Origin of the sequence: Gilliamella apicola, from assembly GCF_003202655.1 — a bacterium.
GTDB lineage: Bacteria > Pseudomonadota > Gammaproteobacteria > Enterobacterales > Orbaceae > Gilliamella > Gilliamella apicola_R.
Map to the genome: position 1 here is coordinate 57,672 of NZ_QGLR01000010.1, position 115,343 is coordinate 173,014.

Consider the following 115,343-nt stretch of genomic DNA (forward strand, 5'->3'; position numbering starts at 1 on the left):
CGCCATTTGCTTTTATTGGGATCTACTTATTGTCAGGCCTGTTTGGTAGCTTAGCTAGTGATATTTCGACCCTGCATCATAGTGTTGTTAGCTGTGGGGCATCGGGCGCTATCTTGGGGATTATTACAGCATTACTTGCCTATTCACTGATTAATCGTACCGATCTGCAACAAATGCCTATCAAATCAATTGTAGTCAGTTTAATACTAACAGCGGGATTAGGTTTGCTGCCTTCTATCGACAATATGGCTCATATAGGTGGTGCCGTTAGCGGATTTATTTTGGGAGGATTAGTCACTATTTGTCTGAAAAAATTTCGCTACCAAAGTCAAATCTATACTAAGTTAATTTTGCTGCTATTTGCTATTTCATGTCTGCTGTTATATCTACTTTATCGATATTATCAAGGGATTGGTGGCTTTCATTATTAACCAATAAAGGCGCAAATTAACTTTGCGCCTTTTTAATTATCGAGGTTCAATTAATAACTACTTAAAACTCGGGCCGGATCGATTTTACATGCTCTGCGAGCGGGATAATAGCTGGCAAGCAAACTTAGTAACATTGCGGTAATAAACACAATAACTACATCAAATAGATGAATTTCAGATGGTAAAAAATCAACAAAATGGTTGCTGGCTTTCATTATTAACCAATAAAGGCGCAAATTAACTTTGCGCCTTTTTAATTATCGAGGTTCAATTAATAACTACTTAAAACTCGAGCCGGATCGATTTTACACGCTCTGCGAGCGGGATAATAGCTAGCAAGCAAACTTAGTAACATTGCGGTAATAAACACAATAACCACATCAAATAGATGAATTTCAGATGGTAAAAAATCAACAAAATGGTTGCTGGATTTTATTATTAACCAATAAAGGCGCAAATTAACTTTGCACCTTTTTAATTATCGAGGTTCAATTAATAACTACTTAAAACTCGGGCCGGATCGATTTTACATGCTCTGCGAGCGGGATAATAGCTGGCAAGCAAACTTAGTAACATTGCGGTAATAAACACAATAACTACATCAAATAGATGAATTTCAGATGGTAAAAAATCAACAAAATAGATATTGCTGTTCAAGATTTTATGCCCCATCATCGATTCAACAACGCCCATTATATTTGAAAGTTGCCAAGCAACAATAACACCTAACACCACACCAATCACACTACCAATTAAACCAGATATCACACCATACCAGATAAAGATACGTTTTATAAGATTATTGGTAGCACCAAGGGTTTTAAGGATAGCAATATCACGCTGTTTATCTTTAACCGCAATAACCAACGTCGATACAATATTAAAACAAGCTACGCCAATCACTACAATCATAGCTAAATACATAATTTGTCGAATCATCTGGATGTCACGGTACATAAAACCAAAAGTATGTTCCCAACTGTTGAAATTGAGATTTTCTTCCAAAGTTAACGTGGCTTGAGCGATAATGTCACTAGCTTGATAGACGTTATCCACATTAATCATTAACCCAGTGACACTGTCATCGATATTTAGTAATTTTTGTGAATCCGCTAAGGGTAATAACGCAACATTATTACTTAACGTACCACTTAAATCTAAAATACCATGTACTTGTAAACGAACGCGACGAGGTGGTTTAAGTTGTTCTGGATTGTTGGAAACCGGAATCAATAGAGTAACCCACTGCCCTTCTTCGACGGCAAGTAATTTAGCCAACCCAGCCCCTAAAATGATCTGCTGACTATCAGCTTTAAAATCTTGCCATCTATTATTAAGTACATAATTTGGCAATGCGCTGATCTTGGTTTCTTGCTCAGGATCGAGCCCTTGCACTTCAACCGCACCAAGTTTGCTAGCGTTTTCAATCAAACCGGTAAAACTAACAAAAGGTACAGCGGATAAAATATGGTTATTCTCTTGGAGTTCGCTTTGAACATGCTGCCAATTATCCAAATTGCCTGTGTAAGAATAAATTTGCCCATGAGGCACCACCGATAAAACACGGTCGTTTAGCTCTCGTTCAAAACCATTCATCGCACTTAATCCTATGATCAGCGCAGCAATACCGATAGCGATACTTAGGGTTGAAATAATGGATATCAAGGAAACCATACCACTTTTACGGCGCCCTTTACGGAATTTTATGGCGGTGATTAATGATAAATTCATAGTTAGTTGTCCATTTACCTTTAATTCGCCAAATCACGGTAGGATAACTGACCATCACTCATAATCAATTGTTGATCGAGTTTATTCGCTAAAGCGAGATCATGGGTTACCACTAAAAATGCCGTACCGTGCTCACGATTAAGTTTCACCAATAAATCAAAAATTGCATCCGCGGTTGATTTATCTAAATTACCCGTGGGTTCATCAGCCATAACTAGAGCTGGATTATTAATCAAAGCTCTGCCAATAGCGACGCGTTGCCGCTCACCGCCGGATAATTCAGCTGGACGATGGTTGGCACGTTTAACTAAATTCACTGACTCTAACATCACCATAGCACGTTTTTTAGCTTCACTTGGTGAAACACCACCAATTAATAACGGCATTGCTACATTTTCAAGGGCAGTAAAGTCAGGTAATAGATGGTGGAACTGATAAACGAAACCAATTTCTTGATTACGTAAGCGAGCTTTTTCTTGCTCTGATAAGCGATTAAGCTGTTGGGATTTGAACATAATTTCGCCGGAAGTCGGTTGGTCTAACCCACCTAACAGATGCAATAAGGTACTTTTACCCGAACCTGAACTACCAATGATCGCCAACAGAGATTTAGGATAAATATCAAATGATACATCTTTCAATACCTCAGTCACCATTTTACCTTCTTTATAGGTTTTACTTAGATTTTTAGCAGATAGAAGTGGCTGTGAATTATTCATAACGTAAAGCCTCGGCTGGTTGGATATTGGCTGCACGATATGCAGGATAAATAGTTGAAATTAACGATAACATAAGTAATCCGAAAATAATAAATACAATTTGTGAAGGATTAACCAAACTAGGTAATTCAATACCAGCAAAGGATAACCCAAGTACCGACATCAATTCATTGAGATATGAGGCAAGTAACAACCCTATGGCACTGCCTAGTAAGGTTCCAATAACGCCAGAACTGGCACCTTGGATAATAAAAATCAACATAATTTTAAAACGTGATAAACCTTGCGTTTTTAAAATGGCTACTTCGCCTTGTTTTTCCATAACTAATAAGCTTAGTGAAGTGATAATATTAAAAGCGGCAACAATCACGATCAAACTAATCAATAATCCCATCACGTTTTTTTCCATCTTAATTGCTTGAAACAACTCACCACGTTTGGCGCGCCAATCGGTAAATTTCAAACCTTCAGGTAAAGGCGTGTTGGTAACTGATGAGATTTCAAGTGGATGCGTTAAAAATAGACGCCAGCCACTAATATTATTAGTTGGATAACGCAACAGATTTTTAGCATCAGTTTGATTGACATAGATTAACGCTTGATTGATATCCTGATTAACAGAAAACAATCCACTTACGGTAAACAGACGTTGTGAAGGAATACGACCTACTGGAGTTATTTGACTGGCATCGGTCACCATCAAACGAATCTTATCACCAACTATTACGCCCAATTGATCGGCTAACGTGTAACCTAAAATCACATTATAACTACCGGCCTGCAAAGTATCGATCGAACCGGTGTACACATAATCCTCAATCGGATCGTGATCTGCGGCGGTGATGCCCATCAAGGTACTAACAGTAATACTGTGTTGACTTTGTAATACCACATCACTGGTAATAATCGGCGTTATTCGCTCTACACCGGGGATATTTTTAAATTGTGAAGAAGTAATTAGTGTAGAATCGATTTTACCTGTTTTCGAGGTAACTTGCGCTTGTGGAAAAAATTTTAAGATACTATTTTGCATCTGATCTTCCAGCCCATTCATTACCGACAACACCACGATTAAGCCGATGGAGCCTAACATGATCCCAATCATTGATAGCCATGATACAAAGCGACCAAAACCATCGGTTTTTTGCCCGTATACATAGCGAAAACCTATATAAAACACTAATGGACGAAATATTTTTGACATAATAGTAATAAGGTACCTGAAGTTTTAATCAAGTTTAACTCGTAGAATATAAGCTACTTATGATACAGGATTAAACAGTTATAGAAAACAGTCATATAATTACGTTATAATCGTGAGATAACTTTGTCGCAATTATCTATTACTCCAACATGCCTAAAACATATAATATTTCTGACATCATTCCTAAAAAATCAGGTGAAGTTAAACAAGTTGGCCAACTTGTTGGTTCTTCATTATCTCAATTTTGTGCGCAAACAATAGAAGCTCACGATGGTTTAGTGGTGATTGTTACCGATGATATGCAACAAACTACTCGGCTTCATGAAGAGTTAAAACAATTTTCTCGCTTTCCAACAATCTTCTTCCCCGATTGGGAAACATTGCCTTATGATAGTTTTTCGCCCCACCAAGATATTGTATCAGAACGGTTATCCTGCCTTTATCATTTGGGCCATTTAACTAAAGGCGCATTAATTCTACCAATTAATACACTTATGCAAAAAGTCTGTCCACAAAATTATTTAGGTGGACATGTCTTTATGATGAAAAAAGGTTTAGCCATAAGTCGTGAAAATCTACGTTTGCAACTTGAAAATGCCGGTTACCGTTCGGTCAGTCAAGTCATGGAACATGGCGAATATGCCACTCGCGGTGCGCTATTTGATATCTATCCTATGGGAAGTGACGCCCCTTACCGTATTGATTTTTTTGATGACGAAATTGACAGCATTCGTACCTTTGATGTCGAAACTCAGCGGACTCTTGATGAAATTAGCCAAATTCAACTACTACCCGCGCACGAATTTCCTTTTGATAAAACATCAATCGAACTATTTCGCAGTCAATGGCGAGAAAAGTTTGAAGTAAGATTAGATCCAGAAAGCATCTACCAACAAGTTAGTAAAAACATTTTACCAACCGGTATTGAGTATTGGCAGGCCTTATTTTTTAACGAACCTCTCACGCCGCTGTTTAGCTATTTTTTAGCAAATACGTTGATTATCAATACAAACAATATCGAATCGTTCGCCAATAAATATTGGCAGGATATTAGCCAACGTTATGAAAGTCGTAAAGTCGATCCGATGCGGCCACTGTTAGCGCCAACGGTTATTTGGTCAAAAACTGATGAAATTTTTGCTCATTTTAAACAATATCCACGCATTACGGTGTCGCATACTGAAATCAGTGATTCAAGCAAAAGTATTAACTTGCCGTTTAGTTTACTACCTGAAATTGCCATACAGATTCAGCAGAAAGATCCTTATTCTCATTTTGAGCAATTTATCCAAGATTTTGACGGTAAGATTATCTTTTCGGTCGAATCTGAAGGTCGTAAAGAGGCGTTGCAAGAAATTTTAGGTCGCATTCGAATACATCCAACCAGCATCACTCAACTTGACCAACTGTCAAACACGGATAATCGTTACTGTTTAATGATTGGTGCTAGTGAACAAGGTTTTATCGATCTGCAACAAAATTTCGCTTTTATTACGGAAAACGAATTGTTGGGTCGTCGGGTTATTCGACGTAAAAAAGAGAGTAAACAAGCGATCAATACCGATAGCTTAATTCGAAGTTTAGCTGAATTAACACCGGGTAAACCTGTGGTGCATTTGGAGCATGGTGTGGGGCGCTATGCCGGTTTAACCACATTAGAAACGGGCGGTATTACTGCTGAATACCTGATTTTACTCTATGCTAATGAGACTAAGCTCTATGTACCCGTTTCATCACTTAATTTGATCAGCCGTTACTCAGGTGGAGATGAGGAAAATGCGCCACTCAATAAATTAGGTACCGATACATGGAGTAAAGCAAGACAAAAAGCCGCCGAAAAAGTACGTGATGTCGCCGCTGAATTGTTAGATATATACGCTGAACGTGAGAGTAAACCCGGCTTTGAATTCAAACAAGATCGTGAACAATACGAACTGTTTTGCCAAGCGTTTCCTTATCAAGAAACCGAAGATCAGCAAAATGCCATTGGTGCTATTATTGGTGACATGTGTTCACCTTATGCAATGGACCGCCTAGTCTGCGGAGATGTCGGATTTGGTAAAACCGAAGTGGCGATTCGTGCAGCATTTTTAGCGGTAATAAATCATAAGCAAGCAGCAGTTTTAGTTCCTACCACCTTACTTGCCCAACAACATTACGAAAGCTTTTGTGACAGATTTGCCAATTGGCCAATCCGTATCGAAAGTTTATCTCGCTTTAAAACAGCTAAACAGCAACAAGCGATAATTCAAGAGTTAGCTGAAGGAAAAATCGACATTGTTGTAGGTACTCATAAACTATTACAAGAAGATGTAAAATGGCAAGATTTAGGCTTATTAATTGTTGATGAAGAACATCGTTTTGGTGTTCGTCAAAAAGAACGTATTAAAGCAATGCGTGCCAATATCGATATCCTAACCTTGACCGCAACCCCTATTCCACGAACCTTAAATATGGCCATGAGTGGCATGCGTGATCTCTCAATTATAGCCACTCCGCCAGCTCGCCGTTTGGCTGTGAAAACCTTTGTTCGAGAATATGATAACCTAGTTATACGTGAAGCCATTTTGCGAGAAATTTTACGTGGTGGCCAAATTTATTACTTGCATAATGATGTGTCGGATATTGAAACAGTGGCGGAAAAGTTAACCGAACTGGTACCAGAAGCTCGGGTTGCGGTTGGTCATGGACAGATGCATGAGCGCGATCTCGAACGGGTTATGAATGACTTTCATCATCAACGATTTAACTTATTGGTGTGTACTACTATTGTCGAAACCGGAATCGACATTCCTAATGCCAATACTATCATTATTGAACGCGCAGATAAATTTGGTTTAGCCCAGTTACACCAATTGCGTGGACGGGTTGGACGTTCCTATCACCAAGCTTACGCTTATTTGTTAACGCCACATCCTAAATTACTTAGTAAAGATGCTAAAAAACGTCTTGATGCAATAGCCACGCTAGAAGATTTAGGAGCTGGCTTTGCTTTAGCCACTCATGACCTTGAAATTCGTGGTGCTGGTGAACTATTGGGCAGTGACCAAAGTGGACAAATTGAAACCATTGGCTTTAACCTTTATATCGAATTACTTGATGATGCGGTTAAATCCCTTAAAGAGGGCAAGGAACCGACTCTCGAATCACTACTCAATAATCAACAGACAGAAGTCGAATTACGCTTACCGACTTTAATCCCTGATGATTTTATTCCTGACGTTAATACTCGTTTATCACTCTATAAACGCATCGCCAGCATTGAAAGCCTAGATGAACTGACTGATATTCAAGTCGAAATGCGCGACCGATTTGGCAAATTGCCTGACCCTGTGTTGTTTTTATTAGAAACGACTAAAATTCGCTATCAAGCAAGTAGATTGGGTATTACCAAAATCGAATTGGGTGATAAAGGTGGCTTTATTGAATTTGGCGCTAATAACAAAATTTCAGTTGATTATTTAATTGAGATCATACAAAAATCGCCAAAAATTTATCGCTTAGAAGGGACTAATCGATTAAAATTAATTAAATCTGATTTACAACGCATTGATCGCATTGATTATATTAAGAATTTATTAGTTGATTTTGCTGATCATCTAGAAAAATAACCTGAAATATAACGAAACAGAAATTATAAACATGAAAAAGACGACTCCAATTATTGGTATTATTGCTGTACTAGGTATAAGTTACCTTGGTATAGCATGGCACACTGGGAATGTAATTGAAAAAGAAATTGATAACACAATAGCTCGAGTTACCGAGCAAATAAATAATTCGCAAAACGTGTTTAACGTACAAATCACTCATTCTAATGATAAGAAGCATATTTTTTCAACCCAAACGCATATCAATATAACCTTATTGCCTAAGGACGAAATGATCAATGATAAACTCCCCTTGATTGACACTGATTTCACTATCTATCACGGTCCATTTCCGATAGCAGCCTTAAAACAAGGTATTTTTTCACCACAAATGGCTTGGATTGAATATCCAATTGCCGACCCTAAATTTGACTTGGTTGAGGTTATTGGCGCTCGACCATTAATAACGGGTAATATGAGTATAAGTTATAATGGTGATGTAACACTTAATTGGTTAACTAACGGATTTAAAGTTAAACAAAACAGAGAAACACATTTTCTATCTGGTCTAGAAGCAGAATTAGGAGCTTCGACTTTAACATTCACTAGCAAAAGCGATCAATCAACGCCGTCAATAAAATTGGATTTAGATAAATACCATCACCAATTTGCGAGCGAATATTTGACATTAAACAATCTTCATTTCACCCTTGCTGGTGAAAAGCAATCAAACCACGTTAATTTTGCTTTGACTTTTGATAAATTACGAACCAATCAAAAAAATAAATTTTTTAATAATATGTATGATTTTGATCAATCTGATCTCGACACTTTTATACTTGATAATTTAATCACTAAAGTTACGATTGAACCAGCCAATCAGGATGTTGATACGCAAATTAGTTTGGGTAATTTTACCTTAATTCCACAATCAAGTAATAGGCAACCAGCTATCCAATTAAAAGGTCTTTCAATCAAACAAAAAGTTAATTTAAGTGATGCACGAGTTCTTAGTGGCTCATTTACATGTAGTGTAAACTCAATTCATCATGGACAACAAAACTTAGGGAACGCCATGATAGATATTGATTATCAAGATTTAGATAAAGCAATATTTGGCGAGGAATTTGTCGATGTAGAAACTCATTATAATCAACCTATTGAAAGCAAAGTTAAGCTAAATAACTTCAGCTGGCACAATTTGAGTGGTGATATCAATATTAAAGGATCACTAGATATTACTAATCTTGATCAAATTTCTGAAGACGACAACCCTCTTGATAGCATTGATAATTTAACATTACATGTTAGTGCACCGTTAAACGTGCTTGTCCGGATTTTTGCCCAATATTGGGATCCTCTCCATCATGATCTCGTTGATGAGCAAGTTGAGTTATGGAAAGAAGAAACCCAAGAAATGTTAGAACATATGTTCGGTGATTCGCCATTATTTAAGTTAAGTAAGGGTGAAGAACAAGGTTTATTTATGGATATTGATATATCTAAAGATAGTAACGAAGCCAACATAAATGGACAAATGTATAACAAAAATGAGCTTTTGGATCTGTTTGAATAAAACAGGAATATAAATTGGCTCAGGTGATAACTTAATTGATTGGAATCGTATAGGTTGTAGAAAGAAACGGAAAGTAAGAGGTTGAAAATGAAGAAATCGAAATTAGCAGTGGGTGTTGTGGCAATATTAGGTTTAGGCTATGTTGGTCTTGCATGGCACACAGGGAACGTAATTGAAAAGGAGCTTGATAACAGTTTAAATGACATATGCCAACAAATGAATAGTGTACAAAAACTATTTAAATTACAAATCACACATGATAATGATGAAAAAGGGATTTTCTCAACAAAAACACATATAAAAATCTCTATCAACTATGATCAAAGGTTTGCGCCAATCATAATATATGATGATGATATTATCATTCATCATGGCCCCTTCCCACTAGCGGCATTAAAAGATGGTAAGCTAACCCCACAACAAGTATGGGTTGAATATCAAAATAGTGAACAATTTAATCCGAGTTTGTGGAAGGATGTTGGTAATCAACCGTTCATTAAAGGTCATGTTGGCTTATCTTATTTTGATAATCTAGACTTTAACTTATTAACTCAACCAATTTCATTGGGTGAATCTGAGCATGTTTATAATATCTTTCAAGGCAAACTTGATCTTGGTACAATTGATTATCGCTTTTCGGGAAACATCAAATTTGATAAATCATCAATCTCGATTAAAGTAAGCAAAATTGGTTATCAAAGAAACAATGGTGACAGCTTATTGGTCAACAATTTAAAATTCGTTAATGATATTGATTACTCAAAAGCCTATATAGATACTCAAACTCGCTTTGATGATTTAAATTTTGATTTTAAAACCAAGTTCAATACACCGGAAATTGCTATCAAAAATTTAATTTGGCACAATAAATTTGAAGCAAATAGTAAAGGATTGAATGGTATGGTGAATTTAAATGTTGACGCATTTAATTACGGCAAACAAGAAATGGGTAATGGTGCTTTAGATTTCAATTTTGAGGGAATGGATAAATCATTTTTAAAACACCAATCCGAATTACGACCTTTGTTAGCTAAAATTGGTAATAATACCTCTCCCAATAGCAAAGTAAACTTTAAAAAGGTATATTGGCACAATAATGAGGGGGATATTAATTTCAATGCACTAGTAGATGTTTCAAATTTTGATCAAAAAACCGCCTTAACCATGGGAAGCAATCTCAATAAACTCAATCAATTTAATTTTAAGCTTGAAGCGCCTTACAAGGTTTTAGGTCGTTTTATCGCTCAATTTGTAAACCCGGAAAAAGAAAATATTTCGGATGAGGAATTTAAAACAGCAGTTCAAAATGTTCAGGATATTATTGAAATGGCAGTATATAAATCACCTTTATTTATATTCAAAAAAGATGATGTTGATGGGCTATTTTCTGAAGTAAAATATTTAAAAAATAGTGAACAATTTATCATAAATGGCAAAAAGATGGCCTCGGATGAGCTTCTAAAAAATCCAACTTATTAATCTATTCATTATAAAATCAACCCACCAATCCTCTGGTGGGATACCTATTTTACCACAACTTATTTCCTCATTAGATAAACATTAATTTTTTGTTTATAACTTATCTAAAATAAGACATCTTATTGAATATAATTGATAAAAAATATACTATTTTCAATATTTAGATACATTTCAACTATATTTCTTACCAATTTACTAAATTGGTCTAAAAAAATTATCACTTGGTTATAGATAAATGATAAAACAGCTTAAGTGACAAACAATACCTTAAATCCAAGAAAAACTGCCATGAATGACAAAGGATCAAACCAATATCATTGCGTTAACCGATTGAGCAATTTCATTTTTTAAATATCGCTAATTAGTCACAAAAAGATCGCTTATCTCAGTAGTATCTATTACAATGTTGCATCTATTACAATTATGATTGTTAGAGCACAGTAACTAATCCATTTAAAAAAATGTCGTGCTAACAATATAAATAACTAGTATCACCGAAATAAAGCTATTTTAATAATTATTCTATCTATATAGAATTTTTGATTCTTTTACTTTAATAAAAATATACCTTTATGAATAAACATTCTTCTATTAGTAATGAAAATCAATTCAAACGTTCCATGAAAACGCGGCATTTAGTTATGCTATCTTTAGGTGGCGTAATTGGTACCGGTCTCTTTTTTAACACAGGTTATATTATTGCCACCGCGGGTGCGATAGGTGCTATTATTGCCTATTTAATTGGCGCATTAGTCGTTTATCTAGTTATGTTATGCTTGGGTGAACTGGCCGTGGCTATGCCTGAAACGGGTGCTTTCCATACCTATGCGTCACGATTTATTAACCCAGCTACTGGCTACACTGTTGCTTGGCTATATTGGTTAACTTGGACTGTAGCATTAGGATCAAGTTTTACCGCTGCCGGATTGTGTATGCAATACTGGTTCCCACAAGTTTCCGTCTGGCATTGGTGTTTAGTCTTTTGTATAGTGATTTTCTTATTAAATATCATTACCGCGCAGTTTTTTGCTGAAAGTGAGTTTTGGTTTTCGATCATCAAAGTCATTACTATACTGGTGTTTATTATTGCAGGTAGTGCTGCAATTTTTGGTATTATTCCGATGAAAAACGCCATGCCGGCACCGTTTCTTCACAATATTACCGAACATGGTTGGTTGCCGAATGGTATTACGCCAATTGTAATGACTATGGTATCGGTTAACTTTGCTTTTTCGGGCACTGAACTAATCGGTATTGCCGCTGGTGAAACACATCATCCGGAAAAAACCATTCCATTAGCGATTAAAACCACTATTTTAAGATTAATTATCTTTTTTGTTGGTACTATTTTTGTATTGGCTGCCCTACTACCGATGGAACAAGCTGGCGTTAGCAAAAGTCCATTTGTTGAAGTGTTTGAAAGTATTGGTATTCCTTATGCAGCAGATATTATGAATTTTGTTATTTTAACCGCCATCTTATCTGCCGCTAACTCAGGATTATACGCCTCCGGCCGGATGTTATGGTCACTATCCAATCAAGGTACTTTACCTAACTACTTTAGCAAATTAAATAAAAAAGGCATTCCAGTTAATGCTATTGCCGTTAGTATGTTTGGTGGATTATTAGCACTGATTTCCAGTGTCAAAGCACCTAATACGGTGTTTGTAGGCTTAACTGCGATTTCTGGCTTTGCAGTAGTTGCGGTTTGGTTAAGCATCTGTGCTTCTCATTACTTTTTCAGAAAACAGCTATCACCATCTGAGATAAAAGAGCTTAAATATAAAGCACCATTTTACCCATTAGTACCCATTTTAGGCTTCCTACTTTGCTTAGTAGCTTGTATTGGTTTAGCATTCGATCCAGAACAACGCATTGCCCTTTATTGCGGGATTCCATTTGTGGTGATCTGCTATATCGCCTATTACGCAACCCGAGCCTATCAACAACGAGAAAATCGCTGATGTCTAATCCAATAACTCAATTATTAAAGCAAAACAAATATATAATCATTGACGGCGCTCTGGCTAGTGAGCTACAGCGTCGTGGTTGTGACCTTAATGACAGCTTATGGTCAGCCAAAGTATTAATAGAACAACCCGAACTGATCCGCCAGGTTCATTATGATTATTTTAATGCTGGCGCGGATTGTGCAATCACTGCCAGCTATCAAGCTACGCCGTTAGGGTTTGCGCAAAAAGGTATCGCACAGGACGAGTCAATAAAACTCATAAAAAAAAGTGTCGAGCTCGCCCAGCAAGCTAAACAAGACTATTTAGAACAAATCGACAGTAATAAACCACTAATTATTGCTGGTTCAATTGGCCCATATGGTGCTTATTTGGCGGATGGCTCTGAATACACCGGCAACTATCAATTGAGTGAAGATGAATTTATCGAGTTCCATCAAATTCGCCTTGAGGCACTTATAGATGCAAAAGTTGATATCCTAGCTTGTGAAACCCTACCCAACTTTGTTGAAATAAAAGCGTTAACTAAATTGTTAAAACAATTTCCAACGATGACAGCTTGGTTTTCGTTCACTCTAAAAGATGCTAATCACCTTAGCGATGGTACGCCACTTATTGAGGTAATTGATTATTTGAATCAGATTGATCAAGTTGTTAGCATCGGCGTTAATTGCATAGCCTTAGAAAAAGTCACCCTCGCTTTAACCGAACTACAGAAGTTAACCTCTAAACCATTAATTGTTTACCCCAATTCGGGCGAACAGTATGACCCAACCACCAAACAATGGCACCAAGATCATCAACATAATTGTACCTTTGATAATCAATTGCCCGTTTGGATCAAGTTAGGAGCAAAATTAATTGGTGGCTGCTGTCAAACTACTCCAAATGATATTGCACAAATTGCTCACTATTTAAAAGCTATTAATTAAACATAGTCGATAGTTTAAATTTATAGCTATAGACAAATAAATCAGCACCGTTACTTAAATCAATGAGATAAATAACGGTGCTTTTTAATAACATTTATAATCTTAAAAACCTCTTTCCTCAATTTTTTTACTGCCAAAAGGACTTGCTTAAAATTTTTCATCCCCATTTAATAAAATAGGCATCTGCCCTATCATGCCTCCGGACGACAATAACAAGTTTTATTTAATTTTAGCTTTATTAGTCTAGTTAGCACTTTATTCGATATTAGCATGACGACTTTTCATTAATTCAGGCGTCTGTTGCAATTCGGTCATTAGGCTGTAAATAATGCTGTCATAAGTAAGTAATGATAGTTGTTCAAAAGTACTGCCCATCGGTTGATTTAGTTCAAACACTTTTATTGGAATAGCCACAATATTATCAGCTAATTTGGCTAAGCTAGAGTTGCTATTGGTGGTAAATAATATTATTTTTACACCGAGCGCTTTTGCTTGATGGGCATAAGCAATCAAGCTTTGAGTTTCACCTGAATTCGATCCTAAAATTAATAAATCACCTAAATTTGCTTTCGGCTTACTAATTTCAGTTATCAAGCTAACATCAAACCCCAAATGCATTAATCGATTAGCAAATGCACTAATCATCAACCCTGAGCGCCCTGTTCCTGCTAAAAAAATATGTTTTGCAGTCATAATGGCTTTTTTAAATTGGTTGATTTGTTCCTCATTGATAGAACTTACTTGTGCTGATATTTCAGACAATATTTTTGATAATACCTCTTTAGTATCCATTATGATGCTCCTATTTGATTGCTGCTTTGAGACTTTGGATATTGCTTTCAAGCGCATTATTGTTAAAGATAAAGCCACCCGATACGATACTATTGGCGCCAGCGGTAACACATAAAGATATGTTTTGATCGTTAATATTGCCATCAACCTGAATATCGTAATGGTAATTACCGATTTGCTTTAAACTTTTTAATTGTTCTATTTTTTGTAGCGTAAAAGGTAAAAAACTTTCATTTTTTTGACCTGGATTGACCGTCATAACTAAAACCTGATCGACCTGAGGTAATAAGAGCTTCAGATTTTCAACTGGTGTACAAGGGTTTATGGCTATACCAACTTTAATATTACTATTTTTGATTTTATTAATAATATATGAATGATGCGCTGTCGCTTCATAATGAAAGGTAATAATATCAGCTTTAGCATCAATAAAATCAACTATAGCTAATTCAGGTCTTTCAACCATTAGATGGCAATCTAAAATAAAATCAGTATGCGCTTTTAGATTTTTAACAAAGCTAGCATTAAAGCCTAGATTTGGTACATAATGATTATCCATTACATCAATATGTAGTTGACCAATACCTAACGTTTGCAGATTTTCAAGAGTTTCTTTGATCTGATAAAGATCAGAATTAAATAGTGATGGAGAGAGTATCATAATTATCTCCTTTTATTAACAACCCATCAGCATAAAATTAACATTACGTTTCCTTTCACGTAGTGCATCCCAATCGACAAAATAAATTCGTCCTAACTGCCCTAATAACGGCTGACCATCTTTAATAATTAATACAATTGAAAAATGACCAAACAGTGATGATTTGATATGAGCATCTGTATTTAACATAACCCATTTTTCAGCTGGATAATTAGGATCACTAAGACTTAAACCAAATTCAACATGCTTTGGACCTGGTGAGTTATATTGATTTTCGCTGGTCATACGTGGAGCAATTTTTTCTAATGTATTGTTGATATCCACTTGCAGAAATTCATCACCAAAAAAATTGGTATCGTGCATGCATTCTTCAAAAAATAGCGAGCAAGTAGTATGAGTAGTGGCGATAGTTAATTGACCATTCTGAATATTAGACTGTTTAACAAATTGTCTTAATTGATCGGTAATGTCATGATAAGAGTGCCTGCCAGCCACGGTATTAATTTCGATAGCATGATGCATAATGTTCATATCGCTTTATTCCTTATTACTACCTCATTTACGCTCTTGTTGAAATACATTAAGGTAAATGAGGCAATTTTATAAATAATTAATGATGTTTTTTAACTAGAGGGCTAAACGTTTTTTCAATTCAGCAAAAAATTCATTTAAACCCACACCAGTAAGTAATGGCAATCCATTGATCACTTTAGCTTTAATTGAGTCTGGTACAATAGTGGTACTAACCACCACGTCATAAGAGTCAATTTTGTTAAGCTCATCAGCAATCTTAGATTGATAAATTTTTACCTGATCTGTTAATTTTTCATCACTAAGCCATTTATTCACTTTGCTTACTGCGATAGTTGAAGTTGCATGCCCTGCGCCACACATGATAAGTAAATTTTTCATATGATTATGTCCTTTTAATACATTTCAATTTTTTTGATTTTGTTGATATAGATAAGCAAGCAAAGAATGACCAGCGCCAAACCAATTAAACCAATAAAACCAAGGTGAGTTAATAACAGTACAAATAAGGTTACCGGCCATAATCCACATAGGATTACGGTAACAATCCCAGCAGTACCCACATCGTAATTAGCCAAATGGAATACATCAGTAATAACTGGAGCAAGCCATGTTGCCATATATAAGCAGACGACCAAATAGATGGTGCCACCTAAAATTGAACGGATAATATTCCCTTTGAAAAATGGTACCATTAAGCAGATGCCAAAGGCATAGAATGCTAAATCACCAAAAGGTAGCACTTTGTTGCCCGGTAAAATTAAGGCTAATAATAGTGATACTGGCACCATAATAAGTGCAGTTGCCATTACCGCAGGATGACCAACGGTTAACGCCGCATCCATACCGATGTTAACTTGTTTACCATTGAGTTTTTTACTGGTAAATTCACGTGCAGCATCAGCAACTGGCAGTAAACCTTCCATAAACATAGCAACCATTTTGGGCATAATTTTCATGATTGCCGCAGTTGAAATCGCTAATTTACCAATTTGTGGAACATCGTAATTGGCTAAGATACCAACGACAATACCGATGATTAAACCAATTACCACGGTATCGCCGAAAATCCCAAATCGTTTGGTTAAGGTTTCTGAATCGGCATTTAATTTATTTAAACCTGGAATACGATCAAATAGCCAATTTAACGGTATGGCGACAATTGCTCCTGATAACGCCATAAGGTGAGTAACGGCAATCCCCGGATATCCAAAGAATGAACTAATTGGTTTTTGTAATAGATCAGCTAAAAACCACTGCAACATTACCGCAGTGATACAACCAATAATACCCACCCAATATTCACCTGTTACTGAATATGCCACTAAACCGAGGAAGATAGCAAACCAGAAGTTCCAGATATCGACATTTAAAGTTCGAGTCCAACCAAGTGAGATAAATAAAAAGTTGATAATTAATGAAACAGGAATCAGTAATAAACCTAAGGTAGTAGAGAATGCTAATGGCCCTCCTACTCCACAACCAATATCCATGATACTTAATGACATTCCGTATTGTTCACCCATTTTTTGGATGGCAACACCTAACGTATCAGATAATAAACCAATAACTAAACCGAGACCGACAATACCGATACCGACGGTAATACCTGACATCATCGCTTTGGAAACGCTAACTCGAAAAAACAGAGCGATAATAAAAATGATGATAGGTAAAAACACTACCCCACCTAAATTTATTAGCCATTGAAAAATATTAATGACACTATCCATTTGTAACTCCTTGATAAAAATAATCTAGCCTATTTAACGCCTGCGCTATTTAAAATAGAGATAAATTGGTTAATTGATTGACACTGTTCTAATAATTTTATTTGCTCCTCATTTTGAAATAAGCCGATTAAATTTTGTAAATTCTCAACTTGTTCATGAGGCTCTTTCATTGCTAACATGAAAATGAATTTGACCGGTATCTGTTCTTTATCATCAGTCATACCTGAAAAAATGACGGGGTTCTTTAACGAGGCAAAGCAAATTTGTGATTGATTCACTTTGGTGGAATCGGTGTGTGGAATTGCAAAACCAATTGAATTAATTAATAAACCGGTTGGATATTGTTGTTCCCTTGTTAAAATCCCGGTTAAATAATCTTGTTTAACAATGCCATGTGACAATAACATTTGTGCCATTGTGGTTAAGATCTCTTCTTTGGTTTTTGCCTCAATGTTAAATAGGCATAAATGTTGATCAAAGTACATTCTTGATTCCTCTTTGATTATCCAAAAATTGTTTAAGTTGTTTGAAATTGGTAAGATTTTTTAAGGATGAAATTGCTTGTTTATTCGAAATAATTTCATAAATTTCGGTAAAAACGTCATTAATGCTATTGATATTGTTTTCGGAAAGGCTAACCATAATAATAATGCTGACATCAATCACGCCCCATTTTATTGGTCGTTTTAAGGTCATAATTGAAATACTCGATTTAATAACAAACATTGGTGAGCCATGCGGTAGAGCGATACCGTTTTCGATTGAAGTATCACCGATTTCTTCTCGATATAAAACTGAGTCACGGTAGTTTTTAGTGACTAAGCCTTTATCTTCTAACTTACTTATCAGCAAATTAAGGCAGTCACTTTTATGCTGAATATCAACATTTAATTTAATGAGATCGGCATTAATAAATTTGGCAGTTGATGGGTAATAATTACCTTTATCTGAAAAATCGGATTGTTTATTTAGCACATAGTTTGCATAAGCTTGAATAATATTTTGATAATCTTGTTTATTTAATAGTGACGATATTTTGACAATCGGTTTATTGATATTGTTAATATTTAGGGTAGTGATAATCAAATCAACATTATTTAGCATTGTCGGATTTAATTTCGCAAGAGAATACACTTCGATATTGTCTTTAGATGGTAAAAGTTTGCGGACTTTATTTAAGACTAAATTTGATGATGAACATCCATATTGGCAAATAATAACAATGTTATTGGCGTTAGCGGCTTTATCTAAGGCTATTTGGAAATGAATCAATAAAAATGAGATTTCATGATCATTTAAATGAATATCAAATTTACGTTCTAAGTCTGAAAGTGCATACCATAACACACTAAATAACTTTGAATATTCTTGTTTTATTTCATCCAAGAGTGGATTAATAATACGAATCTGCTTTTGTAACCGAGTTATCATTGCCGGAAAGTGCGACAATAATGAGTGAAACAACTTGCTATCAGCCGACAAATCGACACTCTCAATATCACCTATTTTTTTGATGATCCTACGAATAATTTCCTCATAAAAACTATCATCAACAATGGCGTTTTCATCAATAATTCGATGAGCAAAAAATAATTTGCTCAGATATTTAATATCATTGGTCGAAAACCCGACTTGAAAATTGGCTTCTAATGTTTTAGCTAATTCCGAGGCAATCAAATAGGATTGCATATATCGGATATGATTAAATAAAAAATCATCTTCTTCAGGAATTGAAAAGCCTAAACGCAATCTTTTAAGTTGTATGGCAATAGAAATCAGTAAAGAAGATAAATAATGTTCAGAAGATTGAGCAACTACCGATTCAAATCGGTCTAATAATAATTGAGTTATTTGTTCATATGAGTCATCGCCAATAAAAGATTTCATTAATTGCTTTAAATAATGATCATCTTGTTTGTGAATATACAAAGATAAAAAGTGTTTAATCGCGCGTTGAATTTGGTTTTCATTACCGTCAATATAAATTCCCTTATGAGTAACATTTAACAGGATATTTTCTTGTTCAAAAGTACGATTAATAAATTCGATATCTTTGTGTAATGATGTTTTACTGACTAAATAGTCATCGGATAACTGTTCAAGTGATAATGTTTCGCTTTTAAGCAAACAGCGTTTGATGATATCTAAGCGACGGTATTCAGGGCTTAACCGTCGTGATTTTTTATTGAAATAACTATGACTATTTTGCTGTTCTAAATAGCTAATAATCGGTGCAATATCGTTTTTTTCACCTATTAGCATCACTCCTTTACGAGGTAACTTTTCAATTTGAATATCGGTATTCGGGACAGTAGTTAGCTGCTCATTTAATTTTGCAATATCATCATAGACAGTTTTAGTTGAAATTGATAATTTTGAACTAAAAAAAACAGCTGGTTTAAATTCCGATTGGCTAAAAAGCAGTTTAAGTAATTTGATCTGTCTTTCCATTACTCAACTCCTTGTAGATCTGTTGTTGCAATAAATTCATAACTTAATGATTAAAAGTATAAATAGTTAAATAAATAAGACGATTACATTTTTTTCCAGATTAATCTGGAAAAAAATGTGACCTTTTCTTGGTAGAAATCAAACAAAACATAGTGATAGGTTTTTAAACTAAACAACCAATGGTAGAAAAAACATGAGAAAAGTATTAATTTATCCAGTGCATTAGCTAAGGCTAACCAATTCACTTTGAGTAATTTTGCAGTCAGAATTTTGTCAAATAGCAATCCTAAACTACCCGGCTAATATGGATTCTACTTATGAATATTTTTATTATATTGATAAAAAACGTCTAATAGATATAAGGTACTGTTTTATAACGACTAAAACTAAATCAAACTTGAATACACTCACATTGAATTTATCAACTTCGGTGTATAGTTTTTTAGTAAAAATTTGTATTAACATTTTAAATTATATGATGAAATAAACGTTCCTTAACCAAATCATTATTAAAATTGAAAAATGTTTTTAGTCACTTTAATAAAATAGTACTTTTAAAAGATAACCATATCAGGGAAGAAAAAATGATTATTTTCTGAATATATATTAGAGAGTTATAATTAAAAATATAAAAAATAGTATCGGTATCAAGCCAAAGTTTGCTGATGTCGGATCTTCAATTTTCAAAACAGTCACCGCCTCTTTGCTGTTAGTGATATTACCGACAGTGATATCATATCTGTCTTTAACGATGAAATTTTCTGATTAGTTGCAAGCGTTTATAAATAATTGATAATTTGATTTAGAGGCTTAGTTTTATAAAAAAAATGAGGAGTCTATATCGGTTATTGATAATTAATTATTAGTAAACCGTTTTTTGATTAAGGTGAAAATGGATAAAAACGTTAATTTGAATAGGCTAAATCTTAGTTAAAACGTAAATCAGGTACTGGCTAATCTCAGGCAAGGAAGTCTATTAAACGATTAGGTACCACTGGCTACAACCCTAAAATACAAACAGATCCAAAGTATAAAAGCCAATCTTAACCAACTGCTACGTTCCCATGACTAATAAGTTAGTACATATCATTTCAAATCTTTTTCATAACTAAAGCCATCGGTCCAATAATCTTTATCAATGATATACTCATCAATATAAAAGTCATTTGGATAGTTAATAAAACCTGGTTTGTCTTTTAGTCTGTTTATAGCCTCTTTGGCTAATTGATAACTAGTATAGGTACCAATTTCTTTATCATCTTCATCCGCTGTTCCTTTATCTCTTGTATGATGTAAATAATAAACTTTTTGCATTTTCATCTCCATGGTTGTATATATTATTTAATCTATTGGATATGTATAGGTTACAAAACCTTCTACCCAACTATCTCGATTGAGTACATCTTCAAGAATTTGAAAGCCATCAGGAAAATCAATAAATCCTGGTTTATTCTTCGTTCTCTCCATAGCTAATTCAGCATTCTTATATGAACTGTAAATACCGATGATTTTAGCTACTTCATCGTCGGTATCCTCATAAAGAACATGGTATAAAAAATATACTTTTTGCATTTTTATTTCCAAATATATATAAAATTAGAAGAAAACTAAACCAACCGAATAACACTCTAAAAATTTTAATCACTAAAACCATCAGTCCAATAATCTTTATCGATGATATACTCATCAATGTAAAAGTCATTTGGATAATCAATAAATCCCGGTTTATCTTTTATTCTGTTTATGACTTCTTCAGCTAATTGATAACTACCAAAGGTACCAATTTTTTTATCATCTTCATCCTCTGTACCTTTATCTCTTGTATGATGTAAATAATAGACTTTTTGCATTTTCATCTCCATGGCTATCTAAAGTATTTAATCTATTAGATATTAACAAGTCACAAAACCTTCTAACCATTCCGCTCGATTAAGTACACTAGCAATAATCTGAAATCCATTAGGAAAATCGATAAATCCCGGTTTTTTTTTCATTCGTTCTATAGCTAATTTAGCCTGTTTACGTGAACTATAAATACCGATTATCCTAAAATCTTCATCATCAGTATCTTCATAACGAACATGGTATAAATAATATATCTTCTGTATTTTTATATCTTTATAGGTTAATTAGGTTTTATAAATGATCTATCATCCTATTATCGGATTTTACTAAGCTATAACTTCACTATTTGGTGTGTTCTACCATCAACTTGTTTCAAGTTGGTATTTGCATAATTTTAAACATTAGCCTCTAATTTTGATTCGCTATTTGTTACAACAATTATACTCATTTACGTTACGTCATCGAGAAAAGATTGAAAACTAATACAATATTAATTTTTGATCTGATATTGATTAAGATTTATTTTTTCTAACATTTTATCTAAAAATAGTGTTTCTAATTGAGCTCTTATCACATGTTCATCATAGATATCTCCTGTCTGCGATTGCCAGAATTGTAGTAATCGCCAAGCATCAACTATTTTGTAGGCAAAAGGAAAAACATGAGGATGGATAATTATACGAGGTAAAGGAGCTATACGTATAAACCTAAAACCTGAACCATGTTTAACAAAACTCCATTCTTCACTATTTAAACAAAATTTTCCTTTTTTTGGAAAATCTAATAAATAGCTGAAATCTAAACAATTTGCATTTAATCTTTTAAATTCAGTTGTTATCTTTTTCTGTAACTCAACATATTCAAGTATTTTTTCATACATTTTTATTACCTATTTTAGTTTTTATAATTCAAATAAAAAGTTGAGCTACGTTTTCTCTACTTATGGTTTAATCAAAATTATAGACATATTCTATATCCTAACTAATTTTGCCTTAGCAGATCCATGATGTCTATTAATAATAATCGTTTGCCAATAACAATAACTTCGTTTAAAGATTGGGTTTTACCAAGTCACTTTCTTTAATATCTTTAATATCTTTAATATCTTTAACCAAACCTTTAAAAGATTCTCCTGATACTTATTATCCCTGATAATTAAATGATTAATTGAGATATTCTGTAATAGTAATCACTCTAATTGGTAGGCTACTGTATCCGGATAATGGATACTTTGATTTGGTATATTATGGAATTTTGTAAAAATAATTGAAGATACTATAACGCTTCACTTATATTTGAGCTTCATGTTAAAAAATATGCATTTGATAAAATGTAATCCATAATGATCTTTTGAAATTTACATATCAATTTAATAAGTCGACTGTATCTTTTATGATTCGGATCCGATTTTAAAGCAGCAGCAAGAGTGCTTGAGGTTTAAACGGTAATTTCAGCGTTTTATGACCAAATAAAAATAGATAACACTTTAATTCTAAAGTGATTTGTCAATATGTGATTCAATCAATATATGCTAATCTCAAAGTACTAAAAATCTTACAAGCCAAGCTTTCAAGCTATGAAAAATAACATGATTATAATTCTACTCACAGATGATTTCATAAAGTGTATCAGGTACTCCCTGATTTTTCTCAAAATCATCAAGCAAAATTTCAGATAAATAAGCAAATACTATACTTTTATAAGAATAAATATAACCAGAATCAGTTAGTGAAATTACAAGTTTGGAGCACTTTGATTGAATCATCATATCCTTTAATATATCAATTAAAATAAGCAATCGATCTTTTCCTGACGATGGAAATTTGCATTGCATTTCAGGTGCATAATCTAAATAATCTATTAAATAATCAGCTTCAACTCGTTCAGCACTATCACTCATTGAAAACACGAAATTAGTTTGATTTTTATTCGGTAAATACTTTTCTGTAAATTGAAATAGTTGCTCTGTTAGTATTTCTTTTAAGCCAATACCGTATTTTCCAGCTATTTCATCCAATACTTGTTTATAGTTATTACATTTAATTTCGGCAAGATAACCGAAAATATAATTATTCATTTATTACTCCTTAATCTATACACTTTAAAGATAACTAATCAGGACAGCTAGGTTCACTATAATTGGGCAAGCTATGATTAACGCAGCTAAAAGAGACAAATTGATTGTCGAACTTACAAAATAGCACTCCTAATAAAAAATTATTATTTTCTTTCAGATGATTTAAATTACAGAAATAGATTAGTATTATAATTTTAAGAAAGAGTGTTATTCACTTAATTCTACAATAGTTATATTTTTATATATCATTTTGAAAACATAGTCATCATTAATATTCTTGATATGGCAATGGTCACCAATCTTATAATTATCTAGTCCATAACTGATTAATTCATTGGAATTTAGTACTAGATATTTATCTACAGCGCCAACTAAATTTTCATTATCTTCTATTTCCTCATCTTGATTCGTATCAGACATAACAATAATATTTCGTTCAACTAACATAAGTTTATTTAATGATAGTAATTTCATCTTTACTTAATTATATGAAATGATTAATTAAAAATTAACCAATTGATTATTATCATAAATTTAACATTATTAGTTAACCTTATATAAAATTTTCCAAATCTGAAAAATAAGATGATTATCGGTTTATTCGCAGATAATTTCATAAAGTGTGTTAGGTGGTGCTTGGTATTTGGTGAAATCAACATGAATAATATCTCGCATCTCAGCGAATTTTATTTTTTTTATGGTTTCTATTTGGCAGCTATCAGTTATTGCAATCACCATTTTGGATGCTTTTGTGATTTCAATTATTTCTGACATAACATCCAAAAGAATATTTAGACGCTTTTTGCCTTCTATCGGAAAACCTATAGCAGCTTCAGGGGCATAATTAATATAATCAATTAAAAAACTTGCACAATAATATTCGTTATCATCTCCAATGTTGAAAATAAATCGTTTTCTTTGGTTATTTGCTACTGTTGCCGAAGGAAAATTGTACAATTTATCTTTTTCAATTTCTTCTATTCCTATATTATATTTGTCTTCTAATAAAATTATTAAGGCTGATAAATTATAATCTTCTATATAATCTATATATCCTCTTACATCATTCGACATAATATTTTCTCAATTGTGTGATTATATTTTTCTGATAATGGTTATTTAGATTTGAATGATTGAAGTTTAAGATTATTTAATGCTATTTCAATAATTTTCGACTAACATTACAATGCATATAAAACTCATTAAAACAGAATTTTATTTATTCAATATTAATTAATTGTTTTTCACTAACCCGTATATCTTTAAATAATTTACTCAATCTATTGCTTATATTTTCTGGCAATACATTCAATAACAATGGTATTACTGGTCTAGCAAACAGCGAAATGAAATTAATAAGAACAAATAGAACAATTATAGCTTTTTTTATGATATTTTTTTATTTAACTCTTAAACATTTGTCATTGATTAACTTTACTTTTTGGCTGCTAATACCCTTTCAACCGTATCAACAATAGCTTGCGTTTGTGAATCAATTTCAATATTTACCTCATCACCAATCTTTTTACAATCTAAAGTGGTAATCGCTAATGTTTCTGGAATTAGATGAATGTTAAATTGATTATCTTTGACTTCTCCCACGGTTAAACTTGCGCCATCTATACCAATAAAACCTTTGTATAAAACATACTTCATAAATTTTTCTGGCATAGCTAACGTCATTTGACAGTTGGTTGCTGTTTTCTGGATGTCAATAATGGTGGCTCGGCAAGAGACATGACCAGACATTACATGACCACCAATTTCATCACCGTATTTAGCACTTCGTTCAATATTTACCAAATCATTTAACTTTTTACTACCGAGAGTTGTTAAAGCTAATGTTTCTTGCATAATATCAAAAGTTACACAATCATTTTCAATCCCTGTTACGGTTAAGCAACAGCCATCATTCGCTATTGATGCACCAATTTCAATATTATTGATTAAATGATGTGGCAGTTTGACTTGATAAGTTCGTAATTTATCTTGATCGATGATATCAATAATTTTACCTACACCCTGAACAATACCTGTAAACATACTTTATTCCTTAAATTAAACGAATATAAGCTTCTATTTTACTTAATCATTAGGTAATTATCTATCATTAAGCAAATTTACCTAACCCTGATATCAACTTAAAAAACAGATTCAAATAAGCGTTCTGTTTAAAATAAACAAAGTTGTATTATTTTTACTACTATCTTGTTGATCACCATAAAACACAATTGTATAACTATTGTTTTGGCAGGAAATCACATCAGAAATAATCAATTTTTCTTTAGCTAATACGATATTTTCATTAGTAAGTAAATTATTAAATTTGCCAGCTTGCTGTTGTTGGAATGCTTCTATCACTTTATTGTTCCGCAAGGTTATCCAACCGTTCCCCCTTTCTGTGGTAAAATAAATCACAAATATTTCATTGGCAATTTTTACCGGTTCCCATACTGAATATATACAACAATTTATATCAAATAACTTATCTCGTATCGCCTCACCTTGTGAGGTAATAGTAATTAGATAAAAAATTCCATCTTCGCCATAACTTACAACATATGATGATTCTTCAAAACTTAAGTTTAAAATACAAGAGGGATAATGATCACAGGTTATATCAATACTCCTTGATTGTAATACTTTACCTTTTTCATCGATTTTACGATGTAGCCAACAGTTTTCTTCATCTTGCGCAATGATATGAATTTGTTGATTGTCATTATTTATACTAAATACATTATATTTTGGTAAAGGAATTTTTGAAGTATAGGTTTTTTTTAACTCACCGTCTTTAAATTCAACCGCAACCAATTTATCCAACTGTTTGGTTGAAAAAATATTAACATACTTAAACATGGCAAAATTATGGAAAATACCAATATAATAACTAGGTAGCATTTTTTTAGGTTTTGGATAAGTAATATTATCGCGTTCAAAACAAGGAAGCATGGTGATTAAACCGTATTTATCAGGATGATCAACCTCAATAGAAGTATACAATTTTCCATCTGGGTTAATAAAAAATGTTGGCAAATAACCATCAGATTCTATATAGGATGTATAATTTTGTAAATCACTGTCAAGCATAATATAAATCACTTTATAACTATAACCATAACGATAACCATCAGAACTGGTATAGTAGTTGCAAGAAATGATTGTTTTATTTTGATAACTAATGGCGTGCGGAGAAGAAATACCATAAGGTGATTTTAAAATAATCATTGGCCCTAAAGCAGTTTGCTGATATTGCGTGTTAAAAGGTATATCCGTTTTTGGTAGCATAATTATGATTTTTCCTGTTATTGTTTTCTAATTCAATTTGTTAAGTTTTAAAATTAAACTAACTTTAATCATTTGATCTTATTTTAGTTTTTACATCAGGTTTTAATTGTAGTTCAAAGCTTTGTCAATTATTTTATCAATTGTATAAGTTTCATTATTAATAGCAATAATTCATATAATAAATGGTAAGAAGTAAACAAAATAACCCTACTTAACAAACATGTTTATATAAAAAATTATATGTATAACCACTTTATGTAATAGATTCATAATTTCTTTATTAAATGATTTTTCTAAAGTTAAGAGTAAAATTCGAATATAAGCTGTCGAATTTTTAAATCCAAAATGATGCTGCAACAAAAGATATGCATTTTCTTTTTGTCTCGGTTATAGTTATCATTCGTTGCCATTAACCATAAAAAATAAATTGAATAAAAATGTACCCTATTTTTAAGGATTTTACATGTTAAAACTTATTTTAGCTATATCGGTAGGTTCAGTTGCCGGTGGTTTATTGCGGTGGTTTCTGTCACTTAAATTAAATATTATTGCCTTTGCGATTCCATTAGGAACATTACTATCTAATCTGATTGCGGGTTATATTATTGGCTTTGCAATAGCTTTTTTTAATCATTCAAACTTATCTGCTGAGTGGCGATTATTAGTGATCACTGGTTTTTGCGGTGGATTATCGACCTTTTCCACTTTTTCGGCGGAGATAGTTAACTTTCTACAAGAAGGCCGTATTGGTTGGGGATTAACAACTATTGCTATTCATGTCGCCGGATCAGTTCTAATGACATTTTTAGGGATTTTGACCTATCAATATTTTCGTTCATAAAGATAGTTTTTCTCGCAGATAAGATAAAAATGCTTATAGAGAGTATTTACAACCCCAAACCACTGTATTAATATACACTGTGTAAATCAACAGCATTGGAGTTATTATGCTTATTGAACATTCTTCACCACAACTTATGGCTATCAATTTTGAAACACCCTTTCAACAGGTGTTACAACAACAGCGGCCTTTATTACGTTCATTTAACAAAGAAAAGAAATGGCAATTGTGGTTGTCAGATCGACCGATGCTAAAACGCTCATGGATAAATATTGCAGGACTTGATAAACAGAAAGTCGTTCATTTAACTCATTTAAATAAAGAGAATTTAGTCTCGACTATTGAAAAAGCATTACAAAATAAAACTTGTAGTTATATAGTTGCTTGCATTAATGGGCTTAATGAGCAAGCGAAACAGCGTTTACAACAAGCGGTATTAACCAGTGATACTTGTTTAGTTTTAGTTGATGACGAACAAAATCAATCACCAATTCAGTATCATTAAGAGAATAGTTATGATAACAAGTTAATTATCTAATTAACTTCAAATAAAGACACTACCTTACATGGCAGTGTCTTTTTTAATTATTTATTATTTATAAAACAAATTAAAAAACTGTTTAAAAAACAGTTGATTACTCATCCTAAATTCATCATTCTTGCCACCCTAACCTATTGATTTGCAAGTCTTGATGAAATCATACAGATCATTTCAGCGAATAAAATGAATATTGATGTTATAACGCTTTTATAGGTTTTAGAAAATTCTTGAAAATAAATTCTTTATCGCAAGAACAATTTCACACAAAAGATAATCATGCTAAAACAATCAGCCTAATTCAAAGTAGCTTCGATACGACCCTAATAAATCCGTTTTTTTAGTTGAAAAAACTGATAAACCCTTTTGGGCAACACTTGCTAAAAGGTGTACTTATCTTTTAATAACATACTATTAACTAGTTTAAAAATATTAAGAATTATGTTTAATACATTTGATGATCTAACAACGGCTTTACTCGATTAATTGTTTTAATTTTTTTCTGTCGATCTTGCCAATACCAGTCATTGGAAATTCGTCAATAATATATATTTTTTTCGGCAGTTGAAAACGTGCAACTTTAGCTCTTAACCAAGTTAGAATTGTTGATTCTGTTTGCATAGATTTTGGTGTTAAAACAATAAAAGCAATAAATCGTTGGCCAAATTCTTCATCATCAACACAAATAATCGCTACTTCTTTAATCTCTTCATGTTTTAATAAATGATTTTCGATTTCAAAAGGATAAACATTTTCGCCGCCTGATACTATCATATCGTCAACCCGCCCTTTTAAATAATAGTAACCTTGATTATCTTTTTCAGCTAAATCGCCTGTGGCTATCCAATCTTTTCCTGCAATTGACCATGCACACTTTATAAAAAGTTCATTAGTTCCAGGTGTAGTATGATTTGGGGAAATAAGCTTAGTTCTCAACCCTTTTATTGGTTTGCCGATTGTTGTCGGATTTTTACTTAAATCATCAGGTGTCGCAATCATGCATACTCCGGCTTCAGATGTGCCATATAAATTAAATAACACTTTACCCAATTGATTTAAGACTCTGTTAACTAAGGTTATAGTGATTGGCGCACCACCAGTAATGATACAACGTAAGCTCCTAAGTTGCTGTTCAGAATGATTTATCATGCGTGAGAGCATCAAAGGAACCAGCGTAACAACTTCAATCTGATATTTCGCAATCATATTACAGGCAATTTGCGTTTGAAAACGCTTGGTAATAAATATCGTTGCCCCTAATAACGTAGAGAAACATAACGTTGCCAGACCAAAGCCATGATATATAGGCGTTGCTATATACACTTTATTGTAATGGCTAAGTTTGAGTTTAATTAATAACTGACAAAAAGGAGTGATAAAATTTTGCGCATGGCTTTTTCGTGTGGCTAGCTTAAAGCGTTGTGTCGTACCACTGGTTAGGACGGTAATTTTTGAAAAGTGCGTCACTTTAAGTTTTATTGTTTGATTACGCAATGGGCTCTTTAAAAGTGAACTGATGCAAACTTGATTATCATGTAATGTTGCTATCTTGCTGATTGCCAGTGAAGAGGCAATTTCTGATACTTCTGGACCATATATTATTAAATCAAAATCGATATTATGATTGATATTTTTAAGCTGCTCAGACGATAGTTCAGTGTTAATTAGATAGATATCTGCACCTAATCTTGCCAACGCAAAAAGCGTTTGTATTAGAAGTGAATGATTATTAGCCATCATGGCAATTTTTTGACCTGGTTGGATATTACAGTAAGCTGCTAATTGCTTTGCTAGATGTTGAACTTGATTATAGAGCGTCTGATAATCAAGTTCGTTACCATTTTCGTTAATAGCTATCTGTTGCGGACATAGTTGGTGACGAATATAAAGTAAAGCCATTAAATTCATGCCGACAGTTGGTATACTTTTTAATAGCAACCATATTCCTTTAAAGGTTAATAATTTCGTTTTAATAAGTGCTAGAATAATATTAATCATTTCTTATGCTTTATATAGTATGTAGTTAATTTAAGCCAGATTCCAGAAAACAACACTGATGTTATTTGTCCTATAATTATCCACCATGGTTTATACTGGCGTTTTTTAGTTTGTAGTAAACGACAGATGATGGTTGCGGCTTGAACTGGTGTTAATGCTGGAAAATTTTGATAAGCCTTTGTTGGCAAAATCATACGCGTTTTAACTAACGGTAAATAGGCTGTTGAGACATGGATATTTTGATTTCTAAGTTCTGGTGTTGCACATTGTAACCACTGATCAAACGCTGTTTTTGATGCTTGATAAGCCGCCCAATTTACGGTTGGAGCTAACAAAACATTAATTGCCGAAACATTTATAATTTGTCCGTGTGATTGTGCCAATTTAGGTATCAATGCTAAGCATAAGCTCACTGGTGCCAAATAGTTTAATTTGATCGTTCTCTCATAATCATGCCGACGATCAAGCGATTGCATAATTGATCGACAAATCGATATCCCGGCATTATTAACAAAAATATCAATGTGATAGGATTGAATAAAATTTAAAAAGTTATCTAATTGGTTAACATCACGCAGATCAGCTGCATAGAGTTGAATGGTTGCTTTTTGGCTAGATAAAGATATTTGGATCTCTTCTAATTTCTCTTTTGTTCTGGCGACTAAAATAAGATGGCAATCAATGTTAGCGATGAGTTTGCAAAGTGATTCACCTATTCCATAGCTTGCTCCAGTAATAATAATCGTTTTTTTAGATAACTGTTCTTCGAGTTTTTGAAAATCTGGTTTAATTATCGGAAAAAGAATTTTATTAAGGAAATTAGTTAAGACAGCCATTTATTGTTCGATTAAAACTAAATATTCTACTAGTTTAAAACAGTTATCAAAAAAAACAACATATTAAGTTTAATCGATGGTGTTGTATGTTTTGTTCGCAATTAACCAATTTTGAGTATCTCATCGGTAAGTTCCATTTGGGCATCTTCTTTGGCTTGGTTAATGATAGCTTTAGCTATCCATTGCACCAGTGTGATGACTTGCTGGTTTTCTAAGTTCCAAATATCTTTCAATACCATAAAAATTTCAGAACCATATATAATCGAGATTGAGTATATAACATTATTATAGATCTCTTCAGGTAATTGCTGCTTGAGTGGCTGTAATAATCTAGACAGAATCTCTTTACGATTACCACGAACGAGTTTTTGTGATTGTTCGACAATTTTTGAGCGTTCCATCGCCCATTGTTGCAATGAAAGTCTTAGTGCCGCACGTAATACTCCTTCATGTTTTAACATTTGCGGAAACGCAAATACTAAAAAGTCATTTATTCGATCTTCAACTTTTTCTTTATCGGATGTCCAGAAAAATATAGGGCCAAGAGATTGTTCCACCACTGCTGATATCAAATCACTTTTGGTTGGAAAGTAACGATAAGCTGTTGCTCTGGAAATACCACATATATCTGATAATTGAGTAATGGATATATCTTTACCGTGTTCTAAAGCCTCGATAGCAACATTAATTAGCTTATCATAAGTGCGTTTTTTTGCACCAGTGTACTTTTTCACGCTTGATGAATTATTTATATTCATAGTGTTATTTTTTATATAAATGTCTGTATATTATACATCTTTTATGAAAATAACTAAATTTTTAAAAAAACTTAAAAATAATGAGACTTAAATCTCATTTTTAGCATATAATTAACAATGTAGTTGTTTACAATTTAAATTAGAGTATTAGTTCTATTTTATCTGTTAAGGAAAAATGAATGGTATCGCATAAATTGATTTACTTGGTCGCTACACTAGACACAAAAGGAGAGGAAGTTGTTTTTATCAAACATTTACTGAATCGACAAAATCTTAACAGTAAAATAGTTGATATCTCTACTAAACAACCACATTCTTTTAATCACATTGCTGATATTAGCGCTAGCACTGTTGCTAAATATCATCCCGAGGGTGAAAAAGCTGTTTTTGCCACCGATAGAGGAACGGCTATCGTTGCAATGGCTAATGCATTTAAACAATTTTTAATAGCGCAAAATGATGTTGACGCTATCCTCGGTTTAGGTGGCTCGGGTGGTACCGCATTAATCACTCCAGCTATGCAAGCACTGCCTATTGGCGTACCAAAGTTGATGGTTTCAACCATGGCTTCAGGTGATATATCAGGATATATTGGTGCAAGCGATATTGCGATGCTCTATTCCGTTACCGATATTGCTGGCGTAAATGTTATATCAAGAAAAGTACTCTCCAATGCAGCTAATGCTATTGCAGGTTCAGTGTTATTTAAAACCCAAGAACAAGTCGAAGATAAACCAGCAATTGGATTAACCATGTTCGGTGTTACTACTCCGTGTGTTCAATCACTTTCAGCAAAATTAAATGATAAATATGATTGTTTAGTTTTTCATGCAACGGGTAGTGGCGGTAAAGCAATGGAAAAATTAGCTGATAGCCATCTCTTAAAAGGTGTACTTGATATTACTACAACGGAAGTTTGTGATCATCTGTTTGATGGAGTGCTTGCTTGTGACGATGACCGATTTGAAGCCATCGCAAGAAGTCAAGTTCCATATATCGGATCATGTGGCGCCCTTGATATGGTTAATTTCGGTAGTCCGGATACTATTCCAGAAAAATATCGAGATCGTCTGTTTTATCCTCATAATCCACAAGTTACTTTAATGAGAACCACGCCAGAAGAAAATAAAATCATGGCAAATTGGATCGCTACTAAACTAAATAAATGTCAAGGTGAAGTAGTTTTTATTATTCCTGAAGGTGGATTTTCTGCACTTGATATTGAAAATGGGCCTTTTGAGTCACCACAAGCAGATCAAGCTTTCATAGATGAGTTTGAAAAAGTCTTTATGCAAACTGAAAAACGACGATTAATAAAAACTTCGCATCATATTAATTCACCAGAATTTTGTAATTTAGTTATTAACGAATTTAAAAATATAATTAAATAAAGTAATGGAGAAAATTATGAGTAGTAAACGTGCTCAATTATTAAAAAAATTCCATGATATGATTGCTAAAGGCCAACCAATCATAGGTGGAGGAGCTGGTACAGGATTATCGGCGAAATGTGAAGAAGCTGGTGGTATTGATCTGATTGTAATTTACAATTCTGGTCGCTATCGTATGGCGGGTCGTGGATCACTTGCAGGCTTATTAGCTTATGGCAATGCCAATGAAATTGTTATGGATATGGCAAAAGAAGTATTACCGGTTGTAAAACATACTCCTGTGTTAGCTGGCGTCAATGGCACCGACCCTTTCTGCCAATTTGACCAGTTCTTAGATCAAATTAAAGCTACCGGATTTGCTGGCGTACAAAACTTCCCTACTGTCGGTTTAATTGATGGTAATTTTAGAGCTAATCTTGAAGAAACGGGTATGGGCTATGCGTTAGAAGTTGAGATGATTCGCAAAGCACATGAAAAAGATCTGCTAACGACACCATATGTATTTAGTGAACAAGATGCTATTGACATGACCAAAGCAGGTGCGGATATTTTAGTTCCACATATGGGCTTAACCACTGGCGGTAGCATTGGCGCTCAAACTGCTTTGAAACTTACAGATTGTGTTCCTTTAATCAATCAATGGGCCAAAGCAGCTAAAGCGATTCGTCCAGATATTATTATACTTTGCCATGGCGGACCTATTTCAACACCAGAAGACGCAGAATATATTTTACAAAATTGTCCTGATTGTAATGGTTTCTATGGTGCAAGTTCAATGGAACGTTTGCCAACCGAAACTGCTCTTAAACAAACGACAGAAAAATTTAAATCTATCAAACACCAACAATAAGTAAGCAATAACAGTGCGACAATTCAATGTCGTACTGCTATTTTTTAACCTATCTTCAATTAGCTGTACCATTTAGTAAATAAATATCGTTATAAAACTGAAGTTAATTTTATGTTACTTTACTATTAATTGCTAATTGTGAGACAATCGCACACGCAATATCCTATGTTTCAAATAAGTAATAGCTTTTGTAATAGATCTATATGATTTTTTTATAATTAGTATTTTGCTAACATAATATAGGAAACACAATATGAAAGAATATCAAACTGATGTAGCTTCATTTGTATTACGTATTGCTTTAGGTATGATGTTTTTGGCCCATGGTTTTACCAAATTACTTGTTTTAACCCCTGAAGGAACTGCTGAGTATTTTCATACTCTTGGTTTTCCTGGTTTCTTTTCTTATATTGTTATCACTTTTGAAATTGGCGGTGGTGCACTGTTATTATTAGGTATTTTAACCCGTGCGGTTGCATTAATTGCTTTCTTTCAACTAGCAATAATAACCATTGTACATTGGGCTAATGGTTGGTCATTTACTAATCCGGGGGGGGGTTGGGAGTATCCAGCATTTATGTCTTTAACCGCATTTAGTCTTGCACTCTTAGATACCGGTCGATTTTCTGTTTTATCAGACAAAAAGTATCAACACTCATTAGATCATTAATAGGTTAAATTTTAGGGAAGGTAAAAGCAAACGATGAATTACCTTTCCTAAAACTTTGATATTATAACTACTTGATAATATGAAAATTAGTTATTAATTTCAATGACTAGAAGATCACCTTCATCTTTTAAGAAATATTCGTCATCTTGTGGGGCTCGCAGTGACATCATACGATTATCACCCATCTCCATCGTATCACCAGGTTTCATTGTCGCTTGACTTTGGCGTAAATAATTTAAAATATTATTAAACATATCAAAATAATAGCCACTTTCCTCATAACTATTGGCTAATGCAGCAAAATTAGGTAAACCAAATATATGCGCGCCATAAGTACGCATCCAAATCCCTTTAGTATTTTCTATTTCATATTTTACAAAACCACAAAACAATATAGGTAAACATTGCCCTAAAGTGGTTAAACCATCTTTTTCCGTAACCATTCCATGAATAGTGCTAACTGGCAATGAAGTATGTGCACTCTCATTAATTACCGCTAATGCATTAAATTGTTCAAAGCATGCCGCTAAACGTGTTAAAGCTAAGTACTGCTCTAATACATCTTGGTCATAGCCGACATAATATAATAACAAATGACTATCACTTTCATAAACTTGTTGTTTTATTTCCTGACTATAACTAGCTGGAGCAACACATAATTCTAATACATCTTTAGGATAAGGCGCATTGAGACCAATTATTCTAATAATATGTTTTCCCCAACTCACTAAAATACAGATGCCCGCTTCAAGTTGTCCATACGGTATTTCATATCGGATATCCTTTATAGTCGGATCAATCGATTTAAGTTTGGTTAATAATTTATCATTATCAATATTAAGTTCACCTTTAAACACAATACTTAAGCTAGCGGCACTATCAATATCAGGATTTGGAACAATCGAACTATCCATCTGTTTTGCTTCTGTTTTTTTGCCAAAAAAACGAGAAAATAAACCCATTTTATATTCCTTATTACAACTATTTTAAATTAAATCAAATTTAGTGCATTTTATAGTAATTGAAACTATAAAACTGAACCAATAATATCTACTTACCTATATTAAGTAAATATTTTATTTATTATTTTTTACCATTGTAAACTTTTTAATTCAATAATTAAAAAATCAATTAAGCATCGATTCCTAAGTGGTAATAATTTGCGACTTGGGTAAATAGCATAAATATTTAAATACTCTTAACTAATAAATATTGAAACATCAAAGGTTTAACCAAATGCTAATAATGGTTTATTGTTTCTATAGGGTTGTCGATAAGTTTTTATCGCCGCTTGCCAATCATTAAATGCAAATAAATTTGCTACATTTAAATCATTTGTATCTAGTATGGGCCATATATCATCAAACATCTTTAGCCATTGATGTTGACTTATTTGCTTTAAATAGTGGCGAATATGAAACCAATGAACTTTAGGTAATCGCTTTTTAGGTTGAAAAAAAGTACCAGAAAGCAGACCATAAGAGATAAATTCACTTGAATCAGGCATATGATCCAAAATTGTTTCCGCAAGCTTGCCACCAACAGCGTCAAAAACAATATCAGCTTGTCTAGCAAAATATTCGATAATTTGCTTATCATCTTGCTTTATATGTTTGATTGCATATTTATTATAATATTGCGCATGATTATCAGAACGACAGATAACTGTAACAGATAAAGCTGCAAATTTTATTGCCAATTTGCATAGTAATTTTGCACAATCACTACCTGCCGCTGTAACAAGAATATGCTTTCCTTTGGGTGAAAACTGTTTAATCATCAGCCATGCTGCAACAGGGTTAATATATGCTCGTGCTGCAATCTTATCTTCAATATAATCGGGAACGGGAACAGCATACTCGGCTGGTGAATCAACCAAAGATTGCCAAGTACCCTCACCTCTTAACGGTAAAACTCGTTTGCCAATAAGTTGCTGGTAAGATTTTGGCGCTTGAATGACTTTACCTATCCCTTCATAACCCGCAATTTGTGGCAGAGTGATACGATGCTGATAAGCGCCAGTAATTGGAATAAGATCGGAAGCATTGATGGGTGCATATAACATTTGAACTCTAATACAGTTCTCTTTTATAGTTAATTTATTTAAACATTCAAGCGTCAATACTTGTTCTGGTCGTCCAAATTTTCTATAAAATAATGCTCGATTCAATTATCTATATCCATATTAAAGGTCGTTGTTTTTTTCATTGAAATTTTTATCATTTAGTCATTTTATTTTACTCATTTTAATGATTCAAAAAATGACTTTTTTAAATTTCACTTAAATTTGATGTATATATCATTTACTGATTTAATATTCATTAATTTAAAAAAGTTATCGTTAATTACCAATACACTCCTATATAAACAAAACTTAAATCATATAATCAACATTCATTACCATTAAAAATGGCATAATTTCAATCCTAAAAAATTCAACAATTAGATAACTAATTAATTTTAATCAGCATTTATTATACGCTTTATTGGATCCGGTAAAGGATAAATTTTTTCAATAGGTAGCATTTTACTTGCTTTTTCTATTTGATTATTAAGAATAAATTGATGAATTGTCTTTGCATAGTCAGTAATGTCGTCAATTTGAATAATCCAATCTTCAACATACTTTTTAACCGCTTCATTTTTTAAACCAATTTGTATAGATTTGAAATCCAAGTTCTCAAGTCGAATATTTTTTTCTGGATCCCATTGTACACGCACAGGAGTCTGGCTTAATTGTTCTTGCCAAATTGTATAATCGCGATAAACAGAATCGTTGAAAGTGGATAAACATGCCCGCTTTAAAGCCCATTCAAAACCTTCACGTTTTAATTTAATAGCTAAAATATGCTCTTGTCCCTCTTTTTGTGCCCATCCTGATCGATACATCATCCAAAGAAAAGAAGGTTTAATCCATGTCATTCTCTCTATTTTAAATGGTGGCACAAATGTTTGAGCTTTTATTGCCGATAAAGCTATCTCTTTTCTGTATGCTTGATAAACTGTTATTGTTTCTTCATCAAATACTGCTCTTATTTCTCTTTCTTTCATGCAATTCCTCGCAAAATATTTCCATCACCCTACTTTTTTATGACCTGCAACAGGCAAACGTAGCAAACGATCGTGATAGATACTCATAATCGGTTATAGAAGCAAAGCTATGATTTGATACCTAAAATATTCGAACGCTAATATAATTCTCTTTTTAAGAGGATTTGATTGAATATTTAAGTATCAATACTCGTTCCGATATACCAAATTTTCTATAATTTATAACCGCGCTCCGTTCAATTTTACTTATTACCATTTTCCATATTAATGATGACTTAAAAATTATAATATTAATTCATTTCACACTCAGACCTTCAATAAAATCTTCAACTATTTGATGAGCTTTTTGTGCGCCTTCTAAATTCATATTAATGAAAGCTTGATCATAAATTGGCATATTATCATCATCGTCATTTTCATTTTCGATACTGTCGCCAATATTGAATATATAGAAAACTGATACATTCCAATCTTGATTATACTCATAATTATAAGTACACCTTAAAACACTTTTACGATAGCAATTAATTTCTAAAGCTTCTGTTTGCGGTGGCAACCAATCTACTTGAGGAATGATTAGTGTGTTTTCATGTTTATAAAATCTATGTAATTCTATGCCATTGTTGAATTGTTTTGACTCAAGCCAATCTCCATAACTCCAATCTTTTGAATTTCTACTTCTCTTCATCTCCTTTACATCTTCTAATCTTTTTTGAAATGATTCAAGTCGAATACCACTAACTTCATCTTTATTTTTTTTCACAAATTCGATATCTAATCTATCCAATTTTAAAAGTTCATTTTTTATATTACTGCAATAAGCCATTATTGCTTTAGATGTTGGATGAATGCATAAATTTCTTGAATTAATTCTAATTTCACTGATTTCGTCAATTTGATAGGCTTGAGCATGAGAAAAATGTTCACAAAATTTTTTTTCAGAAGTATTTACAAGAGTAGAATCAACTAATTTTCTAATCCAAAATGGTGAATATGTCGAATTAGGATAAATACGCAACATGGTATCTTTAGACAATTCAACTAAACGTCCATTTTCCCTACATTCACTACTTGGTCTACTTTCTACATATTCGATAACTACAGGTGCTATTATATAGGCAGGCCAAAAGAAAGTACCAAATAATGGTAATAATACATAACTGAATGTATAAGCAAATTTACGTTTTATACCATAAGATTTTTTCACTTGTGATTGACATAGTCGCAGTATTATTGGAAAAACAGCACCGGTTAACGAAAATAAAAAAATAATAATGTTAATAGAATCAATAGACATTAAGCAGAAAATTAGCCAAATAATCACTGGAACTGTGAAAATTGCTTTAATAATCCAATGCATCGGTACAAAAACAAATATGAACGAATACCCATAAATGCCATAAAAAAATATTATCATAAATAGCAAGTCAAAAACGTAACTATCAACATGATGCATATATAATCCTAATTACTAAGTTGTTTATAATTAAATTCCTTTTAATTAGGATTATCACGAATAGCTACTTCTGTCAAAAAATGAGGATTTTTATTCATCTTCAAAGGTTAAGAAAAGTGCTCAAACATGTTAAATTGTTTCAATAAATGATTCAAAACTCATCACTGTCGCAAACCGCATCAATGCTGACATAAAACTATTATGAACCAGTTGTGATGGGATAATATTGCCATTAAAATCAAGATCCCGCGTGGTGCAAGCATCATGGATAAGAATTGGTTGATAATTAAGTTCGCAGGCACAGCGGGTAGTAGAATCAACACACATATGACTCATCATGCCACAAATCACTAATTGTGTTATCCCTTCTTGTTGTAACTTTTGCTGTAATTGTGTTTGATAAAAACTATTGGGATAAGCCTTTTCAATTATAAATTCGTTATTTTGCTTTACAGGAAGCAATTTGGGATGTAACTGACAACCCACACTATTCTTAACAAAAAAGGGAGCATTAGCATCTTGGTTAACGTGCTGGATATAAATAATCGGTAATTGCTGTTGTCGGAAATAATTTTGGAGCTTTAAGGTACATTGCAATGTCTGTTCGGTATTGTTTAATGGGTATTTGCCATTGGGGAAATAATCATTTTGTACATCAATAATCATCAATGCTTGAGTCATTTTGCTCTCCTTTGTAATGTTTCGTGTTATTATTTTGAAATAATCAACCTTTAAATGACATAGCAAATTGAAGTAATAAACCTCAGTCTGCTTTCAAATTGAAACTATGGATAAAAAAAATCGCGCTATATTAAATGAATTAAGATATAACAGCCGACAATCTTGGCGAGAGATCGGCGAAAAAGTATTTTTATCTAGCCAAGCTGTTGGGCAACGTGTGCAAGAATTACTCAACAATCATATTATACAAAGATTCACTATTAAAGAACAAAGGGATCAATTACAATTCATTACTATTTATATGAACACAAATCAATTTGAATCATTTGAAAAGTTAGTAAAATCTTTTGCTGAGGTAGCCGAATTTTATAAGATTACTGGTGATGGTTGTTACCTGATCGTTAGTCAATTTGATAGTAATGCTTTAAAATTATTCTTAAATAAAATTGAAAATTTTGCCCGTTATAAAGTCAGCCATCAATTGCAACAAATTTTATAATTATGCTGATTTGCAGTGCTTATCTAAATATCAATTAAGCAAAAATCATTCAGTTGAAAATTAACTTATTTACAAATTTTTTAATAAATCATCAAAAAATAGTTGCTCATTAATCATTTCTGTTATATTTTGTACGACAGTTAAATTTAAAGGTTTCATTTTTTATGAATTGTTTTTGTGTTTTAGTTAGCAAACATCATCATCACCATCATTCCTGAATAGTCTTCGGGCGATTGGTGCTGGAAGACAAATGGTCTTCCGGTGATATCGCAAAAGCAAATAGAGAACCCTCGGAAGATCAGACTTCCGAGGGTTTTTTGTTTGTAGTTAATAATTTTATTTGGATAAGTTGGAGAATAATATGTTGGATAATTCACGTTTACGTATAGCAATGCAAAAATCAGGACGCTTAAGCGATGAGTCAAAAAAATTACTAGCTCAATGTGGAATTAAAATCAATTTGCAAGAGCAACGTTTAATTGCTTTTGCCGAAAATATGCCAATTGATATTTTACGCGTTCGCGATGATGATATACCCGGACTGGTTATTGATGGCGTTGTTGATATTGGTATTGTCGGTGAAAATGTTTTAGAAGAAGAAGTGCTAGATAGACAAGCTGAAGGCGAAAATCCACAATACAAAAAATTACGTCGACTTGACTTTGGCGGATGTCGTTTATCGATTGCCGCCCCTCGTGATTTTAATTACACCGGTCCTGAGTGTTTAAATGATTTACGTGTCGCCACCACTTATCCTCACCTGCTCCGCCGTTATCTTTCTCAATATAATGTAAGTTTTAAAACGTGTTTACTCAATGGTTCAGTTGAAGTCGCTCCTCGAGCAGGTCTAGCCGATGTAATTTGTGATTTAGTCTCAAGTGGTGCAACCCTTGAAGCTAATGGGTTACAAGAGATTGAGGTCATATATAAATCTAAAGCTTGCTTAATTCAACGTGAAGGCGAAATGTCTGCCACCAAACAGGCGTTAATCGATAAAGTGATGACTCGTATTCAAGGAGTGATTCAAGCTCGCGAATCTAAATACATTATGTTGCACGCGCCAACCGCAGTTTTAGATCAAGTCGTATCTTTATTACCAGGTGCTGAAAACCCAACCATTTTACCATTAACCGGCGAACAAAATCGGGTAGCACTACACATGGTTAGTACTGAGTCATTATTCTGGGAAACCATGGAAAAACTAAAAGCATTAGGTGCAAGTTCAATCCTTGTATTACCAATTGAAAAAATGATGGAGTAAGCAAAATGAAGCTTTCATATTGGCAACAATGTTCTAAAGAAAAACAAGCAGAATTATTAACTCGCCCGGCAATTGCAGCTTCCGATGCTATTAGTCAAGCGGTTAACGATATCTTGGTGCAAGTTAAACAAAATGGCGACGAAGCACTTAAAATGTTAAGTAATAAATTTGATAAAGTGCAAATCGATCAAATTAAATTAACCCAAGATGAGATAAAAACAGCCACGAGTCGCGTTAAACCTGATTTAAAACAGGCAATGCAATTAGCGGTAAGCAATATTGAAAAATTTCATCAAGCTCAAGTTAAGCAGACCATAACAGTTGAAACCATGCCTGGCATTCAATGCCAGTCAGTAACAAGACCGATAGACTCTGTAGGCCTGTATATACCGGGTGGTTCAGCCCCATTGCTATCAACCGTATTAATGTTAGCCATTCCAGCTAAAATTGCCGGTTGTCGTAAAGTGATTTTATGTTCACCTCCACCAATTGCTGACGAGATTTTATATGCGGCAGAACTTTGTGGTGTAACAGAAATTTATCAATTGGGTGGCGCACAAGCGATTGCGGCAATGGCATTAGGTACTCAATCAGTTCCTAAAGTCGATAAAATATTTGGTCCTGGTAATGCATATGTTACCGAGGCGAAACGCCAAGTTAGCCAACGATTGGATGGCGCAGCAATAGATATGCCAGCCGGCCCATCAGAAGTTCTGGTCATTGCCGATAGTTCCGCTAATCCAGCGTTTATTGCAGCGGATTTACTTTCTCAAGCTGAACATGGCCCCGATTCACAGGTTGTATTGCTTACACCAGATGAGAAGATCGCCCAAGCAGTTTCAGTCGAAGTTGATAAGCAACTTGCTCAACTTTCACGGCAAGGAATTGCTGAAAAAGCGTTACAAGAGAGCCGACTTATCGTTACCAAAGATTTAGATGAATGTGTAACTATCAGCAATCGTTATGGTCCTGAACACTTAATTATTCAAACCGAAAATGCCGATCAACTGGTTGATAAAATTAATAGTGCTGGTTCGATATTCTTAGGGGATTGGTCACCAGAATCTGCTGGAGATTATGCCTCTGGTACAAATCACGTATTACCAACTTATGGTTATACCGCAACTTATTCAAGCCTTGGATTACCTGATTTCCAAAAACGTATGACAGTGCAAAAATTATCGGCTGAAGGGTTAAAAGCAATAGGTAATGCAGTTGAACTAATGGCACAAGCAGAACAACTCACTGCCCACAAAAATGCCGTGACTATTCGCTTAGCTAAACTTAACGCTGATACTAAACAATAGGTGGTTAAAATGGATATTAATCAATTAGTCAGAAAGAACGTACAAAAATTGACACCCTATCAATCTGCTAGACGCATTGGTGGCAACGGTGATGTGTGGCTAAATGCCAATGAATACCCTGTGGCACCCAATTATCAGTTAACCGAGCAAACATTAAACCGCTATCCAGAAGCACAACCTCAGCAAGTTATAGATAGTTATGCGCAATATGCTGGTGTCAATCCAGAGCAAGTGATTGTCAGTCGAGGGGCCGATGAAGCGATAGAGCTGTTAATGCGTGCATTTTGTGAGCCAGATACTGATACAGTGCTTTACTGCCCACCAACTTATGGTATGTATCAAGTCAGCGCTGAAACTTTAGGAATAAAAACTAAAACCGTACCAACAAAATCTGATTGGCAACTTGATTTAGAGGGTATTAAACAAAATCTCGATAATGTTAAGTTAATCTATGTCTGTTCACCAAACAATCCAACTGGGAATTTAATCAATCCCGAGGATATTAAAGCATTACTTAATTTAGTCAAAGATCGCGCATTAGTTATTATTGATGAAGCCTATATTGAGTTCTCTCCAAACTCAACCGTGGTCAGTTGGCTTAATGATTATCCTCACTTAGTCATTTTACGTACCTTATCAAAAGCATTTGCCCTAGCCGGATTGCGTTGTGGATTTACTTTAGCTAATAAACCGATAATTGATGCTTTACAAAAAGTGATCGCTCCATACCCTCTTGCTACCCCGGTAGCAGACATTGCCACTCAGGCATTGAGTAAAGAAGGTATTGAAACGATGAGATTGCATGTCACCAATCTAAATAATCAAAAAGAGAAGTTTGCTAAACAACTTTCTGCTTTACCAATTGTTGAAAAAGTTTATCCTAGTGAATCAAATTATTTATGTGTTAAATTTCAAAGTAATAAAGAGGTATTTAGTAAACTTTGGCATGAAGGTATTATTCTACGCGATCAAAGTAAATCAATTGGACAAAATGGTTTTGTGCGAATTTCGATTGGTACCGAAGATGAGTGTGATGCCGTAATAACCGCACTTAAAGCGATAAAATAGGAGCAAATATGTTACAAAAATATTTATTTATCGACCGTGATGGAACGTTAATCGTTGAACCGCCTATCGATTTTCAAGTTGATAGTTTTGCAAAACTTGCGTTTGAACCTAATGTGATCCCGGCACTGCTTAAACTACAAGCAGCTGGTTATAAATTAGTGATGGTAACCAATCAAGATGGATTAGGTACCAGTAGTTATCCGCAAGCTGATTTTGATGGTCCACACAATTTAATGATGCAAATATTTGCCTCACAAGGTGTAATATTTGAAGATGTACTTATTTGCCCACATTTCCCTGAGGACAATTGTGAGTGTCGTAAACCTAAAATAAAATTAGTGCTCCCTTATTTAACCAGTGGCAACTTAGACAAACAAAACAGCTACGTTATAGGTGACCGACAAACTGATATGCAGCTTGCTGAAAACATGCAAATAAAAGGCTTACGTTATGATCCAGTTAATCTTAATTGGAATGAAATAGCCCAACGTTTAACCACCGCTGATCGTTATGCCAAAGTTGAACGCAATACTAAAGAAACGAAGATATTGGTTGAAGTATGGTTAGACCGGCAAGGTGGTAGTCAAATCAATACCGGTATTGGCTTTTTTGATCATATGTTAGATCAGATCGCCACTCACGGAGGTATTAAACTCAATATTCAAGTTACAGGCGATCTTCATGTTGATGATCATCACACCATAGAAGATACAGGTCTTGCTTTAGGCGAAGCATTAAAACAAGCACTTGGTGATAAACGGGGAATTACACGTTATGCCTCTGTTATTCCAATGGATGAGTGTTTAGCGAAATGTGCAATGGATATTTCAGGCCGCCCTTACCTAGTGTTCTCTGCGCAATTTAGTGATCCGAAAGTTGGTGATATGAGCACACAAATGGTCGAGCATTTCTTCTATTCTTTGAGTTATGCGATGGCAATTACTTTACATATTGAAACAACTGGCGACAACGACCATCACCGAATCGAAAGTTTGTTTAAAGCTTTTGCGCGTACACTTAAACAAGCGATTAAAATTGAAAGTGACAGACTACCTAGCTCGAAAGGAGTGTTATAGATGAAAATTGTCATTCTCGATACTGGCTGCGCCAATCTTTCATCGGTTAAATACGCGATACAGCGACTAGGTTATAATCCAATCATTAGCCTTGATCCTGATACTGTGCTTGAATCTGACAAACTCTTGTTACCTGGAGTTGGATCAGCATCAGCTGCGATGCAAAAATTAAAGGAGCGCAATTTAATTGAGCTAATTAAAGTCTGCACTCAACCAGTATTAGGTATCTGTCTTGGCATGCAACTTTTAGCCGATTATAGTAATGAAGGGCATGTCGACACTCTAGGTATTATCCATGAAAAAGTCATCGAAATTCCTGATTGTGGATTACCACTACCGCATATGGGTTGGAATCAAGTCACCCCAAAAGCCGGACACCATCTATTTCGAGATATTCCTGAAGGTGCTTACTTTTACTTTGTACATGGATACGCCTTACCATTATGCTCATCAACTATCGCAGAAACCAATTACGGCGAAAGCTTTACCGCTGCCGTGCAAAAAGACAATTTTTACGGTGTGCAATTTCATCCCGAGCGTTCTGGCTCAGCCGGCGCAAAATTGCTCAAGAACTTTTTGGAGATGTAAAAATGGCAGTTTACCCTATTATTATTCCTGCTCTTGATTTAATTGATGGTACTGTGGTTCGATTACATCAAGGCGATTATGACCAAAAACGTGATTATGGCAAGGATCCCTTAATTCGTCTGCAAGATTATCAAAAACAAGGTGCAAAACAACTACATCTTGTTGATTTAACTGGAGCCAAAGATCCACAAGCTCGACAAATCTCATTGATAAAATCACTGATTAACGGCGTACAAGTTCCGGTACAAATTGGTGGAGGAATTCGTACAGAAGATGACGTTAAAACATTATTATCCGCAGGGGCAACACGGGTAGTTATTGGCTCTACCGCCATCAAACAACCTGATTTGGTAAAAAAATGGTTTAATACTTATGGTCCTGAATCTTTGGTATTAGCCTTAGATGTTCGTATTGATCAACAAGGTAACAAAAATGTCGCTATTCATGGTTGGCAAGAGGATTCTAAACAAACCTTAGAACAAGTTATTGATGATTATCTAGCTTATGGTTTGAAGCATGTGTTATGTACTGATATCTCCAAAGATGGTACGTTAAGTGGTTCTAATGTGGAGTTATATCAAGAGATCAGCCAAAAATACCCAACTATTGCTTTTCAAGCTTCTGGCGGAATTGGACAATTGGACGATGTTAAAGCGTTACAAGAGAGCGGTGTTGCAGGTATCATCGTCGGTCGAGCATTACTCGAAGGTAAATTTACAGTTCAGGAGGCAATTGCATGTTGGCAAAAAGGATAATACCTTGTTTGGACGTTCGTAATGGGCAAGTTGTTAAAGGTGTTCAATTCCGTAATCACGAAATCATAGGTGATATAGTACCGCTAGCCAAACGCTATGCCGAAGAAGGGGCTGACGAATTGGTATTTTATGATATCACAGCCTCATCCGACGGTCGGGTAGTAGACAAAAGTTGGGTGGCAAAAGTCGCTGAAGTAATAGATATTCCATTTTGTGTCGCTGGTGGGATAAAAACGGTTGAAGATGCAGGAAGAATTCTCACTTATGGTGCGGATAAAATTTCGATTAACTCCCCTGCTTTAGCTAATCCGGGCTTAATTACTGAATTAGCGGATTGTTACGGGGTGCAGTGTATCGTTGTGGGGATTGATACTTGGTATGATAAAGATTCAGATAGTTACCACGTTTATCAATTCACTGGCGATGAAAAACGCACAGTCGCCACCAAATGGAATACGATTGATTGGGTGCAAGAGGTACAAAAGCGAGGTGCCGGTGAAATTGTATTAAATATGATGAATCAAGATGGCGTTCGCAATGGTTACGATCTTAAGCAACTTAAAACGATTCGGGAAGTTTGCCAAGTACCACTGATTGCCTCTGGCGGCGCAGGTACGATGGAACACTTTTTACAAGCTTTTAAAGAGGCCAACGTTGACGGTGCTTTAGCCGCTTCAGTCTTTCATAAACAAATTATTAATATTGGTGAACTTAAACAATATTTAGCTCAACATGGAGTAGAAATACGATTATGCTAACTCAACATTCCCAAATACAAATAGATACCAAACAACTTGATTGGCAAAAAGTCGATAATTTAATGCCAGTGATTATTCAGCACTATGTATCTGGCGAAGTGCTGATGCTTGGTTATATGAATCAAGAGGCTTTAGCTCAAACCCAAAACAGCGGAAAAGTCACCTTTTATTCTCGCACCAAACAACGTTTATGGACCAAAGGTGAAACCTCGGGTAACTTTTTAAATGTAGTTAGTATCTCATCCGATTGTGATAACGATACCCTGTTAATCTTAGTCAACCCAATCGGACCAACTTGTCATACCGGAGCAAATAGCTGCTTCACCAATAGCAAAACTGAGTGGAGCTTTCTATATGATTTAGAGCAGTTGTTGGCGTCTCGTAAACAAGCCGATCCGCAATCCTCTTATACCGCAAAACTCTACCATGACGGTACTAAACGTATTGCCCAAAAAGTTGGCGAAGAAGGCGTTGAAACGGCGCTTGCAGCCACGGTACACGATAAAGAAGAGTTAAAAAATGAATCAGCTGATTTAATCTATCACTTACTTGTCTTACTGCAAGATCAAAACCTTGCTCTACAAGATGTGATCGGTATTTTAAAAGCTAGACATAAATAACCACTAAAAAACCAAGCACACCATTCGCTGCTTGGTTTACTAAACTTTATCAGCCGCAAATGACCAATACCTTTATCTAACTGGTAATTTGACGCCATTAAACATAGCTTGCACCGCGATATTATTTTCACAAAGACTAAGTTTATCGATGGTTTGTCTATTTAAATGCGGTGAAAATTGACTAATAAAATCATACATATAGTTACGCAAAAACAGAGAACGTGCAAATGCGATATAAGTGGTACTGTAGGGGAAGATATGGCCAGCATTAAGTACCACAAACTCACTATCAGAGCTCTCATTGACCGCCATTTTAGCAACAATGCCAACACCAACACCTAACTTAACATAGGTTTTAATTAAATCAGCATCAGTGGTGCTAAATACAATATTCGGTACCTGATTAGCCTTAATAAATGCTTGATTTAGGTCTGAACCATCATTAGAAAAGTCGTAACTGACTAACGGATAATTAGATAACTCTTCAATTGTGATTAGATTACTTTTGGCTAAGGGATGATCTTTCATAACAATCACCGCTTGGTTCCAGTGATAACAAGGTAAAGCAATCATATCATCACTAAGATCTGACAAATCGGTAACAATAGCAAAATCCGCTTGTCCGGTGTGTGCTTGCATGAGACATTGAGAGGATGAACCTTGCTCCATATGAAGGGTGATACTTGGATATTGCAGCATAAATTGCTGGATAACCAAGGGTAAAGTATACCGAGCTTGAGTATAAGTGGTGGTAATTGTTAATGAGCCTTGATTTGGTTGGCTAAACTCTTTAGCTAAAATTTTAATATCTTGTGCTTTATTTAAAATTTCACGGGCTAAAGCAATAATTTGCTCACCAACTGGCGTAACTTCTGAAAGATGTTTACCTACACGGGTAAAGATTTGCACATTGAGCTCATCTTCCAATAATTTAATCTGCTTACTAATCCCTGGTTGCGAGGTATACAGTTTTTCAGAGGTAAGAGAGACATTGAGATCGTTATTGACGACCTCAACAATATAACGCAGTTGTTGCAACTTCATGACAAAGGCTCCTTTGACCATATGTATTTCCCTCTTTTAAGCAATAATTTAAGCAAGAGGGAAATTGCAAGGTAATTCCTTTCACACTATAGCACAAGACAGTTTTTTATACTAAAACTGCTACTTAACCTGGTCTATTCGTCAAAATTGACCTGGTGTTCTTACCTATTTTTTACTATCAACCCATTTACCATGAACATATTTCATCACCCAACCGGTAGATTTGCCGTTCACTTCAGATGTGACATATTGTTCCTTATTTTTACGACTAAAGCGAACAATACTCGGATTACCATTTGGATCATGACTTGGTGCTTCGGTTAAATAAATGAATTTTTCCGGTAAACGATATTTAAAACGTTGTAACTCTTCAATTAAAGGTGCACGAGTTTCCCGAGATTTAGGGAAATTATGTGCAGCTAAAAAGATACCTGATGCCCCATCTCTTAGCACAAAATGGGCATCTGATTTGCTACATTTTAGTTCCGGCAAATCAACTGGATCTTCTTTAGGAGGAGCCACGTCACCATTTTTTAAGATTTTACGCGTATTTTTACAATCTTGGTTAGTACACCCCATATACAGCCCAAAACGGCCTGACTTAAGATGCATTTCTGATCCACATTTTTCACATTCAATAATTGGACCATCGTAACTTTTTACTTTAAATGTGCCCTTTTCAACTAATGAGCCATCACAAATTGGGTTATTACCGCAAATATGTAACTTACGCTCATTATCTAGCAGATAACTATCCATCGCAGTATGACATTTAGGGCAACGTTTAAGTGCTCTTAAAGCATTAGTTTCAGCTGTTTCCGCTTCTTCCAAAATGTTCAAAGTTTCATGTTCAGGAATTAAGTTGATTGTCTGCTTACATCGTTCTTTCGGTGGCAACGCATAACCAGAACATGCTAAAAACACCCCAGTTCCAGCTGTTTTGATCCCCATTTCACGACCACAGTTAGGACATTTAATTTCCGGTGTTAAAACGAGTGGATTTAATTGCATTCCTCCACGATCAGGATCTTGTTCAGCAATTTCAAGATGCTGGCTAAAATCTTCAAAGAATTGATCTAAAACTTCGCGCCATTCTTGTTTTTTATTCGCAATCTCATCAAGTGCATGCTCCATACGTGCGGTAAAATCATAACTCATAAGATCATTAAAGTTTTCACTTAACCTGTCAGTTACAATCTCACCGATTTTTTCTGCATAAAAACGGCGATTATCTAATCGAACATATCCACGGTCTTGAATGGTTGAAATAATGGTAGCATAAGTAGAAGGACGACCAATTTCTCGTTTTTCCAATTCTTTTACCAATGAAGCTTCATTGTAACGAGCAGGAGGTTTAGTAAAGTGTTGATCTGGATTTAAACTGAGTAGTTCTAAAATATCTTCAAGCGATACTGCTGGTAACATCTTATCATCATTATTTTTACTTAATTGAGATTGCACTTTTGTCCAACCATCAAAACGTAAAGTACGACCTTTAGCTTTTAAAGTAAAATCACCCGCCTTAACAGTAACCGTAATAGAGTTATATTCAGCGGATGTCATCTGGCAAGCAACAAATTGACGCCAAATTAATTGATATAGTTTAACCGCATCAACGTCGACATCACTAAGACTGGTTGCGGAAATATTGACATCTGACGGACGAATTGCTTCATGCGCTTCTTGTGAATTTTTCTTACTTGTATAAACATTCGGTGACTTCGGTAGGTATTTATCACCATAGTTTTTGCCAATATAATCGCGAACCATGTTTAATGCATCTTGACTCAAATTTGTTGAGTCGGTACGCATATAAGTGATATAACCGGCTTCATATAAGCGCTGGGCTAACATCATTGTCTTCTTCACCCCAAAGCCAAGACGAGTGCTTGCCGCTTGTTGCAAAGTTGAAGTGATGAATGGTGCAGTTGGATTACTTTTAGTCGGTTTTTCTTCAATATTGGTAACTTGGTATTGCTTGTTATTCAGCTCGGCTAACGCAATATCAATCGCAACTTGATCTTTGGGTTCAAACGCATCATCTTTATAATGCGTCACTTGCATGGTTAATTTTTCTTGATTAGCAGTTTTTAAATCGGCATAAAGTTCCCAATACTCTTCAGGAATAAAAGCGTGGATTTCACGTTCACGTTCAACGACTAATCGTACCGCAACGGATTGAACGCGACCGGCCGACAAACCACGGGCCACTTTCTTCCAAAGTAACGGCGACACCATAAAACCCACCACACGGTCCATAAATCGGCGTGCTTGTTGAGCATTAACGCGATCCATATCCAACATAGCCGGATGTTTAAATGCGTTTTGAATGGCAGTTTTAGTGATTTCATTAAATACAACGCGGCGGTACTTATCATCATCACCACCAATAACATCTTTAAGATGCCAAGCTATGGCTTCCCCTTCTCTATCCAAGTCGGTTGCTAGATAGATCATATCCGCATCTTTGGCTAATTTTTTAAGTTCATCAACGACCCGCTCTTTGCCAGGCAAAATTTCATAATGAGCTTTCCAACCATTATAAGGATCGACACTCATACGGTCGACTAAGACCTGTTTTTCAGATCGTTTAACTTTCTTCTCAGCTTTATCTTTGCTGGCTTTATCTTTGCTGGTTTTTTCATTGCGGTTGCTACTACCACTTACTGGAAGATCGCGAATATGCCCCACGCTTGATTTAACCACGAAATCTTTGCCAAGGTATTTATTAATCGTTTTTGCTTTTGCTGGTGATTCCACAATAACAAGGGATTTTCCCATAATTAAACCTATTTATCCTGTAGTTTAAGTTATTTACCGTCTAGATTATCATCGAGTAATGACAGTAAATCATCTTTAATTGTCGATACTTTAGTGGCATATTGCTCTTTTTGCTCGGCATCTTCAATTAATTGCGTAATTGTTTGTGACAACGTACATTTTCGGCGTTTAGCTAAATTAGCTAACCTTTTCCAGACTAGAAATTCCAAATCAATAGATTTTTTACGTGTATTTTGTTGCTCGGCATTAAAATGCCGTTTTCGCCTTGCCCGAATAGTTTGTTTCATGCGATTATCTAAATCGGGATTTAAATGCTGCTTAATCCAATCAACGACAGCTGTCGGCTTGTGTTCTAATAATAGTAGTTCATTTACAGCTTGCTCTGCTGCACTCCTTTCTATATAACGAGTAATTAGCTCACCTTCTAAATGTCTTTTTACTAGATAGTGCCACTTCCAACCGCATTCAAGGTTTTCTAATTGTTGGTATTTCATAAGCTCACCTTGTGACGCTGTAACTAAATATGATAGTTGTAGCATAAACTCATCACACAATAAAGAAAATTATTGCATTTGACAAATTTTTTATAAATCTGCTATCGTTCACCTTTAACTTCAATCTTCTAATTAAGGAATCACGTATAATGGCAAAAGCCGATGTTATTTATATTAATGGCCACATCTACACGGCTGACAAACACGATACAGTTTGTGAAGCTATTGCAATTCAAAACGGCTATATTATTGCAACTGGCACCACACAAGAGATAAATAACACTCAATATGTTGATAATTGTACGATAATTTATGATCTACAAAATAAAACCATGATGCCAGGCATTATTGATGCCCATTTACATACTTTTTGGGGCGGTATGCAATTATCTTCATGTAATTTAAATTATCAAAGTTTAACTGTTGATGCCACTCTGGCCATTATTCAAAAATATTTAGATAACGATTCCAGTAACAATAGCACAAATTGGTTACAAGTTCGTGGCTGGTTGCGTCAAGAAGTATTACCAATCGGCACTGACATTACCCGTTTTGATCTTGACAAGCTTAATACCACGCGTCCGGTTATTCTATTCTCAAATGATTGTCATACACTCGTTGCTAACAGTATTGCTTTAGAAAAATTTGGACTCGATCGTAATACGCCAGAGCCTTCTGATGGCAAAATTGGACGAACTGAAGATGGCGAATTAAACGGTATTTTAGAAGATGCTCCTGCAATGCGCGCATTTGACAGCATTTCTAAACTTACCGATGAACAAGCGGTAAACATTGCTAAATTATCACAAACAGAATTAAATAAGCAAGGGGTAACTTCAGTAATGGATGCGCGTATTACTGAAACCCAAGCCGATGCATTTTTAAAATTACAACAGCAAGATGAACTTTCAATACGCTTATTTGGAGCGCGTGAATTACCCCCTGATGATGTCAATTCAATTGAAGACATTCCAGCGGTAATTGATCGGGTAAAACAGTTCGCTAAACGCTATGATGACCAAAATTGGCAACCTAAACCGGGAATAAAGGTATCGCATACGAAATTATTCGTTGATGGCGTAATGCAAGCGCCGTTAATGACAGCGCGTTTGCTAAAACCATATCAATTAGAAAATGAAAAAGATCGCTATGGTGATCTCTATTACTCTACAGAAATGCTAGATGCCTTAATCCTTGAATCATCGAAAGCAGGTTTTCACCCTCACATGCATACCGTTGGCGAAGGAGCGATCGAAGTGGTTCTTAACGCTATTGAAAAAATGCGAAAAGCACTACCGGATGCGGATATTCGCCCAAGTACGGCCCATAATGAACTCAGTGCTATGCATCAATTTGCCCGTTATAAACAATTAAAAACTAGTGTGGTATTTTCTTTCCAATGGGCTGGTTGTAGCTCGGCAATGGTTGAACAATACCAAACACTATTTGGTGCCGAACGTTATAATGGTTTAGAAGCCCATGGCCAATATATTGATGCCGGCGTAACCTGTGCTTTTGGTAGTGATTGGCCAATTGATCCACTTAATGAATGGTATGATTTCCAAATTGCTATGACTCGACAAATTGACGCCGAACACCCACGCTTAAACAGCGACCGCAATTTAACTGCCGTTGAAGTGCTACGTTGTGCAACTATTGGGGCAGCTTACGTGTTAAAACAAGATAAGTATATTGGCTCTATTGAAAAAGGTAAATTTGCTGATTTAATTATTTTAGATCGCAATCCATTTACCATTCCGGCAACAGATATGCAAAACGTCAAAGTACTAACGACAATTGTTGGCGGCAAAACGGTTTATCAACAAGCTTAATAAACTTTAAATAAATTTACTACCCCGCCAATAGGTCGGGGTAGTTTTTTATTACTAGTCCGCATCAACAACAACATCACCCTCAACTGCTGGTTTTCGAGTAAAGTGTAAAATCGCAGCAATAATAAATGCTCCGATAAACATATCAATCACATACCACAATGCACCTTTGGTTACACCACCAAGTGCCACTAAGCCACCAAAAGCAACCAAGGAATCAATACCATTAATCATACCTAGCATACCCGCAACTGCTGTACCAACAACGATAGCGATAATAATCCTTTTGGGGTCTTTAACGGCAAATGGAATCGCACCTTCGGTAATACCAGCTAACGATAAAAAGAACGCAGTGATACCAAACTCTTTTTCTTCTTTGGTGTATTTAGAACGAGATACCAGTAAAGAAGATATTGCTAATCCTAAAGGAGGAATTGCACAGCACATACGGAACACGCCATTAGGGCCATAAACACCTTCCGCCATAGCGGCTAACGTGAAGGCTGTGGCAGCCTTACTACAAGGTCCCCCCATATCAAGCGCAGCAAGTACACCAATCCCTATACCTAAAAATGCCGCGTTAACTTCTGACATATCTTTTAAAGTTTCCACCATTGCTTTTACAAACCAATCGAGAGGATATGACAAAATATAAATATAGATGGGCGCCATGATCAATAATGTCACAGTTGGAATGATCATCACTGGCATAACCGAAGCTATAACCGGATGGACTTTAACGGTTTTAAACCATTTAACAAAATAACCAATTAAAATCCCAAAAATCATTGCACCTATAAATCCAGTGCTAACTTGGTTAACACCAATTGGATTATTTACTACATAGCCCATAATAAACGCTGGTGCCAAGGCGGCATTACCACCAATAGAGTAAGCCATATAAGCCGCAAGCACTGGCACCATCATTGCAAAGCCGTAGAAAGCCACTTGTTGCAAATTGGCAAAGAATTGATTACTAGGTAGAATGGTGCCACCACTCACATGCCCAGTCATTAACACAATTGAAAAAAGAATACCGGAAGCAATGATAACAGGTAAAAATTTACTAATACCAGTATTCAACGATCTAAATATCTCTTTACCAATACTCTCCTTCACTTCTTTTTTGGATGATAAGGCTTCGGCATTATTAAAAATACCAGCTGTATTTTTAACCGCTTCACCAGTACTAACCTTAATCACATTTTTAAAAGGTTCTAACCGTTCAGCATTATCGATTGAAATATCTGTCGCTAATAAAATTACATCAGCACTTATCAGATCTTGCTGAGTTAACACATTATCAATACCAGCTGCACCTTGGGTTTCAACCTTACAATCCCACCCACGTTTTTTAGCTTCGTTTTCAATTTTTTGTTTAGCAATATAGGTGTGCGCCATACCAGCTGTACAGGCACATATAGCGACAATCTTTTTATTTTTTAAGGATTCTTTACTCATATAAACCTCGGATTTTTTTTGCTACAGTTTGAATATCACTATTTAATAAAACCTCAATAAAATCGTCATCAGCCAAGTTTGCCGCCAATTTGGCAATAATTGTCAAATGCTCTTTATTAGCGTTTTGTGGTGCACCGATTAGCACCACTAACTTAACTTTATTGGCATTATTCCAGACTATTCCTTGATTATATTTTGCCACGACAATAAATGGTGTTTTCACTGCTTCGCTTTTAGAATGCGGTAATGCAATATTGGGCAAAACATCAGTTTCCATCTCTTGTTCATGTTGCATAACATCAGCAGAAAATTTATTTACATCCGTTAAATAAACTTCACTCTGTTCAGCCATCAATTTAATCACCGATGACTTATGCGTAATAACATCAGTTGTTAATTCAACAGGTAAAACGGGAATTGGTTCCATAATATATCCTCCTAATTAATCACTGTTCTGTGTACAATCTTTATACATGATTTTTAAGTAAAAATATAACTGTTTATAAAAAATCGAATAGTTAGCTGATCAACGAATAAATTTGCCAATCCAACCTAGTAATAACACTATTGAACCTATTATTTTTGATTTTTTATTTCGGAAAAGCCTACAAATCATCCGGATTTATAATCTTTACTAAAAATTAGCTTGCATAATTATGATAATGTGGCAGAATTCCCTGCCGCTTTAAGCGGGTAAAAAGGCAAAACTATACTTAGTAGTTTTTTATTGTTTTTTGGGACAGAGGAGCAAATTAAGTCATGTCCGCAATAAAAATGAAACGAGTTTTAACCACACCTGCATTGATTGCATTTGGTTTAGCTTATATGGTTCCTTTAGGGATCTTTACCACTTATGGGGAAGTTACCGTTGTCAGTAATGGGCACTTACCTATAGCCTACATTATCACCCTTGCCATGATCTTTTTCACAGCATTGAGTTATTGTCGAATGGCAAACAAACTTCCTATTGCTGGTTCGGCCTACACCTATGTACAAAGAACATTTGGTGGAAAAGCCGGTTTCTTAGTTGGGTGGGCACAAATTCTTGATTACCTATTTTTACCAATATTAAATTACTTGGTTTTAGGCATCTATCTACATGAACTTTATGATAGTATTCCGGCTTATGTATATGTATTGGCATCGATTGTAGGTGTAAGTGTATTAAATTACCTTGGAATCAAGTTAATTAATTGGGCCAATATTACTTTGAATTTATTTCAAGCGTTATTCATCGTATTGTTTATTATTTTAACCTTAACAAATGTCCATTTAACACCGGAAACAATGTTAAAACCAATATCAGTGACAAGCGATGATTTTAGTGGTTTATTTTCTGGAGCGGCCATATTATGTTTAGCATTCTTAGGCTTTGACGCCATTGCGACACTAGCTGAAGAATCAAACAACGCTAAAAAGACCTTACCACGAGCAATTATTGGTACCGTATTGATTGCTGGTTGTATATTTTTAGTTGTCTCCTATTGTGCACATTTAGCCTATCCGCAATGGACTGATTTTGCTGATAATAAAGATACCGCAAGTTTGGATGTAATGCGTAGAGTGGATAACATAAGTCACTTAACCAATGTACTTGGTAAATATGGCAATGATTTTATGTATAACTTCTTCCAAACAGCCTATTTAACTGGTGTCTTTGCCTCAACTATGACAGCGCAAACAAGCGTGTCACGCATCTTTTATGCGATGGGGCGTGAAGGTGTGTTACCGAAAAGAATCTTCTATAAAATTCATCCACGTTTTAGAACACCTTATTTATCAATTATTTTTGTTTCCTGTTTTTCCCTATTCGCTTTAGTACTTGATTTAAGCTTAGTCGTATCAATGATCAGTTTTGGTGCCTTAGTTGCCTTTACCTTCGTTAATCTATGCGTAATCAAAAGCTACCTAAGTGGTTCTAAAAAAACAGTACCAATGCTTTTAAAATATGGATTATTGCCTGCAATTGGCGTATCACTTTCGTTGTGGCTATGGACCAGTCTTGAAACGACAGCGATGACGGTGGGTTTAATTTGGTTAGCTTTTGGATTTTGTTATCTACTTTATCTAACACGAGGTTTTACCAAATTATTGCCTTCAATTGATCATTCAGAATTGAATTCAATTATTAAAGATTAGATTAATCTATTAGGTCTACTTGAAAGTATTTAGTTAATGCCCTTTTAAAAAATAATCCCGTCGACCTTTGGTCGACGGGATTTTCATTTTTAAGTCAATAAAATAAGCTAGTAAAATTGCTTAAGATTATTCACCAAAGCCAGTAGCAAATAATTCGCGGATTTCATCCATTGCTGCTTGTTCATCTTCACCATCACAGATGATTTCAACAGTTGAACCACCTTTAACACCAGCACCAAGTAACCCCATCATACTTTTTAATTTAATGGCTTTATCGTTATAAACAAGTTCAATTGATGATTTATAACGGCCAGCTAATTTAACAAGCGTCGTTACCGGGCGTGCATGTAAACCAGTTGCATTTTTTACTACCATTTGCTCTTTTAACATATTATAGTCCTTACTTATATCTAATGTTAATACAATACCCGTATTTATATCATAAATTCATTTTTTTTGCTCTTTTTTAGCATTATTTTTTAAAATTTATTCATATCACACTGTTTTTTAATAACTATCGATTAATAAAACTAAAACTACTCCACCCAAAAATATCTCACCACATGAAAAAATATTGGTGCAGCAAAGCAGATAGAATCGAAGCGATCAAGTATGCCACCATGGCCATCGATAAGCCTTCCCCAATCTTTTACTCCGCGATCACGTTTAATGGCCGACATCACTAATCCACCAAAAAAGCCCAAAAGCGTAATCATTAATGAAATTAATCCCGATTGCAGAAAAGTAAAAGGGGTGATCCAACACATGCAGGCGCCAATAAAACTGGCGGATAAAATGCCACCTATGAAACCTTCAATCGTTTTTGATGGTGAGATATTCGGGCTGATTTTATGTTTACCAAACAATTTTCCAAAAACATATTGCAACACATCTGATAATTGAACGATTAACACCAAATAAGCAATTAACAACAAATTACGACCTTGATAATTTTCGATATTCAACACTAATAACGCCGGTACACACGAAATACAATAAACCGTAATCATCAATCCCCATTGTACATCGGCAATTCTCTCCAAAAAATTACGAGTTGAAATCGTGGCGAATATCGCAAGCAACAAAAAGGCATATACAGGAATAAAAATACTGAATAAACCATACCATGCATAGGCGACTAAAATATATTGCATTGGTAAAGCAATTCCAAAAGCAAAAATTAACACGAAATAATCGTAGCGATTGATTGGTGTTAAAATGAGAAATTCACGTAACGCCACACCTGAAATAACAAAAAATAAAAAGATCACCGCGAGTTGCCCAAACCAAAAAGCAACCCCAATTATGCCAACCATTACCCACCATGCATTTATCCGCGTATTTAAATTATCGATAACGCTATTGGGGGATTTACAGCGAAATTTTAAAATTTGGCCAATCATTGTCGCGACTAATAAAAACAGGCCTATGCCCAAAAACAATAAACACGTATCATATTGATATTGGGACATTTAAATTCTCCTAGGTGCAGTATTACTAGTTAATAAAGGATTAATTATTGATAATAACATTAATAACCGCAAAAATGATTAAACAATTTTGCGCTAAAAATAAGATTAACTGCCTTTTAAACAACGATAAAACCCCTTTTTGGCGATCTGCAATGGTTCTTGAGGTAAATTGACTCGGCTTGATTAATTTTAAATTGGCTAACGCCCTATCCATCGCTAATAGTTCATCATGCAAATGATCCATATGATTAGTTAAGTGCTTGAACAATTTCCTATCAAATTCGATTCTTATAGCATAATACTTACTGATTAAACCGAGAATAAAGATCATCAAACAAATAATGGTTATTGGTATTGCCGAAGAACTCAGCAAAGCAACAAAAACAACTAACAGCGATAATAGCATTGAAAAAATATCAATCTGTTTACTTAGCGACAAAAAACTACAAAACGCCACTAAATCTATTTTAGTCATAGTATTAGTTGGTAACCGATTATTGTTACTTCTTAACATGTCTTTGTCCCATCTTTAATGTTTGCCAACCAGTTAGCTAAGATTAGTTGTTGCTGGTTAGAAATCACAATAGAATGCCGATGTTTTTTTACTTTGTTGATAGCTTGTTGCAGATTGTCGGCTTTTTTTGTCCATAACAACCAAGCAATAACAGCGGTTGCACTTCTGGAATATCCCAAAGCACAGCAAACGAGTAATTTACCCTGTTGCCGATATTGTTCAATAATTTGGGCTGATTGTTGACACTGCTTTGACGAAAGTGGTGTCATATCTAAAACTGGAATAAGTGTATAAGCGCCGTTAAAATGACCAATTGGCAACTCGGCACACAAATCAACCACTGAGGTAAAGCGATGTTGGTTTAATGTGTTAGTTGAAGGAATACGACCTAAATAGACGTCATCGGCTATCAAATCATCGGCTTGATGTTTAATTGTCCATATTCGCGAATTTAGCCACATAATAATAAAGTATGGTAAATAAAGCAGATTTACGGCTAACTTAAAACGGCCATTTTGTTGTTTTTGAAAACCTGAGGCACCAAAAAATAGATAATTAGTGGCAACCAATACCAATGCGCCAGCCAACCACAATAACCAAAGCGCCCATCCGGAGAGATAGATAGCCATAGTAAGGGATAACAGAGATAGGCTCAGATAGATCATCGTCCAACGATAATTTAATGGCCGATATATTGATGGTATCAGCCTATTATCAGGCCATAACCAAATGCACAAACAGCCTACCCATAATCCAGTTGGAATATCAAAAAAATGATGCTGCCAAGTGGTTAAAACAGAAAGAGCAATTAGCAAACACCAAAAATGTAATATATAACGCCCTAATCCCCGAAAATATTGAGCATAAAATTGCCATAAAATAACTAATAACGTGATATGTAATGATGGTGCTTGATTAAATGGTTTATCAAAACCCATTAAAATATCAAACAGTAAACCAAAAAATCCATCCAAAACGGGACGGTCAAAATAGAATTTAAGCGGAAAAAGTAAGAAGCAAATAATACAAATCACTTGCGCGGTTAACAGTCGTAAACCAAGGGTTTTCAAAGATTGCCAAGAAGTTGTCAATAAAATGGCAAGACCATACATCAGATCGATAGACCAATAAGGCACAATCGTCCATGGCCAAAGTGGAATAGAATGTTCCCAACTAAAAAATAGACTCGGCACATCCTGACGTTGCAAAGTTAGCCAGTTAGTAAAATTATAACTGGCAAAAAAGAACAACGACAAACCGACTAACCACACACATTTATAAACATTTAGACGGTTGAATAGTTTTGGCATAATCAATGGGAATTTCGTTGAGCGACAGAAACCGTAAAAATGCCCCACTGATCGACCAACATGGTTACTTTACTAAATCCCGCTTCCTCAACTAACTGATCCATCTCAAGTTGTGTTCGTCGTCTCATAATCCACGGTTGTCCTTGTCGATGTGAAGTTAACGCTCTGGCTATAAATTCTAATTGCGGATGCCAAGGTTGATTGGTATAAATTAGATACCCGCCATGTGGAATCACATCGGCCAATCCTAATAAAGACTGGCGCAACAATTGATTATCACCAAATAATTCATATAATCCTGATACTACCGCTAAATTAGGTTTAGGTGATAATTGTGAAAGCTCTTCACGACTAAAAGCATCGCCTTTTTCAAAACGGACAATATCACCTAACCCTTGTTGCGCAATTAGTGCTTGTCCATCACGGATATTAATATCACTATAATCACGTAATAAAACCGAATTGGGTTTATCGGCAATTTGATTAATGGTTTCTAGAATGTAGCGACCATGTCCTGCAGCAATATCAACAATGTTAACTTGTTCAGATTGTTGTAACTGTTCAATGGTCTGTTTTAATAGTTGCTCTAGATGAGTCTTACGTTGTCGAATTCCTCGCCAACCAATTGATTGTAAATAGAGATAATCAAAAAAACGCCCAAGTTTAGAGGTTCCAGACGGTTCATTTCGATAGATATAATCAAGCGTACTGCCAGAATCAAAACCCGTTTCAAAACCCAGCTTAATACCATCCGACATTTTACTGGCATATTTTAAGGTTGATCTAACAAACTGCCAATACCATGGTTTGATCCAACCAGATGGAGGTAAAGCTAATCTATCGGTTTCCATTCGGGTATAACCAACCCGATCGGCATTAGTTAACAGCGGAACATTCGGTTGATTCGCAAAACAGCCTTGAATAAACTGTCGAGCTCTGGCGATAGCCATGTTTCGATCTTTCTCACCAAAGGTATCATGATAGAATTTTGGTAAAATATGGAACTCTTTTTGGATTGTTCCTAAATTATCATAAAAGGCTTTTTGTGGTTTACGTCGCACTACAAAATCAGAGCCAGAAACTAATAACTGAGTAGGTACAGTGATAGCATTGGCATCTTTGACAATACGATCCGCTACCGCATAAAGGTCAAGTAGTAATCTGACAGAAATAGGTCGCGTAATTAAAGGATCTTTATTAAAAGAGTCTGCGCGATTAGCATCATGGGTTAACAAGTTCGGTTTAACATAACTATTTACAAAGAAATTGCCTTTCAAGTTATACAACAAATTAAGCCCAGATACGGCAAATGGAACATATAATTTAACGCTAAATGCTGGTGAACCTAATACTAATGCACGAATATTTGGCACATAATCATGCACCCAAGCGCTGGCAATTACCGCGCCAACACTCTGAGCAATAATGGCAATATCTTGCATATTTAATGAATATTCTTCAATGATATGTTCAATAAAACAGTTAGCATCTTTGATTAACGTAGCAAAATTAGGGGCATCACCGCGTTCACCTTCTGATTGACCATTTCCTCTCGCATCCCATGCAAAAATATGAAAATCGGGTAACTCAAGTTCATCGGCTAAATGCGCTATTCGTCCAGAATGTTCATGACCACGATGAAAAAGTACAATTGCTTTTGAAGATGATTGGCTGGCGACAGCAGGCCAATAGCGATAAAATAATTGACAGCCATCATGGCTAATAAACATCTTTTGTTGTTCTTCTCGCATAGCTTATTCCTTTTATTCCCTTTTATTCCCTTTTATTTTTTGATTCTTGTAATCCTTTTTTAACTCTATTAATTACCGTAATTAATAGCAAAAAGATAATAAGCCACAGTAGTGTATTAAGCCAATCAACTGGCAACAGAGAGGTAGCGATACCTAAACTTATTATACTAAAAATAAAAGCCCGATCGCTTTTACCCATAGGACCATCATAACGCCGTGAACTACCAATCATCATACCGAGTACACCGGCATACTCAGTTAAAAATGATAACAAAATGACTAAAATCACTAGACTAACATGGATCTGTTTTAATTGAGTAAAGATTAATAGTAATGCCGAATCTGAAACCACATCACAGATCTCATTTAAATAAGCACCAAGATTCGATTTTTGGTTATATTCTCGGGCTAGCATGCCATCAATAGCATTGAGCGCCATCCGAATAAACATCCAGATCGGTATTAAGCCAAACAACCATTGATGATCAGCAAAATAGCCAACTAACATAGCAACCAATATCGAACCTACACAAGCGGTTAGCGTGATCTGATTCGCGGTAATGTGTGATGCATATAACGATGTTACATAAGGACGAAGCAGTGCTTGAAAGCGCGATTTTAATTGATAGATTGAAAACACGGTCCTTCCTTTTATATGTTATATGCAATTAAACAATACGTTGTAACTGGGCATACTTTAATGAACTTACCATAAAATGCAAACGGTTGAGAACATTAACCTCACCAGCACCATCATCAAAATCCAAATAGAGCAGATTCAGTTTTGGATTAAGATCGCGCATACGCTTCTCCACCCCTTTAGACACAACATGATTAGCAATACAACCAAATGGCTGTAAACTAATAACATTATTAATGCCATGCTCAGCAAAGGTCATAATACCCGCAGGTATTAACCAACCTTCACCATATTGATTGGCCAAATTCAAAATTTCCTCTGCTTTTTTCGCCATATCACGAATATTGTGAAATGGTTGATAATATTTAAAGCCAGACAATATTTCATTTGTTTTATTAATATATCTTTGGGCTACTGTTTCAAAAAAATAAAGCAAATAAGCCACATAACTTTTATTAACAATATTATTATTTACATTGGAATCATAGTTAACAAAAGTTTGGGCAAAAAATTCAATCATGGGCGGGATGACTGGTTCAATTCCCTGATCGATTAACCACTCCACACTATGTTGATTACCAAAACTATTATATTTAACATAAATTTCGCCAACGATCCCAATTTGCGGACAATCCTTATTTAACGTCTCGATTTGATTAAAATGATCGACCGCTTCTTTTAACAGTGCAAAAATCGCTTTTTTGCCTTTATGTTGATTGATGAGTTGTTGTAACTTTCTGATATAAAGCTCTTTCAATTGGTTTGCTTGTTGCTTAAATTTTGCTCTAGGCGCAATCGAATAGAACATTTTCGAGATAGAATCAGTAAACAACATAGCAAAAAAAGTTGTTGGCAATGTTTTTAACCAATTAATTTTAAAACCAGGTTGTTCAATTTCGTTAATATTACCAAGACTAAGAGAGACTATCGGGATATCTTCAAACCCATTACTAATCATTGCTTTTTTAATCAAGGAAAGATAACTACTCGCTCGACACTGGCCACCCGTTTGGGTAATACCGATTGCCACTTCATCACGCTGATATTTACCAGAATTTAGCGCCTTAATAATGTCACCCACAATAATTGTTGCTGGATAGCAAATCTCATTGTTACAATACTTTAATCCCCATTCAACCGAACTTTTATCTGGTTTTGGCAAAGTCTCAAGCTTATAACCTGACAAAGCAAAAATTGGCGGTAATAATGGTGAATAAAAATCGGAGATATAAGGCGCTAAAATAGTCCGTCGTTGTTTATCTTGTTTAGCAAAAATAGCCGTCTTTTTACGCTCAACCACTTTTAATGGTTGTTGGTGATTCATACGGATTGACTCAATAATCGAACGTAAACGCAAACGCACCGAACCAGTTGCGGTGATCTCGTCGACCCGAATTATTGTACAGGTCTTACCTTTTGACTCTAAAATCGCCTTACACTCATCGGTGACAATCGCATCAGGACCGCAACCAAATGAATTAAGTTGTACAAACTGAATATTTTTCGGTTGCTCAGCAACAAAACTCGCTGCGGCATATAAACGGTTTGGATAACTCCATTGCGAACAGATTTGCAACTCAGGGGATAATTGATTAATCGCCCCTAATACTGAATCCTCAGTTATCACATCACACCCCAAGGCATTTAAAATCTCTGGGGTTTTATGATTAATTAAACTATCGCTATGGTAAGGGCGACCAGCTAAAATAAACACATATCGTCCCGTCTCTTTAGCATTGTTCAACACTTCAACTGCCTTGTTATACAGTGACTGTTTATATTCGGCTTGAGCAACTAATGCATCAGCAAAAGCCTGATTGGCTACCTTTTTTGTAATTCCTAGCGATGTTAAATAATTGATACAGCCCTTTTTTAATAATTTCTGGTCGCTAAAATTAATTACCGGATAATCCAAGGGTACATTGTATTTGGTTTGCGGATTGATGGCACTATTTACCACCTCAGCATAACTACTGACAATCGGGCAGTTATAACTATTAACGGCATTATCAAAATGGTCAGCCTCAAACACCACCATCGGCATAAAAATACGATCAACCTTCTGTTCGATCAGTTCCATAATATGCCCATGTACCAGTTTGGCAGGAAAACAGATACTATCCGACATCACCGTACCTGCCCCTTTCTCGTAGATATCGTGGGTAGAATATGGCGAAAGTGTCACATTAATTCCACTATTGGTTAACAAGGTATGCCAGAACGGAAAATTTTCATATTGACCTAACACCCGAGGAATGCCAACATTAAGCTTAGCTTGAGCATTATGAATATTGGTTCGCTCAAATAACAGCGCGTTTTTATAATCAAACATATTAAATGCATTTTTATCTTGATATTGATTATTACTTAAAAAGCGCTCGCACTTATTACCCGAATAATAGCGCTGCCCATTAGCAAAGCGATAAATCATAATGTCGCATTTATTCTCACATCCCTTACAGCGTGAAGGCTTGGCCTTATTATCTTCGGCTTTTTGTAGATTATCTAAACCAATAAATTGTGATGGAGTTTGATCTTGCTGATAGTGATTTTTCGCCACTAACGCCGCACCATAAGCCCCCATCAACTCAGGAATATTAGAACTGGCAATCTGTGCACCAGTCAACTGCTCTAAAGCTCGAAATACCGCCGGATTTTTAAAAGTTCCGCCTTGCACCACAATATGATCGCCCAATTTACGCATATCATGTAATTTCAGTACTTTATGAATAGCATTCTTAATCACCGAAAAAGCTAGCCCAGCTGAAATATCACCCATCGTGGCATTTTCACGCAGAGCCTGTTTCACTTTAGAGTTCATAAACACTGTACAGCGTGTGCCCAAATCACAAGGGTTATTAGATTTACACGCTGCATCAGCAAAATCGATGGTATTGGAATTAAGGGATTTAGCGAAAGTCTCAATAAACGAACCACAACCCGATGAACAAGCTTCATTTAACTCAATGTGATTTACCACGCCATTAGCGATAAAAATAGCCTTCATATCTTGGCCGCCAATATCCATGATAAAACTCACCTTAGGATCGATATGTTTAGCCGCGGCAAAGTGAGCCATCGTCTCAACTAAACCATCATCGATGGCAAAAGCAGCTTTCAACAACTCCTCACCATAACCGGTAACACCACTGCGAGCAATCACAATGTCCTTACCAGATGCTGCAATCTCATCCTTAAGTACGGTTAAACCTTTAATAAGTGCGGTAATTGAGTGACCGTTATTTGGTGCATAATAAGTAAAAAGTAGTTCATCATCTTCACTAATCAAAGTAATCTTAGTGGTAGTTGAACCACTATCGATACCTAAATAAGCATTTTGCTTTTGATAAGCACTTAAAGCTAAGCGAGGAATTTCAATATATTTGCGTTTTTGTTGCCAATCAGCAAAAGATAACGACTGATTAAATAATGGTTTTAAGCGAAAAGATTGATTAACTTGAATTTTAGTTGACGCATTTAACCTATCGATAAAATCATTTAGCTTGAGCTCACTACGCTCAATAGCATGAATTGCCGCCCCCCAAGCTGACAACAAAGTAGGATGTTCGGTGGTCACAATTTGATCTGCATTTAATTTCAACGTCTCTAATGCAGCTCGACCTAAAGTTGGTATAAATGAAAACGGTCCGCCAATCAACATTACTTTGGGAACAATATCATAACCACGGGCTAAGGTATTAACCAATTGAATACAAACCGCATGTAATACAGAATAAGCAATATTTTCTTTGGAGACATTACGACTAATTAAATTTTGCACATCGGTTTTGGCAAACACTCCACAGCGTGAAGCAATCGGATAGACTTTATCATGTTTAGTTGCCAGCAGATCAAACTCCTGCACTGGGGTATTAAGCAAGGTTGCCATCTGATCTATAAAGGCACCTGTACCACCGGCACAACTACCATTCATACGAATATCTGGTGGACGATCAGGAAAAAAGAAGATCATTTTACTATCTTCTCCGCCGATATCGATTAATGTGCGTACTTCAGGATATTTACGTTGTACTACTTCCGATGCTGCAACTACTTCCTGAATAAAAGCGATATCAGCCTTCTCAGAAATTCCCATTCCAGCAGAACCTGTTACCTTCACTGATAACGTAACATCATCACCAGTCTGCTGTTTAATTTCATCTAAAAGGGATAAAACGGTAGGTACAATATGGGTGTTATGACGAACATAATTGGTATAAATAAAATTATCCTGTTCATCAAGCACGACACACTTAGCTGTCGTAGAACCAACATCCAATCCAAGTCTATACATTTTTGGCATAACAAACTCACATTTTGCAAATTAGACTTAACCTATAAAAGGATCACAAAAATCTAGAAATAATTATCATTTTTTATGAATTTATTATAGCGAAATCTTTCAAATTTTTAATCAATTTGTTTGGAAAATGATATTTTTGGATATTTTTTAACTAGCAGAAACTAAAGAAAATAACGCTAATTGGCACTAATCCTGCGCCAAACCCTGCTTAGCAATAGCGATCACATTCTTCAAATCGACACCTTGAGCTTTTGCCGCAAAAATACACCCGCAATAGCATTGACGATAAACATCGTACTCCTTACAAAGTTCGATAGAACGCTTATAACCGTTATTCTTCTTAAAATCAGAAGGTAAATAATTAACCGAAAAAATCTCCTGTATCTCAAAACCAAGTTGGTTAATTTTTTGACTATTCTTTTTAGGACTCAGTGTTAATGCACTAGCAAAATAGTCAAAACCCAACTCCTGAGCCTTGATTGCAGCCAAATCTAAGCGCATCTTATAACAAAGATGACAACGCTCTCCGCCTTCTGGTGCATCACGCAAATGCTCCACCTGCTTAATAAATTCAGCCGGTTGGTATGGGGCTTCTAAAAACTGCACATGGTTATTGGTTTTTTGATTAAAGTCGGCAATAAACTTTTGCTGAACCTTACTGCGATATTCATATTCTACGCGGGGGTGAATATTGGAATTAGCAAAATAAATCGTAATATCGGCATACTGAGCCAAATACTCCAGCACATAAGTACTACACGGGGCACAGCAACTATGAATTAACAATTTTGGCCGAGCCGACGCCAACTGCCAATCAGCAATCACCTCTTGCAACACCGAATCATAATTCACTTTATTATGTGGATTTAATTTTTCGAGAATATCTTTGGCATTGATTAACATTGGGACTCTTTAATTTATTTTGTATTATTAATAGGAATTTGGGCGGATATAATATAGCGAACCGAAAAGGCGTTCAAGTTTAAAGAAGATGATTGTTTTCAAGGATAAGTTAAGTATACCTAAAATTCCGCCCCTCAGTTTTTTTAAGAAATGGGCTAGTGTAATACAAAATATTGAGCCAAAGTGACCTTAAAAAGAACCAGATTTCTAAATAGCTTACACGGCAGTAAATTAGAACATTATACACAATAATCATTGTTTAAAAACCGATTGTTCGGTTTATCCCTGTACCTACGGGGAACGCCAGCCAAAGCAGTGCCGGTAGTCGCCCTTTTTCGGTATATCCCTGTACCCACAGGGAACCTGCATTTATTTATTTTATCACACAGTATGTAGCGGTTTATCACTATGTGTATAGGGAACACTTAGAAAAAAGTCCGAAATGGACGCTATGAATCAATTAATAACGCCCTAAAGACAAAGAAAGGGGAAAAATAATAGAAAAAGTTAGTTATTTTTTTACTCAATACCGTGATTCAATTTATTAACAATCCATACTCGTAGTTTTTTACCCAATGATCTAGATGAAAAAACCCAGTATCCCTTAATTTCGTTTGGAACAGTTACAGATATAAAATAGCGTTGATTTTCAGGGATGTCATTATGAAGTTGAACTGGTTGATTATGATCAAATTCAATATCTGAATTTAATTTATTAATGATCCACTCTGTTAACGTTAAGTTATTTTTTTTCGCCTCTTTACTCCACTTTTGTTTTGTTCTAAAAGTGATAGCAAATTTAACTACTGTAGTTTTCATAAAATACTCCTTGAAAAAATAACTATAAATATATAAAAAATATAAATAGTTACAACTAATCCTTCTATATACAGGAAACACCATATACAGCCCCTGAGAGTGTTACTAGTAAGCGGTTTATCCCTGTGCATACAGGGAACACTTCAGATTCATCTTTTTTGTCGTCATCTTCGCCGGTTTATCCCTGTGCATACAGGGAACACTACAGCAGACATACCAGAACGATCATTAGTTCCGGTTTATCCCTGTGCATACAGGGAACACATCATAATCTTTTATGAAGTAAATACGGATCGCGGTTTATCCCTGTGCATACAGGGAACACAATTATCAACATTTTGCGAATTGGTCCACCGCCGGTTTATCCCTGTGCATACAGGGAACACAAATCAAACTCAACAAAATCATTTTTAACGGGCGGTTTATCCCTGTGCATACAGGGAACACATTAATTTGAAGAAGAAAATTTATCAAATCTTCGGTTTATCCCTGTGCATACAGGGAACACTCTAATTATAACTTATTGTTTTATAATTGAAATAATTAGTTGGAAATTTCTACCAACTTTTTTAACTGTAATGTCATCCCAAAGGTGGGGGGTATTACCATTCAATTCTGTTAAATTTTGAATTATAAATATCAATCTCATTAGCAACGAAATTAAATGATAAACATACATTAATTTGAATTTTATTGATCGCTATTGAAAAATTGTAATGAAGATGCAGACTATTTTTTTCTAAAAACATGACCAACTTATCATTACACAAATCAAATACTCTGTAATAATATTTCTATATAGTTTCCTAGTAATTACGTTGACGACACAATTATCTAAATTAATAGCTCCAAAATCTCTACTGTATACCATCTAGCTACTGGATCCCTTCATCGAATTTACTAGCAGGCAAATCTTGATAGCGAGGTATTCCGCAAACTGATAACCTTTTACTGCTGTCATCAATGCGAATGAACGTGTTTTAGCACTACCTCGACCACCATGTGCGCCAAGATATCTGACGTTCTCGTCAACAAATACAGATATCAGTTTTTTTGGTAATTGTATTTGTGCTGTTGTCATAATTTACTCGTCTGGTGGAACTAACTCCACCCTGATAGGTTTAGGTGACATACTGCCCCGTCTGATGATTGGTGATCTATTTCTTGTTTTTCGCTATAACCATAATTAGATAGCATTAACTTGGTTTTACACATAAACTCTGTGCTATTCTTTGGCGCTATCTCCTGACAATAATACTTTTGCCAGCCATCAATTATTGATCGGTTGTAGTTGATGGCGTTGGTTAGATTTACAGCCAACAAAAGAACTAATTGCTGAATTAAATAACAACCAAAACCCTTCTACGGGCTAGGTAGAATTCTGACTTTGGTCAATAAATAATCACTACCACAGAGGTATCATCAATGCGTCAGTGTGATTGACGTAGATTGTAGAATTAGTTGCGGTGCGTTTTCACACCGATTGAAATTGAATTTGCTGAATTTTAGGCACAAAAAACCGCTTAATAAAAGTGTCCAACTTTATGGGGTCACTTCATTGGGCGGTTTATTTTTTCAACTATACTCGTATAAAATCGAGTCAATTAAATACTTCAAATAAGATGGTTCGCTGAATAAATGAATAGATTCCACTTCTAAATGACGCATAATTTCCTCACCGTCTTCCAAGATGGAAAGAACTAGTGAGGTGTCTCCATCATTTTCAGAAGTACTAACAAACTTCACTGATAGTTTACTTTGTTCCGCTAGTCCAACATTTACGTTGTCTATAATATTATTTATATAATTCAATTTGTTTTCCTTTATAAACATAGAGTGACTCCTGCATTTGCATATATTAATAGATAAAATTATCTCTATCTAATATTATTTATATAAATAAATTTTATCTTAATAAAAAATAAACGAAAACAACAAATTAAGCTGTTTTTAGCTATTTGTGCTATATGTTATATATTCTTTCATTACTTTTTTAATAGTATTTCACATATTAATCTCTCTAATCCCCCTTTTATCTTGATTACACATCTCAATAACATTCAAGAGATGCTCGTTATAGCTAACACTATCACCGAACGTCATTTTTTTTGGCGGTAAATTTGGCATGCAATCACTGAGCAGATTTACTGGCATCGGCTGATTCACGTAGACTTTTCGCTCTGTTGTACAGGCTACCAAAGATATACATAGCACGAACTGATTAGCGCAATCATTATCTTTGAGTTGTTCATTGATCTGCTCCTGACGTGAAATAGATTGATTTTCTAGCTCACGTTTTGATTGTTCGTTAGCTGCGATGATTTGGTTGTTTTTAGCGATTGTTTGCTGTAGTTGATTAATTCTATTAGTTAGCTCGAATTTATCGTTTTTGAGTTGCTTTCGCTCTTGATAATTGTTGTAACCGAAATAGACAACTAGCACAAAACTAACGATGATTAATGCAATACCTAATATTTTTGATTTATTCATACATCATCAAAATAAAAACGCAACTATATAATTCCAAATTTCAGGGTTAACATATTTTTCATATAAACAAACAATTGAGATGGTAATTAATGTTGATATGACCCATGCCATTATTTCTTCAAATAAATACGTTTCTACAACTAACGATATTGTCTCATTACCATGAGACATTAAAACTATCTCTCTCATTGATTTTCTGTTGATTATTCCAAGCCACTTAAACAGTGTACTATCCTTTCGTATGGAAAGTTATTTAAATCAATTCGTTAAGATAAATGGTCTTACCGCCTTGCTTAACAGCAGTTAACACGATTTTGCGGTTATTGTACGGACTAAATCCAATATGACCCCATTGGTTGTGCTCATGGATTAATTTGTCAAACTGAATTGACAACGATGTTAGACAAACAACCAATTCTTAGCAAGCAAGCTGTCATTCTAATTAACTAACATGAAGATTTAAGCATGCCAATAAAAGACCTTAACAACATCAACAGGACTTATATCATGATGATATTAAGCAGGCGTTAAAACAGAGCTTTGAATAGTTTGCTAATGATATTTTTGAACAAGTAGACAGTGGTGCTATGACATATAAGCAAGGCGCGGAAAAAATCAAGGAAGAAAAAAGAAGTCTTTCGAAACAATCAGGAGAATGGCTACAAAGAGGATTAGTAATTTTGGGCGGTTTAGCCATGATTTCAACTGACATACTCATATGTACCAACAGGTGTAGGTTGTGTGATTGGTTCATACATTGGTCTAAATGGTGTAAATAGCATACAGGAGGAAGAGCCACCGCACTATTATTTGTGTACGATCCCTAATGGAGAACAATATAAGATTAAATGAGATAAAGTATTGCGAATGTTCATAATTGTTATTTATTATCGATAGCCACCCTGTCCGCCTGCTATTATTTCCGCTACTCTCGTTTTACAGAACAGGATTATAAATATAATACATCTTTAAAATAGATTCGACGGATTCTGATAAATTGGTCGTATTTGTTTTTAGGAATAGAAATCAACATTTGTTCTAAGAAAAATTTTTTCCGTGACGTAGATAATGATTTTTTTAATTGCGTCTGCTATATTTTTGGTATTGGTTTATTTACCATACGCTGGGTAGAAAAAATAACACATCCATTTAATGATAAAAAATAGCAGGCAAATTAACAAACAATAACCGCCTAAATGGTGTTTTTTTATGCCTAAAATTCATAAACATTCAATTTTAACTTCAAACGCTGCAAAAACACACCGCAAACAATTTTACAATCACAATGCCAATCACACGGCAAGTATTAACCAAGAACTTTACAGAATGAGCCTATGAGAATGACAGTTAATGTCTAACTCTTGGGTTGTTTATTCTGTGTGAGACGTAGGCTCATTCTATAGAGGATATCATATGACTTTAACTCAAATTAAATTTGAAGATTTAACTAACGAAGATAGGCTTGAAATAAATAAAAAAACTCATAGTTAGCCTTGCCAACATGGTAGGTGAAAATTATCAAAATTATTTGTCAGGGACTCAATCAAATATTCAAGAGGTAACTGACAATATTAGTGAATTTTTTGATGCTCTAAGATTTATTGGTGTGAGATCATCTCATTTTATAAATGCAATGCTATTAACAGGTTTTTTCAATGAGTTAATGAATAAGAACAAAGGAAATAATGTCAAGAATTACTTTGTCTATGCTCTTTATTGCAAAGAAACTGGAATGACTAAAATAGGTAAAACGACAAGATTTAAACAGAGAATGAAAGAAATTCAAGATATGTTCTCTGGAAAATTGCAACTAATATTGAAAGTATGCGCAGCCCCAAATTTAGAAACAAAATTACACCAAAAATATAGCGGATTTAGAAATCAAGGTGAATGATTTTTATTGGATGAAATAACACGAACTAATTTAAAAAAAATCAACAATTGAGCAAAACAATCAAGAAAAAAGAACTGGAAGAGTAATGGCAGATCAAATTATTGATTTAATGCCATTATGACCGAATCTTATAGAAATTAATGATGAATATAAATAAGCCTGAAATTCAATACAACTTTCTAAAAAAACAAAGCTGGCATGCCTTCAAATTTAATAGTGTGTTGCTCACGTCTCATAAAAAAATATACAGTTTCACCTTTAAAAATCATCTGGTATTGGCAATCCAAAGTCTTTGTTTGTAATGGAAGTGAATATACATTTCTGTCTTTCTTTTAATAAAATCAATTACTGATCTATCATTTGAATCTCGGTAATCATAAATTTCATAGCCATTTAACACGTCTTTGATAAAGACAATTTTGACACGATCTTCATCTTCTATTGGCTGAACATAATCAAAATATTTATTAAAATAAAATTTTTTCTTAACCCAATTATCTTATGACCAACTTGCGTTACTCGTAGTTACGCATCCAACTAAATGCATTGTCAGCGTTAAAACGCGTTTATTTTAAATAAATTACTAATCTCACTTAAAAAGTGTTTTTATTGATAATTAGTCATAGTCAACCAATTTTTACCTTTATCAATATGGTTTTTGAAATTCACCTGTTTTCTTTATATTTTCGAGACATTCATTATAATTATTGTCCAGATATTGCTTTTCTTTAAAGGTATCACGTTTATCTGTTGCATGATTCACGATAGCGTCCACAAATTTATTACCTAAGGTATCACGAATTCCCTGAATCGTGTTTTCTGGGTCACCGTTGGCTTTTAAATCAAATAATAATTCACCCAAAACATAATAACTATGACAATTAGCACTCGCCGTTACGCCATTTTGAAAATTTATATCTTTTAACTCATCAATTGGCATTTGTTTATCATCAGCAAACGAATTTAATGAAATAAAAATTAAAACAACTGTCAAATAATATAATACTTTTTTCATACCATCTCCTTTTTGAGTAATGATATTTTAATTAACAATTCCGAGCAATAAAAAGTTCTATATAACAATAAGCTAGAAGCAGATATGTGATAAACTTTGTTACTCATTAGACAAATAGCGATTTTGATTTTAACCATTTCATTTATTGTCTATAAAAGGGAGAATATGGGGGGATTTCAGGTTCAAAAACCTATTTCTCACTTTTTTGTTTTTAAAAAGTGCCGGTTTCAAAATTTTATATCTGCTAAAATTTTTTCTAATAGCTCATAAACTAATAGAACCCGTTTTGGGGTTATCGTTTGATATGGACGGTAGAGATAAAATGACCAGATTTCAGTTTCGTGATTATCAAACACAACTATTAGTTCGCCTGAGTCAAGGTAACACTGGCAGTCTTGGCGGGTAATTGGCGCAAAAATTCGACCAGCCAAGGCCGCTTGCAATAAGCTTGTTAAATCAGTAGTGACAACACTTGGATTATTCAGCGGTATCGGTAGGTCCCCTATAATCCAATCCCATGCTTTACCACTATTCGGATTAAAAATATTACCAACCGGAAATTTTTGTGCCAATTCAAACATATCTTTTGGCAACCCAGTTTGAGCGATGAGTTTAGGCGATGCCACAATCAGCTCTTGCATAACACAGATTTTTTTAGCGATCCAATGTTCCTCTGGAGTTTTACTGATGCGAATACCTATGTCGATTTGGTCGTCTACGGTTTTTAGGATCTCAAAATCCGTCCGCCATTCGATGTTAATCTGTGGATATGGCTCAAGTGCCGTCAATAGGCGATATAAGATGCAGTCAAAATAGGGATACGGCGGTAAGGTTATTCGAACTGTACCACGCAGTTCATCTTCTGCATTTTTTGAGGCGCCAAATAACTGTTCTTCTTCCTGCAAAAATCGAACCGCTTTAGGTAAAAATGCCTCACCAAAATCAGTCAAGGTAATGCTTCGGGTATTTCGTTTAAATAGCGGTTCACCCAAATCCGCCTCTAACTCGGCAATCATTCTGGTAATGACTTGTGGAGAGACCGAAAATCGTGCCGCCGTGTTTTTAAAACTTAACACTTCGGCCGCTATCACAAAATATTTCAACGCATCTAAACGATTCAATTCATGATCTCATTTTTAGGAATTGTGTTTTCTTATTTTATTCATTTTAAGGAATCATCGGGCACATTACAATGCATTTAGCAACTAATTAACAAGCCAAACATTTAACCAATTGGTGTTACTTTATTGATAAGGATTTTATTATGAACACATTATTTTCTGATCGTCATTATGCAAAATTATCTGCGACTACTGAAGCGGGAATATCTTTAGCTAGCCCTACTCAGACATCATCGCAAAGAACTTACCACTACATAGGTGGTAACGTGAAAACAAAAGGTTATGCGGCTTTTGATGAATCAGGAGAGCTGCGTCTTTGGCAATTTGAGCGTCGCCCGGTTGGTGATAATGATATTCTAATCGAAATCAAATATGCTAGCATCTGTCATTCAGATATCCATCAACAAAAAGGTGACTGGGGCAAACAGACCTATCCGCAAGTACCCGGTCATGAGATTGTCGGCATTGTAGCAGCCGTCGGCAAACAGGTAACCAAATTTAAAGTAGGTGATCGTGCTGGTATAGGTTGTATGGTCGATTCTTGTTTAGAGTGTGATAGTTGTAAAACTGGCTTAGAACAATATTGCGATACAACGTTATTTACCTATGGTAATCCAGATAACCGCGAACCAACTACAATTACCCAAGGAGGGTACTCTACTCACATCGTAGTACGCGACCATTTTGCGGTACATATTCCTGATAATATTAGTTTACCTGAAGCAGCCCCTTTATTGTGTGCTGGTATAACTACTTACTCACCTTTAATGAAATATAAAATTAAATCAGGCGACAAAATCGGCGTAGTTGGTATTGGCGGCTTAGGACATTTAGCAGTGAAAATTGCGATTGCCAAAGGAGCCAAAGTCTATGCTTTTACTACCACAGCCGAAAAAGAACCAGAGATCCGTAAACTTGGTGTAGAAGAAGTGATTGTCGTCGACGATCTGCGTAAATTACAACCTTATAAAGGCAAATTAGATTATATGATTGCCACTGTGCCTGAACAGTTTGCTGCGGCGCAATACGCAGCCACCGTGAAGCCATTTGGTTATTTTACGGTTGTCGGAATGGGTAAAGATTTTATGCTGAATATTAGCAATATTGTAATGTCCTATTCACAAGTTAATTTTAATGCTTCATTAATTGGTGGTATTGCTGAAACCCAAGAGGTTTTGGAGTTCTGTTCTAAAACCGGAGTGCGACCACAAATTCAGCTGATCAGCGCGCAGCAAATAAATCAAGCATGGAAAGATGTGATAGCTAAAAAAGCCCGTTTCCGTTATGTGATTGATATTGCAACGATTTAGAGTTGATCGACAAATTAAAGACCAAATGAATCGTCAAAAAACATAAAGCAGATAATAGTATAAAAGGGAGAATACCAAATGCCTTTAAACACTACTGATAAAACATCAAATAAAAAGACCTTAGTCATAGTGTCACATCCCTACCCTGAACAATCTACCTTTATCAAAGGTTTACAACAGGTAGCTGAAGGTTTACAAGGTATTACGCTACGTAATTTAGAGAGTCATTATGGTTTCGATACTCGGGCAATTAATGTCAATGAAGAAAATCATTTTATGCAAACGCACAATCGTATCGTTTTTATGTTCCCGACACATTGGTTTAACATCACCCCAATGCTAAAGGCTTATTTAAATAGCGTTTGGAGTGGTGGGTGGCCAGATATATGGAAAGGTAAAGAAATGTTAGTGGTAACCACAGCTGGTGGCGGTAGTACAATCTATGGTAACAGTGGACGATTGGGGGTAGAACTTTCCGATATATTTCTACCAATGAAAGCCTCCGCCTTATATTGTGGCATGACTTATTTACCGCCATTAGTTTTTCAAGCGGTTAAACCTAACGAATTATCAAACTACCAACAACAATTGTTATCGCGGTTAAGTGAATAAACAGAAAATGATCAAGTTAAAATATTGTGCTTTTTTAAGGCATGACTAAATAGAAGCTACAATTAATTGCGAATAAAGGATTTGGGGATTTGGGGACTTTACCCCCCCATTCCTCGACCTTTTTAATACTATGAGCTTTAGCTAAAGTTGTCTTTTAGCGATCTTAGAAAAAATTTCAGATTTTTATTTATTTTTATGCGGTAATTATGATTTAACTGATGGGATTTTTTAAAATAATATTCTTAACCATCGGAATTCGAATAAGAATAAACCTTCAAGCGGCGGCTTTCAATGATTGATATAACCAATATAAGGTTGATGGAGTAATGTCAATATATCTATTTTGAACTATAAATAATCTAGTGACTTTCTTTTCGTTGCTATTGAGTTTGCAATAATGTTCATGACGTCAAACATTAAAGCTACACACCTTTTGCCCTTATATAGGGGCAACAATAATAACTTTATCTGCTGGTAAATAACAAGTCGCTTTTTGTTTAGCATCAAACTTGGCGACAGCTTATCCATCTAAAAATAAATTAATATCACATCATAACATCGGCTGCCAGTTAGTCCTTTATCTCCTAATAAACACTAATGTAGCGCAATCATTTAATTAAATTTGTGATATTGGAATATTTTACTTGCGGAATGAGTTTTAATTGATATTTAGCTAACGGTTATGTTGACTATCCTGCTCACTTAATAATCCAATGCTCAGTAAGTTTCTCATAGCATTGCTCGTAAATCTTTTATTAACAGACTGTTATTTATGGAATTTAGACGAAATCCCTCCTCCATGTTTTACAAATTTTTTACCTTATTTTTTTATGCACTTTTTTAAAACATAATTTCATTTTTGTCAGATAAAGGCGTTATAATAGCCACAATTTTTTATATGAAAATTTTAGGCCTCAAATTGAATCTTCTAAGTCGATTGAAGAATCTTCAACTTTATAAAAAGCGACGTTCTAATAATGTGCTGTTTTGGCGCGAAATTTACCCTTTAGCAATGCCAATTTTAATTGAGAATTTATCCGTCATTTTGATGGGTATTTTCAGTACGTTTTTAGTGAGTTGGATTGGTAAGGCCGAGATGGCTGCCGTCGGTTTGGCGGAAAGCTTTAATATGATTGTAATGTCATTTTTTATGGCTGTTGCGCTGGGAACGTCGGTGGTAGTGGCGTTCAGTTTGGGGCGACACAATCGTAAAAAAGCCGTGGTGGCAGCAAGGCAGTCGATTACGTTATTAGTTATAATTTCGATTTTACTGTTTTTGTTTGTTGAGTTTTCCGGATATTGGATTGTCGAAATTATTGCCGGTAAGGCCGATCCTGAAGTTAAGGAATTAACGCTCACCTTTCTAAGATTAACCGTTTTAGGTTACCCTGCCCTTGCCTTTATCTTAGTTGGTTGTGGTGCTTTGCGCGGCGCTGGTAATACTAAGTTACCAATGTATTTAAACATCATTATGAATATTTTGAATCTGTCGATTAGCTATGTTCTAATTTATGGCGCTTTTGGTTGGCATGGTCTTGGATTTATTGGAGCGGGTATTGGCTTAACGATGTCTCGCTATTGTGGGATGTTTTTTATTTTATTGGTGTTAACCATCAAACCAAGTCGAGCGTTATTTATTCCTTTCCGCAGTTACTTCCATGCGTTTAATGGCAAGATTTTAATCGATATTTTAGGAATCGGAATTCCGGCTAGTGTTGAATCGGTAATGTTTAACATTGGAAAATTGTTAACGCAAACTTTTGTTGCCGGTATGGGAACGTCAACGATTGCAGCTAATTTTATCGCATTCTCTATTGCTGGATTACTTAATTTGCCAGGCGGTACACTCGGTGCAACCTCTACAATTATTGTTGGTAAACGTATTGGTATGGGGCAAATCTATCAACCTACTAGGCAACTGAAGTTTATCTTTCATTTAACCAGTTTGTTACTCTGTTTTTTAGCGTTTTTATCGATTCCATTTGCCGGGCTCTTAAGTTCACTGTATACCGATGATCAGGAAGTTATCGAGATTTCCAAACATTTGTTATGGTTTAATGCGTTGTTTACCCCTTTCTGGGCTTCCTCTTTTGTTTTGCCATATGGCTTTAAAGGTGCTAAAGATGCCAGTTATACCATGTGGGTCGCCATCGGTAGTATGTGGATGTGTAGGATTGTAGTTGGCTATATTTTTGGCGTCTATTTTGGCTTTGGGGTGATTGGGGTTTGGTTTGGTATGTTCTTAGATTGGATCATTCGAAGCTTCTTCTTTTATCATCGACTTATTAGCGGTAAGTGGCTTTGGCGTCATCAAAAGCGGATTTGAGTTAAATTGAACACTTGACTCTTAATCAAGAGGTCAATAAACCTGCAATTATTTCATCAGTAAATCCATATCACACCATATCATTGCTAATGTTATGGTGCTAAAATATTTATCGATAACTTTTAGGTTATTGTTACCTCAATCCTTTAGCGCTTTATATTTAAAACGGTCTGTTAATTAACCTCTATGGTTGCCATCAGTTAACATTTTATATAAGTATAATAAGGAGTCCAAAATGAGAGTATCGTCAATTGCTATGCTAATCACCTTTGGATTAGCTAGCTCAACCGCTTTGGCACATAGTGCCGACCAAATTATTATTCGCGGTGGTCCTGTCTATGTTCATCCACAAGATAAAAGTGATCATGTTAAAGTTGGCGGTGCAAAGAGTGATCTTAAAGCTAAAGCCGATAATGACACACAACTTGGACTTAATTTTCAATATATGATTACTGATAATTTTGCTATTGAATTATTAGGCGCAACGCCTTTTAGTCATCAACTAAAACTAAGTGGCGGCAACTCAACTGGATTGGCTGGTGCTCATTTAGGCAAGATTAAACATCTACCACCGACATTAAGTGCTCTTTGGTATCCTCTTGATAGTAGTTATGAGTTCCAACCTTATGTTGGTCTTGGCGTAAATTACACCTTCTTTTTTGATGAAAAACTTAGTGGTGAAGCTAAAAAAGCCGGTTTTCATGGTTTAGATTTGGATAATTCTTTGGGTTGGACTGCACAAATGGGCGCTGATTACTCACTTGATGAAAATTGGTTGATTAATGCTCAAGTCCGTTATATCGATATTGAAACGAAAGCGAAAACGCATTTAGATAACACGAAAGTCACAGCAAAATATGATCTTGATCCATGGGTGGTGATGCTGGGTGTTGGTTATAAGTTTTAATGGTGTTAAAAACCTCTCAACTGAGAGGTTTTTATTATGTTATTTAATATCTATCCGCAATAGATCTATATTAACTAAATAATCCACAACAATTCACGGCAACTTGCCTATAAAAGAAGCCTATCAAATATCATCTTATCATTCATTATGATGTCAAATAAGCCTTATAAATTTGTGATATCAATCACATTAACCATATAACGTAATTAAGGTAGGCAAAATCATAATACTGTTTTAAAAATGAATTTTATAAACTCTATTTATTGTTATTTTCCTATAAGTTGTTAAAGCAACTGATAATTAAATAATAACCGTTTTATCTACATCATATTTTGATAATTAAAAGGAGTTTATGATGGATAATAATAGAAAATTATCAATCATGGAAAAAATTGGTTTTGGGATGGGGGATGCTGCCTGTGGTATTGTCTATTCCTCAGTGACGATGTTTTTGACCTATTTTTATACTGATATTTATGGCCTTTCTGCTGCTGCGGTTGGCATAATGTTCCTCGCTACGCGAATTTTTGATGCCATTATCGATCCTATCACCGGTATGGTCGCCGATCGCACTAAAACAAGATGGGGGCGATTTAGACCATGGTTGATCTGGTTTGCCATTCCTTATGCTGTACTGGCTGTTATGACTTATACAACACCAGATTTTGGTTATTCAGGTAAACTTTTATACGCATACGTTACTTATGCATTATTAATGCTTTGTTATACATTTATTAATATTCCTTATTGTGCTCTTGGTGGTGTTATTGCTCGTGATGAAAAAGATCGTTTATCTGCTCAATCCTATCGATTTACTATTGCATCAGCATCAGGGCTAATGGTATCAATAGGTACATTATTCTTAGTCGATTGGTTAGGAAAAGAAAATAAGCAACTCGGATTTCAGTTAACCATGGCGGTTATGGGCGTTATTGCAATTGGTATGTTAGTGTTCTGTTTTGCAACCACTAAAGAAAGAGTAGTACCAATTGAAGATAAAAATGTCAGTGTTAAAAAAGATTTAAAATGCTTATTAGGCAATGATCAGTGGTGTATTGTTGCTCTTATTACCTTCTTTTCAAGTATGGCTGGCGTTATGCGTAGTTCAGCAACACTTTACTATGCAACTTACTTAATGATGGGTGGCGTTAGCTCAGCAGCAGGTACAGCGATGAAATCAGCCTTTGTGTCAACATCGGTGGTTGGTACTATATTAGGCGCGATGGCTGCTGGTTATTTTGCTAAACGTTTTACTGCTATTCAACTTTTTAAAAATATTAATTTAACGTTATTTGTTATTGGCGTAGTAATGTTTTTTGTTCCACCTGTATGGTTAGCGGTTATTTTCCCACTCTATTTTTTAATTGGTTTTTTCCACTCCATGTATCAACCATTCAAATGGAATATGATGGCCAATGCTGCTGATTATGGTGAATGGAAATTTGGACGCCGAGCAACAGGTCTATCTTTTTCAGGTAATTTATTTGCCTTAAAACTCGGTATGGCAATCGCTGGGGCTTTAGTCGGAATCTGTTTAGGCTTATTAGGCTACCAAGCAGGTGTAAATGAACAAACACCATTAGCCACAATGGGCATTATTGGTCTTTTAACTATTGGACCAGCATTTTCCTATTTATTACTTTGGTGGTTAATGCGTTTTTATAAATTAGATGACAAAATGATGGAAAAAATTCAAAGTGATTTACTTGCTAGACAACAAAATAAAGATAGTGATGACTAAGATAGTATGTCGATAAGTAATAGTTACAATTAAAGGTTAATTATATGAGTTTAGATTATTATCACAATCCTATAATCTGCGGTGATTATTCCGATCCGGATATTGTCAAAGTAAATGATGATTTCTTTATGGTTTCATCTAGCTTTAACCATATGCCAGCATTACCGATTCTCCACTCAAAAGACTTGGTAAATTGGCAAATTATCAATCACGTTTTTGATGCCCTTGACTTACCGGGTTATGATGCAGTCCAACCCGGTAAAGGGGTTTGGGCGCCATCGATTCGTTATCATGATGAAAAATTTTGGGTGTTTTTTAGTACCCCGGATGAAGGTATTTTTATGTCTAATACCTCTGATCCTTGGGGGAAATGGAGTACCCCCCACTGCTTACAATCGGCACTAGGTTGGATTGATCCTTGTCCATTTTGGGATGATGATGGCCGAGCATGGTTGGTGCATGCCTTTGCGCAAAGTCGTTGTGGTGTTAAACATAAGTTACAGCTGTTTGAAATGGCCAATGATGGTTCAACATTGATTGGCAAAGGTCAAATTATTTACGATGGTACTACCGATTTACCGACACTTGAAGGACCAAAACTTTATAAACGCAATGGTTACTATTACATTTTTGCACCAGCTGGCGGTGTTGAAAATGGTTGGCAATCTGTGTTACGTAGCCGTGATTTAACGGGTCCTTGGACTGCACGCAATGTGCTATTTCAAGGCAATACGACAATCAATGGCCCTCATCAAGGTGGATGGGTCGAATTGGACAACAATGAGTGCTGGTTTGTACACTTTCAAGATGCCCATTTATATGGTCGTATTGTTCATTTACAGCCAATGTATTGGGGAGATGATGATTGGCCTCGCATTGGTGAGAGTATCAATAATGACTCTACAGGACAACCGGTATTATCATATAAAAAACCAACTGTGCTCTATCACTCAGAAGAGTATAAAATCCAAACCAGTGACGATTTCCAGCATGGTAAATTTGGTTTACAGTGGCAATGGCAGGCTAATCCTAATCCTGATTGGTTAATAGCAAGCGATCAAGGATTAGCCTTAAGTTGTTATCCATTACCTATTCATAATAAACAGCGTACACTCTATTTTGCACCTAACTTATTGCTGCAAAAATTTTCAGCATGGCAATTTACTGCGCAAACTCAACTTAAATTGAATGCTAAGCAATCAGGTGATTTGGGTGGTTTAATCGTTTATGGTGAACGTTATGCAGCGATTATGATCGGTTATGATAATGGCCAGTATAAGCTGTATTATCGATATGGCTGGATGAAAGATTCAGGTCAAGTTGACGAATATCAACAGGTTATCGGTCAATTATCTTCAGATCATTGCCAACTTAAAGTCGAAGTTGGTTTGAATGGTATCTGTCAATTTTACTATAAACATCATAAGACAGATTGGATTTTAATTGAACCTAGCTTCGCTGCTGGAAAAGGCAAATGGGTGGGTGCTAAAGTAGGAATTTTTGCTACAACTGAAGCAGATAATGCCATTGGTCATTGTCATTTTGATTACTTCAAGATTACTTAACGGTTTAATTAGATAAAAAACCCCCAGTAATTGGTTGGCCAACTATTGGGGGTCACTTCATATGAGAGGTTTTTTATTCAAATTTTTAAAGACTTTTTATGGCTGCATACTGCTCTTGCAATTTGGCTTTATCAGCAATATAGCCTTGTTGTTTTTCTTTCTCTTTGGCAACAACTGCTACTGGGGCTTTATCGACAAAACTAGCATTAGATAGTTTATTATCAATACGCGCAATTTCGCCATCAATGCGAGCGATCTCTTTTTCAAGACGAGCTAACTCATCTTCTTTATTAATAAGCCCAGCCATTGGGATGAGGAGTTCGGCGCCATCAACCAATTTAGTGACTGATAATGGTCCTGCTTCACCCTCATCTAACAAGACTATTTCTGATAATCTTGCTAATGATTCGATAAAGGTGACATTGTCACTAATTATGCGATGTACCACTGGTGATGCTTTTCTAATCAATAGCTGTAATGGTTTGCTTGGTGCTATATTCATTTCAGCACGGATATTACGAACCGCAATGACAGCATCTTTAATCCAATTGATATCGGCAACTGCTTCATCATCAACTAATTGGCTATCAAATGCTGGCATTGGTTGTAACATAATGGTATCAGCTTTGATTGCCATTAATGGTTTGACACTTTGCCAAATAGCTTCAGTAATAAATGGAATGATTGGATGAGCCAAACGTAATAAGGCTTCAAGTACCGTGACTAAGGTGTGACGAGCAGCACGTTGCTGATTCTGTTCACCATTTGCCAATACTGATTTAGTTAACTCTAAATACCAGTCACAGAACTGATTCCAAGTAAATTCATATAAAGTATTTGCCGCTAAATCAAAACGATAAGTATCGAATGCTTCACGGTAGGTTTTTACGGTTTGGTTAAATTCAGCCAAGATCCATTTATCTGCTAATGAATAATCTAACTCCCCACCTTTAAAACCACAATCGTGATCTTGGGTATTTATCAATACATAACGGCTAGCATTCCATAGTTTATTACAGAAGTTACGATAACCTTCTAAACGTTTTAAATCCCAATTGATATCACGTCCAGTTGATGCAAGTGCGGCTAAGGTAAATCGTAAGGCATCAGTACCATGGGCTTCAATACCATTCGGGAACTGTTTTTCTGTACGTTTGGCAATCTTTTCCGCTAATTGTGGCTGCATCATATTACCAGTACGTTTTTCTAATAAATCGGCAAGTGAAATACCATCTATCATATCTAAAGGATCGATAACATTACCTTTAGATTTCGACATTTTTTGCCCTTCTTCATCGCGAATTAGCCCTGTCACATATACCGTTTTAAACGGTACTTGTGGCTTGCCATGTTCATCTTTAATGAAATGCATGGTCATCATAATCATTCGAGCAACCCAGAAGAAGATAATATCAAAACCTGTCACTAGCACATTAGTTGGATGGAAAGTAGCTAAATCATCAGTGTTTTCTGGCCAACCTAAAGTTGAAAATGTCCATAGTGCTGATGAGAACCATGTATCAAGAACATCGTCATCTTGAGACAATTCGATATCTGCTGCAAGATTATTTTCACGGCGAACTTCAGCCTCATCACGACCAACATAGACGTTGCCTTGATTATCATACCAAGCTGGAATTCGGTGTCCCCACCATAATTGTCGCGAAATACACCAATCTTGAATATCATTCATCCATGAAAAATACATATTTTCATACTGTTTAGGCACGAATTGGATATCACCATTTTTTACCGCGGCAATAGCTGGTTCCGCTAATACTTTAGCTCTTACATACCATTGATCGGTTAACATAGGTTCGATTACCACACCACCACGATCGCCATACGGGATAGTTAAGTCATGCGGTTCAATTTTTTCTAAAATACCTTGAGCTTCACACTGCGCAACAACTAATTTACGCGCCGCAAAGCGTTCTAAATTTTGGAATTGTGCCGGAATATCGGTTGCGTATGCAGTACTTGGCTCACCATTAGTATCAAACACTTCAGCTTGTGCACGAATATCACCATCAAAAGTTAAGATGTTGATCATTGGTAATTGATGACGACGCCCTACTTCATAGTCATTAAAGTCATGCGCAGGGGTAATTTTTACGCAGCCAGTACCTTTTGTCATATCCGCATGTTCATCACCAACAATCGGAATTCGACGATTAACAAATGGTAATATGACAAATTTACCGATTAGATCTTTATAACGAGGATCTTCTGGATTAACGGCAACACCTGTATCACCAAATAGTGTTTCAGGGCGAGTTGTTGCGACAACTAGATAATCTTTGCCTTCTGCAGTTTTAACACCATCTGCTAATGGATAGCGTAAATGCCACATTGAACCTTTTACTTCACGATTTTCAACTTCAAGATCAGAAATTGCGGTACGTAATTTTGGATCCCAGTTAACTAAGCGTTTACCACGATAAATCAGATCTTCTTGATAGAGTCTTACAAAAACTTCTTTAACCGCATTTGAAAGCCCTTCATCCATAGTAAAACGTTCGCGATCCCAATCAACCGAATCACCTAAACGTCGCATCTGTTTAGTGATGCTACCACCTGATTCTGCTTTCCATTGCCAAATTTTTTCGATAAACGCTTCACGACCATAATCATGGCGAGTTTTGTTTTCTTCAGCAGCAATTTTACGTTCTACCACCATTTGGGTTGCAATACCGGCATGATCACTACCTGATTGCCATAGCGTGTTATTGCCTTGCATGCGATGATAACGAATTAGCGCATCCATAATAGTTTGTTGGAAAGCATGTCCCATATGCAAACTACCAGTTACATTTGGTGGTGGAATAGCAATACAATAACTAGGCTGAGATTTGTCACCATTAGGTTTAAAGTAACCACTTTCTTCCCAATGTTGATAGATAGGTTGTTCGATTTCTTGTGGATTATAAGTCGTATTTTTCATAATAAAGGCATCAATCCTAATTCAAGGCATAAAAATGGCCTTTATTCTACAGTAAAATGATATAACAATAAATTGTTAGACGCATAAAATCGATTTTGGCGAGAGTAACAATAACAATACGTACAATAAAAGAACATTTATTAATAAACAATCTTGTTTTATCACCGATTTAGATGATGAATTTTGATGATGATAGATAAACTTGTCGATTTATTTCATTTATCCAATATAAACCGCTAATGACTATAAACTATTTTGGTTTAACCTAACAACTACCATTAGCGGCTATAATAAGATAACCTCTTAGTAATTTGGCTATGGCTTTATAATAAAAATTATTGGACTACTTATGTTAACCGCATTAGCCGAAATCTTTGATTGTTTTTGTGTTTGGTTTAAAAAAAGCAGCATCCAACTGGTTTTTAGCGTTAGCAGCATTAAGTTTAATGTTGTTTGGTTACTTTCCTTACCCCCCTGAAGCTAGCGGTCGGATTTATGCTACTTATGGTGGAATCTATATTGCTCTATCAATAAGTTGGCTTAAATTTGTAGATAATATTAAGCTGTCTACTTTTGATTTAATTGGCGCAGGGATTATCTTATTTGACACATTGGTGATAGTTTTAGGCTGGCGTTCGTAAACTAACCACTGAAGCAGTTGATATGTGTTAATGTACTCGTTTACATGTCGCTTCTATATTGAATTCCATAATCGATTTTTGAATATCACAACGTTCATATTTGGTAAATGAGCTCTCTTTTAATTCATCTTCTGAAATAAATTTATACTCCATTTCAGTTATGATATTGTTGATTTGATATTTCGATTTACATTCAAGGGCACCTTTAAATTTTGTGTAATTATTATCAGGTGAAATCGGCACAATAAGCTGATAATATTTAGATTGCACCAAAAGTCTTTCTTCCTCTTTCCCTATAAGTACAACATAATCAGCATTATTTAACGTATAAGGTTGCATTGTTCTCAACTTTGAACCGTCAAAAACGTATTTTGTGCCCCGACTATTATCGACTTCACAACGCCAAGTTCCTACCAACATTTCTGCAGTAATCTTCTGTCGCTCTTGGCAACCGATTAAAGCTAAAAAAGATATGAGGAGCACCAATAATTTTTTTAACATTTTATTTTTGGCTTAAGATTAATAATTGGTTATTATAACAAAAGTTCTAATAAATTTTTATAAATTTATTGAGTTCTGTATTAGCATGGTATGATTCTTAAGACATCAAAAACTGCATCATAACAAGCTAATCGCTGATCTTTATCAGAAATAGATTTACATGAATCAACTTTTGACTGTATTGAATTTTCGGCAAAAGCAAAAGTTGTAAATATGACGGGGAGTAATAAAACAAAAAATATTCTTTTCATACCATTTTTCTTAATTTATTAAATTATTTTTGATAATGGTATGTTATTTATAAGATTTGGGTAATAATACGCTCCGCCCTCAAATTTTAGGGTTCTATGAGTTTCGGACATTTTATTATTAGGTGACTAATTCAATAATGTAATTACGCCCGAGTAAAGAGAGTTTACGCGAACTCTTTTTACAAATTGTAAATATATTTTTATGTTATCGATTTTTATGATTTTTTATCCCTAAAGAAGAATTGTGATGCTTTAATAGGTAATTTTAAGAATAGACGCTGTATTTATTCTAAATCTACTTTAAAAACTAACTTTATCATATTTCTATAAACTAGTTAGGCTGAAGTCATTTTTTAATGCTTTTGTTCATCAACACGTAATTGGAATAGTTTTAAGATTAAAACCAGCTTCTTTATAAGCTTTATATCTTTCTCTGGCTAACGATTTTTGTTGATCATCGACAGGAACAAAATCGATAATATCACGATAAACACCAGCAAATTCTGGAAATTGTTGTTGTAGGTTTATTAATAAATGTCGTGCACCACTACTGCGCTTTTGTGGCCAGCAGATTTCCACAGGTGATCCGCCTTTTAGACCTTCCCCTGCTAGATTATGTGGGACAAAATTGTTGGTATCTAGCTGCCATAAATATTCGTCAATTCTTTCGGCTTGTGCTTGATCTTGACAGGCAACTAGCACCCGCTGTTTATTTTGCCACGCTTCGACGATTTTTTCGCAGGCAAGCTTTTCTTGGAATAGTACCCCAGCCTCATTAGCTGGGGTTGGGTTTTCTAATAGGTAGAAAATCACTTTTTTCATGTCAGTTAGTTACTCATTTTTGGTCAAGTAAGTATTGAATTAACATGGCAACCGGTCGGCCTGTCGCACCTTTGTTAGCACCAGATTTCCAAGCTGTACCGGCAATATCAAGATGAGCCCATTGATATTTTTCCGTGAAGCGAGATAGGAAACAAGCAGCGGTAATGGTTCCTCCGTCTCGACCGCTTGCATTAACAATGTCAGCGCAGGTTGATTTGATTTGTTCTTGGAAGTCACTATCAATAGGTAGAGACCATGCTTTGTCGCCCGCTTTATTGGATGAGTTTACCAATTCTTCAATAAGTTGTGAGTTGTTGCCCATCACGCCAGTATAATGATGACCGAGAGCAATAATACAAGCGCCAGTAAGTGTGGCAATGTCGATCACCGCTTTCGGTTGGAAACGTTCAACATAGGTTAACACATCACATAACACTAAGCGACCCTCAGCATCGGTGTTGATGATTTCCACTGTGGTACCGGACATAGTTGTTAAGATATCACCAGGGCGGTAGGAATTACCATCTGGCATATTTTCACAACCTGCCATTACGCCAACCACATTGATAGGTAGTTTTAATTCAGCGACAGCTTGCATGACACCAAAGACAGTGGCAGCACCACACATGTCATATTTCATTTCGTCCATACTAGCTGAAGGCTTAATAGATATACCACCTGAATCGAAAGTTAACCCTTTACCAACTAATACATAAGGCTTGGCTTTTTTGTCTTTGGCACCATGGTATTCAATGACGGTCATAATTGATTCGTTGGCCGATCCTCGTCCAACGGCTAAGTAAGCATTCATATTGAGTTTGGCTAGTTCTTTCTCACCTAAGCAGGTAACTTTTAAGTTGATATATTGTTTGCCTAAACTTTCACTCTCCTCCGCTAAATATTTGGCATTACAGACGTTAGATGGCATGTTGGCAATGTTTTTGGTACTGGTAATCGCATCGGCAATAATTTGCCCTTGGAATAATTGACTTTCAACATGGTTGATCGTCTGTTTATCGCTATAAAGCAAAGTTATTTTTTGTAAGCTTGGTTGTTTTGATTTTGTTGATTTGAATTGGTCAAAACTGTAGGTTAAATCGCTGGTAATTTGAGGTAACTGCTTAGCGATTTCACCACTAATTGCTGGATTGAGAGTGAGAATATCCCAACAAATGTTTTTAACTTTTTTGGTAGTTAGCTCTTTTATAGCAGCTTGAATCACTTTTTTGGCTGCATTGATATCAAAATTTTTGCCTTGACCACATCCAACTACTAATATTTTTTGTTTAGTTGAATTTGGGGTAACATATAAAAAAGTCGTTTTACCCAATTCACCGCTAATATCACCTGAATTAATTAATTGGCTTATCATGTCATTAGTCGATTGATCTAACTCTCTGATTAAGTTAGATTGTGTTTTGTCAGAATTGACGGTAACGACTAAACATTCTTCTTTTTGTTTGATGATAGATGTACTGTTTTTGATTGCGTATTGCATAGGGTTCTCTTGTAAGATTTTTGTGGTCAATAGTTACATTTTATCGGTTCATTAAACGATAGCAACAAAAAGATAACTAAACAACGCAAATCTGATTATAATAGTGAGATTTTATAAGACCGATAGATAGGTAAAAGAGTGATAATTCGCCGATATTTAATTAAAGAGACGATGAAAACGCAAAGCGCAATACTGTTTATTTTATTGCTGATTTTCTTTTCTCAAAAATTAATCAGAATTTTATCCAGTGCAATTGATGGTAGTATTCCTCGTGATTTGATTATGCCACTTTTAGTGTTGGGCGTGTCAAGTATGGCTGATCTTATTTTGCCATTAAGTCTGTTCTTAGGGGTATTGGTGACATTTGGACGACTCTATTCTGACAGTGAGATGGTAGCGATGCATGCTTGTGGAATTAAGAGGAGACTTAATTATCAAGTAGTTCTATTTCTCTGTGTGATTACCTGTATATTAACTACGGCCAATAGCCTTTGGTTTGGTCCTTGGTCAAGTGTGAAACAAGATCAATTAGTGGAAAACGCCAAGATCAATCCAAGTTTGGCCGGTCTGTTAGCAGGTCAATTTCAACAAACCCCAGATGGCAATTCGGTAATTTATATTGGTAATGTAGATCGAAATAAGATGGATAATGTATTTATTGCTCAGATCAATCCGAAAAATAGTCAACGTCCATCTATCATTATTGCCAATAGAGGAAAAACCGAAGAAGATAAAAACGGTAACCAATTCATTACTCTTGAGGATGCAAACCGCTATGAAGGAACAGCGCAGCTAAAAGAGTTCCGAATTTCTAATTTTCATAATTATTTAGCTATTATTAAACCTAAGGAGTTAGATACCAATGTTGATGAAGATAAAATAGATGTTCAGCAATTAGGATTACTAGAACTTCACGACAATCCAACAGCCAAGGCTAAAGCTGAATTTTTTTGGCGATTAACGTTAATTATTTCGGTTCCTTTGATGGCTTTTTTGGTAATTCCACTGAGTGTTTCTAATCCAAGACAAGGGCGACTTGCGCAAATTTTGCCAGCATTATTGCTTTATTTGGTCTACTTTTTACTTTCTAGCTCGGTTAAAGCCAATGCCGGTAAAGGACGATTAGATCCAGCTTTGTGGTTTTATATGATTAATTCGGGTTATTTTATACTGGCTTTGATTTTGAATTGTTGGGATAACTTATTTATGCGTAAACTTCGTTTAAAATTTACTGCGTCTTAAGGGGAGAACGATGTTTTCGATTTTAGATCGCTATATTGGTAAAACTATTTTAAATACCATTGGGATTTGCTTATTTTTATTAATTAGTTTATCAGGAATTATTCGTTTCATAGATCAGCTTAGAAAAATCAAATTTGATTATGATGCGTTGTCTGTTGGTCTTTATTCTTTATTAATGGTTCCTAAAGATTTAGAGATATTTTTCCCTATGGCAGCACTTTTAGGTGGCTTAATCGGCTTGGGGATTTTAGCTTCACGTAGTGAGCTTATTGTAATGGAAACTTCAGGCTTTAGCCGCTTTAAAATCGCTTTAGCTGTCATGAAAACCGCTTTACCATTGGTACTAATTACAATGGCAGTTGGTGAGTGGGTTGCGCCGATCAGTGAACAAACAGCACGTAATATGCGGTCTGAAAAACTTTATGGTAACTCATTATTATCTGAACGAGGTAGTTTATGGGCGAAAGATAATAATGATTATATTTTTATTGGTCATGTCAATAGCGACAACTCAATCTCGAATATTGATATTTATAGTGTCGATAAAAATAGGTTGTTATCAATTACCCATGCTGATAGCGGCACATTTGAAAATGGCGAGTGGACGTTATCACAGATTGAAATGAATGATCTAACTAATCCACAGCAAGTAATAGGTACCAATCTTCTGAATATGCCGTGGAAGACGAATATTACTCCTGATAAGTTAAGCATAGTGGCTTTTGATCCTGAATCTTTGTCAGCTTCTGGACTTTATCAATATTCGCAATATTTAAAAGTTTCAGGTCAAGATACTAAATATTATGACTTGTTATTTTGGAAGAAATTGATTAAACCGATTTCAGTTGCTGTAATGTTGTTACTGGCTTTATCATTCATCTTCGGACCGTTACGCAGTGTCTCCATGGGAGTTAGAGTGATTATTGGTATAAGTTTTGGTTTTATTTTTTACATCGCCGATAATCTTTTCGCACAAACCAGTATCGTGATAGGTATTTACCCTTTTGTTGGTTCAATGCTAACTAGCTTAGTTTTTTTATTGATCAGTTATATTTTATTTAAACGAAAAAATTAGCTTATAAATAATTAGTTTATAAACAATAGGTATAATTACCGATTAATACTATGATATCGATATATAAAAAGATATTGGTTCATAAAAAGATGTTGGTGTATAAAAATAAGACGTTATATACCAACTATATCGCTCTATTAGGTAAAATTGTCTCTATATATCCGGATTAAGTTCAATAATAGATCTGTGAATTCGGTGCTAATTGGCTAGTTTGCATCCCCTAATTGTATAAGGGATGCATAACCGCAATTTATTTAAACAATCTTAAATATTCTCCATAACCTTGAGCTTCAAGCTCTTCTTTGGGGATAAACTTTAGCGCAGCTGAATTAATACAGTAACGCAATCCTCCTAATGCAACAGGTCCATCATTAAAAACATGCCCAAGATGTGAATCAGCCTCTAATGAACGAACCTCAACACGGTTCATTCCGTAGCTATTATCTTCTTTTTCTACTATCTGCTGTCGATTAATAGGTTTGGCGAAGCTTGGCCAACCACAACCTGAATCAAACTTGTCCAGAGAGGTAAATAGTGGTTCGCCAGAGACAATATCAACGTATATCCCCTCACGATGATTGGCGTGGTATTGGTTATCGAATGGCGGTTCGGTACCATTTAGTTGTGTGACTTGATATTGCATAGGTGTTAGTGCTGATATGGCCTTTTCTTTCATTGATTTTTTCATCATATATCTGCCTCACGCTACGTTACTAATGTGATAACTACTCAAATGCGATAACTACTACAGAAGTTTTGTATTCGTATTAATCACGGCTATTTAACATCGATTGTAATACTTTATCTTTAACCCCAAAATAGTGGTACAACGCAGCTAATATGTGAAATAGCACTAAAATTGCTAAGAAATCTGAGCCGATTAGATGCATTGTATGAAAAATTTGATGTAGGTTATTTGACATATCAATAGCTGGAATCGATATCAGCCAAAAAACATTAAGATCTCTCCCACTCATTAAATAACCCGATAAAGGCACAATAAGCAGTAATAGATAAATAAATCCTTGAGTAGATTTTGACAATATCCGTTGCAGTTTTTGCTCTTTAGGTAAAACATCTGGTACACCTTGCTCTCGAATTACTATTATTCGCCATACCGTTAATAGCCAAACCACAACACCCAAAGATTTATGCAATAAATAAACAATTGGCATACCACCTAAAATATTCGACATTGTCACTTTAGCAAAAAGCAGAAAAGTGACAATCACGATTAACAAGGTGGATGACCAATGGATCCATTTTTGTTTACTGCTATACTGCGGATAACTTTGCATTGCTTACTCACTTTTTGTTGCTGGCTTATCTTGCCAATTGTCAGCAATAAAATTGGCTCGTCCAGATAAGCGATAATAACGATTGTAATGTTCAGGTTGTTTCTTATAGTAATCTTGGTGGTAATCTTCAGCTGGATAGAACGTTGTTGCCGGCTCTATAGCGACATTAATCGGCTGAGAAAATCGTTTACTCTCTTCTAACGCTTGTTTAGATGCTATCGCCTGCTGCTGTTGGAATTTATTATGATAAAAAATTGCCGGGCGATAAGAATCACCACGATCGGCAAATTGTCCTTGAGAATCAGTCGGATCAATCTGCTGCCAAAAAATGTCGAGTAATTTTTTATAGCTGATCATCGCTGGATCAAAGGTAATTTGCACCGCTTCAGTGTGGCCAGTGTTACCTTGGCAAACTTGTTGATAGGTTGGATTTACCGTATGACCACCTGTGTAACCAGAGGTCACACTAATAACACCTTCATATTTGTCGAAAGGTTTTACCATACACCAAAAACATCCTCCTGCAAATGTTGCTTGTTCATAATGTTGCATAAAAACCCCCAATTAACTGATATTAACAGAAACGATCTTTATTTAAAATTACAACACTTACTTACCCTAAAAACAATATGTTCATATTACTTGAAACTGGTCAAATAATCACCATATTATTCATCTAATATCATTTTTAGGAGGTGTAAATATGGCTAGTGGCTGGGCATCTGATGATGCAGTTAACCAACAAATTGAAAGCACGATCACTGATGCTATCGAAATTGCCAGACGCCAACTAAAACACGATAAGCCTAGTGCCGAGTTTTGTGTTGAATGTGGCGATGCTATTGCAAAAGCAAGACAACTTGCTCTACCCGGCGTGCAATACTGTTTGGCGTGTCAGCAAGAAGTGGATAAGCAATTGGCAAAATCCGCTATGTTATACAATCGTCGTGGCAGTAAAGATAGTCAACTTCGATAATAAGTTTCCAATAAGAGGGGGGGCCGAGTTTCTCCCCTCCCCTTTTATTTTGCATTTTTCGTCATTATTTTTTACTCTCTGATTTTGACTTACGAACGTCATCGTAAGGGTAAACCAATAATTTATCGTCAAACCATTCTGCACAAAAGATCTCTTTAATATCTTTATATCCTTGCTTTTTAATTTCATGTTTAAGCCAAGTCTCGCTTTTATGAAGTTGTTCAAGATTGTCTTGGCTAATAGCTCCATTTTCAATCACTAATACCGCGATATCTTTGTCGCCTTTTTTGATAATGGTTAATGATCCATTTAATTCGTACCAAACTTGTTTTAATTCATTAAAAGCGCAAATTCCTTGAATATTAATTAACGTTTCGAAATCTCTAACCGGTAGATTGGCTTTAATAAAATTTTCAGAGAGTAGATTACCATTTTTAACCAGTTGTATCGGTTCGCCGTCGATGGCGTCACGTAATTTTGAGTTTTTAGATTTGATGAATCGAACTAAAATAAGCAATCCTGCCCAAATTGCCACAGCGCCAGCTGATTCCCACGCTGAAACATTAGCATTAAGTAACGTTCCCCCTACCAAAGCACCAATAACCATGCTACCAACTTGATCTAATTGCGACATCGGCGCTATCTGGCTTTTACCAGATAATTTAACGTAAATCAGTAAAATAATAAGTGCAACTAAAAATTTTGGTGCCATTTCGAGTAAATACATTCCTACCTCCAAGTGTCGATCCAATTTAAACGACAATGTTTTTGGCGTAATTGGATAAATAACAGTTAACAAGATGTATCAGGAACTAAATTTTTATTTATTTGAAATTAACGACTAATTGTTTTTTAATAGAGAGATATATATGAGAGCATTGCTATTCTACTCTAAAAAGGAATTTAAAAGAATGATACTTGCAATAGATGTTTACTATTTAGATGATAAAGCGAAAACCGTGGGTATTTTGTTTGAGCAATTTACTGATAGTATCAAGGAGATAAAATCCGTTATCACTGATTACCAATCAAATGTTGCCCCATATCAATCAGGCCAGTTCTATCAACGTGAATTACCTTGTATATTAGCGTTATTGTCTCAGGTCGATCTCAATACAATTGATGCGATTATTGTTGATGGTTATGTCCATTTAAATGACGGTAAGCTTGGTTTAGGCGGTCATCTATATCAAGCCCTTGATAAAAAGATACCTATTATCGGTGTTGCTAAAAAATCCTTTGCTGATAATAGTCAATATGTGATAGAAGTGACACGCGGTCAAAGTAATAAGCCGTTATATGTCACGTCATTAGGAACGGCATTAACCAAAGCTGCACAAGACATTAAATCGATGGCAGGCAAACATCGCATGCCAGATTTACTTACCTACTTAGATCAACAAACTAAGTTATTTAAATTTGAGTAGTCTTCTCTTGACTAACAATAGATTAAGACTCTTTTTTGCTACTGAACAGTGCCAACCAATAAACTGGCCATTGAGTTTTGTTGAAAAGATTATTAGTTATATAAGCAATAGCTACTAATATTACTGCGCCAGACAAAACAGCACAAGACATTAAATCGATGGCAGGCAAACATCGCATGCCAGATTTACTTACCTACTTAGATCAACAAACTAAGTTGTTTAAATTTGAGTAGTCTTCTCTTGACTAACAATAGATTAAGACTCTTTTTTGCTACTGAACAGTGCCAACCAATAAACTGGCCAATGAGTTTTGTTGAAAAGATTATTAATTATATAAGCAATAGCAACTAATATTAGCGCGCCAGACAACACTGGAAATAAAAGAAAATTAAAATCATAATCGATATTGTCCGCAGTCAATAAAATAACCAATGGATTAGCGCCGGCTGGTGGATGCACCGCTCGAAAATATTGCATTGCAACAATTGCAATGGCTACAGCTGATGCAGTAACAATCATATCGTTACCGAATAGTTTAAGAAAAGCTAACCCAACAAAGGCCGATATCAAATGGCCAAAGATAACATTTCTTGGTTGCGCTAATGGTGACTGAGATACGGCAAACAAAATCACACAACTAGCCCCAAATGGCGCCATAATATAAGTGTAACCAGTTAAATGGCTTAAGCCAATAAGACACAATATAGAGACAAAACCACCAATTAAGCTTTGCAATAATTCAATATTTTTAGGCTTTGCCGGTAACTTTTCCTTGCTGAAAAAAAATGATTTCATTAGTTTTTATCCTATTAGATGAGTGAGAATAAGAGTACAAACTTAAAAATGAACAATTCTGTACATTTTTATATTAGTACAGATCTGTTCACTTATCAAACCATTTGAATCAAAAAAATAAAAAACATTCAAATTAATCGCTGATATAGCCAAGTAACTCTTTTATCAAAAAGGATTCGGAAATGTCGTGAAGATGAAATTAGAGAACAATCGGGGCCCGAAAACAATATTATGAACATATTGCGGTAATAGAGATAATCTAATTTTTGAAATTTTTAAAGTAACTCTTAATAAGAAAAATTAAATCTAATAGCTAGACTTTTGCCAAACTCGAACCTTTATTTTTCAACATCTAGAATATAATTACCAAATAGCAAGATTCAGATTGTCATACTTAATGGAGTTTGTAAAATTAGATTATGAGAGAAAAAATTCGCCTAGAGCTTGAAAAAATAGCCGAAGAAAATTATCGGATCTTTGCTGCAAAGCTCATCCCTAACATTGATAATTTATTAGGTGTGAGGTTACCTAAACTGCGCAAAATAGCAAAAAAAATAGTGCAAATAGACTATGAATACTACCTTGCCATGGATAATCACTTACACTTCGAGGAAGTGATGTTACAAGGTATGATTATAGGTGAAATTAAATTGCCATGGACTGAGCGTTCAAGTTATGTGAAACAATTTATCTCTAAAATTAATAATTGGTCAGTCTGTGATAGTTTTTGTTGTGGTTTAAAGTTTGAGGTTTCAGAAAAAGAGCTTGTATGGGAATTTCTACAGCCCTATTTTGCATCGGATAAACCATATGATATTCGCTTTGCTGTGGTCATGTTGCTTTTTTATTTTGTTGATGATGAGTATGCGCAGAAAGCATTTACTTTGTTTGATCAAATAAAAAACGGTGATTACTATGTTAAGATGGCTGTTGCCTGGGCGATTTCTATTTATTTTCGTGAGTTGCCTAAGTTAACGATGGCATACTTACTAAACAATCAACTAGATGATTGGACTTACAATAAAGCTTTACAAAAAATAACCGAATCTTTGAAAGTGGATTGTAATACAAAAACCATCATTCGAGCCATAAAAAGAAAAACAGATAAATTATGATTATTAGTGCTAGTCGCCGAACAGATATTCCGGCTTTTTACTCTTCATGGTTTTTTAACCGTCTAAAAGAGGGGTTTGTGCTGGTTCCTAATCCAAGGAATTCAAAGCAGTTAAGTCGTATTTCTCTATCACCCGATCTAGTTGATTGTATTGTGTTTTGGACTAAAAACCCCTCTTCTATGTTAAATAAACTGGCGAAGCTTTCTGAATATCCTTTTTATTTTCAATTTACATTAACAGCTTATCAAGCAGACATTGAAAAACATCTGCCCTCTTTGCAAAAACGCATAGCAATATTCAAGCAATTAGCTGAACAAGTTGGACAAGATCGTGTTATTTGGCGATATGATCCTATATTAATTAATAAACACTATACCATTGACTATCATATCGAGTTTTTTAATCAAATTGCTTCCGCTCTTCGCGGTTACACAGATACCTGTATCATTAGTTTTATTGATGATTATCCGCACATACGTCAATCACTAATTAAAGAAGGGATCCTTCGATTAGAGGTAGCTGACATATTAAATTTATGCAGTTCACTATCTGAAATTGCTAGATATAATCAACTAACCTTACAAACCTGTGCCGAGGAAATAGAGTTATTGAATTGCAATATTTCTCATGGAGCATGTATCGATAAAACACGCATTGAAAAGATAACCGGTCGCATATTATCAGCTAAAAAAGATAAAAACCAGCGACCAACCTGTCAATGTATCGAAAGTATTGATATTGGTACATATGATACCTGCTCTTTTGGATGTGTATACTGTTATGCAACGACATCAAAGGGAAAAGTACTAGCTAATAAGCGCCTACATAATAAATGTTCACCCAAATTAGTGGGAGATCTTCTTGAAACTGACATAATCAAAGATAAGCCAATGCACTCATTATTTACTTTGCAAAATGAATTATTTTAATAGCAAGATTCGGGTTTTTAATTGTTGTAATTTTAAATATTATAAAGATATATCTTTAATTTTAATAAAAAACATAAAAAAATTATCAACTAATGATTATATAACACTGGTTAATAGTGACGCTCAAAGCTCAAATACTAAAAAAGAAATTTAAGTAACTTATATGGAAAAACTAAGACGGGAGATTGGAGCTAGTACCAATTGAGATATTGATACGCTTGTTTTTTTTGTGAATATTTTTGTGAATATTTATATGAATATAGTTTGTTATTCCGAGAATTAGAATAAACCAGTCAATATTCAAATAAACAAGAACTTTCCCACGTAACTTCATTAACTCGGTGAAACGGAGTATTCAAGAATGCAAAAACAGGTCGATTTTGCTCGAATAAGAAAAGCTATCGGATATTTGAGTGAAAACTATAAATCGCAACCAACACTTGAACAAGTAGCAGAGCATGTACATTTAAGTCCTTATCATTTTCAGCGTATGTTTTCTAGTTGGGCGGGTGTTAGTCCTAAACAATTCCTAAGATATATCAGTATCACTCATGCGAAAAAACTTTTAAAAGAAGATAAAGCTTCGTTATTGGATACCACCTTTGAGTTGGGGTTATCAAGTACGAGCCGATTACACGATTTGTTTATTGATATTGAAGGTATGACTCCTGGAGAATATAAAAATGGCGGTGAAAACTTAGCAATTAACTACAGTTTTGTTGAAAGTCCTTTTGGAAATACCATCGTTGCCTCGACAACAAAAGGAATTTGTTATATGGCTTTTGTTAATGATGAAGAGTCATCACTTAAGTCATTGAAAGATCAATATCCTAATGCTCAGTTTCAAAATCATAGAGATCAGATTCAACAAAATGCAATCCTAGTATTTACCCAAGATTGGTCAAGACTAGATAAAATAAAGCTACATATCAAGGGTACCGATTTTCAACTTAAGGTATGGCAGGCTTTATTGACAATCCCTATGGGTAAACTCTCAACCTATAGCAACATAGCCAACAAAATAGATAATCCCAAAGCTAGTCGTGCGGTAGGCTCGGCTATTGGTGATAATCCGGTAGCATTCTTAATTCCTTGCCATAGAGTTATAAAATCAACAGGATTACTAGGACAATATCATTGGGGGAGTGATCGCAAAGCCGCGATGATTGGTTGGGAAGGCGCTAAAACAGATGATTGAACACAATAAATTAGCAATAATTAAAACGAACTTCATAAAGAAGAAATAGAAGCTCATCCTCTTATGCGTTACGATTATTTTGAGCAGTATATAAACTAGTCGTTTGGTACCAAATTATACATTTGTTTGGCGCTAAGTTAGTTAGGTCAGAATTATCAACAATATCACCTCACTTTTTTCTATTTTGCTTCAGCATCACCATCTAGTTTAAAACTCGTTGCTAAGACTGCCTATTTCTCTTCAAGGTAAATTAATTGCCATTATTCTCTCTTTATTTATTTTTTTATCATAACGATCAACTTATAAAACCAATATTAATTAGTGCCACCCACTCAATTTTTACCTTGTTGACAACAGCTATTGGAAACTTTAGCAAGATTCGGATTGTTAACAATGCTGAATGAATTTTACTATAACCTAAAAATAAACAACCGGATAAACATAAGGATAAGGACTCATAGGAAATGTTAGAAATAAAATCATTAACACAGTAATTACTGTGTTTATGCAGATAAACAGTCTCTTGGAAAAGATAGATGTGAATCTGTAAAGAAAACTAAAATATAGCAAAACACCAATTAAGGTATCTGCCCTATCGCTATGTTGAACTAATTAACAGCATATTTACATATAGAGGAACAGGTGATTAAGGCTAATAATCGCGCTTATAGATAGTACCTTTTTGCGGAAAATGCTTACGGTAGTTTATTCATAAAAATAGAAAATAATGGGAAGATAAGATGAATAACTTGTTAATTCATAAGATTTCTTATTCAAATTTATGTGCACAGTTCTCCGAACAAATCATAATAGCTGTGCTACCGATTATAGCGGTGCTATCTATGAACGCTTCAGCAGCTGAAACCGCTTTTATACAAATGATAAGTACTTTGCCTTTTCTATTACTATCAATTCCAATGGGAGTGATTGCTGATAGAGTATCCAGAAAAAAACTAATGATCATAATAGAAATAGTTCGAGCAACGGCTATATTTATATTATTTTATTTGACATTCTCAGAAAATCTATCAATCAACAAAATTGCCTTATTCGGTTTTTTTATAGCCATGGGTACCGTTATCTACAGTGTAGCCAGTCCGGCTTTAGTGGCATCTTTTGTCATAAAAGAACAACTAATTAATGCCAATAGAGCAATAGAAATAGCCAAAAGTGTGGCTTTTACAGCCGGACCTGCTTTAGGTGGTATTCTGGCTAGTTATTTATCTGGCGGGTTAGCGTTTATCTTAGCTTTTTTACTCTCGATCGTAAGCGCTGTTTTTCTGATATGTTTACCTAAAGAGCCATTTTTAGAAAAATCTGGAAGAAATATTATTCAAGAACTCTGTGATGGTTTGATTTTTTTAATAAAAAATAAATACCTTATGCCAATAACCATAACGGCTTTTGTGTTTAATCTATCGCAATACTTGTTATTATCTATTTTTGCTTATTATGTTATCCATAATCTATCCTTTACTTCTTTTGCAGTTGGAGTTTCATTAAGTTTAATCGGTTTAGGAATGTTAATAGGATCATTTTTATATAAAATTATATCGAAAAAAATTAGTTTTGGTTTTCAACTGACTTTAGGGCCTATTTCAGCTTTTATGGCTTCAATTTTGATATTATTAACTCTAATATATTCTACCAACATATTGGTTTTTACCGCCTTTTTCTTTTTTGGATTTGGACCTATTATCTGGACTATATCAACAGTTTCACTAAGACAGCTAGTCACACCGAGTAATATGATAGCTAAAGTATCGTCGGTGATCATGACGGTTACTTTTGGGGCTCGGCCTTTGGGGGCTGCCATAGGAGTGTACATAAGTGTAAATTTTGGTGTGAATAGTTGTATATTTGCGGTTTTTCTTGGTTTTTTAATTCAGTTGATCATAATTCTTTTTTCAAAACCGGCCAAATTAAAAAATTTATCGGATGCAGAAGAATAAAAGCACTATTGATTAAATAACTATATTATAGAGGTGAACACTGTCAAATATTTTGGCCGTGCTCACTAATCTGACCTTAAATTTAATTACCTCCACAGAACCCTAGTTATCAATTGAAAAATAAGTCTGCTTACTATCTAAGTACTCCTGTTAACTTGCTTAATATATGCTCCCCAATCATAACCATGCCCCAAGCAAATCTAGCAATATTTTAATTTGAATTTTAGGCTGACTCTAGCCGGGTTTGGGGTATTGATCTATTTACTCTTGGGCGAAAGAATAATCTAAACTATGAAGTGAAATCTGTCCTTTTAAACTTAATCAATAAGTACTATTTGGCAAGTTGTTCATGCTTGATTTAAATTAGGTTTATCATATTATCGCTACCAATATATTGCCAAACAATAGGAATACGGATAACAACAGTGACAGTGACAGCAGTACCCATTACGAGTGATGTGGCTTCAATTGTACCAATAACCGCGAATGCAGTAATAAGGATATTACTAGCAGATAATTTAAGAAAAACTAATCTATCAAAAACGACAATTAAATGGCCAAAGATAACATTCTTGATTGGGCTAATGATGGCTTAAATAACGCTAACAAAATCACATAACTTGCTCTAGAAGGCATCATCTTAAATGGCGTAATGTGTAAATTGACTAGAACCAATAAGAAACCATATAGAACCAAAGTCACTAACTAAACTTTGCAATAATTCACTATTTTTGGCTTTTGGTGGTAACTTTTCCTTGCTGAAAAAAATTGATTTCATTATTCTTTATCTTAATAGATGAATGAAAGTATGAATACAAACCGCAAAAATGAATAATTCTGTTTACTTTTTATATTGGTAAGATCTGATCACATATCAAACACCTTGGATAAAAAATGAAAAAAACACCTAAATTAATAGCGGATACCGCCGAACAACTCTTTTACCAAAAAGGGTTTGCTAATGTCGGAGTTGATGAGATACGAGACCAATCCGGTTGCTCTAAAACAACGCTATATAAACATTTTTGTAATAAAGATAACTTAATTTTTGAGGTTTTGAAGATAAGGAATTTACGCTTTCAACAAGATCTTATTGCGGCGATTAAAGATCTCGACCAAAATGATGCAATCATTCAGATATTCAAATGGCACCTAACTTGGTTTAAGCAAGATAATTTTAATGGCTGTTTATTTATAAGAGCAAGCGAAGAGCTTCATCATGATCAGGCTATCAAGCAACTAGCGATTGAACATAAGGAATTTATTCGTCAACTCATTAGCCAACAACTCCCTCAAACGCCCCAACATATAACTTTAACTAACCAATTAATGGTAATACTAGAAGGATTACTTAATATTAGTATTGTCTACAAAGATGATAAAACACTTTATGATACGATGATTAATGATAGTTTTGCTTTAATTACTAATCTTCTTTGTAACTAATAGGTAAACATACTCAATTTTATAGCTATTAAAGTAGTTATAAATGTGAATAATAAATTAGAATTTACTGAAAATATTATCCAAATTAAGCTAAATAATATGGAATAATTATTGATTATATAAAACGAACCTTATTCAAAGGATGCAAGCAGTTATTTTGCATATTTTTATTAGCCAACAAATATGCAAAATTTTATAATTTAATTTATATCTATTATTTTCAAAGCAGTATTGAGAGAATCCTAAAACATTTTATTCATTATAGAGTTTATAGCTTTTTATCCCTTTATCGATCGCATCTTGATAATTGCTAATATCATACTGTTTAGCATTAATAATCGATGAACATCTATTATGTGGAAATAATAGATAACTATAATCTAAACTTAAATCTTCTCTACCTTTTTTTTCATTATCTTTTATTTGAGCGTAAATATTATCCATTTCTTTTGGGGCTTCTTTATCATCAAGATAATCTCTAGACATACCCCAAAACGCTGATAAAGAATCTGACATTGCTGGCATTTGCTCTAAAAAATCTCTATAACATTGTGCATAAATTTCACAATATGAATAATGATTAGCTTCACAATATCTCGTTGCTTCAGTAGTTACATAATATCGCGTGCTCTTATCTATATCACCATAAATACAACCAGATAATAATATTACTGTTGCTAAAAGAGAAAAACTGTAACCTAATATTCTCATAAATAAATCCTAATTATCCAATATCATCTTGATATGGCCTTATTTAACTGCTTTTATAACATACCCTAAATTAATCGTATAATTGCTAACAAATTTTTGATATTTTTGTGGAGTTTTTTTAAGATCGGTAATTATAATCAACACAATTATTAATCTAACGTCCAACATTGGTTGCTTTAGATTGGTTAATGATTTCTAATTAAAGCGTTCAACTCAAATAATATTAATACTTTTTTATATTAAAATTCCTATTACATATCTAAATTTTTCATTATTATTTTGCTTTTCTTTTCGTACAACATTTTATCAATATGATATTGATGACGAGTAATATCATATGATTTAGCATTAATTATTGAGGAGCATTGATTATGAGGATATAACATAGCGCTATAATTGAAAATAGAATTTTTATCACTCTTTTCTTCACTATCTTTTAATTTAGAGTAGATGATATCCATTGGATTTTTCTGCATATTAAACGTATTTTGTTCCGATTCAGGCATGATATTAGATAGTAATTTGAGTGTATATTGCGCGCTTTCATTCAATTGATTGAAAATATTGATATAGCATTTGCCATAGATTTCACAGTAAGAATAATTGTTAGCCTGACAAGATTTAGTCAATTTATCCTTAATCTCAATTCCAGCTTTTTCCTCTAACTTTTCATGATTTGAACTACAGGCACTAAGTAATAACAATGGTGCTAGAATAACAATTTTACACCTTAATATATTCATTTTAATCTCCGTTTAAATTTTCATCCTTTGCCCAAAGGATGAAAACAGTTATTTCCCTAATTTTTATTAGCCAACAAATATGTATAATTTTACAATTTAATTTATATCTATTACTTTCCGGGCTCTATTGAGAAAATCCTAAAACATTTTATTCATTATAGAGTTTATAGCTTTTTATCCCTTTATCGATCGCTTCTTGATAATTACTAATATCATACTGTTTAGCATTAATAATCGATGAACATCTATTATGCGGAAATAATAGATAACTATAATCTAAACTTAAATCTTCTCTACTTTTTTTTCATTATCTTTTATTTGAGCGTAAATATTATCCATTTCTTTTGGGGCTTCGTTATCATCAAGATAATCTCTAGACATACCCCAAAACGCTGATAAAGAATATGTCATTGCTGGCATTTGCTCTAAAAAATCTCTATAACATTGTGCATAAATTTCACAATATGAATAATGATTAGCTTCACAATATCTCGTTGCTTCAGTAGTTACAAAATATCGCGTGCTCTTATCTATATCACCATAAATACAACCAGATAATAATATTACAGTTGCTAAAAGAGAAAAACTGTAACCTAATATTCTCATAAATAAATCCTAATTATCCAATATCATCTTGATATATCCTTATTTAACTGTTTTTATAGCATATTCTAAATTAATTATATAATTTTTTATTAAAATTTTGATACTTACGTGACAGATAAAAAAGAGATAGCATCATAATCAATATAGACATTCATCAACTATGTAACATTATTCGGTTTAGACTATTTACTATTTTAGAAATCAAACTTGAGAATTTGAATATAGGAATAATCGGATATTGCAACTGCTATCGTATAACTAAGACTATCATATTGGTTATATTAAAAATTAAGCATTTATATAATACTTTTTAGTATCAATGATATCTTTAAGTTTAAGACATTTTTCATCGGTGATTGACACTATAACCAATTAGAAATAATAAATATTCTTTAAATCAAAAAAATAAGATTTAGTAAAAAAATCAGCAATAATTGAAAACTAGATATTCTAAAAATCTAAAAAAGACATAACATATCCGTAATTATTGAACAATATTAGTTTATTTCTGATTCTACTTGATTTTCAAGCTCTTGCTGAAAAGCATGAGCAATTTGTAATGAAATTCCTTCCATCATCGACATCTCCACCACTATCATCACATTTTTATAAATCCACACAAAATTTCCGCTCAAATATGTAGATTTAGCCGAAAAGGTTCCAAGATTATCCATCTTTTCAAACAAAGGCATGGGAAATGAATTACGAGATTCGAGATACTCAAGTAGTTCTTGTTCTGTTCGTAAATAGGCTTGTTTTATATTTTTCGACTCATTTATCGTAACAGATATTTCGGTTTCTCCCAGTATGTTATTATTATCATCAGTTAAAATAATCTTATAATGGTGAATAATAGCATCATTTCGGTTTTCAATTACTTCTGGTTCTGTTCCAAGAATTCCAATTAGTACTGGTTTTAATCGCCTAGAGCCCTCAAATTCGAGCTTTAAATGTACATCAGTTTTAGCCAATGCCTTTTTTAATAATTGCATTACTTGTTCTTGGCGAAAAGAGTAGTTAGCCAACTTATTTCCTTGCTCAAATGGAGTTATAAACTGTAAATACTCATCGACTTCAATATAATGCTTAATGTTCCAATCTTCATAATTTGGATCTATTTTTTCAAAACCTGTTGTAACAATTTCTTTTAATATTTTCTTTTTATTTTCTTTCTCAACATCACGACCAATATTGGCAGCTACAATAGATGAGAATACAATTGCAATTGATAATATAAATATTTTTAATAAATTAATATAAGTCATCCGTTTCAGTTTTATCCTTCTAGTTAAATACCAATAGCACATTCTTTAATGTTCCCAACATAACATTTTGAATATCTTAGTTAAAGTTTGTAACTTTTTTAATCTTAATACTAAAAATAATGAGTGACAAAATGATTTGATGAACAACTATCGATTTTGATTTGTAAAAAATCTAGACGAGTTAGAAAGTGTGTATAATTATCTATAATTTAATATTTAAATAAAATAACCTCAAAATATTATTTAATTTAAAGTAAAGCTACATACTAATTTATCGCTATAAATAGTTTATAGTTAATAAACTATTTATAATTAATTGTTAATTATGAATTTTTCATACTCGTCTTTAAAATCAATAAGATCAACAATTCGGTATTTTCTATTTTCATGATTATATAACAAAGCCCACCAAAACGAATTCGAATTGTTATTTTCTATTTGTCGTAATTCACCATTTTTTTGTTGATAAAAAAAAGTTGTATCATCATGTTTATTTAAATAGGGTTGATGTATGTCTGATAAATAATCGTAAATTAACGACCTATAATAATTGGCATCATCAGCCATAACATAAAAATCGTCTCCGTCTTCCATGATACTTTTCAAATGTTCTATAGTGTTCTCGCTTGGACTAATCAAAATGACCATATCTTTATCTAAAATGAATTTTGATTCTGTCGGTAATAATTTATTTTGTTCGGCAATGCTAGTTCCAAAAGGCAAAATTATTAAGAATAAAAACATAGATATAACTTTTTTCATTTTACTCTAAACCTTATTATTAATTAGAATATTTGTGTATTAACACGTTTAATCACCAATCATGATTTAATTTAAATGTTTTATAGGTTATTTGTAGCTAAATTATATATTAATTAGCTCTTGTTTAATAACAATGCAACTATAAGTAAAGATATTATCTCTTTACCTTAATTGTTTTTATTCAACTTCAAAGCTTTTTAACTTAAGTATGTTATAAATTATAGCTTAGAATTTTTTATTATTTATTTACCGATTATTGATTATGTTTAAAACGTAAAGCAAAAAATTTATTTAAGTAACAAACACTCAATTTAGGTTATATGTTTGTTAGTAATGATCTTGATGGCATCGCCTAAGAGTTTATGCCACAGATACGTCAAAATTTGAGTGAGGTTTACTATTAGATTGTATAGTAGGGAACGCATTATAGGTTCCCTTTTAATGATTATTCTATTGAAGAATAAACAAGCTAGAAGCGTTGATAGTCACATAGCTTACTTATATAGTTAGATAACATAACTAGATAGCATAACTAGATAGCATAGTTAACATCTACACCACGAATATTATGTGCTCGACTTCTTTCTATAGATTGAATAGCAGCGATAACATCACGACCTTCTCGCATTCCATCAATTAATTTTCTTGCTTGTTTGCAATCACCAATTTGTTGGAATTGATAGTGGTTTTTATCGGCATGTTGTCGGAATTGTTCAGTAAATTCTGACACAGGGGTTAAACCTAAGCAGACAAATCCATAATCGAAATCGAGTTCTTCAATTTGACCATTTCGAGAAACAATAAAGCGGTCTTCTTTAACTTCTTGTAATGTAGTTTCTAACATTACGTTGACGTGATTATCATCAATCATTCTCATCATTGATAAACGGCCAATCATATCTAAGTCTTTTGCTAATGCCGTCTGCATTTCAACAATAGTGGTACTTTTGGCTTTATTTTCAGAGAAATATTCAACCACATCTAAACCAACAGCCCCTCCTCCGATGACGACAATTTTTTTATCAGGAATATCAGTAAAGTATTCAAAATTGTCCATAAGATCAAAAATTGAGAAGACGTTGCGTTTCTCTTTTGCTAATTGTTCATGTAATCCTTTGATAGGAGGCAATAGAGCCTTAGCACCTGTGGCTGCAACAACCAGATCAGGGTGATGACTAGCCACCATTTCTGGCGTTGCTTTGGTATTTAAATGGATTGTGACATTATCTAATTTGTTAATACGGTTGATCAAAAATTTTGGAAGATCCGCTATACGACGTTTATAAGGAAAACGAGAAATAATGGATGATAAGCCACCAAGAAATGATTTTTCTTCATATAGGGTTACGTTACAACCAACTTCAGCTGCGGTGGCAGCAGCTTCAAGCCCAGCAGTCCCGCCCCCTATAACCACAACATTAAGTGGTGCGGTTATTTGATAACGTTTATAATCTTCATAACTGATAATATCAGGATTTACTGTACAGCGTATTGGTTTAGATTTGGCAATTCGATGATCAGCACATCCGATATTACATGAAATACAACGTCTTAAGGTATCAATTTCGTTATTTTTAACTTTTTCAACCCAATAAGGTTCGGCAATTAAACCTCGTCCCATTACAACAAAATCGGCAACGCCGTTTGCTATGGTATCAGCAATAATTTTTGGATCACGGAAATTTCCTGAGGCAATAGTTGGTTTGTTGAATTTATCTTTTACTGCTTTCGCCATATATGAGCGCCAACCATCTGGTAAGTTCATTTGATCTATTTGCATAAATAAAGTGTCATTTTGAGCTGCTGATACGTCAAAGATATCAACACCTTCATTTAAGTATTCTAGAATTTCTAATGTATCTTCTAAACTATTACCGCCTTCAATAAAATCATCAGCACTAAAACGTAACATGATTAAAAAATTAGGACCAACATGTTTACGAATTTCATCGATGACCATACGAACAATTCGCGCACGATTTTCGACACTTCCACCGAATTCGTCAGTACGTTTGTTAAATAATGGTGATAAGAATTGACTGAGTAAGTAGGAGTGTCCGGCATGAATTTCGACAGCATCAAATCCTGCTCGTTGTACTCTTGATGCTGCTAAGCCATATTGTTTTACCACATAATAAATTTCATCGACTGACATAGGTCTTGGAGCATTGCCACCCGTTTTTGATGGAATATTTGATGCAGAAATAGGCTGCAAGCCGTTTAGTCGGCCAAAATAGGCTGAGGCCCCAGCATGGTTGATTTGTACTGCGACGGTTGCGCCGTGTTTATGCATCCGTTCAGTAAATCGAAATAGTCCTGGTATATACTGGTCATTATCAATGCGCAGTTGTGTTGTCCCATTTGTACCATATGGATAATCAATACAGACGTTTTCCAGAATAATTAATCCCGTTCCCCCTTTGGCTCGTTGTTCATAATACTGTATATGATCATCAACAAATTCACCACTTAGGGTTGCAAAGTTAGTTCCAATCGGTGGCATTACAATTCGATTTTTAATCGTGGTGCGTTTAATTGTGATAGGTTGAAAAATTGAAGAGAAATCGCTCATGTTACTCCCTCATACCATCACACAACTCTGGAGTTGTGCTTACTTTTAATTTTAAATTGATATTCGATTACCCCTATTATACACAATTTATCAATAAATATATTCTTTATTTTTCAATTAATTTATATATTTTTTCTATAGATGAATTAAAAATAGAGTTATTATTTATCAAATGTTTATGAGTTTTTGGTTCTATTTTAGTAACAAAATTAGCTTAATTTACCTGTTACTAAATGAATTAAAAATTTTCAATACAACAAGTTACAATCATTATTGAATGATCACATGCAAATGTGTTTCAAACAAAATTAAGTTTATTTTTTATTGAATTTATAAATATTTTTTATATTTTTTATTTATTTTTTAAATAGAAAACACCACTCTTTAAGTGGTGTTATGGTAAAAATTGATCTAATTAAGGTTAGATAATGAGAGGATTGCGGGCGTTTAGCTTTTATTCGCTTGACGTGAATTAATAGCAAATTGACGGCGCCCACCAGGTCTTGGCACTAAGTCACCTAACATGATTTCATAACCGCCATCGACAACTAATTCTGTACCATTAGAATAATCCGAACGTTTGCTGGCTAAATATAAAACAGCATTTGCAATATCAATTGTTTCACCAATACGACGACTGGCAATCATTCGTGTACGGCCTTCTTCTACTTCTTTATCTTCATAGAATTTTTTTGATAATGGAGTTTTAACAAAACATGGGCAAACAGCGTTAGAACGAATGCCAAATTGTCCCCATTCGGCAGCAATTTGTTTTGATAACATGGAAATAGCAGCTTTCGTTGGGCTATATGCGCCACTATAGGTTTCTGGCGTATGTGAAGCTACGGTTGAAATATGCACCATGCGACCAGATTTTTGTTCGATCATCATACGACCAAAACGTTGAGACATAAGGAAGTAACCAGTCATGTTGACATCAATAGTTAATTGCCATTCATCAAGCGGTAAATCTTCCAACGGACAGAATTTTAAAATAGCAGCAGTATTAACCAGTACATCACACCGGCCGAACTGTTGCTTAACTAAAGCAACGGCATTATCCACACTTTTTTCATCAGTGGTATTACAAGCCAAACCTATGGCTTTGATGCCGTATTCTTTGGCTAATTCAGAGGCAAAATCTTGGCATTTGGCTTCATTAAGATCGATCAGTACTAAATTTGCTTTTTGTTTAGCAAATTCCCGGCAAATTTCCGCCCCCATACCACCGACCGCACCAGTGATGACACAGACATCACCCTCTAAACCTAACCAATTATTATTCATACAGACTCCTAATATTATCTTTATATTAATCGTCGTTATTTACGATTAATCATTTTAACTTGACGGTTTATATCTTTGACTTGCTTCACGACAAACTTTTTAATCACTTAATCTTTTTAGATTATTTGTAAGAAAGTCATTATTTTTAAGCTAAACTTCTATGCAAAATATTCAAAATTTGTCTTAGCTCTTTAACATCAAGCTGCCCGGGTGCTGAAGCATTTTTTGCTGCACCAAAGGTAAGGTCAGAACCAAAGGTTTCACCAGCAACTCGACTAATTGCGCCTTTTCCTGCCATTGACATGGTAATGAGTGGTTTACGCGCATATTTGTCTTTCATTTCAGCTGTTGCGGCCAGTAAGTTAATGACATCTTCACGCGAACGCGGCATTACTGCGATTTTCGGAATGTCTACACCGAGATCTTGCATTTTGCGTAATCTTGCGACAATTTCATCTTTTGCTGGTGTCTTATCAAAATCATGATTTGAAGCAATAACTAAAACGTTATGTTGATGAGCTAATTCAACAATTTCTTCAACATATTGATCACCAGTGAAAACTTCGATATCGACAAGATCTATCAAGCCAGTTTTAATCATCTGTTTATTTAGATTGATATAAAATTCCACCGGAGCTGGATAGACACCGCCTTCATTAGCGGTTCGAAATGTGAATAAAATTGGTTTGTGACCAATGATTGCGTGTAATTTGTTTGCTGTTTGTTTTACTTTTTCAACATCATCAACATGTTGAAAATGATCCACTCGCCATTCAACCATATCGAAATCGATTTGCGTTAAAAATTCAGCTTCATTTACTAACTCTTGTTCTGTTTTACCTACAATTGGAACGATAATCTTAGGCGCTCCAACGCCTATATCTAAACCTTTTACTGTAATCTTTGTCATCTGATCACCAATTTATTTTTTTCTTTACTCTTAATCAAAATTATTAAGAGGATAATTTATGCTGATATTAATATTTATATTAATTATATTAAGTTAACTAAAATTTTTTAGTCATTAAAACCCATTTTTTCTTTTACATAATCAATCGGAGCATCTTGTCCTGTCCAAATTTTTATTTGTGCATGACCTTGCCATAACATCATTCCGATACCGTTTAAAGTTTTACAACCTTGTGCTTCGGCAATTTCCAGTAATTTTGTTTTACGTGGGCTATAAATACAATCGGTTACAACGAGATCTTTCCTTAACATGCTAGGATCGGTAATCAGACTCTGTCCTTCTAACGGTTTCATACCGACACCAGTAGCATTGCATAATACGGCACTTTCAGCAATTTCTTGACGCAATTTAGCTTGATCATCTAAATCATAAACCGTGGCTTTACAATCAGTTTTTTCATTGATTCGCTTAGCTATTTCAACAATTTTATCAAAGCACTCATCTTTTTGGTTGAAAATAGAAATCGCTTTAACGCCGTCGAGTGCAGCCTGTACAGCAATAGCGCTTGCGGCACCACCACCACCAAGTAATGTCATTTTTTTACCAATAATATCAACACCTGCCTCTTTTAATGAACGCATGTATCCCATTCCATCCGTGTTATATCCGGTTAGAACACCGTCATCATTAGAAATGGTATTACAAGCGCCAATAAGCTCAACAGCCGGTGTTAATTTATCTAAATATTGGCAGACCAGTTGTTTATTTGGCATTGATACCGCACTACCTCGTAAACCTAATGCGCGTAATCCTTTTATCGCATCAGGTAATTTTTCTTGTGTCACCTCAAAAGCTAAATAGACATAAGGAACGTCTAGTTTAGAATAAATTATATTTTGCATTTTCGGTGATAAGCTATGTCGAATTGGATAAGCCATTAGTCCGATTAATAAAAAATGTCCATCGATGTTTGCTCTCATACTTCTCTCCAATTAGTTATTATTAAGATTCAGCGACTTGTTTAAGTAATTTTTTGGTATCTTCAAGATACATTTTAGCTCGTTCAATTGGAGAATGACTCAACGCAAATTCATCATTACAACATTCAATTGAAATCGGCATTTCTGGTAAAGCTTTTAATAATGATACTAAATCAATGCCGCCACGTCCCGGTGATAATCGATAATTTCTTGCCTGATAAAGTAATCCTTCGGTATCTTTTGGTTTCTCTTTAGTTCCATCGCATAATTGCATATAGCGCCAACAATCCTTAGGTACTTTCTGCAAGTTCTCCAGAGTATTAGCTCCACGATCAAAATGCAATGGATCAATAATCATACCTTGATTGTTTTGGTTGGCGGCTTTGAGTAATTCTACCCCAGAATTAACGGTAGGAATATCTGTCCAAGGCATTGGTTCAATATTGATTGCGATACCTAATGGGGCTGCAATTTCACATAACCGTGCAAAATTATCAGCTAAACGATTTTTATCAGGATCATTACCGGCTAATAATACTTGGCTTGCGCCTAAGCGAGCTCCTGTTTCTAATACCGGCAAAAAGTTGATAACTCGGGTATCTGGTTTGAGCCGAAAAATTTCAATATCTAAAACTTTGATACCTGTCTCTTTTAATCGTCGTTCCACTTCCCGAATTAATGGGGTATCACCAACTGTTGCATAAACCGGCTCAGTAGGTGTGGCAGGAATAAGTCTTAAACCAACATGAGTATAACCAGCTTCTGCGGCCACAATAACTTGATTTGCTGGAGATACATCTAATACCGTTAAGGCCGCAAGCCCTATAGGACGTTCAATTGCCATGCAATCCTCCTGAAATTTTAAATAATTTAGCTGAATTTAGTAAAAATAAGATGCTAATAATGTAAAACAATAAAATAAATTTATCTATAGATTTTGT

Annotated in this window: 103 protein-coding genes, 5 pseudogenes, 1 CRISPR repeat array and 1 other annotated feature (1 of these 110 only partly in view); of the genes and pseudogenes, 39 read left to right on the forward strand and 69 right to left on the reverse strand. The window is 34.6% G+C overall.

Translation table 11 applies throughout. The features are described 5' to 3' along the window. On the forward strand, positions 1-431 hold the 3' portion of the coding sequence (locus DKK70_RS08450) for a rhomboid family intramembrane serine protease (protein WP_181415952.1). The gene continues 295 nt to the left of window position 1, outside the view; the window shows 431 of its 726 coding nt (coding positions 296-726); its start codon lies off the left edge, out of view; it ends in the stop codon at positions 429-431. A 50-nt stretch (positions 432-481) separates the two neighbouring features. On the opposite strand, the pseudogene DKK70_RS08455 reads toward DKK70_RS08450, so the two are convergent. The 5 genes and pseudogenes from DKK70_RS08455 to lolC form a co-directional block, all read right to left on the reverse strand. Further along, a pseudogene (locus DKK70_RS08455) lies at positions 482-631 on the reverse strand (lipoprotein-releasing ABC transporter permease subunit LolE); the annotation flags it as partial. A gap of 71 nt (positions 632-702) precedes the next feature. Further along, positions 703-852 (reverse strand): annotated as a pseudogene (locus DKK70_RS17510) (lipoprotein-releasing ABC transporter permease subunit LolE); the annotation flags it as partial. A gap of 71 nt (positions 853-923) precedes the next feature. Next, entirely contained in the window at positions 924-2,162 is a 1,239-nt protein-coding gene (gene lolE / locus DKK70_RS08465) for a lipoprotein-releasing ABC transporter permease subunit LolE (protein WP_110433609.1), read from the reverse strand. Positions 2,163-2,182: 20 nt separating this feature from the next. Continuing rightward, positions 2,183-2,881, reverse strand: coding sequence for a lipoprotein-releasing ABC transporter ATP-binding protein LolD (gene lolD, locus DKK70_RS08470; protein ID WP_110433610.1), 699 nt, complete (start codon positions 2,879-2,881; stop codon positions 2,183-2,185). After that, positions 2,874-4,076: a lipoprotein-releasing ABC transporter permease subunit LolC gene (lolC, locus tag DKK70_RS08475; protein ID WP_110433741.1), complete on the reverse strand. Its 1,203-nt coding sequence runs from the start codon at positions 4,074-4,076 to the stop codon at positions 2,874-2,876. The genes lolD and lolC overlap by 8 nt, the downstream gene beginning before the upstream one ends. A gap of 158 nt (positions 4,077-4,234) precedes the next feature. Between lolC and mfd the strand changes: the two genes are divergently transcribed. The 5 genes from mfd (at position 4,235) to mmuM (ending at position 13,632) form a co-directional block, all read left to right on the forward strand. Further along, positions 4,235-7,696, forward strand: a complete 3,462-nt coding sequence (gene mfd, locus DKK70_RS08480) for a transcription-repair coupling factor (RefSeq protein WP_110433611.1) — start codon at positions 4,235-4,237, stop codon at positions 7,694-7,696. A gap of 31 nt (positions 7,697-7,727) precedes the next feature. After that, positions 7,728-9,251 (forward strand): DUF945 family protein, encoded by a 1,524-nt coding sequence (locus tag DKK70_RS08485; protein ID WP_110433612.1) that lies wholly within the window; start codon positions 7,728-7,730, stop codon positions 9,249-9,251. Positions 9,252-9,338: 87 nt separating this feature from the next. Beyond that, positions 9,339-10,730 carry a DUF945 family protein gene (locus DKK70_RS08490; RefSeq protein ID WP_110433613.1) on the forward strand — a complete coding sequence of 464 codons (1,392 nt, stop codon included), beginning with the start codon at positions 9,339-9,341 and terminating at the stop codon, positions 10,728-10,730. Positions 10,731-11,302: 572 nt separating this feature from the next. Next, entirely contained in the window at positions 11,303-12,694 is a 1,392-nt protein-coding gene (gene mmuP, locus DKK70_RS08495) for an S-methylmethionine permease (protein WP_110433614.1), read from the forward strand. Next, positions 12,694-13,632 carry a homocysteine S-methyltransferase gene (gene mmuM, locus DKK70_RS08500; RefSeq protein ID WP_110433615.1) on the forward strand — a complete coding sequence of 313 codons (939 nt, stop codon included), beginning with the start codon at positions 12,694-12,696 and terminating at the stop codon, positions 13,630-13,632. The genes mmuP and mmuM overlap by 1 nt, the downstream gene beginning before the upstream one ends. A gap of 255 nt (positions 13,633-13,887) precedes the next feature. Here the strand turns inward: mmuM and hxlB are convergent, their stop codons facing one another. From hxlB to DKK70_RS08585, 17 genes and pseudogenes are all read right to left on the reverse strand, one after another. Next, a complete protein-coding gene (gene hxlB, locus DKK70_RS08505; protein ID WP_110433616.1) occupies positions 13,888-14,424 on the reverse strand; it encodes a 6-phospho-3-hexuloisomerase in 537 nt (178 codons plus the stop codon). A 10-nt stretch (positions 14,425-14,434) separates the two neighbouring features. Further along, positions 14,435-15,085, reverse strand: coding sequence for a ribulose-phosphate 3-epimerase (gene rpe / locus DKK70_RS08510; protein WP_181415953.1), 651 nt, complete (start codon positions 15,083-15,085; stop codon positions 14,435-14,437). A gap of 15 nt (positions 15,086-15,100) precedes the next feature. Further along, positions 15,101-15,616, reverse strand: coding sequence for a YjbQ family protein (locus tag DKK70_RS08515; protein ID WP_110433618.1), 516 nt, complete (start codon positions 15,614-15,616; stop codon positions 15,101-15,103). 96 nt (positions 15,617-15,712) lie between these two features. Beyond that, entirely contained in the window at positions 15,713-15,997 is a 285-nt protein-coding gene (locus tag DKK70_RS08520; RefSeq protein WP_034883652.1) for a PTS sugar transporter subunit IIB, read from the reverse strand. Between the two features lie 14 nt (positions 15,998-16,011). Beyond that, positions 16,012-17,349, reverse strand: coding sequence for a PTS galactitol transporter subunit IIC (locus DKK70_RS08525; RefSeq protein ID WP_110433619.1), 1,338 nt, complete (start codon positions 17,347-17,349; stop codon positions 16,012-16,014). A gap of 29 nt (positions 17,350-17,378) precedes the next feature. Next, positions 17,379-17,834, reverse strand: coding sequence for a PTS sugar transporter subunit IIA (locus tag DKK70_RS08530; protein ID WP_110433620.1), 456 nt, complete (start codon positions 17,832-17,834; stop codon positions 17,379-17,381). Further along, positions 17,824-19,800 carry a BglG family transcription antiterminator gene (locus tag DKK70_RS08535; protein ID WP_110433621.1) on the reverse strand — a complete coding sequence of 659 codons (1,977 nt, stop codon included), beginning with the start codon at positions 19,798-19,800 and terminating at the stop codon, positions 17,824-17,826. Before DKK70_RS08535 ends, DKK70_RS08530 begins: the two co-directional genes overlap by 11 nt. A 1,086-nt stretch (positions 19,801-20,886) precedes the next feature. Further along, positions 20,887-21,114 carry a hypothetical protein gene (locus DKK70_RS08540; protein WP_110433622.1) on the reverse strand — a complete coding sequence of 76 codons (228 nt, stop codon included), beginning with the start codon at positions 21,112-21,114 and terminating at the stop codon, positions 20,887-20,889. Positions 21,115-21,141: 27 nt separating this feature from the next. Continuing rightward, entirely contained in the window at positions 21,142-21,372 is a 231-nt protein-coding gene (locus DKK70_RS08545; RefSeq protein WP_034883657.1) for a DUF7336 domain-containing protein, read from the reverse strand. A gap of 65 nt (positions 21,373-21,437) precedes the next feature. Beyond that, positions 21,438-21,650 carry a hypothetical protein gene (locus DKK70_RS08550; RefSeq protein ID WP_110433623.1) on the reverse strand — a complete coding sequence of 71 codons (213 nt, stop codon included), beginning with the start codon at positions 21,648-21,650 and terminating at the stop codon, positions 21,438-21,440. A 144-nt stretch (positions 21,651-21,794) separates the two neighbouring features. Further along, positions 21,795-21,914, reverse strand: a pseudogene (locus tag DKK70_RS17775) (hypothetical protein); the annotation flags it as partial. Between the two features lie 221 nt (positions 21,915-22,135). Next, positions 22,136-22,525 carry a DUF6896 domain-containing protein gene (locus tag DKK70_RS08560; RefSeq protein ID WP_110433625.1) on the reverse strand — a complete coding sequence of 130 codons (390 nt, stop codon included), beginning with the start codon at positions 22,523-22,525 and terminating at the stop codon, positions 22,136-22,138. Positions 22,526-23,245: 720 nt separating this feature from the next. Further along, complete coding sequence (locus DKK70_RS08565) at positions 23,246-23,722, reverse strand: hypothetical protein (RefSeq protein ID WP_110433626.1); 477 nt, start codon at positions 23,720-23,722, stop codon at positions 23,246-23,248. A gap of 207 nt (positions 23,723-23,929) precedes the next feature. Then, on the reverse strand, positions 23,930-24,169 hold the full coding sequence (locus DKK70_RS08570) for a hypothetical protein (protein WP_181415954.1): 240 nt from the start codon (positions 24,167-24,169) through the stop codon (positions 23,930-23,932). 150 nt (positions 24,170-24,319) lie between these two features. Next, positions 24,320-24,796 carry a hypothetical protein gene (locus DKK70_RS08575; RefSeq protein WP_110433628.1) on the reverse strand — a complete coding sequence of 159 codons (477 nt, stop codon included), beginning with the start codon at positions 24,794-24,796 and terminating at the stop codon, positions 24,320-24,322. 360 nt (positions 24,797-25,156) lie between these two features. Continuing rightward, positions 25,157-25,765, reverse strand: a complete 609-nt coding sequence (locus tag DKK70_RS08580) for a riboflavin synthase subunit alpha (RefSeq protein ID WP_110433629.1) — start codon at positions 25,763-25,765, stop codon at positions 25,157-25,159. Between the two features lie 111 nt (positions 25,766-25,876). Further along, positions 25,877-27,010 carry a hypothetical protein gene (locus DKK70_RS08585; RefSeq protein WP_110433630.1) on the reverse strand — a complete coding sequence of 378 codons (1,134 nt, stop codon included), beginning with the start codon at positions 27,008-27,010 and terminating at the stop codon, positions 25,877-25,879. 463 nt (positions 27,011-27,473) lie between these two features. Here DKK70_RS08585 and crcB point away from each other — a divergent pair, with 463 nt between their 5' ends. Further along, positions 27,474-27,851, forward strand: a complete 378-nt coding sequence (crcB, locus tag DKK70_RS08590) for a fluoride efflux transporter CrcB (protein WP_065578679.1) — start codon at positions 27,474-27,476, stop codon at positions 27,849-27,851. A gap of 106 nt (positions 27,852-27,957) precedes the next feature. Further along, on the forward strand, positions 27,958-28,356 hold the full coding sequence (locus DKK70_RS08595; RefSeq protein ID WP_110433631.1) for a cell division inhibitor SulA: 399 nt from the start codon (positions 27,958-27,960) through the stop codon (positions 28,354-28,356). Between the two features lie 507 nt (positions 28,357-28,863). Here DKK70_RS08595 and DKK70_RS08600 read toward each other — a convergent pair. The 3 genes from DKK70_RS08600 to DKK70_RS08610 all read right to left on the reverse strand — a co-directional run bounded on the left by DKK70_RS08600 (position 28,864) and on the right by DKK70_RS08610 (position 31,981). After that, positions 28,864-30,387: an AMP-binding protein gene (locus DKK70_RS08600; protein ID WP_110433632.1), complete on the reverse strand. Its 1,524-nt coding sequence runs from the start codon at positions 30,385-30,387 to the stop codon at positions 28,864-28,866. Continuing rightward, the gene (locus DKK70_RS08605) at positions 30,384-31,223 is read right to left on the reverse strand and encodes an SDR family NAD(P)-dependent oxidoreductase (RefSeq protein WP_110433633.1); all 840 of its coding nucleotides are present in this window, start codon (positions 31,221-31,223) and stop codon (positions 30,384-30,386) included. The genes DKK70_RS08600 and DKK70_RS08605 overlap by 4 nt, the downstream gene beginning before the upstream one ends. Before the next feature lie 101 nt (positions 31,224-31,324). Then, complete coding sequence (locus tag DKK70_RS08610; RefSeq protein ID WP_110433634.1) at positions 31,325-31,981, reverse strand: TetR/AcrR family transcriptional regulator; 657 nt, start codon at positions 31,979-31,981, stop codon at positions 31,325-31,327. A 179-nt stretch (positions 31,982-32,160) separates the two neighbouring features. Between DKK70_RS08610 and DKK70_RS08615 the strand changes: the two genes are divergently transcribed. The 3 genes from DKK70_RS08615 to DKK70_RS08625 all read left to right on the forward strand — a co-directional run bounded on the left by DKK70_RS08615 (position 32,161) and on the right by DKK70_RS08625 (position 34,892). Then, a complete protein-coding gene (locus DKK70_RS08615; RefSeq protein WP_110433635.1) occupies positions 32,161-33,372 on the forward strand; it encodes a Tm-1-like ATP-binding domain-containing protein in 1,212 nt (403 codons plus the stop codon). Between the two features lie 16 nt (positions 33,373-33,388). Further along, positions 33,389-34,222, forward strand: a complete 834-nt coding sequence (locus tag DKK70_RS08620; protein ID WP_110433636.1) for a phosphoenolpyruvate hydrolase family protein — start codon at positions 33,389-33,391, stop codon at positions 34,220-34,222. A 253-nt stretch (positions 34,223-34,475) separates the two neighbouring features. After that, positions 34,476-34,892: a DoxX family protein gene (locus DKK70_RS08625; RefSeq protein WP_110433637.1), complete on the forward strand. Its 417-nt coding sequence runs from the start codon at positions 34,476-34,478 to the stop codon at positions 34,890-34,892. Positions 34,893-34,978: 86 nt separating this feature from the next. On the opposite strand, the gene DKK70_RS08630 is transcribed toward DKK70_RS08625, so the two are convergent. The 5 genes from DKK70_RS08630 to DKK70_RS08650 all read right to left on the reverse strand — a co-directional run bounded on the left by DKK70_RS08630 (position 34,979) and on the right by DKK70_RS08650 (position 40,080). Beyond that, positions 34,979-35,854, reverse strand: a complete 876-nt coding sequence (locus DKK70_RS08630; protein ID WP_110433638.1) for a DUF4261 domain-containing protein — start codon at positions 35,852-35,854, stop codon at positions 34,979-34,981. 266 nt (positions 35,855-36,120) lie between these two features. After that, positions 36,121-37,062: a zinc-dependent alcohol dehydrogenase family protein gene (locus DKK70_RS08635; RefSeq protein ID WP_110433639.1), complete on the reverse strand. Its 942-nt coding sequence runs from the start codon at positions 37,060-37,062 to the stop codon at positions 36,121-36,123. A gap of 290 nt (positions 37,063-37,352) precedes the next feature. Continuing rightward, positions 37,353-37,943 carry a DUF4291 domain-containing protein gene (locus DKK70_RS08640; protein WP_110433640.1) on the reverse strand — a complete coding sequence of 197 codons (591 nt, stop codon included), beginning with the start codon at positions 37,941-37,943 and terminating at the stop codon, positions 37,353-37,355. A 295-nt stretch (positions 37,944-38,238) separates the two neighbouring features. After that, complete coding sequence (locus DKK70_RS08645) at positions 38,239-39,240, reverse strand: hypothetical protein (protein ID WP_181415955.1); 1,002 nt, start codon at positions 39,238-39,240, stop codon at positions 38,239-38,241. A gap of 288 nt (positions 39,241-39,528) precedes the next feature. Beyond that, complete coding sequence (locus DKK70_RS08650; RefSeq protein WP_110433642.1) at positions 39,529-40,080, reverse strand: cysteine hydrolase family protein; 552 nt, start codon at positions 40,078-40,080, stop codon at positions 39,529-39,531. A gap of 106 nt (positions 40,081-40,186) precedes the next feature. Here DKK70_RS08650 and DKK70_RS08655 point away from each other — a divergent pair, with 106 nt between their 5' ends. From DKK70_RS08655 to hisIE, 9 genes are all read left to right on the forward strand, one after another. After that, on the forward strand, positions 40,187-40,579 hold the full coding sequence (locus tag DKK70_RS08655; RefSeq protein ID WP_110433643.1) for an Lrp/AsnC family transcriptional regulator: 393 nt from the start codon (positions 40,187-40,189) through the stop codon (positions 40,577-40,579). 196 nt (positions 40,580-40,775) lie between these two features. Then, positions 40,776-40,901: a sequence feature (His leader region), on the forward strand. Between the two features lie 39 nt (positions 40,902-40,940). Then, positions 40,941-41,840 (forward strand): ATP phosphoribosyltransferase, encoded by a 900-nt coding sequence (gene hisG, locus DKK70_RS08660; protein ID WP_110433644.1) that lies wholly within the window; start codon positions 40,941-40,943, stop codon positions 41,838-41,840. A 5-nt stretch (positions 41,841-41,845) separates the two neighbouring features. Further along, positions 41,846-43,147 carry a histidinol dehydrogenase gene (hisD, locus tag DKK70_RS08665; protein ID WP_110433645.1) on the forward strand — a complete coding sequence of 434 codons (1,302 nt, stop codon included), beginning with the start codon at positions 41,846-41,848 and terminating at the stop codon, positions 43,145-43,147. 9 nt (positions 43,148-43,156) lie between these two features. Beyond that, on the forward strand, positions 43,157-44,215 hold the full coding sequence (gene hisC, locus DKK70_RS08670) for a histidinol-phosphate transaminase (RefSeq protein ID WP_110433646.1): 1,059 nt from the start codon (positions 43,157-43,159) through the stop codon (positions 44,213-44,215). A gap of 8 nt (positions 44,216-44,223) precedes the next feature. Next, positions 44,224-45,291 carry a bifunctional histidinol-phosphatase/imidazoleglycerol-phosphate dehydratase HisB gene (gene hisB / locus DKK70_RS08675; RefSeq protein ID WP_110433647.1) on the forward strand — a complete coding sequence of 356 codons (1,068 nt, stop codon included), beginning with the start codon at positions 44,224-44,226 and terminating at the stop codon, positions 45,289-45,291. After that, positions 45,292-45,879 (forward strand): imidazole glycerol phosphate synthase subunit HisH, encoded by a 588-nt coding sequence (gene hisH / locus DKK70_RS08680; RefSeq protein ID WP_110433648.1) that lies wholly within the window; start codon positions 45,292-45,294, stop codon positions 45,877-45,879. 17 nt (positions 45,880-45,896) lie between these two features. Beyond that, positions 45,897-46,634, forward strand: a complete 738-nt coding sequence (gene hisA / locus DKK70_RS08685; RefSeq protein ID WP_110433742.1) for a 1-(5-phosphoribosyl)-5-[(5-phosphoribosylamino)methylideneamino]imidazole-4-carboxamide isomerase — start codon at positions 45,897-45,899, stop codon at positions 46,632-46,634. Further along, entirely contained in the window at positions 46,616-47,392 is a 777-nt protein-coding gene (gene hisF, locus DKK70_RS08690; RefSeq protein WP_034884403.1) for an imidazole glycerol phosphate synthase subunit HisF, read from the forward strand. Before hisA ends, hisF begins: the two co-directional genes overlap by 19 nt. Beyond that, complete coding sequence (gene hisIE / locus DKK70_RS08695) at positions 47,386-48,012, forward strand: bifunctional phosphoribosyl-AMP cyclohydrolase/phosphoribosyl-ATP diphosphatase HisIE (RefSeq protein ID WP_219999732.1); 627 nt, start codon at positions 47,386-47,388, stop codon at positions 48,010-48,012. Before hisF ends, hisIE begins: the two co-directional genes overlap by 7 nt. Positions 48,013-48,084: 72 nt before the next feature. Here hisIE and cysB read toward each other — a convergent pair whose 3' ends face one another. The 3 genes from cysB to matP form a co-directional block, all read right to left on the reverse strand. Further along, complete coding sequence (gene cysB, locus DKK70_RS08700; RefSeq protein WP_110433649.1) at positions 48,085-49,056, reverse strand: HTH-type transcriptional regulator CysB; 972 nt, start codon at positions 49,054-49,056, stop codon at positions 48,085-48,087. Positions 49,057-49,221: 165 nt separating this feature from the next. Then, the gene (gene topA, locus DKK70_RS08705) at positions 49,222-51,837 is read right to left on the reverse strand and encodes a type I DNA topoisomerase (RefSeq protein WP_110433650.1); all 2,616 of its coding nucleotides are present in this window, start codon (positions 51,835-51,837) and stop codon (positions 49,222-49,224) included. A gap of 29 nt (positions 51,838-51,866) precedes the next feature. After that, a complete protein-coding gene (matP, locus tag DKK70_RS08710; RefSeq protein WP_110433651.1) occupies positions 51,867-52,331 on the reverse strand; it encodes a macrodomain Ter protein MatP in 465 nt (154 codons plus the stop codon). A gap of 149 nt (positions 52,332-52,480) precedes the next feature. Between matP and DKK70_RS08715 the strand changes: the two genes are divergently transcribed. Beyond that, a complete protein-coding gene (locus tag DKK70_RS08715) occupies positions 52,481-54,163 on the forward strand; it encodes an amidohydrolase (RefSeq protein ID WP_110433652.1) in 1,683 nt (560 codons plus the stop codon). 54 nt (positions 54,164-54,217) lie between these two features. Here the strand turns inward: DKK70_RS08715 and DKK70_RS08720 are convergent, their stop codons facing one another. Together DKK70_RS08720 and DKK70_RS08725 are read right to left on the reverse strand one after the other, a co-directional pair. Next, entirely contained in the window at positions 54,218-55,624 is a 1,407-nt protein-coding gene (locus tag DKK70_RS08720) for a PTS fructose transporter subunit IIC (protein WP_110433653.1), read from the reverse strand. Beyond that, on the reverse strand, positions 55,617-56,051 hold the full coding sequence (locus tag DKK70_RS08725; RefSeq protein WP_110433654.1) for a PTS sugar transporter subunit IIA: 435 nt from the start codon (positions 56,049-56,051) through the stop codon (positions 55,617-55,619). The genes DKK70_RS08720 and DKK70_RS08725 overlap by 8 nt, the downstream gene beginning before the upstream one ends. Before the next feature lie 332 nt (positions 56,052-56,383). On the opposite strand from DKK70_RS08725, the gene DKK70_RS08730 reads away from it, so the two are divergent. Next, entirely contained in the window at positions 56,384-57,763 is a 1,380-nt protein-coding gene (locus tag DKK70_RS08730; RefSeq protein WP_110433655.1) for an APC family permease, read from the forward strand. Positions 57,764-57,889: 126 nt separating this feature from the next. Here the strand turns inward: DKK70_RS08730 and DKK70_RS08735 are convergent, their stop codons facing one another. The 11 genes and pseudogenes from DKK70_RS08735 to lysC all read right to left on the reverse strand — a co-directional run bounded on the left by DKK70_RS08735 (position 57,890) and on the right by lysC (position 71,965). Further along, the gene (locus DKK70_RS08735; RefSeq protein ID WP_110423585.1) at positions 57,890-58,153 is read right to left on the reverse strand and encodes an HPr family phosphocarrier protein; all 264 of its coding nucleotides are present in this window, start codon (positions 58,151-58,153) and stop codon (positions 57,890-57,892) included. 146 nt (positions 58,154-58,299) lie between these two features. Further along, entirely contained in the window at positions 58,300-59,235 is a 936-nt protein-coding gene (locus DKK70_RS08740) for a phosphatidate cytidylyltransferase (RefSeq protein ID WP_110433656.1), read from the reverse strand. A gap of 40 nt (positions 59,236-59,275) precedes the next feature. After that, positions 59,276-59,710, reverse strand: coding sequence for a hypothetical protein (locus tag DKK70_RS08745; protein ID WP_181415956.1), 435 nt, complete (start codon positions 59,708-59,710; stop codon positions 59,276-59,278). A gap of 32 nt (positions 59,711-59,742) precedes the next feature. After that, positions 59,743-61,059, reverse strand: coding sequence for a phosphatase PAP2/dual specificity phosphatase family protein (locus tag DKK70_RS08750; protein ID WP_110433658.1), 1,317 nt, complete (start codon positions 61,057-61,059; stop codon positions 59,743-59,745). Between the two features lie 2 nt (positions 61,060-61,061). Further along, positions 61,062-62,810 carry a bifunctional alpha/beta hydrolase/class I SAM-dependent methyltransferase gene (locus tag DKK70_RS08755; protein WP_110433659.1) on the reverse strand — a complete coding sequence of 583 codons (1,749 nt, stop codon included), beginning with the start codon at positions 62,808-62,810 and terminating at the stop codon, positions 61,062-61,064. 22 nt (positions 62,811-62,832) lie between these two features. Further along, positions 62,833-63,450, reverse strand: a complete 618-nt coding sequence (locus DKK70_RS08760; protein WP_110433660.1) for a CDP-alcohol phosphatidyltransferase family protein — start codon at positions 63,448-63,450, stop codon at positions 62,833-62,835. Positions 63,451-63,478: 28 nt separating this feature from the next. Further along, a complete protein-coding gene (locus DKK70_RS08765; RefSeq protein ID WP_110433661.1) occupies positions 63,479-67,753 on the reverse strand; it encodes an acyl-CoA dehydratase activase-related protein in 4,275 nt (1,424 codons plus the stop codon). 186 nt (positions 67,754-67,939) lie between these two features. Then, positions 67,940-68,656 (reverse strand): epoxyqueuosine reductase QueH, encoded by a 717-nt coding sequence (locus DKK70_RS08770; RefSeq protein ID WP_110433662.1) that lies wholly within the window; start codon positions 68,654-68,656, stop codon positions 67,940-67,942. Between the two features lie 519 nt (positions 68,657-69,175). Then, positions 69,176-69,475, reverse strand: coding sequence for a hypothetical protein (locus tag DKK70_RS08775; protein WP_110433663.1), 300 nt, complete (start codon positions 69,473-69,475; stop codon positions 69,176-69,178). Between the two features lie 113 nt (positions 69,476-69,588). Continuing rightward, a CRISPR array of direct repeats spans positions 69,589-69,984; the repeat unit is 30 nt; unit sequence CGGTTTATCCCTGTGCATACAGGGAACACA. Between the two features lie 419 nt (positions 69,985-70,403). Then, positions 70,404-70,556, reverse strand: a pseudogene (locus DKK70_RS17515) (PBSX family phage terminase large subunit); the annotation flags it as partial. Positions 70,557-71,479: 923 nt separating this feature from the next. Next, complete coding sequence (gene lysC / locus DKK70_RS08790) at positions 71,480-71,965, reverse strand: Rz1-like lysis system protein LysC (RefSeq protein WP_110433665.1); 486 nt, start codon at positions 71,963-71,965, stop codon at positions 71,480-71,482. Between the two features lie 1,501 nt (positions 71,966-73,466). Between lysC and DKK70_RS08800 the strand changes: the two genes are divergently transcribed. Beyond that, positions 73,467-73,859 carry a GIY-YIG nuclease family protein gene (locus DKK70_RS08800; RefSeq protein WP_110433667.1) on the forward strand — a complete coding sequence of 131 codons (393 nt, stop codon included), beginning with the start codon at positions 73,467-73,469 and terminating at the stop codon, positions 73,857-73,859. 646 nt (positions 73,860-74,505) lie between these two features. Here the strand turns inward: DKK70_RS08800 and DKK70_RS08805 are convergent. After that, positions 74,506-74,874, reverse strand: coding sequence for a hypothetical protein (locus DKK70_RS08805; RefSeq protein ID WP_110433668.1), 369 nt, complete (start codon positions 74,872-74,874; stop codon positions 74,506-74,508). 227 nt (positions 74,875-75,101) lie between these two features. After that, the gene (locus tag DKK70_RS08810; protein ID WP_110433669.1) at positions 75,102-75,995 is read right to left on the reverse strand and encodes a LysR family transcriptional regulator; all 894 of its coding nucleotides are present in this window, start codon (positions 75,993-75,995) and stop codon (positions 75,102-75,104) included. Positions 75,996-76,138: 143 nt separating this feature from the next. Between DKK70_RS08810 and DKK70_RS08815 the strand changes: the two genes are divergently transcribed. From DKK70_RS08815 to DKK70_RS08840, 6 genes are all read left to right on the forward strand, one after another. Next, positions 76,139-77,305 (forward strand): NAD(P)-dependent alcohol dehydrogenase, encoded by a 1,167-nt coding sequence (locus tag DKK70_RS08815; RefSeq protein WP_110433670.1) that lies wholly within the window; start codon positions 76,139-76,141, stop codon positions 77,303-77,305. Between the two features lie 78 nt (positions 77,306-77,383). After that, positions 77,384-77,917: an NAD(P)H-dependent oxidoreductase gene (locus DKK70_RS08820; protein WP_110433671.1), complete on the forward strand. Its 534-nt coding sequence runs from the start codon at positions 77,384-77,386 to the stop codon at positions 77,915-77,917. 898 nt (positions 77,918-78,815) lie between these two features. After that, positions 78,816-80,243, forward strand: a complete 1,428-nt coding sequence (locus DKK70_RS08825; protein ID WP_110433672.1) for an EmmdR/YeeO family multidrug/toxin efflux MATE transporter — start codon at positions 78,816-78,818, stop codon at positions 80,241-80,243. A 235-nt stretch (positions 80,244-80,478) separates the two neighbouring features. After that, positions 80,479-81,150 carry an OmpW/AlkL family protein gene (locus DKK70_RS08830; protein WP_034882574.1) on the forward strand — a complete coding sequence of 224 codons (672 nt, stop codon included), beginning with the start codon at positions 80,479-80,481 and terminating at the stop codon, positions 81,148-81,150. Positions 81,151-81,505: 355 nt separating this feature from the next. Further along, positions 81,506-82,891, forward strand: coding sequence for a glycoside-pentoside-hexuronide (GPH):cation symporter (locus DKK70_RS08835; RefSeq protein ID WP_110433673.1), 1,386 nt, complete (start codon positions 81,506-81,508; stop codon positions 82,889-82,891). A 44-nt stretch (positions 82,892-82,935) separates the two neighbouring features. Then, positions 82,936-84,456, forward strand: a complete 1,521-nt coding sequence (locus DKK70_RS08840; protein WP_110433674.1) for a glycoside hydrolase family 43 protein — start codon at positions 82,936-82,938, stop codon at positions 84,454-84,456. 85 nt (positions 84,457-84,541) lie between these two features. On the opposite strand, the gene DKK70_RS08845 is transcribed toward DKK70_RS08840, so the two are convergent. After that, positions 84,542-87,400 carry a valine--tRNA ligase gene (locus DKK70_RS08845; protein WP_110433675.1) on the reverse strand — a complete coding sequence of 953 codons (2,859 nt, stop codon included), beginning with the start codon at positions 87,398-87,400 and terminating at the stop codon, positions 84,542-84,544. Between the two features lie 325 nt (positions 87,401-87,725). Between DKK70_RS08845 and DKK70_RS08850 the strand changes: the two are divergent. After that, positions 87,726-88,041, forward strand: a pseudogene (locus tag DKK70_RS08850) (YnfA family protein). A 27-nt stretch (positions 88,042-88,068) separates the two neighbouring features. On the opposite strand, the gene DKK70_RS08855 reads toward DKK70_RS08850, so the two are convergent. The 4 genes from DKK70_RS08855 to DKK70_RS08865 all read right to left on the reverse strand — a co-directional run bounded on the left by DKK70_RS08855 (position 88,069) and on the right by DKK70_RS08865 (position 91,113). Continuing rightward, a complete protein-coding gene (locus DKK70_RS08855) occupies positions 88,069-88,542 on the reverse strand; it encodes a hypothetical protein (protein ID WP_110433676.1) in 474 nt (157 codons plus the stop codon). Positions 88,543-88,622: 80 nt separating this feature from the next. Next, the gene (locus tag DKK70_RS16715; protein WP_181415957.1) at positions 88,623-88,793 is read right to left on the reverse strand and encodes a hypothetical protein; all 171 of its coding nucleotides are present in this window, start codon (positions 88,791-88,793) and stop codon (positions 88,623-88,625) included. Positions 88,794-89,162: 369 nt separating this feature from the next. Continuing rightward, positions 89,163-89,615 carry a DNA polymerase III subunit chi gene (locus DKK70_RS08860; protein WP_110433677.1) on the reverse strand — a complete coding sequence of 151 codons (453 nt, stop codon included), beginning with the start codon at positions 89,613-89,615 and terminating at the stop codon, positions 89,163-89,165. Positions 89,616-89,628: 13 nt separating this feature from the next. Beyond that, positions 89,629-91,113, reverse strand: coding sequence for a leucyl aminopeptidase (locus DKK70_RS08865; RefSeq protein WP_110433678.1), 1,485 nt, complete (start codon positions 91,111-91,113; stop codon positions 89,629-89,631). 138 nt (positions 91,114-91,251) lie between these two features. On the opposite strand from DKK70_RS08865, the gene lptF reads away from it, so the two are divergent. Then, a complete protein-coding gene (lptF, locus tag DKK70_RS08870) occupies positions 91,252-92,355 on the forward strand; it encodes an LPS export ABC transporter permease LptF (protein ID WP_110433679.1) in 1,104 nt (367 codons plus the stop codon). A 10-nt stretch (positions 92,356-92,365) separates the two neighbouring features. Beyond that, a complete protein-coding gene (lptG, locus tag DKK70_RS08875; protein WP_110433680.1) occupies positions 92,366-93,430 on the forward strand; it encodes an LPS export ABC transporter permease LptG in 1,065 nt (354 codons plus the stop codon). A gap of 250 nt (positions 93,431-93,680) precedes the next feature. Here the strand turns inward: lptG and msrB are convergent, their stop codons facing one another. The 3 genes from msrB to msrA all read right to left on the reverse strand — a co-directional run bounded on the left by msrB (position 93,681) and on the right by msrA (position 95,280). After that, positions 93,681-94,106, reverse strand: a complete 426-nt coding sequence (gene msrB, locus DKK70_RS08880; RefSeq protein WP_110433744.1) for a peptide-methionine (R)-S-oxide reductase MsrB — start codon at positions 94,104-94,106, stop codon at positions 93,681-93,683. Between the two features lie 91 nt (positions 94,107-94,197). Continuing rightward, a complete protein-coding gene (locus DKK70_RS08885; RefSeq protein WP_110433681.1) occupies positions 94,198-94,728 on the reverse strand; it encodes a cytochrome b in 531 nt (176 codons plus the stop codon). 3 nt (positions 94,729-94,731) lie between these two features. Further along, positions 94,732-95,280, reverse strand: a complete 549-nt coding sequence (gene msrA, locus DKK70_RS08890; protein WP_110433682.1) for a peptide-methionine (S)-S-oxide reductase MsrA — start codon at positions 95,278-95,280, stop codon at positions 94,732-94,734. 151 nt (positions 95,281-95,431) lie between these two features. Here msrA and DKK70_RS08895 point away from each other — a divergent pair, with 151 nt between their 5' ends. Further along, entirely contained in the window at positions 95,432-95,704 is a 273-nt protein-coding gene (locus DKK70_RS08895; protein ID WP_034882589.1) for a DksA/TraR family C4-type zinc finger protein, read from the forward strand. A gap of 64 nt (positions 95,705-95,768) precedes the next feature. Here the strand turns inward: DKK70_RS08895 and DKK70_RS08900 are convergent, their stop codons facing one another. After that, positions 95,769-96,431 carry a DUF421 domain-containing protein gene (locus DKK70_RS08900; RefSeq protein ID WP_110433683.1) on the reverse strand — a complete coding sequence of 221 codons (663 nt, stop codon included), beginning with the start codon at positions 96,429-96,431 and terminating at the stop codon, positions 95,769-95,771. A gap of 184 nt (positions 96,432-96,615) precedes the next feature. Here DKK70_RS08900 and DKK70_RS08905 point away from each other — a divergent pair, with 184 nt between their 5' ends. Then, positions 96,616-97,131, forward strand: a complete 516-nt coding sequence (locus DKK70_RS08905) for an endonuclease V (RefSeq protein WP_158092714.1) — start codon at positions 96,616-96,618, stop codon at positions 97,129-97,131. 22 nt (positions 97,132-97,153) lie between these two features. Here the strand turns inward: DKK70_RS08905 and DKK70_RS16720 are convergent, their stop codons facing one another. Further along, positions 97,154-97,309: a hypothetical protein gene (locus DKK70_RS16720; RefSeq protein ID WP_181415958.1), complete on the reverse strand. Its 156-nt coding sequence runs from the start codon at positions 97,307-97,309 to the stop codon at positions 97,154-97,156. A 77-nt stretch (positions 97,310-97,386) separates the two neighbouring features. Further along, complete coding sequence (locus DKK70_RS08910) at positions 97,387-97,926, reverse strand: HPP family protein (RefSeq protein ID WP_110433685.1); 540 nt, start codon at positions 97,924-97,926, stop codon at positions 97,387-97,389. A 419-nt stretch (positions 97,927-98,345) separates the two neighbouring features. Between DKK70_RS08910 and DKK70_RS08915 the strand changes: the two genes are divergently transcribed. The 5 genes from DKK70_RS08915 (at position 98,346) to DKK70_RS08935 (ending at position 104,566) form a co-directional block, all read left to right on the forward strand. Next, complete coding sequence (locus tag DKK70_RS08915) at positions 98,346-99,041, forward strand: DNA alkylation repair protein (RefSeq protein ID WP_110433686.1); 696 nt, start codon at positions 98,346-98,348, stop codon at positions 99,039-99,041. Then, on the forward strand, positions 99,038-99,970 hold the full coding sequence (locus tag DKK70_RS08920) for a DUF1848 domain-containing protein (protein ID WP_110433687.1): 933 nt from the start codon (positions 99,038-99,040) through the stop codon (positions 99,968-99,970). Before DKK70_RS08915 ends, DKK70_RS08920 begins: the two co-directional genes overlap by 4 nt. A gap of 361 nt (positions 99,971-100,331) precedes the next feature. After that, on the forward strand, positions 100,332-101,168 hold the full coding sequence (locus DKK70_RS17335; protein WP_110433688.1) for a methylated-DNA--[protein]-cysteine S-methyltransferase: 837 nt from the start codon (positions 100,332-100,334) through the stop codon (positions 101,166-101,168). A 740-nt stretch (positions 101,169-101,908) separates the two neighbouring features. Continuing rightward, the gene (locus DKK70_RS08930) at positions 101,909-103,120 is read left to right on the forward strand and encodes an MFS transporter (RefSeq protein WP_110433689.1); all 1,212 of its coding nucleotides are present in this window, start codon (positions 101,909-101,911) and stop codon (positions 103,118-103,120) included. A gap of 894 nt (positions 103,121-104,014) precedes the next feature. Further along, positions 104,015-104,566, forward strand: coding sequence for a TetR/AcrR family transcriptional regulator (locus DKK70_RS08935; RefSeq protein WP_110433690.1), 552 nt, complete (start codon positions 104,015-104,017; stop codon positions 104,564-104,566). A 252-nt stretch (positions 104,567-104,818) separates the two neighbouring features. On the opposite strand, the gene DKK70_RS08940 is transcribed toward DKK70_RS08935, so the two are convergent. From DKK70_RS08940 to DKK70_RS08985, 10 genes are all read right to left on the reverse strand, one after another. Next, positions 104,819-105,277, reverse strand: a complete 459-nt coding sequence (locus tag DKK70_RS08940) for a hypothetical protein (protein ID WP_110433691.1) — start codon at positions 105,275-105,277, stop codon at positions 104,819-104,821. A 251-nt stretch (positions 105,278-105,528) separates the two neighbouring features. Beyond that, on the reverse strand, positions 105,529-106,020 hold the full coding sequence (locus DKK70_RS08945) for a hypothetical protein (RefSeq protein WP_110433692.1): 492 nt from the start codon (positions 106,018-106,020) through the stop codon (positions 105,529-105,531). 282 nt (positions 106,021-106,302) lie between these two features. Next, a complete protein-coding gene (locus DKK70_RS08950; protein WP_110433693.1) occupies positions 106,303-106,626 on the reverse strand; it encodes a hypothetical protein in 324 nt (107 codons plus the stop codon). A 497-nt stretch (positions 106,627-107,123) separates the two neighbouring features. Next, a complete protein-coding gene (locus tag DKK70_RS08955; protein ID WP_110433694.1) occupies positions 107,124-107,891 on the reverse strand; it encodes a hypothetical protein in 768 nt (255 codons plus the stop codon). 312 nt (positions 107,892-108,203) lie between these two features. Beyond that, positions 108,204-108,653 (reverse strand): hypothetical protein, encoded by a 450-nt coding sequence (locus DKK70_RS08960; protein ID WP_110433695.1) that lies wholly within the window; start codon positions 108,651-108,653, stop codon positions 108,204-108,206. A gap of 532 nt (positions 108,654-109,185) precedes the next feature. Then, complete coding sequence (locus DKK70_RS08965) at positions 109,186-111,225, reverse strand: oxidoreductase (RefSeq protein ID WP_110433696.1); 2,040 nt, start codon at positions 111,223-111,225, stop codon at positions 109,186-109,188. A 447-nt stretch (positions 111,226-111,672) separates the two neighbouring features. Continuing rightward, positions 111,673-112,512 (reverse strand): SDR family NAD(P)-dependent oxidoreductase, encoded by an 840-nt coding sequence (locus tag DKK70_RS08970; protein ID WP_110433697.1) that lies wholly within the window; start codon positions 112,510-112,512, stop codon positions 111,673-111,675. A gap of 145 nt (positions 112,513-112,657) precedes the next feature. Beyond that, entirely contained in the window at positions 112,658-113,422 is a 765-nt protein-coding gene (aroD, locus tag DKK70_RS08975; protein WP_110433698.1) for a type I 3-dehydroquinate dehydratase, read from the reverse strand. A 107-nt stretch (positions 113,423-113,529) separates the two neighbouring features. Further along, positions 113,530-114,402, reverse strand: coding sequence for a shikimate dehydrogenase (locus DKK70_RS08980; RefSeq protein WP_110423612.1), 873 nt, complete (start codon positions 114,400-114,402; stop codon positions 113,530-113,532). A gap of 22 nt (positions 114,403-114,424) precedes the next feature. Continuing rightward, positions 114,425-115,246, reverse strand: coding sequence for a sugar phosphate isomerase/epimerase family protein (locus DKK70_RS08985; RefSeq protein WP_110433699.1), 822 nt, complete (start codon positions 115,244-115,246; stop codon positions 114,425-114,427). Positions 115,247-115,343: the final 97 nt, after the last annotated feature.

Excerpts from the sequence above, each read along its gene's own strand:
- DKK70_RS08610 (WP_110433634.1), bottom strand. The coding sequence starts at position 31,981 with ATGAATATAAATAATTCATCAAGCGTGAAAAAGTACACTGGTGCAAAA.
- DKK70_RS08755 (WP_110433659.1), bottom strand. The coding sequence starts at position 62,810 with ATGCGAGAAGAACAACAAAAGATGTTTATTAGCCATGATGGCTGTCAA.
- DKK70_RS08735 (WP_110423585.1), bottom strand. The coding sequence starts at position 58,153 with ATGTTAAAAGAGCAAATGGTAGTAAAAAATGCAACTGGTTTACATGCA.
- DKK70_RS08905 (WP_158092714.1), top strand. The coding sequence starts at position 96,616 with ATGATACTTGCAATAGATGTTTACTATTTAGATGATAAAGCGAAAACC.
- DKK70_RS08830 (WP_034882574.1), top strand. The coding sequence starts at position 80,479 with ATGAGAGTATCGTCAATTGCTATGCTAATCACCTTTGGATTAGCTAGC.
- DKK70_RS08980 (WP_110423612.1), bottom strand. The coding sequence starts at position 114,402 with ATGAGAGCAAACATCGATGGACATTTTTTATTAATCGGACTAATGGCT.
- DKK70_RS08730 (WP_110433655.1), top strand. The coding sequence starts at position 56,384 with ATGTCCGCAATAAAAATGAAACGAGTTTTAACCACACCTGCATTGATT.
- DKK70_RS17335 (WP_110433688.1), top strand. The coding sequence starts at position 100,332 with ATGCAAAAACAGGTCGATTTTGCTCGAATAAGAAAAGCTATCGGATAT.
- DKK70_RS08655 (WP_110433643.1), top strand. The coding sequence starts at position 40,187 with ATGGATAAAAAAAATCGCGCTATATTAAATGAATTAAGATATAACAGC.
- lolD (WP_110433610.1), bottom strand. The coding sequence starts at position 2,881 with ATGAATAATTCACAGCCACTTCTATCTGCTAAAAATCTAAGTAAAACC.
- DKK70_RS08920 (WP_110433687.1), top strand. The coding sequence starts at position 99,038 with ATGATTATTAGTGCTAGTCGCCGAACAGATATTCCGGCTTTTTACTCT.
- DKK70_RS08910 (WP_110433685.1), bottom strand. The coding sequence starts at position 97,926 with ATGAAATCATTTTTTTTCAGCAAGGAAAAGTTACCGGCAAAGCCTAAA.
- hisH (WP_110433648.1), top strand. The coding sequence starts at position 45,292 with ATGAAAATTGTCATTCTCGATACTGGCTGCGCCAATCTTTCATCGGTT.
- DKK70_RS08535 (WP_110433621.1), bottom strand. The coding sequence starts at position 19,800 with ATGGAAAGACAGATCAAATTACTTAAACTGCTTTTTAGCCAATCGGAA.
- topA (WP_110433650.1), bottom strand. The coding sequence starts at position 51,837 with ATGGGAAAATCCCTTGTTATTGTGGAATCACCAGCAAAAGCAAAAACG.
- cysB (WP_110433649.1), bottom strand. The coding sequence starts at position 49,056 with ATGAAGTTGCAACAACTGCGTTATATTGTTGAGGTCGTCAATAACGAT.
- DKK70_RS08645 (WP_181415955.1), bottom strand. The coding sequence starts at position 39,240 with ATGTCTATTGATTCTATTAACATTATTATTTTTTTATTTTCGTTAACC.
- DKK70_RS08605 (WP_110433633.1), bottom strand. The coding sequence starts at position 31,223 with ATGGCTGTCTTAACTAATTTCCTTAATAAAATTCTTTTTCCGATAATT.
- DKK70_RS08955 (WP_110433694.1), bottom strand. The coding sequence starts at position 107,891 with ATGACTTATATTAATTTATTAAAAATATTTATATTATCAATTGCAATT.
- DKK70_RS08550 (WP_110433623.1), bottom strand. The coding sequence starts at position 21,650 with ATGCAAAAAGTCTATTATTTACATCATACAAGAGATAAAGGTACAGAG.
- DKK70_RS16715 (WP_181415957.1), bottom strand. The coding sequence starts at position 88,793 with ATGAAAAGAATATTTTTTGTTTTATTACTCCCCGTCATATTTACAACT.
- DKK70_RS08615 (WP_110433635.1), top strand. The coding sequence starts at position 32,161 with ATGGTATCGCATAAATTGATTTACTTGGTCGCTACACTAGACACAAAA.
- DKK70_RS08915 (WP_110433686.1), top strand. The coding sequence starts at position 98,346 with ATGAGAGAAAAAATTCGCCTAGAGCTTGAAAAAATAGCCGAAGAAAAT.
- DKK70_RS08545 (WP_034883657.1), bottom strand. The coding sequence starts at position 21,372 with ATGCAAAAAGTATATTTTTTATACCATGTTCTTTATGAGGATACCGAC.
- DKK70_RS08820 (WP_110433671.1), top strand. The coding sequence starts at position 77,384 with ATGCCTTTAAACACTACTGATAAAACATCAAATAAAAAGACCTTAGTC.
- DKK70_RS08930 (WP_110433689.1), top strand. The coding sequence starts at position 101,909 with ATGAATAACTTGTTAATTCATAAGATTTCTTATTCAAATTTATGTGCA.
- hisIE (WP_219999732.1), top strand. The coding sequence starts at position 47,386 with ATGCTAACTCAACATTCCCAAATACAAATAGATACCAAACAACTTGAT.
- mfd (WP_110433611.1), top strand. The coding sequence starts at position 4,235 with ATGCCTAAAACATATAATATTTCTGACATCATTCCTAAAAAATCAGGT.
- DKK70_RS08960 (WP_110433695.1), bottom strand. The coding sequence starts at position 108,653 with ATGAAAAAAGTTATATCTATGTTTTTATTCTTAATAATTTTGCCTTTT.
- DKK70_RS08745 (WP_181415956.1), bottom strand. The coding sequence starts at position 59,710 with ATGACTAAAATAGATTTAGTGGCGTTTTGTAGTTTTTTGTCGCTAAGT.
- DKK70_RS08580 (WP_110433629.1), bottom strand. The coding sequence starts at position 25,765 with ATGTTTACAGGTATTGTTCAGGGTGTAGGTAAAATTATTGATATCATC.
- DKK70_RS08715 (WP_110433652.1), top strand. The coding sequence starts at position 52,481 with ATGGCAAAAGCCGATGTTATTTATATTAATGGCCACATCTACACGGCT.
- DKK70_RS08490 (WP_110433613.1), top strand. The coding sequence starts at position 9,339 with ATGAAGAAATCGAAATTAGCAGTGGGTGTTGTGGCAATATTAGGTTTA.
- DKK70_RS08740 (WP_110433656.1), bottom strand. The coding sequence starts at position 59,235 with ATGTCCCAATATCAATATGATACGTGTTTATTGTTTTTGGGCATAGGC.
- DKK70_RS08625 (WP_110433637.1), top strand. The coding sequence starts at position 34,476 with ATGAAAGAATATCAAACTGATGTAGCTTCATTTGTATTACGTATTGCT.
- DKK70_RS08860 (WP_110433677.1), bottom strand. The coding sequence starts at position 89,615 with ATGAAAAAAGTGATTTTCTACCTATTAGAAAACCCAACCCCAGCTAAT.
- DKK70_RS08750 (WP_110433658.1), bottom strand. The coding sequence starts at position 61,059 with ATGCCAAAACTATTCAACCGTCTAAATGTTTATAAATGTGTGTGGTTA.
- DKK70_RS08530 (WP_110433620.1), bottom strand. The coding sequence starts at position 17,834 with ATGTACTTTGATCAACATTTATGCCTATTTAACATTGAGGCAAAAACC.
- DKK70_RS08775 (WP_110433663.1), bottom strand. The coding sequence starts at position 69,475 with ATGAAAACTACAGTAGTTAAATTTGCTATCACTTTTAGAACAAAACAA.
- DKK70_RS08485 (WP_110433612.1), top strand. The coding sequence starts at position 7,728 with ATGAAAAAGACGACTCCAATTATTGGTATTATTGCTGTACTAGGTATA.
- DKK70_RS08845 (WP_110433675.1), bottom strand. The coding sequence starts at position 87,400 with ATGAAAAATACGACTTATAATCCACAAGAAATCGAACAACCTATCTAT.
- DKK70_RS08855 (WP_110433676.1), bottom strand. The coding sequence starts at position 88,542 with ATGTTAAAAAAATTATTGGTGCTCCTCATATCTTTTTTAGCTTTAATC.
- DKK70_RS08805 (WP_110433668.1), bottom strand. The coding sequence starts at position 74,874 with ATGAAAAAAGTATTATATTATTTGACAGTTGTTTTAATTTTTATTTCA.
- DKK70_RS08965 (WP_110433696.1), bottom strand. The coding sequence starts at position 111,225 with ATGAGCGATTTCTCTTCAATTTTTCAACCTATCACAATTAAACGCACC.
- DKK70_RS08650 (WP_110433642.1), bottom strand. The coding sequence starts at position 40,080 with ATGACTCAAGCATTGATGATTATTGATGTACAAAATGATTATTTCCCC.
- DKK70_RS08565 (WP_110433626.1), bottom strand. The coding sequence starts at position 23,722 with ATGAATAATTATATTTTCGGTTATCTTGCCGAAATTAAATGTAATAAC.
- hisF (WP_034884403.1), top strand. The coding sequence starts at position 46,616 with ATGTTGGCAAAAAGGATAATACCTTGTTTGGACGTTCGTAATGGGCAA.
- DKK70_RS08765 (WP_110433661.1), bottom strand. The coding sequence starts at position 67,753 with ATGCCAAAAATGTATAGACTTGGATTGGATGTTGGTTCTACGACAGCT.
- DKK70_RS08585 (WP_110433630.1), bottom strand. The coding sequence starts at position 27,010 with ATGCTACCAAAAACGGATATACCTTTTAACACGCAATATCAGCAAACT.
- DKK70_RS08520 (WP_034883652.1), bottom strand. The coding sequence starts at position 15,997 with ATGAAAAATTTACTTATCATGTGTGGCGCAGGGCATGCAACTTCAACT.
- DKK70_RS08620 (WP_110433636.1), top strand. The coding sequence starts at position 33,389 with ATGAGTAGTAAACGTGCTCAATTATTAAAAAAATTCCATGATATGATT.
- msrB (WP_110433744.1), bottom strand. The coding sequence starts at position 94,106 with ATGAAAGAAAAGGCCATATCAGCACTAACACCTATGCAATATCAAGTC.
- DKK70_RS08595 (WP_110433631.1), top strand. The coding sequence starts at position 27,958 with ATGCTTATTGAACATTCTTCACCACAACTTATGGCTATCAATTTTGAA.
- mmuP (WP_110433614.1), top strand. The coding sequence starts at position 11,303 with ATGAATAAACATTCTTCTATTAGTAATGAAAATCAATTCAAACGTTCC.
- aroD (WP_110433698.1), bottom strand. The coding sequence starts at position 113,422 with ATGACAAAGATTACAGTAAAAGGTTTAGATATAGGCGTTGGAGCGCCT.
- DKK70_RS08525 (WP_110433619.1), bottom strand. The coding sequence starts at position 17,349 with ATGGATAGTGTCATTAATATTTTTCAATGGCTAATAAATTTAGGTGGG.
- DKK70_RS08840 (WP_110433674.1), top strand. The coding sequence starts at position 82,936 with ATGAGTTTAGATTATTATCACAATCCTATAATCTGCGGTGATTATTCC.
- lolE (WP_110433609.1), bottom strand. The coding sequence starts at position 2,162 with ATGAATTTATCATTAATCACCGCCATAAAATTCCGTAAAGGGCGCCGT.
- msrA (WP_110433682.1), bottom strand. The coding sequence starts at position 95,280 with ATGCAACATTATGAACAAGCAACATTTGCAGGAGGATGTTTTTGGTGT.
- DKK70_RS08835 (WP_110433673.1), top strand. The coding sequence starts at position 81,506 with ATGGATAATAATAGAAAATTATCAATCATGGAAAAAATTGGTTTTGGG.
- DKK70_RS08815 (WP_110433670.1), top strand. The coding sequence starts at position 76,139 with ATGAACACATTATTTTCTGATCGTCATTATGCAAAATTATCTGCGACT.
- DKK70_RS08575 (WP_110433628.1), bottom strand. The coding sequence starts at position 24,796 with ATGTCGAATGATGTAAGAGGATATATAGATTATATAGAAGATTATAAT.
- DKK70_RS08800 (WP_110433667.1), top strand. The coding sequence starts at position 73,467 with ATGGTAGGTGAAAATTATCAAAATTATTTGTCAGGGACTCAATCAAAT.
- DKK70_RS08945 (WP_110433692.1), bottom strand. The coding sequence starts at position 106,020 with ATGAATATATTAAGGTGTAAAATTGTTATTCTAGCACCATTGTTATTA.
- DKK70_RS08970 (WP_110433697.1), bottom strand. The coding sequence starts at position 112,512 with ATGAATAATAATTGGTTAGGTTTAGAGGGTGATGTCTGTGTCATCACT.
- DKK70_RS08600 (WP_110433632.1), bottom strand. The coding sequence starts at position 30,387 with ATGATTAATATTATTCTAGCACTTATTAAAACGAAATTATTAACCTTT.
- DKK70_RS08770 (WP_110433662.1), bottom strand. The coding sequence starts at position 68,656 with ATGTTAATCAATGCCAAAGATATTCTCGAAAAATTAAATCCACATAAT.
- DKK70_RS08725 (WP_110433654.1), bottom strand. The coding sequence starts at position 56,051 with ATGGAACCAATTCCCGTTTTACCTGTTGAATTAACAACTGATGTTATT.
- DKK70_RS08885 (WP_110433681.1), bottom strand. The coding sequence starts at position 94,728 with ATGCAAAGTTATCCGCAGTATAGCAGTAAACAAAAATGGATCCATTGG.
- DKK70_RS08985 (WP_110433699.1), bottom strand. The coding sequence starts at position 115,246 with ATGGCAATTGAACGTCCTATAGGGCTTGCGGCCTTAACGGTATTAGAT.
- lysC (WP_110433665.1), bottom strand. The coding sequence starts at position 71,965 with ATGAATAAATCAAAAATATTAGGTATTGCATTAATCATCGTTAGTTTT.
- DKK70_RS08895 (WP_034882589.1), top strand. The coding sequence starts at position 95,432 with ATGGCTAGTGGCTGGGCATCTGATGATGCAGTTAACCAACAAATTGAA.
- hisB (WP_110433647.1), top strand. The coding sequence starts at position 44,224 with ATGTTACAAAAATATTTATTTATCGACCGTGATGGAACGTTAATCGTT.
- DKK70_RS08865 (WP_110433678.1), bottom strand. The coding sequence starts at position 91,113 with ATGCAATACGCAATCAAAAACAGTACATCTATCATCAAACAAAAAGAA.
- hisG (WP_110433644.1), top strand. The coding sequence starts at position 40,941 with ATGTTGGATAATTCACGTTTACGTATAGCAATGCAAAAATCAGGACGC.
- DKK70_RS08515 (WP_110433618.1), bottom strand. The coding sequence starts at position 15,616 with ATGAACATTATGCATCATGCTATCGAAATTAATACCGTGGCTGGCAGG.
- hisD (WP_110433645.1), top strand. The coding sequence starts at position 41,846 with ATGAAGCTTTCATATTGGCAACAATGTTCTAAAGAAAAACAAGCAGAA.
- DKK70_RS08935 (WP_110433690.1), top strand. The coding sequence starts at position 104,015 with ATGAAAAAAACACCTAAATTAATAGCGGATACCGCCGAACAACTCTTT.
- hisC (WP_110433646.1), top strand. The coding sequence starts at position 43,157 with ATGGATATTAATCAATTAGTCAGAAAGAACGTACAAAAATTGACACCC.
- DKK70_RS08825 (WP_110433672.1), top strand. The coding sequence starts at position 78,816 with ATGAAAATTTTAGGCCTCAAATTGAATCTTCTAAGTCGATTGAAGAAT.
- DKK70_RS16720 (WP_181415958.1), bottom strand. The coding sequence starts at position 97,309 with ATGCGATGTTTGCCTGCCATCGATTTAATGTCTTGTGCTGTTTTGTCT.
- DKK70_RS08900 (WP_110433683.1), bottom strand. The coding sequence starts at position 96,431 with ATGTATTTACTCGAAATGGCACCAAAATTTTTAGTTGCACTTATTATT.
- DKK70_RS08950 (WP_110433693.1), bottom strand. The coding sequence starts at position 106,626 with ATGAGAATATTAGGTTACAGTTTTTCTCTTTTAGCAACTGTAATATTA.
- matP (WP_110433651.1), bottom strand. The coding sequence starts at position 52,331 with ATGAAATACCAACAATTAGAAAACCTTGAATGCGGTTGGAAGTGGCAC.
- crcB (WP_065578679.1), top strand. The coding sequence starts at position 27,474 with ATGTTAAAACTTATTTTAGCTATATCGGTAGGTTCAGTTGCCGGTGGT.
- DKK70_RS08570 (WP_181415954.1), bottom strand. The coding sequence starts at position 24,169 with ATGTTAGTTGAACGAAATATTATTGTTATGTCTGATACGAATCAAGAT.
- rpe (WP_181415953.1), bottom strand. The coding sequence starts at position 15,085 with ATGATACTCTCTCCATCACTATTTAATTCTGATCTTTATCAGATCAAA.
- DKK70_RS08720 (WP_110433653.1), bottom strand. The coding sequence starts at position 55,624 with ATGAGTAAAGAATCCTTAAAAAATAAAAAGATTGTCGCTATATGTGCC.
- DKK70_RS08630 (WP_110433638.1), bottom strand. The coding sequence starts at position 35,854 with ATGGGTTTATTTTCTCGTTTTTTTGGCAAAAAAACAGAAGCAAAACAG.
- DKK70_RS08540 (WP_110433622.1), bottom strand. The coding sequence starts at position 21,114 with ATGCAAAAAGTTTATTATTTACATCATACAAGAGATAAAGGAACAGCG.
- DKK70_RS08940 (WP_110433691.1), bottom strand. The coding sequence starts at position 105,277 with ATGAGAATATTAGGTTACAGTTTTTCTCTTTTAGCAACAGTAATATTA.
- DKK70_RS08640 (WP_110433640.1), bottom strand. The coding sequence starts at position 37,943 with ATGAAAGAAAGAGAAATAAGAGCAGTATTTGATGAAGAAACAATAACA.
- hxlB (WP_110433616.1), bottom strand. The coding sequence starts at position 14,424 with ATGGATACTAAAGAGGTATTATCAAAAATATTGTCTGAAATATCAGCA.
- mmuM (WP_110433615.1), top strand. The coding sequence starts at position 12,694 with ATGTCTAATCCAATAACTCAATTATTAAAGCAAAACAAATATATAATC.
- lptG (WP_110433680.1), top strand. The coding sequence starts at position 92,366 with ATGTTTTCGATTTTAGATCGCTATATTGGTAAAACTATTTTAAATACC.
- DKK70_RS08560 (WP_110433625.1), bottom strand. The coding sequence starts at position 22,525 with ATGTATGAAAAAATACTTGAATATGTTGAGTTACAGAAAAAGATAACA.